Below are 113,407 nucleotides of genomic sequence, written 5' to 3' on the forward strand. Positions count from 1 at the left end.
CGCACCGGCGGCCTGCACCAGGTTCTCGATATTGGCGTAGAGGTAGAAGTTGCCGCTCGCGGTCACCGTGTCGGTGCCCTCGCCGTCACCTTCGACGACCACGTCGCCCTGCTGGTTGATGACGAAACTGTCATCGCCGGTGCCGCCGATCAGCGTATCGAGACCGGCACCGCCGACGAGGGTATCGTTGCCGGCACCACCGTCGAGCATCGAGCCGACGAGGACCGTTCCCGACGCGGTGCGCGTGGTCGCCGCCGAAACGTTGAGATCGTAGGTTCCGGGATCACCGCCAAATGTGGTGACACGCACGAAGATGCGCTGGCCGCCGGGCACGCTGGCCAGCGACAGATAGCTGTCGTAATCGTTGGCCGAACCGCCATCGAGCGCGAACTGCGAAATCGAATCGTCGTTCGATCCGAGAATGACGCCGTTTTCGGCAAAGACTGTGACGATCGAATCGATCGCGAAGGTGTTGTCGATGTCGATCAGGATCGAGCCGGTGCTGGCGAGGTAGAAACTGTACCAGTCTCCACCACCGGTGTTGGTCCCGTGGATGGTAACGGTCGATTGGCCGGCCCCGGCCTGGACTGCGGGATCGCCGGCATGGGCGGAGAAGCGGTAATCGAGGTCGATCGCCGTCTGCTGGGTGGCTGCGACGCCCCCAGGCTTGGTCAGGTCGAGTGCATCGCGCACCACGTTGATGCCGGCAATGGCGGTCAGCGTGTCGTTGCCCGAGCCGCCACGCGCGTTCTCGATGCCGTTCAGCGTATCGGCTCCGTCGCCTGTCGCGGTGCCGGCGGCCAGGTTGATGGTCAGTGCGGCGGTGACGCCCGAATAGTCGATTGTGTCGAAGCCCGCGCCGCCGGTGATGACGTTGTTGGCGGCGTTGCCGTGGAACCAGTCGTCCCCGCTGCCGCCGGTCGCGTTCTCGATCGTCACGCCGCTGGCGATGGTGAAGCCACCCAGCACGCCGGTGATCCGCGAGACGAAGCCGCCCCCCCCGGGCGCATTGATGAGCGTCGCAGCGCGCAGGTCGATGATCGCGTCGAGCCCGCTCGACCCCGCGGTGATCGTGTCGGTGCCGCCCGCATCCCACAGGCACAGCCAGCCGGTGCCGGCCGCGTTGACCCCTGGCAGGGTGTAGCTGCTCGCCCCGGACGCGGTGGCCATGTTGGCCCCATAGATGTGCTGGGCCGCCGCGATATCGAAGGCGCCGGGCCCCATTTCCCAGCCGAACGACGCGCTGGGCGAAAGGCCTACCTGCCAATAGCCGCCCAGATAGGACATCGCGGTAAACACGCCCTGGTTGAGATCGTTGTCGCCGTAGTCGTACTCGGCGGTAACGCCGGGGAAGGCCGGATCGCCTACCGGATCGCCCGGGTCGTTGAAGGGGTGCAACAGGCCCAGGCCGTGTCCGATCTCGTGGACGAAGGTGGCGTATCCGATCCCGCCCTTGGAGGTGCTGCCGCTTACGAAATAGCCCGTATCAAGGTTGTAGGTGCCGGTTATCGTTCCGGCGCTGGGCAGGTCGTGGAGAGCGATGTCGGTCGTAACGAGGGTGTCCATCGTCTCGACCCAGTCGTAGATCGAGGCGTCGCCGGTGCCGTCGTAGGCGACCGGGGATTCCTGGAAGATGATGTTGGCGACCGCCGACCACGTCTGCAGCGCCTGATTGAAGCCCGCGCGCCGCCCGTTCGACGACCACAGCGAACCTCCGTTCGCGGATGGATCGCCGTCCTGGCTCTGGAAGACATAGGTGATCACCGTGCCCGGCTGGTAGCCGTAGTCGTAGAGCAGGCTGTCGATGTAGATGTTGCCGGTCAGTTCGACGGTCTGTATTTCCGACTCGAGTGCCACTGCGCATCTCCCCCGGGGAAGCCTGTGTTGCGTAGATGCGGCCCGCGAGTCGGGCTGGAGCCGACCTTTGGCTCACGATGGGCGTGCAACTGCCTGTTGGCAATGGCAAAAATCAGCTGACAGGCTTACCCTCTCGCCCGCTTCCGCAGGGGCGTCGATTGGCGCCGGAACACCAGCATGTGATCGACCCATTGCGGTCCGTTCAGAAGCTCCTCGCGGCTGATCGGGACGATCCCTTCGCGCGCGCGGACGATCTCGAGCGAGAAGCCGTGCCTGAGGATCTCGTCCAGGAAACCGGCGGGGTCCCGCAGTCGTCCGACGGTGAACTCCATGAACACGGTCATCCGTTTCTGCCGGGCGAGGACCTGGGTCATGCCCTGCCAGACCATCGGTTCGAACCCTTCGACGTCCATCTTGAGGAATTCGAGGTTGCGCGCGTGGGCGATCCGGTCGAGCCGCTTGATCACGATGTCGCCCTTGCGCGCCGTGACGGTGCGCCCGCCGCCGGGCTGGTGGGTGCTGGCATCCATCACCGCCCGTCCGGCCGTGGCGCCAAGGCCGATCTCGTGGAAATCGACGAAGCCGGAAAAGCCGTTCACCTCCACGCTCTTGCGCACCAGGCGGGCCATGTCCGGGTTGGGCTCGAAGGACAGGACGCGCCCTTCGGCGCCGGTCAGATCGGCCAGCAACAGGGTGAAATAGCCCTGGTTGGCGCCGATATCGGCCACCACGCTGCCGCGGCGCACGCTGCGCATCATCGCCTTGGTGACCCACAGTTCCCAGAACCCTTCGAGCATCAGGTGGCTGGCGATGCCGATGTCGCGGGTATCGACGTACATCTTGTAGCGCCCCAGCACCCGGCACAGCGCTTCCTGGTTGCCGACGTAGGCGACCTGGGTCAGGGCCCGGATCTCGGCCTCGGCCTCGTCGCTCGGCCGGTCGAGGATCCGCCAGATGTCGTAGATCTGGTGCATGGCCTGGCTCATCGAAACGGCAACTCCCTCAAAATCCTGAACCCGGGTGCATGGCCCATGCCCCTCACTTGCGCAAGGCGGCGCCCAGTCGCCGCAGAGCCGAGGCGGCGTGGCTGCGCCAAGGGGATGGCAGGCGTCCGGGTTGCTGCGCGTCGATCCAGTCGAGCAGTTCCTCTGCCGTGCAGCGCCGCTCAAGTCCCGGATGGTAGTAGAGCGGATAGGCGATCAGCGCGCCTGCCACCAGTTCGGGCAGGTTCAGGCGCCGCGTCCGCCGCGCAGGCGGGTTGCGGTCCTGGGTAAGGCCCCAGCCGGCGAAGAACGGCTGGCCGTGGACGTGCACCGCGCAACCCCTGAGCAAGGCCTCGAAGCCGCCGAGCGAGGTCAGGACGTGGACGGCATCGGCGCGCGCATAGAGCGCCGTCAGGCTCGCCTCTTCCAGCACGAGGTCGGCCTCGGCCGGGCAGCGCAGCCCTTGGCGCAGGCCTGCGACCACATCGGGGTGCGGCTTGAAGACCAGGACGGCGTCGGGTTCTTCGGCGCGAACGCGGGCGACCATCGCGGCCACGGTCAGCCCCGCCCCGCCGCGCAGCACCGACAGGTCGTCGTCGACCTGGCCGAGCACCAGGACGATGCGGCGGCCCGGCGGCAGTTCAGGCTCCTTTCCGGCAAGGTTGTACTTCGTGACCCCGCCCTTGCTCAGCCGATCGATCAGGGCTGCGGCGCGATCGAGTTCGCCAGTCGTGAAGCGGCGCTGCGCCAGCATGTCCTCGAGGTCGCTGGGTCCGGTGCCGTCGTAGTGCGGCCGCTGGCGGTCGAGCGCGATCGAGCAGGGCTGGACAAGCGCCGCGCCAAGGCCGGCGGAACGGATGAAGCCATCCTCGATCGACCAGACGGGCACCCCTGCGGCACGGGCCAGGGATTCGAGATCGGCAGGTCGGCGCGATTCCCATGCCGCCACAGCACCGCCGGCGTCCCTGGCCCGGCGCACGGCAGCGACCGCGTGGCTGGCGTGGGGCGGCGGGGCCGGATCGGCGAAGATTGCCTGCAGCCGCCGCCGCTTCCACGGCGCAATTCCGCACAGGCAGCCGATTGCCGCGGCCGAAGCGCTCACTGCGTCAGGACGACGCCGGTCACCACCGGTCCCGACAGCGCGCTGACCAGCCGCAGGAACTTTTCGATCTGGTTGGTCCGCGCGTTGGCGATGAGCATGACGTCCTTCGGCCGCATCGCGAACTGCTGCGCGGCGAAATAGGCCGCGGGATCCATCAGGTCGAGCCGGTAGATGACTGGCTGGCGCACCGTCTGGCCGTCGCGTTCGCGGCGTTCATAGCGGAAGATGAACACGCCGCGCGCATCGGCGCGCTCGTCGAGCGGCCCGCCGGTCCGGGCGATGGCCTCGCTCAGCGTCATGGTCGAGCCGTCGAAGGGCACTTCGGACACCTTCTGCGCGGCGCCCAGCACGGTAAGGGTGCGGGGGCTGCGTAGAAGCTCGATCCGGTCGCCCGGCGCCACGACGACGTTTTCCCCGCCGTTGGGGCCGATCGCGTCGAGCCGCGCCTCGCTGATGAAACGGCCGCGGGCAAGGCGCACCACGGTGTCCGCCTTGCGCGCGGTCGGTCCGCCCGCCAGTGCGACCAGATCGAGCAGGCGTTCGCGGTCGGACGTCAGGGTGACGCGGCCGGGCTTGGCCACGTCGCCGCCGATCAGCGCGGAGCGGCCCGGACCCGGTTCGGTGACCGCCATGACCTGCAGGTACTGGCTCTTGCCGCGCAGCTTCTGTTCGATCGCGCGGGCCACGGCGTCGCTCGACAGACCGTTGACATAGATCGTCCCGGCATAGGGGAATCTGATCTGGCCGCTGTCGGGCACGACCAGCGTGGGAAAGGTGCGCGTGGTTCCGCTGGGCAGGGCGCCGGCCGTGTCGGTGGCGGACCCGGCGTTGCCGAACAGCGAATAGCCCACCTCGTAGACGGTGATCATCAACCGGTCGCCCGGTGTCACGCGGTCGTTCGCACCCGATCCGTCGGGGATTGTCCAGCCGGCCAGCGCCTCGGCATCGGCGGCTTCGCCAGAAGGAGTCGACGGGGTGATGGCGATCACTTCCACCTCGCCGGGCTGGAGGCCCGAGACAACCTGGTTCGCGGTCGGCCCGGAGGTGGGCAGCGAAGCGCAGCCCGACAGCACCGCAAGGACCGCAAGGGCCAGTACGCGGGTCATCGCGCCAGCACCCGGTCGTACATCGCCTGCAAGGCCTGCTGGTAGCTGTCCATCGAAAACGTCTGCGCCCTCGCCTTTCCTGCCTCGCCCAGATTTGCGCGCAGCGCGGCATCGCCGTCAAGCGCGCGCAGCGCCTCTGCGATTGCCGGCACATCGTAGGGATCGACTTTTAACGCAGCATTGCCAACCACTTCGGGGAGGGATGACGAGGTGCTGGTCAGGACCGGCGTGCCGAGCATCATTGCTTCAAGCGCGGGCAGGCCGAAGCCTTCATAGAGCGATGGGAAAGCCACCGCCTTGGCCCCGCGCACCAGTCGCATCAGCAGATTGCGCGGCAGGTAGTCGATCCGCCGCACGTTCTTGAACGTTGCCTTCAGCGGCTGGATCTCGTCTTTCTGGAGCAGGCGCAGTTCGACCTCGCTCCCCCAGGCGCGGGTGCCGACGATGACCAGCGGGGTGCTGGTCGACAGCGATAGATAGGCCTCGATCAGGCGGGCGACGTTCTTCTTGGGCTCAACCGCGCCGAAGAACAGGAAATAGCCCTTGTGCGGCAGGTTGAAGATCGAGCGCACGCTGGCCTCGACCTCTTCCTCGGTGGTGGCAAGCACGGTCTTCGACAAGCGCACCGCCTGGTAGGTGTTGGTGATCTTCCTGGCCGCTCCGGGGAAGGCCGCGACGATATCGTTGAGGCTTGCCTCGGACACGGTGCAGATATGATCGCCCTTGCTGACGCAGGCGCGCATCAGCTTGTAGTACAGCCGCTTGTTGTCGAGGCTGGCAAAGGGGAGGCGCAGCGGCACGAGATCGTGCAGCGTATAGATGTTCTTGGCGCCCAGCAGCTTGATCGGCAGCGGATAGGTCCAGTGCATGATCGCGGGCGGATTGGGCACCCGCACGTGCATGAACAGGCCGTATCGCTTGAAGTGGCGGTGGGCCATCTCGAACAGGTCGGGCGAGGTGAACAGCCGGTCGAAGGCGGGCAGGCGGTAGCTGAACTGGTCGGCGATGACCGTGCCCGCGCCCGGCGAGGGCAATTCGCGCGCCAGCTTGGGGCGGGCCAGCAGCGACAGTTCGCGCAGGCCCTTGAACTGCCAGCGCTTGACCCCGGTTGCCGCTTCGCCGCCAAGGGCTTCGTAGAACACGACTTCGCGCAGCTTGGGCCAGTAGGGTGCGCGCAGACCATAGAGGCCGTCGACTTTGAGCCCCAGGCCCTGCGCCGCCAGCGCCAGGTTATAGCCATAGGTCGCCACCCCGGTGCCGCGCGGCAACGCCAGGTTGAAGCCGTCGATCATGATCCGCTGCCGGTCGGCCACGCGCCTAGGTCGCTCCCTGCACCCTGTTCCAGTCGCGCGTGGTTGGACGATAAGGGCCCGGCTTGGCAAGCGATCATGCCATGCTAAAGCCTTGAGGATGATCGTTCTTGATCGTGTGTCGAAAAATTACCGCACCCGCACCGGCCGGCGCACGATCCTCAGCGACGTCAACCTGACGCTGCGCCGGGGCGAGGCGCTCGGCATCTGCGGGCACAACGGCGCGGGCAAGTCCACGCTGATGCGGTTGATCGCCGGGGTCGAGCAGCCCAGCAGCGGGACCATCCGCCGCGACATGAGCGTTTCCTGGCCGATCGGTTATGCCAGCGCCTTTCAGGCCAGCCTGACCGGGGCCGACAACGTGCGCTTCATCGCGCGGATCTATGGCAAGCCGATTGCCGAGACGCTGGCCTTCGTCGACGATTTCGCCGAACTGGGATCGTACCTCGCCATGCCGATCCGCACCTATTCAGCCGGGATGATGGCGCGACTGGCCTTTGCCGCCAGCCTTGCGGTCCACTTCGACTGCTACCTGGTGGACGAGATCACGGCTGCGGGCGACGCGCGCTTTCGCGAACGCTGCCACGAAGCGCTGCTCGAACGCCGCCGCAACGGGACGCTGGTCATGATCAGCCACGATCCGGCGACGCTGCGGCTGTACTGCGATGCCGGCGCCGTGGTGCGCGGCCACCGGTTCATTCCCTTTGCCAATATCGAGGCGGCGATCGCCGACCACTTCGGCCCCGGTTACTAGTCCGCCTGGTGTTCGCGAATCCCGGCAAGGATCAGCCAGCCGATCGCAAATGCCACCGACAGGCCGACGAACAGGGCGAAAGCGGTGCGCCAGGGGCGCGGCCGAACCGGCTTTTCGGGCAGGCCCGGCTTGACCACTGAGACGAAGAACAGCCGCTGCTTGTCCGCCTGCGCGCGCGCGCTGTCGAGCGCGGCGCGTGCCGATTCATAGCGCTTGGCGGCAAAGTCCTGCCGCAGCTTGAGCTGTTCGAAGGCGTTCAGCCGCTGGGCCGCGTCCGTGCTCGGCCCGGTGGTGCCGCTGCGCAACGCGCCGACCTGCGCTTCGAGCGCGGCGACGCGGCTGGCCTGCACCTCGACTTGCGGGGCCGAGGGGGCGAGGAAACCGCGCATCGAGGCGAGGCTGGCCTTCTCGCGCGCCAGCTGGCCCTGCAGCGCCAGCAATTGCGCGCTTTCGCCTTCGACCTGGCGCGCCGGATCGAGCGCGCCGGACACGTCGCGGAACCTGGTCAGCGCCGTCTGGATCGCCAGCAGATCGGCTTGCGCGGCGTCCATGTCCTTCTGCGCCAGCGCGATTCCGGCATCGACTGCACGGGTGTTGAAGGCGTTGACCTGGCCTTCGCCCAGAACCAATAGCGCCTGGGCCAGTTTCTGCGCGTCGGCGGGCGCGAAGGCGCGCACTGCCAGCGTGGTCACGCCCTTGTCCTTGTCGTAATCGACGTCGACCTTGCCGCGGTAGTAGTCGAGCAGGGTTTCCGCCCGGGGTTCGGCAAAGCGGAGCCGCGACAGGATGTCGGCATCGGCGCGGTTGTAGAGCCTGACCACGTCGATCCCCCGCGCCTTCAGCGCCGCGATTGCATCGGGGGACAGGAGGAAGTCCTTGATCACCTCGGCCTCGCGCGCGGCGTTGCCGCCCGCCTGGGGTCCGGCGATCAGCTCGGCCAGCGCGCCGGGCGCCGGGCGCTCTGCCTCGATCCCGCGGATGACGTATTCGGTGCGCGACTGGTATTGCGGGCTGGCAAACAGGAGCAGCCACAGCAGGGTCAGAAGCGACGGAACCACGACCAGCACGACGAAGGCGAGGCCGCGGCGGCTTCGCGGAAGCGCCGCTTCGGGCGCGTCGTAGCGTGGCGGCTCCGGCGCGGTGAAGACCGGCTGCGCGGGGCTTTTATCGCCCTCGTCGCCAAGGTCGGTGCCATAGGGCAGGCACGGGTGGTCGAGTGCGGAGCGGTTGGTGTCGGTCATGGCGTCAGCTCAGTTCTACCCGCGGGCGCAGCATCCTCAACCCCGCAAGACCGACAAGGGTCAAAAATCCGCACACCGCAACGGGATAGCCAAGACCGGCCCAGCGGTCGTCGTAGCCTTCGAACAGGCCGACCCGCAGCAATTCGAACACCGGCACGGTCGGCACCCATTGCAGCACGGCACGCAGCGGTTCGGGCAGCCAGACCATGGCGAAGAAGGCGCCCGAGAGCGGCATCGAAAGGTAGAGCAGCGGGTGGACAAGCCGGCCCGACACCGGGCTTTCGTGGGCCAGGGCGGTGACGATCATCGAACAGGCGAAGGAAAACCAGCCCATCAGCCCGGTCGCGGCCAGCACCAGCAGCGGATCGGCGGGCGCATCGGCGAAGCCCGCGACCCAGGCCATGAACAGCAGCAGCGAAAGCACGAGGACGGTGCTGCACAATTCCAGCACGGCGCGCGCGGCCAGCATGTCGAAGATCGTGACGCGGCGGTGGTTGAGCAGCGGACGGTTCGCCTCGAGCAGGGTTTCGGCGCGCGACACGGTCGAGCGGAACAGGATGAACAGCGCATAGCCCGAAAAGGCGAAGGGGATCGAACGCACGCCGCCCGCCAGCGGCAGGTGTTGCTGCGCGTGTAGCGCGGCAACCGCGACCGCCAGCAGCAGCGGTTCGGCGAACAGCCACAGATACCCGATGTTCTCGCGCCCGAAGCGGGTGTGCAGCTCGCGCAGCACCAGCGCACCGATCACGTCGGACTGGATCGCCGCCGCGGCGCGGGTGCCTGTCGTGCGCTGCCCCATCAGTCGAGACGCTCCAGCAAATCGTCCACCTGCGCGAAATGATCCTCCCAGCGCGGCGCAGACCAGGCGGTCAGCCGCGCCAGTTGGGCCGCGCGCGCCGCCGATTGCGGCGCGGCATAGTCGAGGACTGCCTTGATCCACGCCGGGCCGTCAAGCGGATCGAGATAGAGCGGAACCTCGCCCGCGGTTTCGCGGTATACTGCAAGGTCGCTGGCGATGACCGGCGTGCCGCAGGCCAGCGCCTCGTTGACCGGCATGCCGAAGCCTTCGGCGAAGCTCGGCATCAGCAGCGCCCGCGCCCCGCGCACCAGCGCTGCCAGGGCCGCATCGTCGAGCGTGTTGTGCTCGATCACCAGTGGCCTCAGGCCGCGCCCGCGTTCGAGCAGGTCGACGATGTTTTCGTTCTCCCAGCCACGCCGCCCGATCACGACAAGGCGCGGCGCGGCATCGCCCAGCGTGTCGGCCATGCGCCGCCAGGCGTGGAGCAGCAGCAGATGGTTCTTGCGCGGCTCGATCGTGCCCAGGGTGACGAAGTAGGGATCGGCGGGGAGCGCGACATTCCGCGGCGCCGGCAGCGGGTCGAGCCCGATCGGCGCCACCTGGCACAGGCCCTTTCCGCCGCTGAAGGCGTGGAGCGCGTCGCGGGTCGCAGCGGAATTGACGATGAAGGCGTCGGCCACGGCAAGGCCGTTGCGCAGCCGCTCCTCGTGCCGCGCGGCGCCGCCGGTGCGGGCGTATTCGGGATAGTCGCTGGGTATCGTGTCGTGGAGGAACAGGACCAGCCGGCCACCCGGACCGCGCCGCTCCTCGAGCCACGGCCGGCGGTGCCAGTTCTGGTGCGAAGGGATCAGCGCGATGTCGCCGTTGCCGCGCGGCGCCCTGCTGGTCCGCGACATCAGCGCGGCGATCGCGCCCGCTCCGCCGTCGCCGCCGGGCGCGGCCCAACAGGCTTCCATCGCGGTCAGAAAGCGGTCCAGTGCGGGCGGCGGGATGACCCGCGCGCCAAGATAGCCCATCCGCACTACAAAGGTGACGCGGCGGCGGTCCTGGGCCAGCAAATGCCGTGCATAGGCGCGCTCGACCCGATCGATCCCGCTCGGCGTGGGAAACCGCGCACGCCACAGTAGCCGGCTGAGATCGAGAGTTATGCCGCGGACCATGTCACTCCTCGCAGAGCCGCTGGGCGGCCTCGGTTTCGAGCCGGGCCAGCGCGTCGCGCCCGTGGAAACCGGCGTTGACCAGGCATTCCTGCCACAGCGCCGCGGCGAAGGTGGCATAGTCTTCCGCCGCGACCGGCGGCGGCGCGGCCCAGAATGCATCCGGCGGGCCTGCGCTGGCCAGCCCCGGCATGGCGTAGAGAGCCCTGCCGATGGCGTGCACCGGACGGCCGCGGCGCAGGGCCAGCCCGCCGACCGTGCTGTTGACCGTGACGACCCCCTGGCACCGCTCGATCAGCCGCTCGAGATCGGCATGTTCGACGTAGTGCACCCGTTCGGTCAGCCCATGGGCTGCAGCCAGCCGCGCCAGCCGGCGACGCCAGCGGCGCGGATCGGGATCGAAGGGATGCCGCTTGATCACCAGCCGTGTGCCGACGGGCGCGTGGGCGGCGAAGCTGGCCAGCACCTGCCCGGCCGCGACCTCCATCGAAGCGAAGGGCGAGCGGTGGACAAGCTGGGCATCGCCGTCGAGCTGGAGGGGAAACAGGAAGAACGGTGCTTCGCCCAGCGCGGCGAGATCCCGGGCGCTGTCCCTGCGTTCGGCCGGGCCGCGCACGTAGCGACGGATCCACGCCGTCATCTCGTGCCAGGCCGACTGCACCCGGTGGCTGCGGTAGCGCGGAAACCACGGCCAGAGCATGGTGGCGAAGGTCCAGTATGCGACGGCCTCGCGCCAGCGGTGAACGAACCGGTTCTCGATCCCCGCTTCGATCATGGCGCGGCGCGGGGCGCGGCGAGCGCAATCGGCGAGCGATAGGGGCGCCTGCCACGGCTCGCCACCACGCCACCGTTCGATCGCGACGCTGTTGGGCCGCAGGTAGCCTTCTTCGAAGACATGGACATCTATCGCCAGCCGTTGCGCCGCCGCGATGGCCTGAAGGTGCAGCGGTCGACGCTCGCCGAGGAGGACGATGTCGGTCACGCCGCTCGCCCTGGCATGGGCGGCGAGCCAGTCGGCGAAGTGCTGCGCACGGCCGCGATAGTTCGTTCCGGCGAAGTGCCAGTCGGCCCAGTCGCCCCCGTTGAAATTGACCCGCGAGGTGGCGTGCCCGCGCAGTTCGACGCGCCGTGCGATGCGCCGGAACGCCGGGCCGGGCAGGCCTTGCAGGAACAGGAAATGGCGCTGGCGCATGGCGGTGTGCCGGGATCAACTCAAGACCGCCGTGCGGGCGTCGCGGCTCGCCCGGTCGAGCGCGATAAGCCCGGTCATCAGCGCCTCGAACCGGTCGAGCGGCCACGCCGTGGCCGCATCGGAATGGGCCTGGCCGGGATCGGGATGGGTTTCGAGGAACAGGCCGTCCACGCCGACCGCAACCGCCGCGCGGGCCAGTGCCGGGATCAGGTCGCGCCGCCCGCCCGAGGCATGTCCGGCGGCGGCCGGCTGCTGCGCCGAATGGCCGGCATCGAAGATAACCGGGCAGCCGAAGTCGCGCATCACCTCGAGGCCGCGCATGTCGACGACAAGATCGCGATAGCCGAAGCTCGTGCCGCGCTCGCACAGCCACAGCCGCTCGCCCACGTTGGCGCCGGCGGGCAGAACAGCCTGCGCCTTGGCGACGACATGGGCCATGTCCTCGGGCGCCATGAACTGGCCCTTCTTGACATTGACCGTCCGCCCGGTCGCCACCGCCGTCTGGATGAGGTCGGTCTGGCGGGCGAGGAAGGCCGGAATCTGCAGCACGTCGACCACTTCGGCGACAGGCACGGCCTGCGTGCTTTCGTGAATGTCGGTCAGGACCGGGAGCCCGGTTTCGCGGCGCACCTTGTCGAGGATCGCAAGCCCTTCATCGAGGCCCGGCCCGCGCGGCGATGCCGCCGACGTGCGGTTGGCCTTGTCGAACGACGACTTGTAGATCAGCCGCAAACCCAGCCGCTCCGCGATGTCGGCCAGCCGCTCCGCCACCGCCAGGGCGTGGCTTTCGCCCTCGATCACACAGGGCCCGGCGATCACCAGCATCGATCGGTCAAACCTGTGCTGCCCTTGCATCCCATCGCGCACCAATGATCCCCCATGCCCATGCTGTAAACTGTAGTAATTGAAGAATTAAGGAGTTTCCGTTAGGCCGGTCGCCATGGCGCAAAGGGAGCAAGTCCTTGGGGCACAGCGCTAAACCGATCTGGCCGGAGTGCTGATGACTAGCAAGCGCGGGCGCGACCGCATGATTTCCTATGCCGGCCGGCCCGATCAGGGCGATCTGGCACCTGCCATTCGCGTGGTCGATCATGCGATCACGGCGCTTGTCGGCCTGCGCGATTCGCTCGGCCCGGAACTCCTGATCGTGGCGCGGCACCTTGCCGAATGCCGCGGACGGATCGTCTTTACCGGCATGGGCAAGTCGGGCATCGCCGCGCGCAAGCTTGCCGCAACATTTGCTTCGCTGGGCAAGCCGGCGCTGTTCCTCCACGCCGCGGATGCGGCCCACGGCGATCTGGGCAAGATGTGCACCGGCGATGTGCTGGTGGCGATCTCGGTATCGGGCGAGACGCGGATCGTGCTGCCGATGCTGCATTACGCGCGCGAGGCGCAGATCCTCTCGGTGGCGCTGACCGCCCGGCTCGAATCGAGCCTGGCGCAGCAGGCCGACTATGTCCTTGCCCTGCCGACCGGGCACGAAGGCGGGCCCATCGCGGCAGTGCCGATGGCTTCGACCGTGGCGACGCTGGCGCTGGGCGATGCCCTGGCGGCGCTGGTCGCCAACCGCAACCGCTTTTCGGACAGCGACGTTGCCGTGCTCCATCCCGGCGGACGGATCGGGCAGAAGCTGCGCCCGGTTCGCCTGTTGATGCACGCCGGCGGGCGGATGCCGCTGGTTGCGGCCGATGCGCCCGGCGCCGTCGTGGTCGACGAGATCACCAGCAAGGGCTTTGGCATTGCCGGCGTGATCGACCCGGCGAGCGAGCGGCTGATCGGGGTCGTCTCCGATGGCGACCTGCGCCGACATCTCGGCGAGATCGGCACGCTCGACGCACGTGGCCTCATGAACGACCGGCCCGTCACTCTGGCGCCCCACGAAACGGCCGATCACGCCCTGGACCTGGCGCGTGCGCATCGCATCTCGGCGATCTTCGTGGTCGATCCGGTCACCGGCGCTGCCGTCGGCCTCGTCGATCTGCAGGACCTGCTGCGCGTCAGCATCGATTGAGGCATAACGGGCCGGTACCGTGCAGCCCCTTGTCATCATCCCGGCGCGCTTCGCCTCGGTCCGCTTTCCCGGAAAGCCGCTGGCTGCGCTTACGGCGCGGGACGGCGTCTCGCGCCCGCTGATCGAATGGACCTGGCGCGCCGCAGTGGCGGCCGTCGACGAAGGGCAGGTCGTCGTCGCCACCGACGACGCGCGCATCGCCGATGCCGCCGACCGCTTCGGCGCGCGCTGGGTGATGACGGATCCCACCTTGCGCAACGGCACCGAACGTTGCGCCGCCGCGTTCGCAGCTCTTAGCGATCGCGCCGACGTGATCGTCAATCTCCAGGGCGACAGTCCGCTGGTCCCGACCGCGCATGTTGCCGCCCTGCTCCAGCGGATGAGCGATCCGACGGTCGCCGTGGCGACGCCCTTCGTCACCTGCGATCCAACGATGATGGGCTGGATCGAGGCGGAGCAGAACGAAGGCCGCGTCGGCGGAACCTGCGTGGTTGCCCGGCACGATGGCACCGCCGCCTATTTCAGCAAACGCGCGATTCCCTTCGGCGCCTCGCCCGACTTCCCGCTCAAGCTGCATCTCGGCGTCTACGCCTATCGGCCCGAGTCCCTTGCCGCCTATGCCGCCATGCCCCCGTCGCCTCTCGAACGGGCCGAAGGTCTCGAACAGTTGCGCTATGTCGAAGCAGCGATCCCGGTCCATCTCGTCGAGGTGCAACGCCCCCAGGGCGGGATATGGGAAGTGAACAACCCGGACGACATCGCCAAGGTCAACGCGCTGCTGGCTTCCTGACCGGACCCGGTCTGCCAGGCGCGGTGGCTAGATATCGATCCCCAGCGCGGCGAACGTGTGCCAGCCGGCCTGTTTCCTGCCATCCTCGAAGGTCGGGCCACCGGACAGCAGCAATCTGAAGCGGTCTGTCGCCTGGAAGATCGTCCCCGCGCCAAGGCTGGTGCTGCCCCGTCCGCCCACGGCGTCCGCCCCTTGCCTGTCGGCCTCAAGACCGAACAGCAACCGCTTGGTGACCTGTCGCGCCACGGCAATCCCGCCGGTCCAGTAGTTCTTGTTCCCGGTGCCCGGATTGATCGCGTAGCCGCCGCCGCCGAAGACCGACCAGGGACCGGAATCTTTCTGGATCCAGACGGGGAGCAGCCCGGTGACCTTGCCGGCGCCATGGCCGTTGCTGGCGGTGGGAAGGGTCATTCCGGGGAACACGGCAACCGACAGGCCTGCGTCCTCGTTCTTGTAGAACTGGTATTTGACGGAGACCGCCACGTCGCCCGCGCCCCATTGGATGCCTGAAGGATCATGGGCAAAGGCGACGGGCAGCCCGACGGTCAACTGGACGCGCGGCGCAAGGCCGTAGTTGATCTCGGCTCCGGCGGACCCCTGGTAATCGCCGCCCAGGCCATCACCTTCGACGAGCGGGCCGTAGATTTCCCAATGGCCCGTTTCGGTCGGTTCGGGATCGTCCGTCATGAACGGCGGACCCGCCGAGGCGGCCGCCGGCCAGCACAGCAGGGCGGTGCCGGCCAGAATGGACGATGTGATCTTGTTGCTTTTCATCGGTGCAACTTTCAGGCGGTGGCGAGCGCGCGGGTGCGACGGTGGACGATGAGGATCAGGCCGGCGATGGCCACGGCGAGGACCAGCGAGGCGCCGGTCCGGCTCAGTTCGAGGCCGCCCTTGGCCACCGGCTTGTCGAGGAAATCGCCCACCACGGCGCCCAGCGGGCGGGTGAGAATGAAGGCTGACCAGAACAGCGCGACGCGGCTGATCGAAGTGCGATAGTAGGCGATCACGAGCAGGGCGAGCAGCGACCCGAAGATCGCGGCCGAACCCAGATAGCCCAGCGGCCCGTCGGCTATCCAGTCGCCCAGCGCCGTCCCTAGCGTCTGCGAGAAGGTGATGGTGATCCAGTAATAGAGTTCGGCGCGTGGCTCATGGACCGAATCGATCGAGATCGTGCCCAGCGCCCGGTGCCAGACCCAAAGCGACACGAGCACCATCGACAGCAGCAGGATCGATCCGCCCGGATAGCCGATGCCGAGCGCGCGCGTGGCGAAGTCCGCCATGGTGGTGCCAGCGGTGGTCGAAGCGATGATCGTCGCCCAGTAGAGCCAGGGGTTGAATTGGCGGGCGCGGATCTGAAGTGCCATCAGCACGGCCAGGGCGGTTCCGAAGATGGCGGTGCCGATGAGATATCCGTTCTGCCAGAACGAGGTTGCGGCATTGGCCGTAGTTTCGCCGAGCCAGGACATCGAAACGCTGTCACCGGCGGTCTCGCCGAATGTCGTTGCGAGGATCTTTATCGCCCAGAAGCCGATGGTGACGGCCGGCACCTTGATGGCGACATCGACGATGTCCCGTGTTGAATAGTTTCTCATTTTTGACCTGCCATAGCGTTGCGGAAGGACTAGGCAGCTATGCCGGCGAGCAGGAGATGGCTATAAGCAGGCGCTCAATCGGGGCCTTTGCGGCCGCCTAAGCGGGAATGCCATGGCCTCCTCATCCCACAACCCCGATCGCCGCATCGTGTTCGCGCTTGCCGTGATGGTCCTTCAGGTCGTTGGGGCGGTGTTCTTCCTTATCGATGGATTCGAGGATCAGGCAGCCGTTCCCGCTTCGGCGTCGGGATCGGTGGGCCTCACCGAACTGGTGATCGCGCTGGCACTGCTCGCGGGGGTCGTGATCAGCACGGTGTTCATCGTTCGCCTGCACCGCGACCTGCAGTGGCAGAAGCGCAACCTTGACCGCGCGAAGGGCGCGCTGATGGACCACGTGAGCGTCCGTTTCCGCGACTGGAAGCTGACGCCAGGCGAAGGCGATGTTGCCCTCTTCGCGCTGAAGGGCTGCGACGTTGCAGAGATCGCGCGCCTGCGCGGTGCGGCGCTCGGGACGGTGCGTTCGCAGCTGAGCCAGATCTATGCCAAGGCCGGGGTATCGAGCCAGGCCATGCTTGTCGCCTTGTTCATCGAGGACTTGCTCGACGCGGCACCGGCAGCGGATCAGGGCTGAGCGATCGCCGCAAGGACGTCGCGGTATCCATCGAGATCGGCGATCGGACGCGTGGCGACGCCGCTGGCCATCGCCGCCGTGGCGACTGCGGGACTGATCGCTCCGATCAGGCGCGGATCGAACGGGTCCGGAATGATGTAGTCCGACGAGAACGGACAAGGCCCGCCTTCGCGCGCCAGGGCGGCGAGGGCGCGCACTGCCGCGATTTTCATCGCCGCGTTGATCTCGGTCGCGCCGATATCGAGCGCCCCGCGGAAGATGAACGGAAAGCAGAGCAGGTTGTTGACCTGGTTGGGGTAGTCGGACCGCCCGGTCGCCACGATCGCATCGGGCCTGACCGCTCGCACGACCTCGGGCCGGATCTCGGGTTCGGGATTGGCCAGCGCCAGGATCAGAGGTCGATCGGCCAGTAGGGGCAGGAGCTCTGCGCGCAGCACTCCTGGCGCCGACAGGCCCAGAAAGATGTCGGCGCCGGCGATGACCTCGTCCAGCCTGCATGCCGGTCCCGCCCTGGCATAGCGGGCCATGTTGGCTCCCATGCCCGTTCGATCGCGCGTGATGACGCCGTCGATGTCGGTCAGGGTGACGTTCGCCGCCGGCAGGCCCATGGTGACCAGCAGATCGACGCAGGCAAGGGCCGCTGCACCGGCGCCCGAGGTCACGAGCCTGACTTGCGACAGCTCCTTGGCTTGCAGCAGCAGCGCATTGGTTACCGCTGCCGCACAAACGATCGCGGTGCCATGCTGGTCGTCGTGGAACACCGGGATCGCCATGCGCCTGCGCAGCTCGTCCTCGATGACGAAGCATTCCGGCGCCCTGATGTCTTCAAGGTTGATGCCGCCGAACGTAGGCTCGAGGGCGGCAACCACTTCGATGAACCGTTCGGGTGTACTTGCATCAATTTCGAGATCGAATGCGTCGATACCGGCAAAATGCCGGAACAGTGCGGCTTTGCCTTCCATGACGGGTTTGGAAGCCAGCGGGCCGATGTTTCCCAGGCCGAGGACCGCCGTCCCGTTGGAAATGACGGCCACCAGGTTGGAGCGCCCGGTGAAATGCCTGGCGCTGTCGGGATCCGATGCAATCGCCTCGCAGGCCACGGCCACACCGGGCGAATAGGCGAGCGCGAGGTCGTGGGCGTTGCGCATCGGCTTCGATGACGACTGCCGCACTTTGCCGGGGGTGGGATATTGATGGTAGTCGAGCGCCGCCTGGCGAAATTTCGCGTCCATTCGAACTCCCCATGGCGGTCCGGTCCGGCGACGGCCGGACCGGACACCCGATCAGCGAACCGGTGCGAAGAGCGCTTCGGTGCTGGCGATCATGGGGGCGAGCGAATCACGGATGCGGACCGCGGGATGCATGAAGTCCAGGTCGATCAGTCCGCTTGTGGGCGACTGCTTGAATGCCAGAACCATGGTCACCGGCAGGTACTTGCCGCTGGTGTCCTTGAGCGGAACGAGGATCGAGACCTTCTTGCCGAAATCGGGGGTGCCCCACTTCGATTCGACCTGGGTCACGCCCTTCTTGGCGGTGATGACGTCGCCCGGCGACGAGACGTTGCCGATGCGGTCGGGAAAGGTTCCGGCGATCATGGTGTAGTCCGTCAGGCCGGCAGGAACGGCATGGACCGTGATGCTGACCAGTTCGGGGTGGCTCGCGGCGACCTGGTCGACAAGGGCCTGGGCCAGGATCTTGCCGGTCGGCCCGACCCAGTTCTTGGGCGTCGTCGGGGTGGATGCGGCGCGGGGAATCTCCGCCGGGGGGGCGGTGTTGGCGATGGCGGCGGTGGCAGACCCGATGGCCGCAATGGCTGCAATGGAACTCAGGATGATGCGCTTCACAGTCAAGTCCTCTCTCGGTTGCAAGGGAGCGGCGTCGAGGCGGCTTCCCGTTTGGTGCGTCGTGATTCTTAATCCGCGACGCTGTCATCTGCCTGTCGCTAGTCTTCGTCGTATTCCTTCGGCGCAGCAGCGAGCGCGCTTTCGGGCCCGGACAGCGCAGAGGCCAGCGCATCGCGATCGAGGCGGCCTTCCCAGCGGGAGACGACAACGGTTGCGACGGCGTTGCCGATGAAGTTGGTGATCGAGCGGCATTCGCTCATGAAGCGGTCGATGCCCAGGATCAGCGCCATGCCGGCGACGGGAACGCTGGGAACGACCGACAGGGTCGCGGCCAGGGTAATGAAGCCGGCGCCGGTGACGCCGGCGGCACCCTTGGAGCTGAGCATCGCAACCGCCAGCAACAGCAGCTGGTCGCCCAGAGACAGGTCGACGCCCGTCGCCTGGGCGATGAACAGCGCGGCCAGTGTCATGTAGATGTTGGTTCCATCCAGGTTGAACGAGTAGCCGGTCGGCACGACCAGCCCGACGACCGCCTTGGGACAGCCGGCCCGCTCCATCTTCTGCATGAGGCTGGGCAGCGCGGCTTCCGACGAGGACGTGCCGAGGACAAGCAGCAGTTCCGCCTTCAGGTAGGAAATCAGGCGGAAGATCGAGAAACCGTTCAGCGCCGACACCGCGCCGAGCACGACCACGATGAACAGCGCGGACGTGACGTAGAACGTGACAAGCAGCGAGGCGAGGTTGGCGAGGCTCGACAGCCCGTATTTTCCGATGGTGAAGGCCATGGCGCCGAACGCCCCGATCGGCGCCGTCCGCATCAGGATCGCGACGAGACGGAAGAAGGCTGCGGCGGCGGATTCGAGAACGCGCAGCACCGGGGTGGCCTGATCCCCGATCAGCGCAAGCGAAATGCCGAACAGGATCGCCACGAACAACACTTGCAGTATCTCGCCGCCGGCGAGCGCGCCCGCGAACGTTGCCGGAATGACGTTGAGGAGAAAGCCTATCAGGGTCTGGTCATGGGCCTTGCTGGTGTAATCGGCGACGGCCTTTGTATCGAGGCTCGCCGGATCGATGTTCATACCGGCGCCGGGCTGCACGACATTGGCCACGATCAGCCCGATGATCAGCGCCAGCGTGGAAAAGAACAGGAAGTAGATGAAGGCCCGGGATGCGACGCGGCCCACCGAACGCAATTCGCCCATCCCGGCGATGCCCGTCACGATGGTAAGGAAGATCAGTGGTGCGATCACCATCTTGACGAGCTTGATGAACGCATCGCCCAGCGGCTTCAGCGCCTCGCCGGCGCCGGGCCAGAAGTATCCCACCGTCACGCCCAGCGCGATGGCGATCAACACCTGCACGTAAAGCTGGTTGTGGAGCCTGATCGCCGCTTTCGGACCGGGTTGGTCCGCTACGTTCACCTTTGCCAAGTCGCTTCTCCCATCCCGTCGCGACAGGCCTGTTTTTCAGGCATCCGATGCCGTCGCGCGCCGGACGATAGGGGGCAAGCCTGTCGCCCCCCTGTCAAGGGGCCCGCTCGCGATGGAACGGCGGTCAGAAGTTGACGCTGAAGTTCATGCGGACCCGCTCGAGCCAGTCGTTGGGGTCCTGCAGGCCGGACCAGCGCGCGTCGAGCGGCTGGTAGTGATACCATGTCAGGTTGAGCAGCATGTTGGTCCGCGGGACGTAGTCCAGGCTTATCGTGTGGAGCCTGTAGTTGGTCCCGAAGTCGAGGTTGTCGTGACTGAAGGCGGCGAGCACGGAATCGACCTCGGCCTGCGCGTAGCCATAGCCGAACCGCCAGTCGCGGGGCTTGCTCGTCCGGCCCAGGTAGAGGTCGGCCCCGAAGGCGGTGTCGCCATCGACCTGCGCGCCGAAGTTGTGTGCGTAATTGCCGATGAGCTGGATCGGCCACCGCTCGCCCAGCATGCCGAAGGTCGCCGAGCCGACAACGTCGAGAATGTTGAAGTCGGAGGCGTACCTGCCGGTCGCCAGCAGGCGGTTGGTGCGCCAGTCGCCTGCATCGGCACCGGTCAGCGAATTCAGGCGATAGTCGTAATAGCCGGCGGCGAGTTCGAAATGCGTCGGCCCTGGCTGCGAAGCGATTTCCAGTTGCCCGCCGATCATGCTGCTGTCCGGACCGCCGGCGGCTTCATCGACCTGGAAATACAGGCCTGTCGCCCTGAGCGCGGCGCCACCCGCAAACGGCAGGCGATAGGCCGCGGATAGCCCTTGCGGGCTGACGTCGCCGTCCCATACCAGGTCGGTGCGGCGAAACGGCTGCGGGATCTTGCCCGCGATCAGGGTCAGGTTGCCGAAGACACCCTTGATGTAGAGCTGGTCGAGGCTGACGAGGAGATCATCGTCCCAGTTCGACAAGGTGATGTCGGCGGTGTTGGGATCGTCCGGATCGCCGGTCGAGAGCTGGCCTCCGATCGAGAGGTTCTTGTCGATCGCATAGGCGGCGCGCAGGCGTCCGCGGGCGACGCCGCGATCGCGTATCCGACCGTCGGCATCGCCGCGATTGGTTTCGTAACGCACCCGGACGTCGCCGGAGAGCTGGAGGCGCGATGGCGCTGCCGCCTTTGCAGCGGCAGCGGGTGCCGCCGGCGGAGATGCGGCTGCAACGGCCGGCGCCGGACTGCTGGCGGGCTTGCCCTCGATCTGGTCGAGGATGGTCGCGATCTGGCCGATCTTCGCCGAGGTCGCCGCCTGTTCGGCCTTGAGCGCCTCGAGCTGCTGGCGCAGCTCCGCGATCCTGTCCGCAGGCAGGGTCTGCGCCGAGGCGCTCGACGCGTTGCCAAGCACCATGGCGGCCAGCAGCAGCCCGCCCGCGGGCCGCCACGACGCGCTCATCAAACGTGCGACGCTGCCTTGGCTACACCTGCCAGTCATGCAAAACTTCCTCTTCCCGCTTGGGCGCCCTTGGCGTTCCGCAACGGCCTTGCCCGGGCTGCCTTTCCGCGCCTAAGTTAGGAGCGCAAGCTGTCGGGAAGCTGTCGGCCGAGATCTGGGGCGGGCCAACGGTGGTTCGCCAAGGGGAGTGAAATGCGCATACTCGTGGTCGAGGATGACCCGGATCTGGGAGACGCGCTGCTGCGCCGCCTGCGCCGCGATGGCCACGCGGTCGACCTGGAAAGCGATGGCGAAGCGGCCAACGACATTCTTTCGTACCAGGACTACGAGGTCATCGTGCTCGACATTGGCCTGCCGGGCATGGACGGCTTCGAGATCCTCAAGGGCCTGCGCCGGCGCGGCTCGCTGGTCCCGGTCCTGATGCTGACCGCCCGTTCCGCGATCGAGGACCGGATCGACGCGCTCGATGTCGGCGCCGACGACTACCTCTCAAAGCCGTTCGATTTCCGCGAATTCGATGCGCGCTGCCGCGCCTTGCTGCGCCGGTCGCAAGGACTGGCGTCAAACCAGACCGTCATCGGCGATCTGATCTTCGATCGAAGCGCCAAGATGGTGCGGATCGGCGACACGCAGATCAACCTGCCCAACCGGGAGTTTCGCCTGCTCGAAATCCTTATCGGCAATCTCGGCCGCGTACTCAGCAAGGACCAGATCGCGTCGCAGCTGTTCGATTTCGACGACGATGCCGGACCGAACGCGATCGAGCTCTACATCGGCCGCCTGCGCCGCAAGCTGGAAGGTGCGCTGAACATTCGCACGGTCAGAAGCATGGGCTATGTCGCCGAGGCACCGCCCCGGTCGTGATCGCGCAGACCACCTCCCTGCGCCTCAGGCTGGTCGGCACGCTGGGCGCCTTCTTCCTTGTCTCGATGGTCGCGCTTTACTTCGCCGCCCTGGCCTATGCCCGCCTTGCCGCCGATAAATCCTATGACCGGCTGCTGAGCGGCTCTGCGCTGTCGATTGCCGAGACGATTTCGATCACCGATGGCCAGGTCGCCGTCGACATTCCCTTCGCGTCTCTCGACATGCTGTCGGCAGCCCCCGACGACCGGGTGTTCTATCGGGTGGTCGGCCCCGATCAGCGCACCATCACCGGCTATTCCGATTTGCCGAAGCTTCCGGCGACCCGCCGCGGCAGCGTCGATGTCGGAAATGCCGGCCAGTTCTTCGATGCGCCTTATCGCGGCGAACAGGTCCGTTTCGTGTCGCTTGGCCGGCTGATCGCGCAACCGGGCATGAAGGGCTTTGTGTTCGTCCAGGTCGGGCAGACCCGGCGCGCGCGCGACGGTCTGGCGCGAGAGCTCGTATTCGGCTCGCTCGCACCCATCCTCCTGCTCGGCATCTTCGCGGTGGCGATCATCTGGATCGGTATCGACCGGGCGCTGCGGCCGCTCGGACGGCTCGGCGCCGAACTTGCCGAGCGGCAGCCCCAGGACCTCAACCCCGTCGAAACGGCGGTGCCGCTCGAAGTCGTTCCGGTGGTGCAGGCGATCAACGGCTTCATGCGCCGGCTGCGAGAGAACGTGGCCGCCCTGCGCACCTTCATTGCCGACGCGGCGCACCAGATCCGCACGCCGCTGGCAGCGATCCAGGCCCAGGCCCAGCTGGCCGAAGGCGGCGATGTCGAAGAGGTCCGCGCGAGCCTCGCGGCCGTCAGCCGCAACGCGGCGAAGCTGACCCGGCTGGTCAACCAGATGCTCAGTGACGCGACAATCCAGCATCGGTCCGAAGTCCGCGTGTTCAAGGAATTCGATCTCGTCGCCACGATCCGCCAGAGCCTGCGCGAAGCGGTCCCGTTGACCGATGACAGCGACGTGCGCTTTACCACGTCCCTGCGCACGGCTCCCTTGATCGGAGACCGGCTGATGATGGGGGAAGTCGTCAAGAACCTGATCCAGAACGCCCTGACCCATGGCCGCGGCGATCATTCGGAAGTGCTGATCGAACTGACCGAAGCGAACGGCGAATACCGCCTCGCCGTGATGGATCGCGGACCCGGCATTCCGCCGAGCGATCGAGACCAGGCCTTCGAACGCTTTGCGCGTGGCAACAGCGGACAGCCTGGCGCTGGCCTGGGCCTGGCAATTGTCCGCCAGGCGGTCGAGAGCCACAACGGCGACGTCAATCTTGAAGGGCGGCCCGGCGGCGGCCTTGTCGTCGTGATCACCCTGCCGGGGAAAGGCGCCTGATGCTTCGCCGCGCCTGCCTAGGCCTGCTACTTGCCGTTTCCCTTCTGGGGTGCGAGCCGACCACGAGCGAGGAAAGCCTGTCCGGCGCGACCGGACAGCTGGTCATCTACAGCACCACCGACGAAGCGGCGTTCGAACCGGTCGTTGCGGATTTCAGCAAGGCCTATCCCGGCGTCCGGATCGCCTATGTCGAGCTTCAGGCGTTCGAGCTGGACCGGCGGTTCCGCGACGAAATGGCGTCCGCCAAACCTTCGGCCGACCTGCTGCTGAGCTCGGCCATGGACCTGCAGATCAAACTGGCCAACGATGGCTATGCCAAGCCGCACATCTCGGCCAGTGCGAAGAGCCTTCCCAGCTGGGCGCGCTGGCGCGACGAGGCCTTCGGCTTCAGCTTCGAGCCGCTGGTGATGGTGATCAATCGCAAGGAGCTGGCCGGACGACCCATCCCCCGGTCACGCCAGCAACTGGTTGCCACAATCCGGTCCGAACCGGATTTCTGGCAGAACCGGATCGGGACCTATGATCCCAGCCAGAGCAGCGTCGGCTATTTCGTCATGTCGCAGGACGCCCGGCACAGCAGCGATTTTGCTTCGATGGCAGAGGCATTCCGCGATGTCGGGATCGTGACCGCGCAAACGTCGTCGGCGATTCTCGACCAGGTCGAAAGTGGCCGCCTGATCGTCGGTTACAACATTCTCGGCTCCTATGCCCGCACGCGCGAGGCCCGCGATCCGAACATCGAGATCGTCTATCCCGGCGAATACACTCTGGCCGTGACGCGGACAGCCATCATACCCGCCAACGCGGCTCACTCAAAAGCCGCTCATCTGTTCCTGGAGTATCTGCTTTCGATTCGCGGGCAGCGGATATTGACCAGCCGCAGCAGCCTCAGTTCCGTCCGGCCCGAAATCGAGAACCAGTACAGCCACCTTGGCATCGCGGAGTCGACCGTGGGCCCGCTAAAGCCGATTTCCCTCAGCCCCGGACTGCTGGTCTATCTCGATGCGGCAAAGCGCAAAAAGCTGATGGAAACCTGGTCTGGATCGCAGAACTGAGCGGTTTTTCACAAACCTGTCACGGGATGACAGGCGACTGACAGGATCGTCTGCCATTTCCCTCTGATCGAGCCGCCTGGGCGGCCGTTCTTGCCGTGGAGTGATGCTCGTGAACCGGGCGCCCAACCGGCTCGAGGGAGAGTTGTGGTGCCTGGGAATCTCAAGTGCTGACAATATTTGGCTTTGGCATGGTCGTGACTTTCACGACGCTGATCATGACGAAGCGCATGTCGCCCTTCGTCGCGCTGATCGTCGTGCCGATTGCCTTTGCTCTCCTGGCCGGGACGGCGGTTTCCGATCTGGGCGCCATGATGCTCGACGGAGTCAAGGCCATTGCCCCGACCGGCCTGATGCTGATGTTCGCGATCCTCTACTTCGGCATCATGATCGACGCCGGGCTGTTCGATCCGGTCGTCCGCTACATTCTAAGTCTGGTCGAGGGCGACCCGCTCAAGGTCTTGATGGGAACGGCGATCCTTGCCGCCTTCGTGTCGCTCGATGGCGATGGCTCGACGACCTACATGATCGTCTGCGCTTCGATGCTGCCACTCTACCACCAGCTCGGCATGAACGCCATCAATCTCGCCTGCGTGACCATTCTCGCCGGCGGGGTGATGAACCTGACCCCGTGGGGCGGACCGCTGGCACGCGCCGCAACTGCCCTTCACGTCGATCCCTCGGCAATCTTCATCCCGATGCTGCCTGCGATGGCGGTGGGTGTTGCCGGGGTGATCGGGCTGTCGTGGTATCTTGGCCTTGTCGAACGGCGCCGCCTGGGTTTCCTGACCCTCGGTCGACCGCGCACCGGACAGGTGTTCGCTTCGCTCGGCGCTGCGGCGACGGGGTCGATCGACTGCCGCCGGGACGATGCGGGCGACGAGTTTGCCATGCTGCCGCGCGAGGATCATGCCGACGAGCTGCGCCGGCCCAGGCTGCTGTGGATCAACGCGGTCCTGACCGCAGGCCTGATGATCTGCCTGATCTTGGCGGTGCTGCCCTTGCCGATCCTGTTCATGATCGCGTTCGCGCTCGCCCTGGTGATCAACTATCCTTCGTTGGAAGAGCAGCGGCAGCGCATGGCGGAGCACGCCGGGAAAGTTGTCGCCGTGGTCTCCCTGATTTTCGCCGCCGGCGTGTTCACGGGCATTCTCGGCGGGACCGGCATGGTCGAGGCGATGTCGCGCAATCTTCTGGCGATCATCCCGCAAAGCTGGGGGCCCTTCCTGGCTCCGATTGTCGGGATCATCAGCATGCCGCTGACCTTCTTCGTCTCGAACGACGCGTTCTATTTCGGGGTCTTGCCGGTCGTGGCGGAAGCGGCCAGCCACTACGGGATCAGCGACGTCGAGATGGCGCGCGCATCGTTGATCGGCCAGCCTGTACACCTGCTGAGCCCGCTCGTGCCTTCGACATATCTCCTCGTCGGCCTGGCTGGCGTGGAGTTCGGGGCGCTCCAGAAATTCACGATCAAATGGGCCATCCTGATCTGCCTTCTGATGATGGTCGCGGCCCTGGCAGGCTCGGCATTTCCAATACTCTCAGAAGGTTGAGATTCTAAAGCAGTGCGGCCTGTCGAAAAGAAACCCGGGCCGATCAAGTAAAGGGGAAGGGATATGAAGTACTCGCACAAGCTTCTGGCGGCTGTCGCCACGATCGGAGTGTTGCCCGCGACCGCGATCGCGCAGGCGGCTCCGGATCAGACTGCCCAGGATACCATCGACGACAGCCAGTCGACCGACACCGAAATCGTCGTCACCGGCAAGTTCCTCGACCAGGGCTCGAAGAGCGCGATGAAGATGGACGTGGCGGTGCTCGACACCCCCTATTCGGTCTCGAGCTATTCCGAGGAGTTCGTCAAATCGCTCGAGACCACGAACATTTCGGACCTCTACAACTACATGACCGGGGTGAAGAAGTCGGGCGTGACCGCCTATGACATCACCTTGCGCGGCTTCAAGTCGAGCGGCGATGACCGCAACGCCCTGATGGTCGACGGGCTGCCCGGACTGACCGGCCGCTATGCCTCGCCGCCGACGATCGGCATCGAGCGGGTCGAACTGGTCAAGGGCCCGATGTCGGTGCTCTACGGCCAGATCCAGCCTGGCGGCTTCATCAACATGATCACCAAGAAGCCGGAATCCCGGGCCAAGACCACGATCGAGTTCCGCGGCAACACCTTTGCCAGCCCGTCGCGTGCGTTTGGCGATCACAACAGCATTTCAGGGGCCTTCGACAGCACTGGCGGTCTGATGGATGACGGCGCCCTAGCCTACCGCGTGGTCGGCCAGTTGACCCGCAACAAGGGTTTCCGCGTCGATGCCTATCACGACCAGGAATTCATCGCGCCGAGCCTGGCCTGGGAAGTCGGCCCTTCGACCAAGCTGACGATCCAGGGCGAATACCGCCGGACCAAGGAGCATTTCGACGTAGGCCTTGCCGCTCCGTTCGACGGCGCCACTTCGGCAACCAGCACGATCTACGACATCAACGCGGTTGCACCGATCGAGACCGCCTACACCCAGCCCGACAACTACCGGGTCGAGAAAGGCACGACGATCAGCGCGTTCCTGAATCAGGAAATCGGCAATTCCTGGAAGATCAACGCGGGCTATCGCCATGTCCGCTACAACAGCGACCAGCAGGACATCAGCTCGACCGGGGTCAACCGATACAACGGTGAACTGCGCGTCACCCGCCGCGCCCGCCAGCTGCAGACCCACCGCGAATACGATTACGGCGATCTCAACCTGACCGGTTCGTTCGACACCGGCAGCATCGAACACAAGCTGCTGATCGGCATCAACGCGGGGATCGACTTCGTTCGCGAAAATCGCCTCAAGTTCTTCAACGGCGGCAACCGCAACACTACCACCGGTGTCTGCCCGGCAGGCCAGATCTGCCTCGACGTGGCGCTTTACAACCCCGACCTGACCGCTTTCCCGGCGTTCGACAGCATGCCCGCCGGCGCCGCCTCGGGCCTGACCGACCGCCAGATCACGTCGCGCAACTACGGCATCTACCTGTCCGACCTGGTCACCCTGACCGATTGGCTCAAGGTGAGCCTCGCCGCGCGCAAGTTCAGCGAAACGTCGAAGACCTACGCCGACCGGCGCAACGACCCGAACGGCCTCAAGATCAAGACGACCAAGAAGGACTTCCTGCCGAGCGCCGGCGTGATGATCCAGCCGAGCAACAATATCACGTTCTACGGCAGCTATGCCGAATCGTTCGTGCCCGTCGATCCGGGCCTGTTCGACGTCAACGGGCAGAACAACTTCACGCCCATCACCGGCAAGCAGATCGAGTTCGGCGTCAAGACCGAACGACTGCTCGATGGCAAGCTCAACTTCACCGCGGCGGTCTACCAGATCGACAACACCGGCCAGACCACGCAGACCATCTGCCCTCTTGGCAGCTGCACCGTCCAGCTTGGCAAGTCGCGCGCCAAGGGCTTCGAATCCGAGGCGAACTTCAGCCCGCTCGACAACTGGCAGGTCATCCTGGGCTACACCTATATCGACGCGAAGGTCCTGACGACCGGTCCCGGCCTGGAATTCCAGGAAGGTCGCCGCCTGCCCAACGTCGCGCGTCACGCGGCCAACCTGTGGACCCGCTACGATTGGGAAAATGGCTTCGGCGTCGGTCTGGGGGTGACCTACACCGGCCAGCGCGAAGGTGTCCTGCCGACCCAGCTAAGCGATCTCAAGCGGCTGGACTTGCCCGCCTACACGGTAGTCGACATGGGCTTCTACTATTCGCGCGATCGCTATTCGATCAATCTCAAGGTCGGCAACGTCCTCAACAAGACCTACTTCCAGAATTCGGGTGGCGGTTCGCAGGGGCGCGTCCAGATCCAGCCGGGCGATCCGCGCTATCTGACGCTCACGGCACGCTACAACTTCTGATCATGACCAGAGCGTTCCCAATCATGTCCCGCAAGGGACCCGGTGCCGCTCTGGCGCGGCTCGCAGCCCTGTCGCTCCTCGCGACAGCGGCTACGGTCGAGGCGGAGCCGTACCAGCCCGGCGAGAAGGTCTCGGGCGTGATCCGCAGCTTCGGCTTCGGTCTTGGCGGCGTTTATCTCAAGTGGCAGGAGGCGTTCCGTCGGCACCAGCCGGACGTGACGTTCGAAAACAGCCTGCCGACCAGCGACGCCGCGTTTCCCGCCCTTGTCACCCGGGTGACCGACCTCGGCCCCAACGGTGGCGAACCGGCGATCGTGGAGGCCCTGAGCTTTTTCGAAACGCACGGGTATCACGCATCTTACGTCACGGTCGCATCGGGTTCCTTCGACCAGGAAGGGCGCTCGAACGGGCCGGTCGTCTTCGTGCACAAGAGCAACCCGCTCAGGCAGTTGACGGTCGATCAGCTCGACGGGATTTTCGGATCCGAACGGTCCGGCGGCCTGCGCGGTTTCGAATGGACCGAAAAGGGCGCTCGCGGACCGGAAAGGGACATCCGCACCTGGCGCCAGCTGGGCGTGACGACCGGGCCTTGCGCCGATCGTCCGATCAAGACCTATGGCCATGGACCGTCGGGAACCACCCGCTTCTTCCAGCTGAACGTGCTGGCAGGCAGCGACAAGTGGAACGCGAACTACCGGGGTTACGTCGAATCCGGCAGCAAGCAGCTTCCCCCCGACGAACGCCCGGCCGGTCGCCTTGGCGCTCGGCACATGCTCAGCCAGCAGATCGCCCGCGAGCCATGTTCGATCGGGTGGTCGATCATGTCGCAGGCCGCCGGGATCGAAGGGCTGAAGCCGCTTGCGATCGCCGCACGCGGCACGACCAACTTCGTCATGCCCAGCGAACAGAGCTTCCGCGATCGCACCTATCCGATGGTGCGCAACATCTACATCTACTTCGACCGGAAACCAGGTGGCCCGCTCGAACCGAAGCTTCGGGAGTTCCTGCGGTTCGCGCTGAGCGACGAAGGGCAGAAGCTGCTGGCTGACGCCGGCTACCTGCCGCTGCCCGCCGCCATGCTAGCCAGTGAGCGCGCCAAACTGGACTGAGACGACAACAAACAATCTCTGCCAGTCAGGCAGAGGAAGAAGGAAAGCTACCATGCGACGCATCGTCATATTTCGATCCAAGCGGCTGACCGGCCTGCTTCTTGCGATGAGCACCCTGTTCGCGGGACCCGCCTTCGCCGACCCGGCACACGTCCTTCTCCGTCTGCCGGCCGGAGCACGCACCCCGGAAGGTCTTGCCTCGACACTGTCGGCGTGGCGCCAGTCGGGCCAGGTTTCCGACGTCCTCTGGCTCGAATCCGACCAGGAAAAGGACTCCGGCTTTGCCGACTTCATCGCGCTCGAGTTTCCGAGCGAAGGGTCTTACGATGCCTGGACCCGCGAAGGCCAGCCCAAGCTGCCCACCGCGCTCGAGATCAAGCGGGTCGACGTGCTGACCCATGGTGAAAAGACCCCGCGCGATTCGAACAACTCGGTGTTCAAGGTCAATCTCTACGAACCGGCCGTTCCGGCGGCCAAGACCCGCGAGTTCGCCCATGGCTACATCAAGCCGCTGATGGATGGCCAGATCGCCGGCAAGCTGCTGATGCGCTACACCATGTACCTGGAGCGCGGCGAAGGCGGGAAAAACTGGCTGCTGATGGAATACCGCGATCCCGTCGCCTTCGAGAAGTCGGAAGCGTTCAAGGGCGTGCTTCGTCCCAGGCTGCTGGCCGAAAACGCGACCTATGCGGCGTTCGACAAGGTCAAGGAAGGCCTGCGCAAGACCGGCCCGGAAACCATGGCGGAATACAAGGAACTGCCCCCTCCGCAGCTTCCCGGGTTGCCGTCCTACAAGCCCGAATTCAAGGTCGTCGGCGGCTTTCGCATCGTCGGCAGCGAACTGAAGAACGCCGTCAACCAGCTGGCCGAAGGCTTTGCCCAGTTCCATCCCGAAGCCAAGGTTTCGACCAGCCACATCCCGTCGAGCGAAGGCGGCATCGCCGGGCTCTACATGGGGGTCTCCGACGTCGCGCCGATGGGCGACGACGCCAAGATCACCGACATGATGCCGTTCTACAACACCTTCGGCTATATGCCGACCGAGATCTCGGTGGCGACCGGCGGCTACGAGAAGCGCGGTTCGCTGTTCGCCTGGGCGATTGCAGTCAACAAGGACAACCCGATCAACGAAATCTCGATAGATCAGCTCGACCGCGTCTTCGGTTCGGAACGCAGCGGCGGCTGGGAACTGTACAACGGCGACTACAAGTTCACATCGAAGTTCGCCCGCGACCGTTCGACCAACATCCGCAACTGGGGCCAGCTCGGCGTGCGCGGCGCTCTCGCCAAGAAGGAGATCGAGACCTTCGGTTACGCCGCCCCGGGCTTCGCCATCGCGATCCAGCGCCACCTGCTGCACTGGTCGTACAAGATGAACCCGAACTTCAAGGAGTACGTGGAGGCCAAGCAGACCGTCCCCGACACCCTTGGTGCCGCGGTTGCCAGCACCGTCGGCCTCGAGGAGCTGTCGAAGAACCCCAACGGGATGGGCATCGTCGCGCTGATGCACGCGAAGAACTATCCGAACGTCAAGATTCTCAACGTCATTCCGCGCAGCGGTGGCGCTGCCGTTCCCCTGACGCCGGATACCGTGGCCAACCGCACCTATCCGCTGATCCGAGACGCCTACTTCTATGTGAACCGGGCGCCTGGCCAGAAGCTTGATCCCAAGGTGCGCGAGTTCATGCGCTTCGTGCTGAGCCGCGAAGGGCAGGAAATCATTGCCCGGGTCGGCTACTATTACCCGTTGACGGCGGAATACCTCGCCGAACAGCTCAAGAAGCTGGACTGACGGCCAGGCAATGCGATTGAAGTCAGCCTTCGCAGTCCTGTCGGTCGCGGCGCTTGTCGCCGCGACCGGGACCGCAGCCCAGGAGGACAAGCGTCCGACGGGCGAAACCTATGAGCAGATTCTCGCGCGCCTGGGTGACGGGATGCGCGAGAACCTGATCATCCGAGGCGAACACGATTCGCGCACCGAGGCGCGCAAGCACAAACGGTTCTATACCGACTTGCAGCCGCTCGCGGATCTCCCGCCCTACCGGCCCGCAAAGCAGCTCGAGGGCCGGATCCGCGTGTCCGGACTGTACCTGCACGACGGGCTGATCAAGGACCAGTGGATCGAAGCCTTCCAGCGCTTTCACCCGCAGGTGAAGGTCGAAATCGTGCCCAAGGGCACGATCGCTTCGGGCGCGGTCGACATAGAGACCGGACCGCGCATCTCCGACCGCCTGCGCGCCGCATCGCAGTACGAACTTGCTACCGGCGAGCGCCTGTTCGAGATCGACTGGGCAACCGGCAGCTACAACGTTCCGGGCTGGAGTCCGGGCTTTGTCATCTTCGTGCACGAAGACAATCCGATCGCCCACCTCTCGCTGGACCAGCTCGACGGAATCTTCGGCGGGTCGCGGACCGGCGGCTGGAAGGGGACGACCTGGGACCCCGGCGTGGCACGTGGTTCCGACAGGAACATCCGCACCTGGGGCCAGCTCGGCCTCAAGGGGGAATGGGCCGACAAGCCGATCGCGATCTACGGCCGGCCGCTCAAGTACAACATCCAGCTCGGCTTCGAACGCAAGGTCTTCAAGGGCGGAGACGTGTGGAGCGAGACCACCCGCGAATACAGCCACGAAGCGAACGCCGACGGATCGCGCTATTCCTCGTCGGTCGAGATGGTTCGCGACCTCTCTGGCGACCGCTACGGCATCTCGTTCTCGGACATGGGCTCCAACCGCCCGGGTGTCCGCGCCGTTCCGATCGGCTGGACCGCGAAGGGGCCGTTCGTGCCCATTTCGATGCAGAGCCTGCGTGATCGGTCCTATCCGCTGTTCATCGAGCAATGGGCCCAAGTCAGGCTTGCGCCGGGCAAGACGCTCGACCCGCTGGTGAAGGAATTCCTCACCTTCATGCTCAGCCGCGACGGGCAGGACGCGGTGCAGCGCGACGGCAAGTGGATCACGCTACCGGCCCGGCGCGCCGCCGAGATGCGGACCAAGCTCGAGGCCGCCGGAGAGCGGGTCGATCCGCACGCCCTCGGGCTTCACCTCAAGCAGATCGCTCCCGCCAAGTGGGACGGCGAGAGCCCGGACGAAGCGAAGCGGACCGATCCGGCAAAGGCCTATTACCGCAGCCAGTTCGACCTTTCCGGCCTGCCCGCCTATCAGCCGGGGCAGGCCTTCGCGGGCACTATCCGCATGCCCGCGAGCGGCCAGTTGATGGAAGGAACGGCCGGACAGGCTCTGATGGCGGCGTTCCGCCGCATTCATCCCGCGGCACGGTTCGAGCTCAAGGACGGCGACCTCATCAATCACAAGGTGGACCTGTCGATCGGCCGCAAGTGGAGCACCTATTTCGCGGGTGAATTCTACGATTTCCAGCTCAAGCACGATCGTTCGCCGCGCGAGTTCCAGGTGGCCACGGGGTCGTTGGACGTCACCGGGTGGAGTCCGGCGCTGGCGGTCTACGTCGGGTCGAACAATCCGCTCAAGGGTCTTACCATCCGCCAGCTCGACGGCATTTTCGGCGGGCCGCGACGCGGCGGCTGGGTGTCGACCACCTGGCGACGCCAGGCCGGGCGGACGGCTGCGGAGAACATCCGCTTCTGGCGCGAACTGGGCGTGAAGGGTTCCTGCGCCAACCAGCCGATCTCGGTGATCGTGCCGCCGCTCAAGTACCACATCATGTCGGTGTTCGAACGCAAGGCGCTGGTCGGCGGCAACATCTGGAACGACAGCGCGCACGAAATGCCGCTGGTCCTCAACCGCGACGGCAGCCGCCGCAGCCCCGAATCGGACCGCGTGTCCGCGGTGGCGCGGCGGCGCTGCGCGATAACCTTCGCCGATAGCGGCGTGGCGGTCCCCGGCACCCGGATGGTGCCGATCGCACGGGACGGGACAGGTCCCTTCGTCCTGCCGACCCTGACCAGCGTCCAGGACCGGACCTACCCGCTGCACCTCGAAGCCTATGCCTATGCCGATGCCGAGCCGGGTCGGCAGATCGAACCGGGTGTGCGCGAGTTCCTGCGCTTTGTGCTGAGCCGCGAGGGCCAGGCGATCATCGCCGGCGACGGCAAGTGGCTGCCGCTGACCGCTGCCGTGGCCACGGCCGAACGTGCCAAGCTGGATATCGTCGTCCCGCAGGTTACCGCGAAATGAGGAGAGATCGCGTGAAGAGCCTTGTCACCCTGGCTGCCCTTGCCATCGCCATGCCCGTGCTGGCGCAAACGGCTGCGCCCAAGCCACCGGCCGCCGCCGAAAAGGGTGATGGCTCGACCAACGCCAACCGCAGCATCTGGACGCTCGACGTCACCGGCTTTCGCAAGCAGAAGGCCACGCTCGGCGGCTACACCAAGAAGTGGGACCTGTCGGATCTGCCGTCCTACCAGCCCAAACGGAAAGTGTCCGGAACGCTCAGGATCTGGGGCAGCAACTATCTGAAGGACGGCCCGCTGGGCGAATACTGGGCAAGCGAGTTCCGCAAGTTCCACCCGGACATCACCATCGAATACAACCTGCCGACAGCGGGCATCGCGGTTCCGGGCGTCGCTGGCAAGGTCGCCGATCTCGGCGTCGGCCGGCCCGCAACGCTGATGGACCACCTGACCTTCGAACAGGTCTACAAGTACCCGATCACCGAAATCACGGCGGCGACGGGGTCCTACGACGTCTACGGCTGGTCGCCGGGCTTCGTGATCCTGGTCCACAAGGACAACCCCATCACCCGGATCAGCATGAAGCAGCTCGACGGCGTCTTCGGCACGGCGCGCAACGGCGGCTATGACGGCAGCACCTATCGCAACGACTATCCCTACAGGCGCGGCGCGGACGAGAATATCCGCACCTGGGGGCAGCTCGGCCTGACCGGCGAATGGGCCAACAGGCCGATCCACCCCTGCGGCCAGAGCCCGCGCGCGAACATCCAGGTTGTGTTCCAGAATCTGGTGCTGCGCGGCAGCGACCAGTGGGTCGAAGGTTATCAGGCCTTCGCCAACTACGCGACGCCGCAAGGAACGATCGCGTCGTGGAGCGGGCAAGTGAAGGAGTTCGCCGAGAACGATCCGCTGGCGATCTGCATCGCCTCGCCGCTGTCGCTTGGCGACAAGCTCAAGGAGCTACCAGTGCAGGGCTTCAACGGCGGGCCCTTCGTCGCCCGGACGCTCGAGTCGGTTCGTGACCGCAGCTATCCGCTGATCAACGAAATATTCTTCTACGCCAACAAGGCCCCGGGCCAGGCGATGGAGCCCAAGGTCGAGGAGTTCCTGCGCTTCGTCCTCAGCCGGCAGGGCCAGGACCAGGTCCAGCGCGAAGGGCGTTACACCCCGCTGACGGCCCAGGTCGTGCGCGACCAGCTTGCCAAGCTGGAACCGGACGCGAAATGATCCGCCTCTGCCTGATCTCGCTCGTTCTGTGCGCCGGAGCCGCTTCGGCACAGCCGCCGAAAGTCGGCTCGATGAACTCGCTCGACCTGCAGAACGCGCGGGCCGAAGCCCTGAAGACCAAGGGACAGCGGCGCGCCTATACGAAGGAGTTCGATCTTTCGGGTCTGCCCGAATACCGGCCCGCCGCGCCGATGCGCGGCGTGATCCGGCAATGGGGTTCGAACTACCTCGCCGACAGTCCCCTCGAAGGCTATTTCGAGGAGGCGTTCCGCAAATACCATCCTGAAGTGCGCTTCGAGAACAACCTGGCAAGCACCTTCATCGGCATGGCGGGGCTTTACACCGGGCAGGCCGACCTCGCGCCCATGGGACGCCGGCCCAGCTGGGAGGAACTGCAGGCCTACCAGCGGATGATGGGAACGCTGCCGGCCGAGATCATGATGGCGACAGGGTCGTTCGACGTCTCGGGCTGGTCCTTCGCGCTGGTCCCCTTCGTCCACAAGGACAATCCGATCCAGCGCCTGACGATCGAACAGCTCGACGGGATCTTCGGCGCCGAACGGCAGGGCGGCTGGAACCTCAACAGCTGGGATGCCTCGGTCGCCCGCGGTCCTGAAAAGAACATCCGCACCTGGGGCCAGCTCGGGCTCAAGGGTGAATGGGCCGACAAGCCGATCCGCGTCCTGGGCTACACGCTGAACTTCCACTTTCCCCGCGACTTCGCCGAAAAGGTCATGGGCGGCGGCTACAAGTGGAACGAGAAGCTGATCGAATACAGCAACAAGGTGCGCGAAGGCGAAGGCGATTTCGGCAAGCTCTGGAACGCGGGCGACCAGATGATGGACGATCTCGGCACCGACCGTTACGCCATCACCTACACGGCGATGCTTTATCGCGACAAACCGAACGTGAAGACGGTGCCGTTGGCCCGCACCGCAGCCGGACCCTACCTTATGCCGACTCTGGAAACGGTGCAGGCGCGAACCTATCCGCTGACCCGAGAGGTCTACTTCTACGCCAACCGCAAGCCGGGCGAACGCCTAGATCCGCTGGTGGCCGAGTACCTGCGCTTCGTGGTCAGCCGCGAAGGCCAGGCCCTGGTGATGAAGGACGGCAAGTATCTGCCGCTGACCGCAGCGGCGGCCCGCGCGCAGCTGGTCGAGATCGACAAGCTCGGTGCTGCGGCAACAGGAGAGGGCGGATGAGGCTGCCTGCACTACTGGCCATCGTTGTCATCGCGTCACCGGCAGTCGCGCAAGGCACGCCCGATCCGGCCCCGCCGACGACCCGCGACGCCGATGCCCTGTCGAAGGCCCGCGCAATCGGCACAAAGACGCGCAAGGTCCAGAAATTCTACGAACCGCAGTTCGATCTGTCGGGCCTGCCCGAATACCGGCCCTCGGCGCCGATGAAGGGCACGCTTCGGCAGTGGGGCAACAACTACATCAAGGATTCGGGCCTCTCCGACGTCTGGGAGGCGGGCTTCCGCAAGCATCATCCCGAGGTCCGGTTCGAGAACAACCTCTATTCCTCGGCGGTCGGCTTTCCGGGCCTGATCGCCAACGTGGCCGATCTGGCGCCGATGGGCCGACAAGCGCTGTGGGACGAACTCAAGGGCTTCGAACGCGAAGGCGCGGGCGGCGGTGACGACGGTTCTAGCACGACCGAGATCGTCGAGATCATCATGGCGACGGGCAGCTACAACGTGCGCGGCTGGACCTATGCACTTGGCGCCTTCGTCCACAAGGACAATCCGCTCAATGCGCTCTCGATCGAACAGCTCGACGGGATCTTCGGGGCGCCGCGCGATGGCGGCTGGGACGGGCTGACCTGGCGAACCGACTGGGCGCGCGGGCCGGAAAAGAACATCCGCACCTGGGGTCAGCTCGGGCTCAAAGGCGAATGGGCGGACAAGCCGATCACCGTCTATGGCTACAACGCGAAGTACCATTTCCAGGACGAGATCGACAAGAAGGTGCTGCGCGGCTCGTCGAAGTGGAACGAGAACATGCACGCCTTCTCGAACGTCGCAGGGCTGAAGCCCGACGGATCGCTAACTGCCGGGGGCGAACTGATCACCAACGCGCTGGCCGGCGACAAGTACGGCATCGCCTATACCGGCATTCCGTTCGCCAACCCCTCGGTCAAGATGGTTGCGCTCTCGCAGAACGGCGGCCAGCCGGTGCCCATGACGCTGAAGACCGTGCAGGACCGGACCTATCCCCTGATCCGCGACGTCTACTATTACCTCAAGAAGCAGCGCGGCAAGCCGATCGATCCCCTAAAGCGCGAGTTCCTGCGCTATGTCCTCAGCCGAGAAGGCCAGGCAGCCGTCCAGGCCGACGGCAAGTATCTGCCCCTGACCGCGCAGGCGGCGCGCGAACAGCTGGCCAAGCTCGACGCGATATGAGCGGTCCCGGCTGCCTGGCCCGGCGAAGCTTCATCGCGGCGGGCCTTGCCGCGTTTGCCGCGCCGGTGCGGGGGCAAAGGCTGACCCCGGCGGTCCAGACGATCGAACCCCGGCCGCAGCCCGCCGGCAGCGTTGCGGCGAGAGCCGCGGCGGCGATGCCGCGCTACCGGCCGCAAGAGCGGATCACCGGCGCGATCCGACTGTGGGGACATGGCAATCGCAAGTTGCCGTGGATGCATTACCTGGTCGACAAGTGGGCCGAGGGCTTCCAGCAGTTCCATTCGCAGGCGCGGCTGGTGCGCGCGCTTTACGGGACCTCTTCGGGCATTCCTGCGCTCTACAACGGGCTGGGCGACATAGCCCTGCTGGGCGAAGAGATACTTCCCGATGCGGCGCGCGCCTTCGAACGCGTCAAAGGCTATGCGCCGACCGGGATCGAGCTGATGACAGGCAGCGTCGACATCCGCAATTTCGACTACGCCCAGATGGTCTTCGTCCATCGCACCAATCCGTTGGTACGGATCTCGCTGGTCGAACTCGACGCCATCCTCGGGACCGAACACCGCCGCGGCACTCGCAACATCCGCCGCTGGGCGGAGCTCGGCCTCACCGGCGAATGGGCCGGGCGCGAGATCCAGCCCTACAGCTGGGCGATCGACGACAGTTTCGGCTTCTACCTTCGCAACGCGGTCTTGCTCGGCAGCCATCGCTGGAATCCCAGGCTCAAGGGCTACGCCCACATCAACAACCCGGACGGCACGATCTACGATCATGGCCAGCAGGTGCTTGACGCGCTTGCGCTCGACCCTGCGGGCATCGCGGTCTCGAACATCCGCTACGCCGGGCCGGACGTGAAGCCGCTGGCGCTGGCTCATACCCCGGCCGGCCCATTCGTTTCGGTCAGCGAAGCCACCCTAATCGATCAAAGCTACCCCTTGGCACGCACGCTCCCCGCGGTGATCGACCGTCGTCCCGACGGGCGCGTCGCTCCCCCCGCGCGCGAGTTCCTGCGCTTTGTGCTGAGCCGCGAAGGACAGGAGGCGATCAACAGCGATGGCCGATACCTGCCGTTGTCCCCGCCTTTCGCGGCCCGCCAGCGAAGGATCCTGGGATGAAGCGGTACGTGATCGCGGTCATGGCGGCTGTTGCCTTGGTGTTGCCAGCGGCGGCGGCGCAGGCCGAGCCGCTGGCGATACGCATCTGGGGGACGCCGGCCCTGCTCGGCGTTGCCGAGACCTGGGCGGAGGCCTACCGGCAGGACCATCCCGAGGTGCGGTTCGAATTCGCCATGCGTGGATCGGACAGCGCGATCCACGGCCTGGTTGGCGGCGTTGCCGACATTGCCCTGATGGGCCGTGAAAACGACGTGGTCGACGACAACGGCTTTTCCCGTCCCAAGCAATACCACGCCACGCGGATTGAAGTGGCAACCGGCAGCGTCGGCACGCCCGGCAAGTCCCACGCGATTGCCCTGCTGGTCCACCAGGGCAACCCTCTTGGCGAGATCAGCCTCGATCAGCTTGCCCGGATCATCGATTGCGGCGGACAGACGAACCCGGTGCGAAACTGGGGCGATCTGGGCCTGGGCGGCGCCTGGCAAGGCGCAGCGATCCGGGTGCACACCTTCGATATGGCGAGCCGAACGGGAATCTGGCTGCAGGACAAGGTCACGCAGGGCGATCGCCGCATGTGCTGGGATCGCATAGCCGAATATGGCGAGGCCTACCGTCTTGATGGAACGTTGGCGACGGCGGTCGACCGTGCAGCGCAAGGTGCGGCTGGCGACCCGCAGGCCCTGCTGATCGCCAATGCCGCCCAGGCGCGCGAAGGGTTCAAGCTGCTCAAGGTTTCGGCCGGCACCGGCGCGGCGCTCGCCCCCGATGCCGCCACGGTCGGATCGCGGCGCTATCCCCTGACCCGCAAGGTCTTCGCCTTCGTCGATCGCAAGCCGGGGCGGCCGCTTGCCCCCCATCTTGCCGGCTTCCTGCGCTACGTCCTGTCGCGCGGCGGCCAGGCCCTTCTCGAACGGGACGGGGACTATCTGCCTCTCGACGAGGCGACGGCGCGCGCGCAATTGGAAAGGCTGGAGGTGGCGCAGTGAACAGGCTTCTTGCCACGCTCGGTATCGGCTTCGCCGTCCTGTGCGCGCCAGCGGCGAAGGCGGAATCGACTCGCCACCTGCTGGGCGACGATCCGGCCCTGGCGTTTGTCGAGAGCCTCCCCGCATACCGCCCTGCCGAGACGGTCGAGGGCCGCCTGCGGATTTGGGGGCACGGCAGCTTCAAGCGCGACTTCATGGGCCAATTGCTGACGACCTGGATCGCCGAGTTCGCGCGCCACCAGCCGCGGGTGACGTTCGAGAACCGGATGTACGGCACGGCTTCGGCGATCGGGGCGCTCTATTCGGGAACCGGCGACATCGCGATCCTGGGCGAGGAGATCAGCCCGGCGGCCCTGCGGGCCTTTCGTCGCGCCAGGGGCTACGATCCGACCGGGATCGAGATCGCAACCGGCAGCGTCGATGTGAACTTCTACGACTATGCCCACATGATCTTTGTGCATCGCGACAACCCGCTGCCGGGGCTGACGCTGGCCCAGCTCGACGGGATATTCGGCCAGGACGCGCGCCGCAACGGAATGAACCTGCGGCGCTGGGACCAGCTGGGAATCCGGGGCGGTCTGACAGGGTCCGCCATCCAGCCCTATGGCTGGCGCACGGACGTCGACTTTGCCCTGTTCTTCCGCGAGCGCGTGCTTGAAGGCAGCCATCGCTGGAACGGGGCCATGCGCGAATACGAGCACACGACCCACCCCGACGGCACGTCCTACGATCACGGGCAGCGCATCGTCGACGCGCTGGCGGGCGACAGGGCCGGCATCGCAATCTCGAACGTGCGCTACGCCACGAAGGACGTCCGCGCGGTGCCGCTGGCCTGGACCGCGAAAGGGCCATTCGTTCACGCGACGCCGGCGACATTGATCGATCGCGCCTATCCGCTCGTCCGGATCATTCCGGCCTATGTCGATGTGCCGCCCGGCAAGCGCATGGACCCTGCCCAGCGCGAATTCCTGCGCTTCCTGCTGTCGCGTGAAGGGCAGAGAATTTTGATCGAGCACAGCGGCTATCTGCCGCTTGGCCAGAAATTCCTCGATCGTGAACGGGGCAAGCTGAAGTGAAGCGCCGGGACCTCATTGCGACAATGGTCGCCGCACCGCTGGCATGGCCGTTGACGGCACGATCCGCCGCGCTCCCACCGCCCCCGCACGGCCTTCCCGGCGTGCTGCGCATCGGCGGCACGCGGGCGTTGCAGCCGCTTCTTGCGATCTGGATTCGCGCCTTTGCCAAGGTCCGCCCGGACATTCGGGTGCTCAGCGATCTGGCGGGCAGCGACATCGCGATGGCCGGCCTCTATACCGCGACCTGCGATCTCGCGCTGATCGGGCGCGATGCGACAAAACCGGAAATCCAGGCCTTCGAATGGATCTACCGGTTCCGGCCGCAAGGCGTCCCGATAGCCAATGGCAGCGCGGCGACGCCCGGCATGTCCCCGGCGTTGGCGGTGATGGTCCACCAGAGCAACCCGCTGCAGCGGATCGGCATCGAGCCGCTGGGCGCCGTGTTCGGCGACAAGACGCCCAGGATCCGCACCTGGGGACAACTGGGCCTGACGGGGCGGTGGCGCGACCAGGCGATCAACCTTCTGGCGCCGGAAGCGGAAAGCGGCACAGGCCGCTTTTTCCGTTCGCGGCTTCTGGGAGATAGCAATCGGTTGGCGTGGGAACGGATGACCGAATTTCCTGTGCCACCGCGCCCGCAAGGCGCCGAAGCGGCGGCGACGCGACTGATGCATGCTGCGGTGCGGCGGGATCCCTTCGCGCTGGCCCTGGGGACAGCTCCCGGCAAGAGCAGCGCAGTTCGGACGGTTGCCGTGACGGATGCCGCGGGCAGGGACGTCTATCCTACTCCCGAGACGATCAAGGCCGGAGCCTACCCGCTTGGCCGCCTGGTCAACGCCTATTATGCCAAGTTGGGCGACGAGCCGCGCATCGAACCGGCGCGGGCTTTCCTGCGCTTCGTCCTTTCTGCTGAAGGGCAAGCGCTGGTTAACGCGCCGGATGCCTACCTGTCGCTTTCGTCCGGACAGGCCGCTGCGTCGCGCGCGGCAGTCGGTTAGACTAACGCCGCCTTGTCGGCGGCGGCGTGGTGTGACCCTGTTCCCGGACAAAAGGGCCCACTCCCGAAGGAGTGGACAGGGGTGGGAGTTAGTGCTGAAGATTGGGCTTGTAGGTCATGATGGTGAAGCTGTTCGGGTGGAACGTCGGCACCGAAACGCCCTTCGCATCGGGGGCCGGGAAGGTCGCATCGGCCGTAACCGTGAAAACGCGCCCACTGTGTTCGTCGATCTGCATCACCCGGGCCTGGGGACGGGTCTGGACGTTGCCCAGCAGGCGATAGCTGTCCGGTCCTGCCTGCTCGATGACCGACATCGAGGAATCGCCGCCATTGGTCGTGACGATCCGGTGGCGGATTTCGTCCACAGCCATGCCGTCGATGCCTTTGCCGATCGGGAGACGGGCCACTTCGGCACCGGTCTGGGCGTTGATCGCGAGGAACACCGGCTTGTCGCCGCGGCAGCCGATCAGGATGCGATCGGTATGGGCCTGGTATTCCACAGCCACGACCTGTTCGCAGGCGATCGGCCAACGGGCCTTTTCCGCCAGTGTCGTCGAATCGAGCTGCAGCAGGATGCCGTCGTAACGCGCCGGGGCGAAGAGGTTGCCCTTTCCGTCGGGTGAGGGATCATCCATCTTCTTGAACGGAAAGACTTTCGACCCCAGCAGTTCGCCGGTCGCCGCGTCGAGGGTGAACCAGGTGGCCTGGGCCGGACGCGAACCGACGACCGCGTGAATCCGCTTCGTGGCGGGATCGAAGACGACGCCGTTGAGGCCGCCGTCATTGGCCAGCGGCAGCCGCTTGATCACCTTGAGCGACTTCAATTCGAAGCTCAGCAGCGATCCGTCGGTCATCGCCACGTAGCCGCGATTGAACTGCGGCAAGAGCAGAGGGCCGTTTGCCCCCACCGAATTGGCCACCTGGCCGACCACGCGCTGCGAGTTCACGTCGAACACGGTCAGGCCGTCCTTGCGGCGGGCGATGAACAGGCGCGCGCTGTTCGGCTGTAGCTTGATGTAATCCCAGTCCGTGTCGGTGCTCGGCAGGGTAACCGTCTTGTCCAGCGTGTAGAGTGGATCCGCCGCGGCACCCGCGAGGACGACGACCGCGCAAAGCGACACGGTTTTCAATACAGTCTTAAGCAATTGAGCCTCCTGCTCCTCTTTCCCAATGGATCCGATTTGGCAGGCTATGCTGTCAGGGGCCTGTCGCATCGCCCCCGGCATTGGCGACGGGTGGCTGGGGGTTTGGCGCCGGCGGCCCGACGTCAGGTCCATGACAGGTTACTGTAGTCTATTCGCTGCCATGAAGATGTGGGGGATGATGCTTGCGTCGCTGGCAGCGGCGCTTACCGCGTGCAGCAGCGATCCCGTCCGCGAGAAGCGCGATGATCCCCTTGTTCACGCGGCCATGCCGACGCGGATGCAGTTCGTCGATCGGATCGACGCTGTCGGCACCGCACGGGCCAACGAGCAGGTGGTCCTTGCCTCTCCGGTCACCGCGCGGATCGTGCAGGTCAACTTTGCCGACGGGCAACCCGTGCGCAAGGGGCAGGTCATCGCCGTCCTGGCGCAAAGCCGGCAGATCGCGGACCGTGAGGGCGCCCGAGCCCAGGCGATCAACGCAAGGCAGCAGCTTGACCGGGTCGTTGCGCTCAAGGCCCACGGGTTCGTGACCAACGCGATTGTCGATGCCAAGGTCGCGGCACTGAACAGCGCGCGCGCCACTGTCGATGCGGCAAACGCCGCGATCGACGATCGCGTCATCCGCGCCCCGTTCTCGGGCCTGGCGTCGCTGCGCTCCATCTCGGCCGGCGCCGTTGTCAACCAGGGAACGCCAATCGTCACGATCAGCGATCCCTCGCGCATCAAGCTCGACTTTGCCGTCCCCGAAACGCTGATGGCCGCATTGAAGCCGGGCGTGCGCGTTGCCGCCCGTTCGGAGGCCTACCCCGGCATTACCTTCACCGGCGCGATCGAGGCGGTCGACGCCGTCATCGATCCGAGCACGCGCGCCGTGATGGCGCGGGCAATCCTGCCAAATGCCGGCGGCCCGCTGAAGCCGGGAATGCTGCTCAACGTCCAGATCGAGGTCGGCCAGCGCCAAGCCCTGGCCGTTCCCGAACTGGCCATCGTTACGGAGGGGTCCGACCAGTTCGTCTACGTGATCGACCGCGAAGGAAAGGCGCGCCGCCGCCCGGTCAAGATCGGCGCGCGCCAGGCTGACCAGGTCGAGGTGACCGAGGGGCTCCTGTCGACGGACCTGGTCATCGACAAGGGACTGGTCAAGGTCGGCCCGGGGATGAAGGTTCGCACAGAAGGCAAAGTGGCGGCACAGTGACTCTGTCCGACCTTTCGATCCGGCGACCGGTTCTTGCCGCGGTTGTGGCGATCCTGCTTTCGATTGCCGGCCTGGCCGCGTTCTTCGACCTGTCGGTCCGCGAGTATCCGAACATCGATCCGCCGGTCGTTTCGATCGAGACTTCCTATACCGGCGCCTCGGCATCGGTGATCGAAAGCCGGATAACACAGCTGCTCGAATCCCGGCTCTCAGGCATCGACGGCGTCGAGACCATCACCTCCAGTTCAAGCGACGGGTCATCGCGGATCAGCGTGGAATTCACCCCCGGCAGCGACATCGATGCCGCCGCAAACGACATCCGCGACCGCATCAGCAGCGCCGCAGAAAACCTTCCTGCCGAAGCCCAGCCGCCCGAAACGACGAAGATCGACGCCGACAATCAGCCAATCATGTTCTTCTCGGTCCGCGCTCCGGGCTGGTCGATCGAAAAGCTTGCCGACTTCGTCGATCGTGTCGTGCTCGAACGCCTTTCGACGATCAACGGGGTGGCCCGCGTGCAGATGCTGGGCGGGACCAAGCCGGCCATGCGGGTCTGGCTCGACGCCCGCCGCCTCGTCGCCTTCGGAATGACGCCGACCGACGTCGAGGTTGCCCTGCGCCGGCAGAACGTCGAATTGCCGGCCGGGCGAATCGAGGCCAAGAGCCAGAACGTGACAATGCGCATGGCGCGCAACTTCACCTCGCCCGAAGACTTCCGCGCGCTGGTCATAAGCAAGGGTGGCGACGGCTACCTCGTCCGGCTTGGTGACGTGGCGCGCGTCGAGATCGGCCCGGAAAGCTTCTACAACGGATTCCACTACAACGGCGAGCGCGCGGTCGGCCTGGGGATCACGAAGCAGTCGGACGCGAACACTCTCGACGTCGCAGCCCGGATGCGCGCCGCCGTCCGGCAGCTCAACACCGAACTCCCCGATGGTGTCCGGATCTACGCCGGCGGCGACAGCTCGCTGTTCATCGACCGCGCGATCAACAGCGTATGGCATGCGCTGATCGAGGCGGCCGTGCTGGTCGTGGCGGTCATCCTGCTGTTCCTGGGCAGCGTCCGGGCGACGATCATCCCGGCGCTCACGGTGCCGGTCTGCCTGTTGTGCGCCATGCTGGTCCTATGGCTGTGCGGGTATTCGATCAACCTTCTCACCCTGCTGGCACTGGTCCTGGCGATCGGGCTGGTGGTCGACGATGCAATCGTCGTGCTCGAAAACGTGCACCGGCGGATCGAACTGGGCGAATCACCCCTGGTTGCGGCGTTCCAAGGGTCGCGCCAGGTGGCCTTCGCGGTCCTGTCGACGACGCTGGTGGTCTGCGCGGTGTTCGTACCGATAATGTTTATTCCCGGGCAGGCCGGCCTGCTGTTCCGCGAACTGGCGGCCGCGATGATCGGGGCAATCGCTTTTTCGGGCTTCCTCGCCCTGACCCTGGCGCCAATGCTGTGCTCGAAGCTCCTTCGAAAGGAAAAGCCATCAAGGATCGCAGGCCGGATCGCGCAGGCGCTCGACCGCGTCGAGTCCGTCTATTCGGCAATGCTCGTCAAGGCGATGGCCAGGCCCCTCAGCGTGTTTGCGGCAGTCGTCGGCCTGATGGTCGCTGCGGGACTTGCGTGGACCACCATCGAAAGCGAACTTGCTCCGGGTGAAGATACCGGCATCGTCCAGGTCCGTCTTGCGACCATCGAAGGCACCGGCTTCGACCAGCTCGAAAAGGACGTCCGGACGGTGGAGAAGGGCGTTGCACCCTTGAAAGGGAAGGGCGCGGTGCGCGGCTGGAACGCGCGGTACGGCGGGAGCGACGATTTCAACACCGCCCAGCTCAATGTCTTCCTGAAGCCATGGGAGCAGCGCAGCGAAACCAGCGGCGAAATCGCCACGAAGGTGAACCGTGCAATCGCCGAGGTTCCCGGGGTGCGCGGCAACGCGTCGGTGCCTTCTGCGCTTGGGCGGGGACGGGGCGATCCAGTGGCGTTCGTGCTTGCCGGCAGCGATTATGCGCAGCTTGCCCTCGCGCGCGACCGGATCCTCGATGCAGCCCGTTCCTATCCGGGGCTGGTCAATCTCGATGCGGACTACGTCGAGACCAAGCCTCAGTTGCTGATCGACGTCGACAGCGCGCGCGCGGGGGATCTTGGCGTCTCGGTTTCCGAAATCGGCCAGGCCTTGCAGACCATGATGGGATCGCGGCGCGCCTCGTCGTTCGTGCAGAACGGCAAGGAATATTACGTCATCGTCCAGGCCGACCGGTTCGACCGGATGGACGAGCACAGTCTCGACACGGTTCATGTGCGCGCGCAGAGCGGAGCGTTGGTCCCCCTGTCCAGCCTGGTCCGCACCCGTTCGACGGCCTCCGCCAGCGAACTCGGGCGCTTCAACAAGATGCGGGCGATCACGCTGACAGCAGGGCTTGCGCCGGGCTATACGTTGGGAACTGCCCTCGGCTGGCTGGAGCAGCAGGCGAAGGCCAGCCCGGAAGTCCTCCAGGTCGGCTACCGCGGCGAAAGCCAGTCCTATCGCCAGACCGGCAGTTCGATCTGGCTGGTCTTCGGCCTGACCATAGTGATCGTCTATCTGCTGCTCGCGGCGCAGTTCGAAAGCTTCCTGCACCCGCTGATCGTAATAGCTACGGTTCCCATGGGCCTTGCCGGGGGGATCCTCGGCCTTGGGCTGACCGGTAACACCCTCAATCTCTACAGCCAGGTCGGGATCATCATGCTGGTCGGCCTCGCCGCCAAGAACGGCATCCTGATCGTGGAATTCGCCAACCAGCTGCGCGACGACGGTATGGACTTCGCCGAGGCTATTCATACTTCGGCCGTGCGCCGTCTGCGACCGATCCTGATGACTTCGCTCGCCACGGTCATGGGAGCGATGCCGCTCATGCTCGCCAGCGGAGCCGGCGCCCATGCGCGCCAGTCGATCGGGGCGGTCGTGGTGTTCGGTGTCTCGATCGCGACGATCGTCACCCTGTTCCTCATTCCGCTGCTGTACAGGCAGTTTTGCCGGCGCTCGCAATCGCCCCAGGCGGTGTCGCAGCAACTGTCCCGCGCGATCGCCCGACAGGACGCGCCCATCAACCTTGGCCTCTAGGATGCCTTCGTGTCCGCACCGATCGTGGGTGCGCGAAGTCGCTTGATCCAAATGCAGCCCGGCGACGAACCTTTTGGCTGGACTCAGAACGGCATAAGGCGCTCTCTGATCGAACGCTGCCCGGCGAGCATGACCGGCGGCACCGACGGTTATTTGATTCAGCGCAATGGCAGGTCGCCGCAGCCAGTGCAGATCGGTCCAACCGAGGGAAGCGAGCTGCGGCAACGGGCAAGGCGTATTGGCAATGGGCAGGGTTTCCACAGCTGGCGCCGGGGCGGGAGGCCTCGCATTCTCGGCTGAAGGGCTGGGCAAGGTGTACAAGACGGGCGATACCGAAGTTCGGGCCTTGCGCGGAGTGGACCTGGCCATACCAACCGGCGAAATCCTTGTCCTGCTTGGTCCGTCCGGGAGCGGCAAGTCAACGCTGTTGAATATCATCGGGGGCCTCGACAGACCGACATCCGGTAAATTGCACTACGGCGAAACCGAGCTGACCTGTCTGAACGATGCGGACCTGACCCGATTTCGCCGGGACCACGTCGGCTTCATCTTCCAGTTCTACAACCTCATTCCAAGCCTGACGGCCGAAGAGAATGTGCGGCTGGTGACCGACATCGCCGTTGACCCGATGCCGGCTGCCGACGCGCTCGCCCTGGTCGGCCTGCTGGACCGGCGCGACCATTATCCGGCACAGCTGTCCGGAGGGGAGCAACAGCGCGTGGCCGTCGCCCGCGCGATCGCCAAACGGCCAAGCGTGCTGCTCTGCGACGAGCCGACCGGCGCGCTGGACAGCGCAACGGGGATCCGCGTCCTAGAAGCTCTTGCGCAGGCCAATCGCGAGCTTGGCACCACGGTCGTAATCATCACGCACAATGCCGGCATCGCTGCAATGGCCGATCGCGTGTTCCGGTTTCTCGACGGACGGATCGCGCGCATCGAGGTGAACGCGCAGCCCGCTCAACCCTCGGCGATAAGCTGGTGAGGTCGCTTGATCTCAAGCTCGTGCGCGATCTTTGGCACCTGCGCGGCCAGGCCATCGCGATTGCACTGGTCCTCGCGGCGGCAACCGCAACGTTCGTCATGTCGCTGGGCGTGCATCGCTCGCTCGCCGAAACCCGCGATGCCTACTACGCCCGAAATCACTTTGGTGACATCTTTGTCGGGATGACCCGCGCCCCGCGCAGCGTCGTCGATCGAATTGCAGCGATACCGGGAGTGCGGCGGGCAGAAGGCGGCATCCAGCAGTATGCCACATTGAACTTCCCTCGCCGCGTGGTCCCGGTCCGGGCACTGCTCAACGCAGTGGAACCAGACGGACCCAATCACCTCAACCAGGTGACGCTGCGCCAAGGCCGCTTGCCGCGTGCCAGCGATCCCGGCGAAGTGGTCGCCGACGAAGCCTTCGCCAAGGCGAACGGCCTTGCTGTCGGCAGTCAGATCGAGGCACTGATTTACGGCCGCAAGCAGAACCTGCGGATCGTCGGGATCGGGCTGGCTCCCAATTTCATCTATGCCCTGGCGCCAGGCGACATCATTCCGGACGACGAGCGATTTGGCGTGTTCTGGATCGGCCGCAAGGCGCTCGAAGCAGCGACCGACCGCACCGAGGCGATCAATTCGCTGTCGCTGACGCTCGAACGCGGCGCGTCCGGGTCAGACGTCATTCACGCCCTGGACAGCATCCTCGCTCCGTTCGGCGGATCGGGTGCATATGGCCGCAAGGACCACCTCAGCCACGCGTTCCTGGACAACGAACTCATGCAGCTAAGCGCGATGACGCGGGTCATTCCGCCGGTGTTCCTGCTGGTCGCAGTTTTCCTTGTCTACATCGTGCTTGGGCGAATGATCCGGACCGAACGGACCCAGATCGGTCTGATCAAGGCGTTTGGTTATTCCGATTGGGCGATCGGGCGCCACTACCTCAAGTTCGCCCTTGCGATTGCCCTGCTTGCTACCGTGATGGGCACCGCCGCCGGTATCTGGATGGGTGATGCGATGACTCGGCTTTATGCGCAGTATTATCGCTTTCCATTCCTCTATTACCGCATTTCACTGTCGGTTATTGTCGCTGCCGCGGCGCTGTCGTTTGCCGCAGCGGCACTCGGGGCGATCGGAGGCGTGCGTTCCGCTGTCCGGCTGACCCCGGCTGTCGCGATGTCGCCGCCGCCTCCACCGGCCTATCGCGCGGGCACGGTTGAACGACTGGGCAAGGCGGCAGGATTTTCCGCCATCGGGCACATGATCGTGCGGCATATCGCCCGCTGGCCCGGGCGGGCCGTCATCACCGTGTCGGGCGTTGCCCTTTCGGGCGGGCTGCTGTTTGCCACGACGCAATTCATCGATTCGAGCCGGACGATGATCGATTCCTTTTTCTTCCGTGCCCAGCGGCAGGACTTGACGGTTACGTTCACCGAGCCGCGCAACGCCAGCGCGCTGTACGCGCTGGCTCAGGTTCCCGGGGTGCTCCGGGTCGAGCCGACCCGGGCCGTCTCGGTCAAGCTAAGCAATGGCAAGCGCATCGAGCGGACCGCAATCGAGAGCTTGCCTGCCAATTCGCAGCTTGGCTTGCGGATCGACCGCCATGGCAATGCTGTCGCCCTTCCGGCCTCAGGCCTGATGCTCAGCAGTCAGCTGGCCAGCAAACTTGCCGTGCGCATAGGTGATCGCGTGGACGTGGAAATGTTGGGTGGCCGCCGTACGCAGCGCTCCCTGCCGGTCGCGAGCATCGTGGACGAGTTCGTCGGTGCGCGCGCCTATTCTTCCGAGCAGACGTTGGAGAGCATCACGCGCGATGCGTCTCCGGTCGGCGCTGCCCTCGTCCGGATCGATCCGTCAGCACGGGACAGCATACTGACCCGCCTGAGAGACGCGCCGATGATCCTGGGCGTAACCGAAAAGGCGGCGGCACTGGTCAAATTCAGGGCGATGATCGATGACAATATGCTGACCATGATAGCATTCTACGTTGCCTTTGCTTCGGCCATCGCGGTGGGGGTCGTGTACAACAGCGCAAGGATACTCTTCTCGGAACGCGCGCACGAACTGGCTACGCTGCGCGTGCTCGGGTATTTTCGCAGCGAGGTAGGACTGGTGCTCTTGGGCGAATTGGGCCTGCTCGTGGCGGCATCTTTGCCGATCGGCTGCTTCGTCGGTTACGGCATGGGCCAGTTGATGACCGCGATGTTCAGTTCTGACCTGTTCCGCCTGCCCTTTGCACCGTCGCGCGCAAGCTATGGCTGGTCGAGCGTGATCGTGCTGATCGCCGCCATGACGACAGCGCTGACCGTGGCCCGGCGCGTCCAGAAGCTCGACATGGTCCGTGTTCTGAAGGGGCGCGAGTGATGGGGGCGCTGTTCAGACGCTGGCGCTGGGCGCTGTTGATCCTCGCGATGCTGGCCGCGGGACTCGCATACGCTTTCTGGCCGCGGGCAGTGCCAATCGACACCGGCAAGGTGTCGCTCGGGCCGATGGTAGTCGGCATCACGGATGATGGTGTGACGCGGGCAAGGGAGCTTTTTGTCGTCTCCGCGCCGGTCACCGGTTATCTCCCGCGGATCGAGCTGCACGTCGGCGATCCGATCGTGCGCGGAACGGTGATCACGCGCATATCCGCGCGCCCTTCAATTCCGCTAGACGCGCGAAGCCGGCAAGATTTGCGCGGCGCACTCGTTGCAGCCCGAGCAAACGAACGCGGTATCGAGGCGGCACTGGTTCAGGCACGACGCGACCGCGTCCGTGCCGAGGAACTTCATCGCAGGGGCTTCCTCCCTCGCTCCCAACTCGAAGCGGCGCGGACCAGGGTAACGACGCAGCAAGCGGCGCTCACCCAGGCACGCGCCGAAGTGGCCCGCATCACCTCCCAAAGCTTGGCCGCAACGGGTCGGCCGTCAGGGGATCTGGTTTCGGTTCGGGCCCCGGCCAGCGGCTCGGTTCTGTCCGTGATCAACGAAAGCGCTGGAATTGTCCCCGAAGGCACCCCGCTGATGGCGATCGGTGATCCACGCCAAATAGAAGTGGTCGTCGATTTGCTGTCGCGAGAAGCGGTCCGCGTGAAGGCTGGCGATCGGGTAGAAATCACGCAATGGGGCGGCGAAGCGCCGCTCAGCGGTCATGTCGACAGGATCGAACCGTTCGGCAGGCAGAAGATCTCGGCCCTCGGCATCGAGGAGCAGCGCGTAAACCTGATCGTGGCGATCGATCGCGCCAGCCTGCCGCGGTCGGCGCGCCTCGGACACGGGTTTCAGGTGAATGCGACGGTCATCCTGTGGAGTCAGGCAAACAGCTTGCGGGTTCCGCTCGGTGCGCTGTTCCGCGGCGCAGATGGTGGCTGGCGGGTATTCGTCGTCGATCGTGGCCGGACGGTCGAGAAGGCTATTCGGATCGGCCATCTCAACGACGAATACGGCGAAGTGATCGATGGCTTGGCCGAAAACCAGATCGTCGTGCTCAACCCGTCCGGATCGCTTGTCACCGGTACAAGGGTGCAGAACAGATGACGGGTTGTGCCGCTCGGCAATCTGGCCCACCATTCTCGAAGATCGGATAGCGACTTGACGCTTTCACTTGCAGTCCACGGTGCGGCCAGAACGGTCACGGGCTCGTGCCTTGAACTCCGGGCCGGAGGTTCGCGAATCCTGCTCGATTGCGGATTGTTCCAGGGTTCCAGATCGCTTGAAGCGCTCAATTACGAAGCTCTGGCTTTCGAACCGAGCTCGATCGATGCCGTGGTTCTCAGCCATGCGCACATCGACCACAGCGGCTTGTTGCCACGACTGGTCGCCGAAGGGTTTTCCGGGACGATCTGGTGTACGATCGAGACATCGGACTTGCTCGAATTCATGCTCGCCGATGCCGGCCGCATTCAGGAATATGAAGCCGAACGCCGCAACCATCGGCGAGATCGTGCCGGAGATGAGCTCATTGCGCCCATCTATACCGAAGCCGATGCCCTGGTCGCGTGGCAGCGCGCTCGAGCGGTTCCCCTGGCTGAATGGTTCGAACCCGCGCCGGGTTTCCGGGTCAAGCTATGGAATGCCGGCCATATCCTGGGCTCGGCCTCGGTTGAAGTCGAGGCAGGGGGCGTTCGCTTGCTCTATTCTGGCGACATCGGGCCGGACAACAAGGCGTTCCATGCGGATCCGGATTCGCCCACCGGCTTCGACCACGTCATCTGCGAAGCGACCTATGGCGACCGCTCGCGCGAGCAAATCTCGATCGAGGCAAGGCGCCGGCTGCTTGAAACCGAGATTGTCGAGGCCCGGGCGCGGGGCGGCAATCTGGTCATACCGACCTTCGCGCTGGAGCGAACGCAGGAGCTCTTGCTCGATATTTCCAAACTTTCGAGCGACGATCGCATCGGGACGGCGGCTGTCTTTGTCGATTCTCCGCTGGCCAACCGCGCAACGACGGTGTTCCGCAAGTATGCGGACCAACTCGAGGATACCGGCGGACGCGATGTCTTTGCGCACCCTTCGATCCACTACGTCAACGACGTCTCCGGATCGATGATGCTCAATTCAACGTCGGGCGCAATCATCCTTGCGGCATCCGGAATGTGCGAAGCGGGCCGCATCCGCCACCATCTGTTCTACAATCTCCCGCGGCGCGAATCGACCATCCTGTTCGTCGGGTTCCAGGCCGAGGGGTCGTTGGGCCGGGTGATCCTCGACGGTGCGAAGCGCGTCAGGATATCCGGCCGCGATGTGATGGTCCGGGCGCAGATTCGCCGCATCGAGAGCTACTCAGCGCATGCCGATCAGGCCGAATTGCTGGCCTGGATCGAGGCCCGCGCGCCGATCGGGGGGACCTTGTTCCTCGGTCACGGTGAACGCGGTGCGATCGATGAACTGGGCAAGCTGGTCACGGCTCGAGGGCTTGCGCCCTCGGTCATCGTCCCGGAAATCGGCGAGGTCTATGAGCTGAACGCAGGAGCCCCGGCGCGGCGAACGAAGACGGGAAAGCCCGAACTGCAGGAAGCGATCGGGCGCGACTGGCAGAACAACTATGCGGATCTGGCCACAAGCCTCAAGCGGCGGCTTGCAAACATTCGCGATGCAAGGGACCGACAGACGGCAATCGACGAAATGCGCCGCGTTCTCGACAGCTATTCCGCCCCGATTTGAGGCTGCGCTAGCTGTGCGGCGATAGCGTTACCGGCAAATCAACGTCCGGGCGAAAGTTCGCTCGATGCTGCACGAAGCCAGCCGGGATCCTGGCCGCCTAAAAGAAGGCGCGGATCCCGACCACGGCGGCGAAGCCGCGGCCGCGATCGCCCGGCTCGGCGCTGCCCGGGATTGCGCTGCCATAGGCGCGTTCCCAGCTCACCCCGACATAGGGCGCGAACTCGGGGCGGATCTCGTAGCGCAGCCGCGCGCCCGCCTCGATCTTTTCGATTCCCGCCTGGATGCCGAGTTCGCGCACGTCCTGGAAGGCGATATCGGTTTCCGCTTCCAGGTTGAGAACCAGCGGACCTGCCAGGCGCCAGTCGTGTTCCGCCCCCAGTCGCGCGTGGAGATCGCCCTTGTTCGACAGCAGCAACTGCGCTTCGGCGTGAATCCAGTAGGGCAGCAGGGCTTCGATCCCGGCCAGCGCATAGGTCCGGCTCGGTTCGGGGCGGAAGTCGCGGCGCAGGCCGAGCTCGAGGTTGGCATAGGGATCGAGCGCATGCCGCCACTTGGCGGCGACCTCGGCGCTTTCGACCATTCCGCCGAAGTGGCCCTCGCCCTCGCTGGCAATGACCAGCCGGTCGATGTCGCCGCCGGTCCAGGCGGTCAGGTCCCACGCATATCCTGTCTCTGGCGAATCCGGCACGACTTCCAGCCGGTTGACGATCAGCGCGCTGCCGCGCCAGCGGCCCATGCTGGCAAGGTCGGCGCGCGATCCGCGCATCGCGGCGGCGCCGAACACCGCATCGGCGGCGTGATCGGCGGGAACTGGCGGCGACGGCGCGTTGCCGGGCTCTTCCTGATCCGGATCGGCCGGCCTGGCCGGTGCCATGTGATGGCCGCCGTGATCCATCATGTGGTCGGAATGGTCCTGGGCAGCCGAGGACGCCGCATCGCCATGCGCCGAATGGTCCTCCTGCTCCTGCGCCGCATCACCATGCGCTGAATGATCCTGCGGTTCGGCTTCTGCGGCTTTGGCAGGCGTCTGGTGAGTCGAATGGTCGACCTCCTGCGCACCCGCAGGCAGGGCAGCGAGGGCGAAAGGCGCCGCGGCGCCAAGCAGCAACCGGCGCATCACGATGCCGCTCCCGATTCGCGCCGCACGGTGACGACGCGCATCATTCCTTCGTGCATGTGGAGCAGCATGTGGCAGTGGAAGGCCCAGTCGCCCTCGGCATCCGCCGTCAGGTCGATCGGCACGGTGCCGCCGGGCAGCACGTTTACCGTGTGCTTGACCGGCCGGCTCCCCTTCGCCCCTGTGACGAGTTCGAAGAAATGGCCATGAAGGTGGATCGGATGCGGCATCATGGTGTCGTTGATGAGGTTGAGGCGCACCCGCTCGCCGAGGCGGAAGGGAATGCGCTCAGCCCCTTCGGAGATCGTCTTGCCGTCGATCGACCACATGTAGCGTTCCATGTTGGCGGTCAGGTGCAGGTCGATCCGGCGGCTCGGAGTGCGCGCATCGGGGTTGGGCACGGCTGAGCGGAGCTGCGCGTAGGTCAGCACGCGGTGGCCGGCATCCTCCAGTCCGGTCGGCACGTCGGCCAGCCGGTTGATCCGCTGCGGTGACAGGGTCGCGACCGCAGGCGACAAGGGCACCTCCGGGGCGGCCTTGGGATCGCGCATGTCCATCGAATGGCTGCCCATGTCGGAATTGACCGGCTTCGACAGATCGATCTCGCCGCCGTGGCCCATGTCCATGCCGTCCATATCCATGCCCATGTCACGCATCTTGAGCAGCGGGCGCTGGCGTAGCGGCGGCACCTCAGCGGCCATGCCCAAGCGCGGCGCCAGGGTGGCGCGGACCAGCCCGGAGCGGTCGATCGCCTCGGCGATCACGCCATAGGCCCGGTCCTCGCTCGGGGTGACGATCAGGTCGTAGGTTTCGGCAATCGCGATCTGCAACTCGTCGACCTCGACCGGCAGGACCCGGTTGGCGTCGGCCGCGACCACGGTAATCGGCAGGCCGGGAATGCGCAGATTGAAGTTGGTCATGGATGAAGCGTTGATCACCCGCAGCCGCACCCGTTCCCCCGGCGCGAACAGCCCGGTCCAGTTGGCGGCGGTGTCCTGTCCGTTGATGAGGTAGCTGTAGGTGAAGCCGGTCACGTCCGAAATGTCGGTCGGATCCATGCGCATCGCCGCCCATTCCAGTCGCTCCTTCTGCGACTGGTCGCGCCCGGCGAGCAGGCCAGCCAGATCCTGCTTCCGCCGGTTGAAATAGCCCGCTGCGATTTTTAGCCGGCGGACCTGCTCGTGCGGGTGCATGGGGCTCCAGTCTGCCAGGATCAGGACGTGCTCGCGGTCCGACTGGATCGGATCGGGTCCGGCCGGATCGATGATCAGCGGGCCATAGAGGCCGACCGCTTCCTGCATCCCGGAATGACTGTGATACCAGTAGGTCCCGGGGTGGACGACCGGGAATTCGTAGTTGAAGGTCTGGCCCGGATCGATCCCGGGAAAGCTTACTCCCGGCACGCCATCCATTTGGAACGGCAGCAGCACCCCGTGCCAGTGGATCGAGGTCTGCTCCTTCAGGGCGTTCGACACCGCGATCCGCGCGACCTCGCCCTCCTTGAGCCGGATCAGCGGCGCCGGCACCGTGCCGTTGACGGCGACGGCGTGGTGCAGGCTGCGCTTGCCGACGCGCCAGTGGAACGGCGCGATGTTGAGCTGCGTCACACCTTCGCCCGCGCCACCCGTGCCCGACTGCGCCCAGGTCGGAAAAGCACTCGCCGTTGCGAGCCCTGCGGCAAGGTATCCGGATTGGCGCAGGACGGCGCGGCGATCGAGCAAGGACATGGACATTGCTTGGCACTACGCGGCATTCAGCCGCGTCCCTCAAGTGTTTCGGACAATTTCTGCCGCGCGCGGTAAATACGTGTTTCGACCGCCTTGCGGCTGATGCCCAGCATAAGGGCCGCCTCGCCCTGCGCCAGTCCCTCGATCGCGCACAGGATCAAGGGCTCTTTCAATTGAGCCGGCAGGGCGGCGAGGGCACGCCGGATGCGCGCAGTTTCGCGCGCGGCGGACAAGGCCTGCTCCGGGTCCGGGGCAAGGTCGGCCACCTCCGCCGCTTCTTCTAGCGGACGGGCGAAGGCAAACAGGCGCCGCACCGCGCGTTTTCGCCACCAGTCCCGGCATTTGTTGAGTGCAATTCGCAGCAGCCAGGCTCGCAGCGGCCGCGCCGGATCGTATCGAGCAAGGTTGGCGAAAGCCGATACGAAGCATTCCTGGGTCACGTCCAGAGCCTCGCTGTCATTGCCGGTATGGTGGCGGGCGAGGCGGAAGACGGGATCGCGATGGCGGGCCAGCAGCGCGCTGAAGGCGGCCTGCCGTCCGGCCAGCGCCTGCGCGACCAGCGCGGCGTCATCGTCCTGAACGACTCCCATCTTGGCCGTCAGCGTTTGGCCGGACCGATCAAAGCGCTCTTCACGGCGGCGTCGAACTTCGCCGTCTGGTCCGGTCGCAGCACCGCGCGCATGGCAAAGACGTGGCGCAGCGTGGCCTTCTGCAAATCGCCCATTGCCATGTGGCTGTGATCGACCGCCAGCGCGACCCGCGGCCCGAAGGCGTGCTCGTTCGCCATGGCTTCGGCCAGTTCGCGGTTGGCCGAGAACAGACGCTGGTCAAGCGCCTTGCGATCTTGCGCGAACCGGGCCTCGATCGCCTCGATCCGCGCCTTCTGAGCCGGATCGAGACCAAGTCGGTCGTGCATCAGCACGTGCAGTTCGCCGCCGTCATGGTGCGGGCGGCGATCGATCAGGTCGCGAACCAGCCAGCATGCCGCGATGGCCACGGCGAAGGCCACCACGGCAACCAACAGGTAGCGCGAAGTGCCGCCCATCAATCGAGCAACAGGCTTGATGGAGCCGCAGCCGGTACGCCGAATATCGGCTCGGCCATGGCCGGCCCAGGCGCAGCGATCGCCCCCGCCGTCCCGACCAGCACGCCGATCGCGCCGGCCAGCGCGAGCGTGCGCCGGGCGATCTGCCGTTCGCGGCGCGGGCCGATGCCGCCGAGGACCGCCGCATCGAGGCCGTCAAGACTGGCAGGAAGCTGATCGTTGCCCAACCGGGCCAGCGTCATGTCGAGTTGGTTCATCGTGCTTCTTCCGGAGGTGTCGCCAGACGATACGCGGCAAACCGTTCTATCCCTTGATACGCATCCGCCAACAGGTTTGTCGGACGTTTCAGGTTTGCCGGGCATCCGCTCGGCGGCGGCGGCGCAGCCAGTTGAAATCGGCCCGCCGGAAGCTCTTGAACAGCAGGTAGAAACCGGTTCCCGCCATCCACAGGGCGCCAAAGCCGGCGATGATGATCAGCGGGTGGTTGAAGCTCGTCCGATTCACGTAGTCCATGTTGTGCAGCATCCAGAAGAAGTCCCAGGTCCGCCATGTATCGCCGCGCATGACCAGAAAGCGTGCGGTCTCGCGCGACACATAGGCGCTGGTGTTTTCCGCGTCGGCGAAATCGACCCGCCACATCGGTCCGGCGAAATCGCGCGATTCGAGATTGGCGTTGTCCATCGGCGTGACCGTCCGGATCGGCGCGTCGTGCATCATCGCGGCGACCGTGCGCGCCAGGTCCTCGTCCACCTCGACGCGCTCGCCCGTGGTCGCGTCGATCAGGCGTACGCCGTCCTTGCTGTGCAGTTCGTAGACCGGCCGGAACCCCAGATCGCGAAGCACGATTCCCGTCACCGCCACGTCGCGGGGCAGCGCCGCCAGGCCGGCATAGCCGCCTTCGGGAAGGCTGTGCGAATGGTGCATGACGTCGCCGTGGCCACCGACCTTGTCCATGTCGAGCGTGGCCATCATCGCCCCGCTCACCGCCCATAGCAGGAACTGGATGCCGAGGATCAGGCCGACCCATCTGTGGATGCGCCGGAAGACCAGCGGTGACAGCCGGACAGGCGTCATGCCTTCTTCCTCTTGCGGCGCGGAAACGACCAGACGAGCAGCCATGCGCCCATCACCGCCATCGCGAATGCAGACCAGGTTGCCGCGCGCAGCAGCGGATTGTTGACGTTGGACCGCTCGTCGTAGTCCATGATGTGGAGCATCCAGGCGAAGTCGAAGACGCGCCACAGCGCATGGCGCCGCCCCACCATTTCGCCGGTCGCCGGCGAAAAGTAGAGCGTCGGCCGGCTCCAGCCTTCGAACTCGACCTGCCAGAACGGCGGCTTGCGCGCCTGCATCTCCTGCGGGGCTGCGGTCAGCAACCGGACCGAAACGATCCGGCCGTCACCTGCATAGAGGCGCTGCGCCGCCTCGCCAATCTGGACCTCGGACGGCGGGGGCAGGGTCGCTCCGGTCGCGGCGTCGAACAGGCGCGGCCCGTCCGGTCCGTCGACGCGCCAGACCGGCTGGTCGAGCAATCGCTGCAGTCGCACCTCCGACGCGCCGGGGACGGATGCTGCGACGGTCGATGGCTCGACCAGACGCGACAAGTCATAAGGGCGCGCGTCGACCGGCCTGATCATATGGTCGCCGTGGATGATGTCGATATGGACCACCACCATGTAGAGGCCGGTCAGGGTCCAGAGCACGGCTTGGACCCCCACCAGCAAGGCAAGCCACTTGTGCGTTCGCCGCACGAGTAGCGGCCACCTGATTGCCATTGCCGTTTTCCTCAGAACGCCGTGCGAAAACCGGCGCGGAAACGGCGGCCGAGAAAGTGGCACTTCATGGTGAAACTTGGTGACGCGGTTGCGCCAGGTCTCTCACCCACCGCCGTTGCGGTCGTCAGGAATGCTGCCCTCGTCGCCATGGCTGCACCCCCTACATGGATCACGGTCCTGAAAAAAAGACATTTGTGGTATGAACGGGGCAATCGGCAATTTGACGGGGAGGCGCAGGGCGGAATCTGCGCAACACATCGAGCGGCCTGCTCTCCTGAATCGCAGCCAATCTTTGCCGGAGCCCTGGCGAAGGAGGCAGACGTTGCGACGAAGCGGGTCTACCAGGCAGCACATGATTGCCCCCAACAAGCGGTCTTTGCGCTCCTCCAGGCAATCACGAACGCAGTCAGGTCAAGCAAGCGAAGGAGCACACGGGATGGCTGAGACGAAGCCTGGAGCTGACAACCGCGATAACGCCCGACACGACCATGGCCGCGGCAAGCACAGCGGCCAGCTTTTCACCGATCCGGTTTGCGGCATGTCCGTCGATCCCGCCACGACACCGCACCATTACACCCACGACGGTCACGACCACCATTTTTGCAGCGCGTCGTGCAGGGCCAAGTTTGCCGCCGACCCGCAGCGCTATCTGACGGCAGGCGCGGCCCCGACCGAAGCGCCCGAAGGCACGATCTGGACCTGCCCGATGCACCCCGAGGTGCGGCAGGACCACCCCGGACCATGCCCGATCTGCGGCATGGCGCTCGAACCGGCCATGGTCAGCGCGGACGAAGGGCCGAGTCCCGAACTGCTGGACATGACCAGGCGTTTCCGCATCGGCCTTGCGCTGACGCTTCCGGTCTTCGCGCTCGAAATGGGCAGCCACCTGTTCCCGGCAATCCATCACGCGGTCCCACGGGCCTGGTCGAACTGGATCCAGCTGGTGCTTGCGACCCCGGTCGTGCTGTGGGCGGGATGGCCGTTCTTCACGCGCGGATGGGCGTCGCTCCGCTCGCGCAACCTCAACATGTTCACGCTGATCGCGATGGGAACCGGCGTCGCGTGGAGCTACAGTATGGTCGCGGCGCTCGCGCCCGGCGTGTTCCCGCCCGCATTCCGCCAGGCGGGCGGCAGCGTCGCGGTCTATTTCGAGGCAGCGGCTGTCATCACCGTGCTGGTCCTGCTCGGGCAAGTGCTCGAACTGCGGGCGCGGGAACGGACGTCGGGGGCGATCAGGGCGCTCCTCAACCTTGCGCCCAAGACCGCACGGCGCATTGCCCCGAACGGCAGCGAGGAGGAGATCGGCCTCGACAGCGTCGCCGTCGGCGATCTGCTGCGGGTCCGCCCCGGCGAAAAGGTACCGGTCGACGGCGTGGTCCGCGACGGTCGCTCGTCGCTCGATGAATCGCTGGTCACCGGCGAATCGATGCCGGTGACCAAGGCGAAGGACGACCGCGTCATCGGCGGCACGCTCAACCAGACCGGTGCGCTGGTGATCGTCGCCGACAAGGTCGGTCGCGACACCATGCTGGCGCGGATCGTGCAGATGGTCGCCGAAGCCCAGCGGTCGCGCGCGCCGATCCAGCGCATGGCCGACAAGGTTTCCGGCTGGTTTGTTCCTGCGGTGATCGGCGTTGCGGTCATCGCCTTTGCCGGGTGGAGCATTTGGGGGCCGGAGCCGCGGTTCGCCTATGGTCTGGTCGCAGCGGTTGCCGTGCTGATCATCGCCTGCCCCTGCGCGCTGGGCCTGGCGACGCCGATGTCGATCATGGTCGGTGTCGGGCGGGGGGCCGGGCTGGGCGTATTGATCAAGAACGCCGAAGCGCTCGAACGCATGGAAAAGGTCGACACACTGGTCGTCGACAAGACCGGGACCCTTACCGAAGGCCGCCCGGCTGTCATCCAGGTCCTGCCCGCCCCCGGCTTCACGGACACCGAGATGCTGCGTTTCGCCGCCGCCGTCGAACGCGCGTCCGAGCATCCGCTGGCACGGGCGATCGTTGCGGCGGCAGAGGCGCGCACGATCGAAATCCCGACCGTTGCCGATTTCGATTCGCCGACCGGGCGCGGAGCGGTGGGAACGGTCGGCGGACAGCGGATTGTGCTGGGCAATGCGCGGTTCCTCGAGGAAGAGGGGGTGGCGACCGGGGGCCTTGCCGCTGCGGCAGACCAGCTACGCAGTACTGGCGCCACCGCAATCTTCGTCGGTATCGCCGGCCGCTTGGGCGGGACGATCGCCATCGCCGATCCGGTCAGGCAGACCACCCCCGAGGCCCTGGCTGCGCTCACCGCAGAAGGCATTCGCGTCGTCATGCTGACAGGCGACAACCGCATCACCGCGCTGGCGGTCGCCAAACGGCTCGGCATTGTCGACGTCGAAGCGGACGTCCTGCCCGATCACAAGAGCGCGGTCGTCGCTCGGCTCAGGCGGGAGGGCGGGGTCGTCGCCATGGCCGGGGACGGTGTCAACGATGCACCGGCCCTTGCCGCCGCCGACGTCGGCATCGCCATGGGCTCGGGTACCGATGTCGCGATCGAAAGCGCCAGCGTAACGCTGCTCAATGGCGATCTCAACGGGATCGTCAGGGCGCGGCGGCTGAGCCAGGCAACGATGGCCAACATTCGCCAGAACCTGGTCTTCGCCTTCGTCTACAACGCGGCCGGCGTGCCGCTTGCGGCAGGCCTGCTCTATCCGTGGTTCGGGATCCTGCTGTCGCCGATGATCGCGGCGGCGGCGATGGCGCTGTCGTCGTTCAGCGTCGTCGCCAATGCCCTCAGGCTGAACCGCACGCCTCTGTGACGCGACCTCTTTATTGCTTCCACCAGGGCTTCGCATCGTCAAACCTTGCCAGCGATCGGCTGGCCGATTTCAGCAATCTGAAGCGCGACCTGGCATGCGCGTTCAACTCGGCTTCGAGCTGCGTTGCCAGCCTGGCTGCCGTAATCGGCTCCAGATCCTGGAACAGGTCCGACCTGCCCTTGGCCGCGACGGAGCGATCGTTGAGCTGGCCCAGGCGATCCTGCAATTGCTCGAGGATCCGGATGAACGAGCGCTTCGCTGCCGGGGCCTCGTCGGCAAACAGCGACGCAAAGAACTCGGCGGCGTAACGAAGCTTCTTGGAAGCGATGCGCATCTTGTGCCGGCCTCGGTCCGACATCTTGACGACGTTCTTGTGCGAACGGAGTCGGCGGTGCTGCCGGGACAGCGCGCGCGACGCGAACTTGGCGAGCGGCTGGCCCCGTTGCGTATCGTCTGCTCGCGTCAGCCATTCGCCGCTTTCGATCCAGTGCGCCAGTTCGAACAGCAGTCTTTGGAAGGGCGCGTCATCAAGGAGCGTGCGGACCGACTGATATTCGATCTTGCGGCGCCGTTCCAATTGCTCCGGAAGCTCGCCATGCGCATCATCCGGTCGAGTGTCCTTCCGGATATTGCCGAGCAGGACGTCGAGATCGCGAGCCGGCCCCAGCCCATCGGCAACCGCCTTAAATTCGGCGCGCAGGACTTTCGACGCCGGATCGTCGACAACGTCGCCAAAGGCGCTGAACGCGGCGCGCAGCCGGCGTATCGCCACGCGGCATTGGTGCAACCCCTCGGGACTGCCACGCTCGGCAACCAGCGGATAGTTCTGCAACAGCTGGTCGAGGCAGTTCCAGGCGATCGCCTGGAAGCCCTCGGCAACGGTCATGGTGCGACGAAGCGTTACCGGACGGGCGATTGCCGCCGCCGGCTGCTTATCGAAGGCCAGCAGGTGGCTCCTCTCGGCCTTGCCGGCCAGCGACCACTGCAATTCGCTTCCCAACGGCAGTTGCTGTGCCAAGGCCAGAACATCGGCAAGCCGGCCCGTGATAAGCTCCATTTCCAGTTCGCAGACGGGCGCTTCGCGATCGCCCGCAGAAATCGCGCCGACATCGAAGGCAAGCTCGACCGTGGACCCGGATAGATGCAGCAGCCGTGTCGTCCGCTGGATGCGGAGCGAAGCCACCGGCGTCAGCGGAGCGCCGTCCAGCAGACGATTGAGCGCCGCCTTCTGTCTTGCCGGAAAGAGCCGGGGGTCGGGAACGTCAGCCTCGGTTGCCACATTCCACTCCGAGCGGCGCAGCTGCGACCGCTCTGGCGGGCTGAGTTTGAGAGTCTGTTCGCGGCCATCGGCACTTTCGCGAATGCGCAGGGCCGCGCCTGCGCGCATCAGCTGCCCGTCGACCGTATCGAAATAGGTCGTGGCGAAGTCGATTTTGCGGTCCTTGCCCGCGAGAGCCGGGTGCGTGCGAAGCGTCTCCAGCATTGCCGGGGTGGCCATCAACTTGATTTCGGTCTCAGCAGATCGGTTCATGCGACCCTGGCCTTTCAGTGCAAATTGCCGCGATCGCCCGATAATCTACACTAGTGTAAAAAAGGGGGTCCGTCACCGTCATCAATTTGCATGACCAAGGTCGGCATTCCGCCGCAGAACTGCAACGGATCGGTCGCCGAAATCGCATCATGCCGTAACATCGCCCGCATAGCGGTGCCCCCCGAAATCACCACACGGGGGCTACCATGAAACGCTTCACTGCCATTCTGCTTACCAGCGCCGCATTGTATCCGGGCATCGCCCTCGCCGAGACCGAGACCGCCACGGCCGTCGATGCGGCAGCAGACGCCGAGACCGCAGGCGAAACCGAAATCGTCGTCTTCGGCCGCGGCCAGTCGCGCCAGACCCAGGAAATCAAGGCCGCCGAAATCGCGCAGCTGACCCCGGGCAGCAGCCCGATCCGGGCCATCGAGAAGCTGCCCAGCGTCAACGTCCAGTCCGCCGACCCGTTTGGTGCCTACGAATGGTCCACGCGCGTGACGATTCGCGGCTTCAACCAGAACCAGCTCGGCTTCACGCTCGATGGCATCCCGCTGGGCGACATGACCTATGGCAACCACAACGGCCTGCACATCAGCCGCGCCGTATCGGGCGACAACATCGGCCGGACCGTGGTTTCGCAAGGGTCGGGCTCGATCACCGCGCAGTCGACCAGCAACCTTGGCGGCACGCTCGAGTTCTTCACCGTCGACCCCGCCGACGTTCTCGGCGTGAGCGCTTCGGCAACCTACGGTTCGTCCGAGACGATGCGCGGCTTTGTCCGCCTGGCGGCCGGCAGCGAGGACGGCGCCCGCGGGTTCGTATCGGCGCAGTACGGCAAAGCCGACAAGTGGAAGGGCGAAGGCGAGCAGCGGCAGTGGATGGTCAGCGCCAAGGGCGTCGTGCCGCTCGGGGCAGCCACGCTCGATGCCTACGCCAGCCATTCCGACCGCGCCGAGCAGGACTACCAGGACCTTTCGCTCGGCATGATCGCGCGTCTCGGCTACGATTGGGACAACTTCGGCCCTTCGAACTACACGCTTGCGGTTCGCGTCGCGGATATCGGCGCCAACCGCGGCGATAGCGGCACCACCCCGCTAAACCCCGCGGCCGGTACCGTCTATCCTGCGCCGATCGCATCGCTCGACGATGCCTATTACGATGCCTCGGGCTTGCGCCGCGATACCCTGGCGGCGCTGGGCGTGTCGGTGCCGCTGGGCGAGACCGCCACGATCAAGCTGAAGGGCTATTATCACACCAACGAAGGGCAGGGGACCTGGGGCACGCCTTACGTCAACAGCCCGACCGGCGTGCCCATGGCCGTGCGCACGACCGAATACAACATCGATCGTTATGGCGTGTTCGGCAGCGTCGAAGGCGACCTGGCCTTCAACCACCTAGTCCTTGGCGCCTGGCTGGAAAACAACGATTTCGAACAGGCGCGGCGCTTCTACGCCTATTCCAGCCGGACCGTTGCGGGCCTCGATCACCTGAAGTTCATGCGTGATCCGTTCTTCACCCAGTGGGACGTGAAGTTCAACACCAAGACCTTCCAGTACTATGTCCAGGACGACATCGCGCTGGGCCAGGCCAAGCTGACCCTCGGATGGAAGGGCTTCAAGGTCGACAACGAGGCCGATCCGAACGTTTCCGGCGGGCGTACGGCCGGCGAACTGACCACCGAGGACTGGTTCCAGCCCCATGCCGGCGTCAGCTATGATTTCGGCGCGATCGAAGCCTTTGCCGGGTTCACCTCGGTAACCCGCGCGTTCGTTTCGTCGACGACCTCCGGGCCGTTCTCGTCGACCCAGGCCGGCTTCGATGCCATCAAGCCGCTGCTGAAGCCCGAGCAATCGGACACCTACGAAGCCGGCCTGCGGTTCGACTTCGGCGGTTTCCGCGGCGTGCTTGCCGGTTACCACGTCGATTTCCGCAACCGCCTGCTGACCATCCCGACCTCGGTCGGAATCGTCGGCGCGGCCAACGCGCTGCAGAACGTGGGTTCGGTTCGCGCCCAGGGCTTCGAGGCCAGCGGCGAATATCGCACCGGCGCCTGGTCGCTGTTCGGTTCCTACAGCTTAAACGACAACACCTATCGTGACGACGTCGTCATCCGTACCACCAACCAGGCTGGCGTCCCGGTGATCACGACCATTCCGACCGCCGGAAAGACCGTGGTCGATTCGCCCCGGCACATCCTTCACGGCGAAGTGGCCTACGACGATGGCCAGCGCTTCGTCCGCGTTTCGGCCAACCACATGTCGAAGCGCTATTTCACCTATACCAACAGCATGACCGATCCGACCGTCAGCGGCGGGGACGGCCTGGGCTTCGTGCCGGAACGCACGCTGGTGAACCTGGCGATGGGCTATCGCTTCGGCGAGGACGACAAGCACCCGCTGGAAGTCCAGTTCAACATCACCAACCTGCTCGACAAGCGCCATATCTCGACCATAGGTTCGAACGGCTTCGGTAACTGGGGCGACAACCAGACCTTCCTCGCCGGTGCGCCGCGGCAGTTCTTCGTGACGCTCAAGTCGGAGTATTGATCATGAAGGCCGCGCTGATCGCCGCGCTTCTGGGCACCGCAATTTCCGCTACCGCGGCGCAGGCCGAACCGGTTCTGCTGATTTCGATTGACGGACTGCGCCCCGGAGACGTGATCGAAGCCGAGCAGCGCGGCCTCAAGATCCCCAATCTGCGCGCCTTCCTTGCGGAGGGAGCCTATGCAACCGGGGTTCGCGGCGTCGTTCCCACGGTCACCTATCCCAGTCACACGACCCTGCTGACGGGAACAAGTCCCGCCCGTCACGGGGTCGTCAACAACACGACCTTCGATCCCAGGCAGATGAACCAGGGTGGCTGGTACTGGTACGCCAGCGACATCAAGGCTCCCACCTTGTGGGAGCGCGCCGCCGCCGGCGGCCACAGCGTGGCGAATGTCCACTGGCCGGTCAGCGTCGGCGCTGCGGGCGTGACCTGGAATCTCCCGCAGATCTGGCGCACCGGCCATGCCGACGATGCCAAGCTGCTGTCGGCCTTGGCAACGCCCGGACTGGTCGCCGAACTGGAACGCGCTGCGGGCGAAGCCTACGCACCCGGGATCAACGAGGAAATCGAGGGCGATGAAAATCGCGGCCGCTTTGCCGAACGGCTGATTGCCATGCGCAAGCCCGACTTTGCTACGGTATACCTGACCGCGCTCGACCACCAGCAGCACCTCGACGGTCCCGACACGCCGACGGCCAAGGCAGTGCTCGAGCGGATCGACGCGATCGTCGGCAAGCTCGTGACGGCGGAACTGAAGGCCCGTCCCGACGCCGTGATCGCCGTCGTCAGCGATCACGGTTTCGAACCGATCTCGACCGAAACCAGCCTGTTTCGCGCCTTCATCGATGCCGGGCTCATCCGGCTGGATGAAAAATCGGGGAAAGTGCTCGAATGGGATGCCATGCCCTGGCCTTCGGGCGGCTCGGCGGCCGTCGTCCTGGCGCGCCCGGACGATGCCGCACTGGCGGCGAAGGTCGCCGACCTGCTGAACAGGCTCAAGGCCGATCCCGCCAACGGCATCGCGACGATTGCCGGCAAGCCAGCGATTGCCGCGTTGGGCGGCAATCCTTCGGCCAGCTTCTATGTCGATTTCGCGCCCGGCGCATCGGCGGCGGGCTTTGCCGGCAAGGCTGCCCCGCTCGTCGGACCGTCGCACTACAAGGGCACGCACGGATACTTCCCAGCCGCGCCGCATCTGCGCTCGACCTTCCTGATCAAGGGCAAGGGCATTCCCCGGGGCCGTTCGATCGGCGAGATCGACATGCGGGCCATCGCCCCGACTCTGGCCCGGATCCTGAAGGTTCGGCTGGACACCGCCGAGGTCCGGCCGATCGACTTCTAAGGCCGCCAGCTCCGTGCGGTCCTGCGGAGCCGCCGCTATCCGGGAAGAGGGCCGACCAATCGGTCAATTGCCCTTGCCATGGCATGTGCTAAGGTCCTCAGCGCGAATTTAACCGAATCGGGCTGATTCTGGCCAGGAATTGTTGGGCAAATTCCCAGGAGGCGTCGTGTCACCTTTGCCAGCGCAACCAACCGCGGAAATAGACAGTCTCGTCGAGTCGGAACGGCTCAACTGGGTCGTGCGGGGACGTCTTGCCAACGTCGCGCTCGAGCAGGCGGGACACGACCGGCAACGAGCGACCGCGTTGCTCCAGCGGGCGATAGCCTATCTCGAGATGCCGGACGCCCTGCCATCGGATTCGTGATCGGTCGCGGATAGCCTCCGCTTGAGCTGACAGCGAGCCAGGAAGAATCCGGCTGTCACGGTCAGGGATGGTGCCGCCTGCGCCTGGCATTCTGCCCGGAACTTGCCGCGAAACAGTCATCATCGTGAAACGTGCGCGATGCATCCCCGAACCTGGGGATTCCGATGAATCATTGCGACGTTCTGGTTACGAAAGTTCTTCCCGAAGGAATGCACAACCATGACGCGTTCGGACAAAGCGCGTCGTTCCATCTGGTTGCCGACCGCCTGATCCCGACGCGACTGGGCACCAACATCTGGGCCTTTGTCGATTGGCACGATGGGGCCGAAGCGTCGCTGCAGATGCAAAACCTGATCAGATCCCATCCGATGACGGCAAGGGCCAAGGTCATCATGGTGCTCGACCAGCCGGATCTTGCGTCGGGCCAGAAAGCGATGTCCCTTGGCGCGGACGGTTATCTTGTCGGCCCGCTCGATCGCGGAAAGATCATCGACAGGCTGCTCGTCGAGCAGCAAGGCGGCCGTCACGAAGCCCAGCGCCATAGAATCGCGCTGGGCGACCTGCTCGTCGATGTGTCCGCCTTTGCGGTTCGCTGGAAGGGGCAGCCGATTCCGCTGTCCCGGACCGAACTGTTGCTCCTGCGGCATCTGGTCGAGCGGTGCTGCCAGGTCACGACCCGTCAAGAGCTCATCGCCGCCCTTGGCAAGCCGGCCGATTCGATCGCCCTGCGGACGATCGATATCTGGATTGGAAGGATCCGGCGCGCGCTTGCGAAGGCCGGCGTCACCTATGACCTGCGCTCGGTCCGCTCTGTCGGCTACGTGCTCGACGAACGCTGAGGGCCGCCGCCAGGAAGGCCTCGCAGCCTTCCTGGCGACGTGATCAGAACTTCAGCGTTGCCGACAGCGAGAAGCTGCGACCCACATCGTAGGAGTTGATGTCGAGCCGGTTGTCGCCCGAGCGCTGGTATTCGATATGCCGCTTGCCCGTGAGGTTACGCGCCTCGAACTTGAGCTCGAGCTCGCGGTTGAGGATCTCAACGCCTTCGCGCGCGACGAAGTCGAGACGAAGGCCCGGCGATTCATAGACGTCCGGCTGCGGCGGCGTGCCGAACACGCCGCGGCTCATCACGCGGTCGCTGGCATAGGTCACCATCAGCGTCTGCTGGGACAGTTTGTCCTGGTTTTCGAAACCGACCTCGAAGTTGACAAGGTGATCCGACTGGCCGGTCAGCTTCGCGCCGTCGCGGAAATAGTCCGACGCCAGCGTCGAGAACGCGCCGAACACCTGGACCTGATCGTCCGGGGCAACCTCCAGCTTTGACTTGGTGAAGGTGTAGTTGCCAATCACGATCAGCTTGCGCGCGGCGAAGAAGCCCGATTCCGCAATCGAGAAGTCCTTCTTCAGTTCGACTTCCGCACCGTACAGCTTCGCCTTGGGCGCGTTTGCATAGGAGGTGATGAATGAGGAGCTGATGAAGGATTCGATCGGGTTGTCGATCCGCTTGAAGAAGCCGGCGATCGAGAAGCGTTGCTCCGGCGCGAAATACCATTCGAACCGGGCTTCGGCGTTGTACAGCTGGCTGTCGATCAGCAACGGGTTGCCGCGGTATTCGCGGTTGGTGTCGGGATCGAAATAGGGCTGATTGATCAGTTCGCGGAATTGCGGACGGGCAATCGTCTTTGAAGCCGAAACGCGAACCTGCATCTGGGGTTCGACTTCCCAGGTAAGCGTGGCGGCAGGCAACCAGTAGCTGCGCGACTGGCTGGTGCCGGTCGTTGCCGCGCCCGGCACGGTGAACACCTGGATCGGCGAAACTCCGAGCTTTGCCCATTCGTAGCGCACGCCGGCATCGAGCGTGAGCCCGTCGACGATCTCGAAGTTGGCCTTGCCGTATCCGGCCGCGTTCCGCAGCGTGGCGAGGAACGCCGGATTGCCTTCGTCGCTTTCGATCAGTGAAATCCCGAAAGCGTCGATCTTGTTCGCACCAAGCAGGAAGTCGGGCCGCTGCAGCGTGACGCCGGCCGGGAGGCAGACCGTCGTCGGGGAGGGCACGCCTTCGCAGATCGCCGGCGCGAGGAACTGGAACTGCCGCCGCGAACTGGTCCGCTGCGTATCGGAGAATGCGCCGCCGGCCGTCAGCGTGAGGCCGTCGACCGCGCGCCAGGAAAGGTCGGCGCTGGCCGACCAGAGATCCTCGTTCAGGTCGGAGAAGGTGACGCTCGCATCGCCGCCATTGCCGTTGTTGAGGCGGTTGACGAAGAAGTCTCCCAGCGGGTCCGCCGGTGCCGCGTTGGTGCGGATATATTCGAAGTAGAGTTCGAACGGCGCTTTGCGCTTGGAATTGGCAAAGCCGCCGCGAACGTCGAGGCTTACATCAGGAGTAAGCTTGAACTCACCGACGAGCTGCGAGCTGAGCAACTGGCGCTCGTACCAGGCCGTGCGCTGACGCATGCGGTCCACGGTCGAGGACTGCGACACCAGCTGGCCCAGGCTGAGCGAGGCGTACTTGACGGTGTCGTGAATGCCGAGGTTGGTCCAGCGGATCTTGTTCTCGCCGAATTCGAGCCCGATGCCGAGAAGTCCGTTGAGGACCACGCGGTTTTCGGTGTTGAGCCCGGTGAAATCGGATTCGATCGTCGAAATGTCGGCGCTCAGCGAACGCTGCTGGTGCGGCTGGCGCGTCTGCCACTTGTTGCTGTATCCGATCGCGCCGATCAGCCCGAGGTTGGTCTCGCCCAGTTCCCACGACTTGGCACCGGAAATCGAACCCGAAAAGTTGGCCGGAATGTGCCGCCACCGCTGGATCGCGGCGTTGTTGCCGGTGACCAGTTCACGAGCGATCGCGCCGGTGTCGACATTGCCGGAGCTGATCCGTTCGCCGCTCGCCAGGAACGAGGCGAGGGCCGGCGGGATATTGCGCGCGCCCGAATCGAACCCGGTCCAGTCGCTGCCGCTGCCGTAGTAGGTGTAGCCAAGGTTCCCCGTGGTATAGGTGTCGCCCGACACCCCGACACCGATCGACAGAAACGGATCGCGCGGAATGGCCTTGGTGGTGAGGTTGATCACGCCGCCGCCGAACTCGCCCGGATAGTTGGCCGAATAGCTTTTCTGGACGAGCGACGAGGCGATCACGCTGCTGGGAAACAGATCGAGCGGGACGACGCGCTTCAGAGGCTCGGGGCTGGGCAGCGGCGAGCCGTTGAGCAAGGCCAGCGAGTACCGGTCGCCCAGGCCGCGAACGTAGACGTAACCGCTGCCGACCACGCTGAGACCGGTGACGCGGCCAAGCGCGCCGGCGATGTTGCCTTCGCCCGTGCGCGCGATGTCTGCCGACGACAGGACGGAAACGACCTGGGGGGCGGACCGCTCGATGTTCCGGTTGCGGCGCCCGGTCACGACGATTTCGCCGCCGGGTGCCGAAACTTCGACCGGGGGACTCTCGGCGCTGTCCTGCTGGGCCGCATCAGCCGCCGCGGCCGGATCGTCGGCCGGCGGTGTTGCCTGCTCGGGCGCCGTTTCGGCCGTCTGCGCAAGGGCAAGGCCCGGCGAGGTGAGCGCGGTAGTAGTCAAGGCGGCAATGACCAGCCGCAGCGGCGTTTTCATCGGATTTCCCCACGAATTCATTAAGCGAGGGGGCAGCCAGAAACTGGCTGCCCCCGTACTTGTGTCAGGCAGCCTTGCTTCAGCTTACGGGCAGCGAGGTGCACGACGACGACGACGAACCGAAGTTCGCGGTCGCGCTGTTGCAGGTCCAGCCGGCGTACCAGTTGTCGGCGCTGTCCTTGACCGCACCGATCCAAGTGGTCGCGGTGAAGAACGAGTTCAGGGTCGATGCGTTGAAGGCGGGCACGGCGGTTTCGTTGGCGCCGTTGATGAAGATGCTCGCCAGCGTGTTAATGAACGCGTCGTTGTTGTTGTTCGTGCCCGAACCGAAGGCCGTCTGGACCGAAGCAGCCGTGAAGCTGCCCGTGCCGATGTACTTCGTCGCGTTGCAGTGCATGACAAGCGAGCGGGCCGTGAACGTAACCGGGGTCGTACCCGATCCGTTCAGGCGGAGGCACTCGTTTGCCGGCGCGATGATCAGGCCGTTGACCAAGGTGTTGTCCGAGTTGCCACGGAACAGCGAGGCAGCCTGGTCGTTGGCTTCGTTGTCCGCGCTGGTCTGCGGCTGGATCGCCACGAAGTTGGCCACGGTCAGGTTGGTGCGCGGCGTGTCGGCCTCGGCACCGTTGCTGTCGATTTCGAACAGCGCATCGCCCTTGGTCGCGCGCGGCAGAAGCATGGCGTACTGCACCTTCATCTGCGCACCGGTATCGACGTCCATGCTGTCGTCGTCGGCGCCGGTCGCGATGTAGTACTTCATGTTGACCACGCCGCCGAAGAACTCGGCGCCGTCGTCCGAGCTGTTGTGCGACTGGATATGGTCAAGGACGGTTCCCGAACCGATGCCTTCGGTGGTCAGGGCCTGCAGTTCGCGGCCCGCGCCCAGGACGAAGCCCGAATAGCGGATCTGGACGTAGCTCATCCGGCCCGAGTTGTCGCCGGCGTTCGCACCGCCGTAACGGGCAAGGTCAGCCGCGCCTTCGGTATCGCGCTCGCAGGTGCCGGCCGCAACGGTGCCGACGTTGCAGTCGGTAACCGGGGCGCGGCCCATCAGCACCACGCCGCCCCACTGGCCCTGCGACGTGTCGTCGTTGAGGCCCAGGACGTTGTCGCGGCTGGTGAACACGATCGGCGCGGTGGCCGAGCCGACGGCAGCGATACGGTTGCCGCGATTGACGGCAAGCCACGACTGCCCGGTCGCGCCGTACAGGATTGCGCCCGGCGCGATCGTCAACGTGACGTTGGTGTCCGACGTCAGCGGCGTGCTGCAGCCCACGGTGGTCGACGTGACCGGCACGGTGGCCGACGGCGCGTTGAAGCCGCCGTCGCAGCCCACGTTGACGCGGCCGTTGATCTCGTAAAGCAGGCCGGCGAGCTTGGGCAGCGTGCTCGACACCTTGACCAGGCTCGGCAGACGGCAGACGCGCCACGTTCCGGTCGGACCGGTGATCGTTCCGCCGTCGGTCAGACCCTGCGGATCGGCGATCGTCGGGCAGCCGGCAGCTGCGGTGACCGTGGCCGGCCCGGTCGGCGTCGGCGTGGGGGTCGGCGTCGGAGTCGGATAGTTGATCGTTACGTCTCCGCCGGTGCCCGGCGATGCGATGTCGTCCGGTCCGCAGCCGGCAAGCGCGATGGCGCTACAGCCCAGCAGGCACAGGCCTTGAAACTTTGTCACGATGATATCCCCTTGGAAAACGAGTGAAGCGGTCAACTTCGAGCGCGCCGCGAATCGCTCTTAGGTGTTCTCCATGACAGTTCAGCTTCGGTTCTCTGTCAGAATGACGGATGCAATTTGACCGTATTCTGTCGTGCGGCTGACACGTTTGGGCCACCGAATCGGGGGGTGGTGCCACAAAGCGATGTTTGTTTCGCTTTTATGACAAAATCGAATTTTTCTTGCAGAACGGCTGAATTTCCATATCCTCGGAGCACGAAAAAGAGTTGGGAAGAGGATAGTCGACAATGAGCATCATGCTTGCAGTGGCCCTGGTGGCGTCACCTGTCATCACGGTCGAATCGCGTGCCCCGACCGACAATGTCGGGTACGAGGAGCTGCGGCAGGGCCGGAACCTCGCCGCGATAAAGGTGATAGACGCCCGGCTGATGGTCGAGCCGCGCGATCCTGCCGCGCTGATCAATCTCGCGGCGGCCAACGTCCGGCTGGGACGCGTCGACGTCGCGCGCGCGAGTCTGATCAAGGCGGTGCAGAGCCCCGATCGCTACGACCTTGAACTGGCCGACGGTCGCTGGCTCGACTCGCGCAGCGCCGCCCGGCTCGGTCTGGCCATGCTGAGGTCGCGCACTCCCCTTGCCCTGAAGTAACGGGCAGGGCCGAACTGCCCTTGCGAGGGCAACCGGGCCAAAGGATGCCCAGAAGCGGGATCCCGCGGCCCGGCGGGGCGTAATGCGCTGAACTGAAGGCTAACCGTCACACTAATGTCATACGGCGCGCGCATTGCGCCGTCATGAAACGGACACCGAATCGCCTGACCTTGTGGCAATTTGCCGCGGCGTGCGCCATTGTCGCCGGTGTCGCGCAACCGGCTGCCGCCAGGGCCGACGTGCTCGAAATCGGCGCGGATGGCAGCCGCTGGATTGCCGGCGGCGGAAAGCTGGCCGCCGCGCCCTTTGCTCTCGACGCCGAGCGCAGCCCGAGCACCATAGACAATTTCGAAGAATCCCATGCAGGCCTGACGACCGTGGCCGCCGCCGCCGGGCCCGATCGCTGGCGCGCGCGGGTCGGTCAGGTCGCCGCCAAGTACGATATCAGCCCCGCGCTGCTCGAAGCCCTCGTCTGGCAGGAAAGCCGTTGGAACCCCGCCGCCGTATCGCCGGCAGGAGCGCGCGGGCTGGCCCAGCTTATGCCTGGCACGGCCCGCGAACTGGGCGTCAATTCCGACGATCCCGATGCCAATCTCGAGGGCGGCGCCCGGTACCTGCGCATGCAGCTCGACACGTTCGACGGCGATGTCGAACGCGCGCTTGCCGCCTACAATGCCGGGCCGGGCCGGGTCCGCCAGGCTGGCGGCATCCCCTCGATCCGCGAAACGCGGTTATATGTCGCCGCCATTCTCGAGCGGCTTTCCCTTCCCGTCCGGAGATGATTTCGATGCGTTACCTGCGCCTGCCCGTTCTAGCTGGGCTGCTTGCCGTTCCCGTCCAGGCCCAGGCCCAGACCGCCAATCCGCAAGGCTCCGGCCCGATCGTTGCGGCGCTGTCGTGGCTGCAGGGCACCCTGCTTGGCAACGTGGCGACCGCGGTCGCGGTCATGGCGGTTGCCGCGGTCGGCTTCATGATGCTGACCGGGCGCATGAACTGGCGCTTCGGGGCGACCGTGATCATCGGCACCTTCATCCTGTTCGGCGCCGGTGCGATCGTCTCGGGGATCCAGTCCGCGGCCGCGGTCGGCTGATCGGCGATGTCGGAACCTGTCGCTCTTGTCCGATTTCCGGTCCACCGGGCGCTGACCAGACCGCAGATGTTTGCCGGCGTCACCTACAGCTTCTTCATCATAAACGCCGCGGTGACGACCGAGGCGTTCCTGATCACCAAGAGCTTTCTGGCCTTGCCCGTTGCCTTGATCGTCCACGCAATCGGCTATCTGGCCTGCCTTCGCGAACCGCGCGTCTTCGACCTGTGGATTACCCGGGTCAGCCGCTGCCCCCGGGTTCGCAATTGGCAGCGCTGGGGCTGCAACAGCTACGCGCCTTGAAGGAACCGGGTTGATGGGTATTTTTTCGGGGCCCTCTTCGATGGCAAAGTGGAGCAGCAAGGAAGCGCTGGCCGGGGAACGGCTTCCCTACGAAAAGATGGTCGACGAGAACGTCATGCTGCTGCGCGACGGATCGGTCATGATCGCCTTGGCGGTGCCCGGGCTGAACTTCGAAACCGCCGACAGCGACGAGCTCAACGCCCATGCCGCCTCGCGCGAAGTGATGCTGCGCAGCGTGCTCGATTCGCGCCTCGTGCTGTACCATCACGTCATTCGCCGGCGCGTTCACGTCGAACTCGATGCGCAGTTCGAGGATCCCTTTGCCGCCCACGTCGACGCCCGCTGGCGCAACCGGCTGGCCGATGGCGCGCTGTATGTGAACGACCAGTTCATTACCCTGGTGCGGCGCCCGACGCGCGGCAAGGCCGGCTGGCCCGAGCGGATCGGACGGGCGTTCAAGCGTCGGGGTCAGGACGTATTCGAAGCCGATCCCGGCGATGTGCGCGCGCTGCGCGCTGCGGCGATCAGCATCATCGCCACGCTCGGCGCCTATGGCGCGCGCCTGCTCGGCGACTATGACGGCGCATCGGGTACCTGCTCGGAACCGCTTGAATTGCTGTCCGCGCTGTTCAACGGCGAGATGCGTCCAGTGCGCCGTCCGGCGGAACAGACCAACCTCGGCCACATGCTGCCCTATCGCCGCGTCAACTTCGGCCTCGACGCGATCGAGTTGCAGGGGCCGGCGAACTCCGGCTTCGCGGCGCTGGTCAGCCTGAAGGACTATCCCGACAGCACCGGCCCGGGCCTGACCGACGGCCTGCTGCGCTTGCCGTGCGAACTGGTGCTGACCGAAACCTACGCGCCCGCCGATCGCCAGCTCGCCCGCGAACGGATCGACCTGTCGATCCGCCGCCTGCGGTCGGCCGACGAGGAAGCAATGGCCGAACGGCGCGAAATGCAGTCGGCGCGCGATGCGCTGGGCGTCGGTTCGGTCGGCTTCGGCGATCACCACCTGTCGGTCCTGATCCGCACCGACAACCTGGCCAGCCTCGACGATGCGGTGGCTGGTTGCGCCGCCGCGCTCGCCGAAGCGGGGGCCGTGGCCGTGCGCGAGGACGTCAACCTTGAGCCGGGGTTCTGGGCCCAGTTTCCCGGAAACGAAGCTTTCATCGTCCGCCGCGCCCTGATCTCGAGCGCCAATATGGCGTGCTTCGGTTCGCTTCACGGCTTTGCCCTGGGCCAGGCCGACGGCAACCACTGGGGCGAAGCGGTGACCCTGCTGCAGACGACCAGTTCGACGCCGTTCTTCTTCAACTTCCACACCGGCGATCTCGGCAACTTCTCGGTCATCGGTCCTTCGGGCTCGGGCAAGACCGTGGTGATGAACTTCCTCGCCGCGCAGGCGCAGAAGTTCGCGCCGCGCACCGTCGTTTTCGACAAGGATCGCGGGGCCGAGCCATTCGTCCGCGCGATCAATGGGCGCTACAGCCGGATTGCCGCCGGCCATCCGACCGGCTTCAACCCGTTGGCGCTGCCTGACACGCCGGCCAACCGCGCCTTCCTGCGCGACTGGCTGCAGGTGCTGCTCGCGGCGAACGGCGCGGAAGAGGCGACGACCATCGCTGCCGCGGTCGACGCCGCCTATGCCAACGATCCGGCGCTGCGCCGGCTCACGCACTTCCGCGAATTGCTGGCCGGCACCCGCCGGCCCTCTCCGGGCGATCTCGCCAGCCGGCTCGATGCATGGCTCGAAGGCGGCGAGAACGGCTGGCTGTTCGACAACGCCGAGGACCGCCTCGACCTGTCGGGCAGGGTCCTGGGCTTCGACATGACGGCGCTGCTGGAAAGCCCGCGTCTGCGCACGCCCACGATGATGTACCTGTTCCACCGGATCGAGGAGCGCCTCGACGGCAATCCGACGATGATCCTGGTCGACGAAGGGTGGAAGGCGCTCGACGACGAGGTTTTCGCCGCCCGGATCCGCGACTGGCTCAAGACGCTGCGCAAGCGCAACGCGCTGATCGGCTTTGCGACGCAAAGCGCGCGCGATGCCCTCGACAGCCGCATTTCGACCGCCCTGGTCGAACAGACGGCCACCATGCTGTTCATGCCCAACGCCCGGGCGCGGCCGGAAGACTATTGCGACGGGTTTGGCCTCACCCGCCACGAACTCGACGTGATCCGCACCTTGCCCGCGCAAAGCCGCTGCTTCCTGATCCGCCAGCCCGACGTCTCGGTCGTGGCGCGGCTCGACCTGTCGGGCATGCCCGAGGTGCTGACCATCCTGTCCGGTCGCGAAAGCACCGCGCGCCGTCTCGACGCGCTGCGTGCCGACTACGGCGACGCGCCAGCCGCTTGGTATCCGGCGCTGACCGGCACGGCCTGGCCGCGCGACGATGCCGACCAGGCGATTTGGACCGAGGCCGCCGAATGAGCGCCTGCCAGCAATTTTCCAACGTCGCTGCAGCCGGAGTCGCTCCGGCGCTGCGCGCGGTCGATTGCCTGGCGAGCGAGACCACCGCGGCCGCGTTCGGCCGGCTGTTCGGCGGGAACGGCGCGCTCGTCCCGGCGCTGACCGCGCTGTTAACGCTCTATATCGCGTTCTTCGCCTTTTCCCTGCTTACCGGACGCAGCCGGGTCGGCATTTCCGCCCTCACCCCGCGCATGATGACGCTGGGTCTGGTGCTGACCTTCGCGACCAGCTGGATCGCCTACCAGAGCGTGGTCTGGAACCTTGCCGTGGGCGGACCCGACCAGATCGCCAGCGTACTCACCGGCGCACGCGGATCGGCAACGCAGATCTTCGCCGACCGGATCGACCTGATCTTCGGCGCCATTGCCGAGGTCGCGGAGGCCAGCGGCCAGAGCGCGCAGGGTGCCGGAGCCGGGGTCACATCGGGAAGCTTCACGCCGGCCAACGTGATGTGGCTGGGCGCGCTGCTGCTGCTGCTCGGCACGGTCGGGGTCCTGGTCACTTCGCGCATCGCGCTGGCCGTGCTCCTCGCCGTCGGACCGGCATTCGTCGTCTTTGCGCTGTTTCGCGGCACGCGGGGATTGACCGCCGGCTGGCTGCGCGGGCTCGTCCTGACCGCCATTACCCCCCTGTTCGTGGTGGTCGGCGGCGGCATCGTGCTCGAGCTGATCGTTCCGGTCGTGGCGGCGCTGCGGTCGCCCGAAGGCGCGCTCGACGGGCGGGCGGCGATCGCACTGTTCCTGGCGGCGTCAGTTCACGTCGCGCTGATGAGCCTGATCCTCAAGGTGGCGGGAACCACCGTGTCGGCCTGGCGCGTGTTTGGCCTGGCCGATGCCGAGCCCGGATCGCCATCCGCGCAGGCGCCTGGTGCGTCCGCATCGATCGAGACGATCCGCAGCGGCGCTGCTCCGGCCGGCGGGGCAGCGGCCTCGATCGCACCGCATGCGCGTACGGCCGCCCTGATCCTGCCGTCCGATCCGAACCCCGGCATGGCCGCCGGATCGGTGCGCACGGGATCGAACCGCACCGTCATCAACAACGCCGCCGCTCCGGCTCAGGCCGGCGCGGCGTTCCAGCCGGTCCGCCGCACGCGCGGGCTCGGCAGCCGCTATCCATCGACCCCGGTCAGGGCCAAGAAAGAGATGATCCGATGATCCGCCTGCCGTTGTTCGCCGTGGCTCTTGCTCTCGCGGCATCCGCGCCGGCCCAGGCGCGCGACCCTCGCATCGTCACGCGCCATTACACCGCTGACGAGGTAACCCGCATCGACGGGCGGGTCAGCGTGCAGGCATCGATCGCCTTCTCCGACGACGAGCACATCGAGAACGTCGCGATCGGCGATTCGAACAGCTGGCAAGTCACGCCGAACAAGCGGGCCAACATGCTGTTCGTGAAGCCGCTGAGCGTCAAGGCGCGGACCAACATGACGGTCATCACTGATCGTCACACCTATCTTTTCGACCTTGTCGCTGGCGGCGCGGCCCAGCCGCTCTATGTCCTGCGCTTCACCTATCCGGACGAGCCCAAGCCGAAACCGGCGCCCGCCCTGGCCGATGCCGGCCTGACCGCGGCCGAGGCCGGCGCCATTCCCGGCGCCGGCGTGAAACCGCCGGTCGACCCGGCCAGCCTGAACTTCGACTGGCGCCAGCGGGGCAAGCCGGGACTTCTCCCCGCCAAGGTCTATGACGACGGCACCTCCACCTACCTGCAATGGCCGGCGAACGTGCCCATTCCGGCGATCCAGATCCGCAACGAGGCGGGGGTCGAAGGTCCTGTGAACTTCGCGGTCCGCGACGACATGACGGTGATCGAAGGCGTGCCGCGGATCATCGTCCTGCGCTTTGGCAAGGACGTTGCCACGCTCGAATACGCCGCCCAGCCCGGCAAGCCTCGAACCGCGGCCCTCGCCGCCAGCCAGAATCCCAGCGAAGGTCGATAGCCATGCGCCTCAACCGCAGAATTCCCGCAGGCCTCGATGCCGCCAACGACCGCGACCCGCGCGAAGGGCACAGTGCCGAGATCATCGACCTTGCCACCCGCAACGTCCTGCCTTCGGTCACCCAGCGCAAGCCGGGCCGCGACGGGCTCGGCCTGTTTGCCGGGATCGCCATTGTCGGCCTGCTCGGCGCGGTGACACTGTGGAGCCTCGATTCGGCGCGCAATCAGCCGCAATCAGTGCCGCAGGCGCAGCCACTGCCTGCCCAGAACCCGGTGCAGGCCGCGCCGGTCGGCGTCGTTCCCGTTGCGCCCGCTCCGGTCGGCATCGCGCCGGGGCTTGAGCCCGGCCCCGCGCCGCAGGCAATCCTTGCGGCCCCGCCGCAAAGCATGCCGATGGCCGGCCCGGCGTCCAACCCGGCGGCATCGCCGACGATGATTTTCGATGCCAGCGCCCTTCCCGCTCCGTCGGCGGGACCGGCCGGCGCACTTGCCGGACCGGGCGGGGCGCCCACGGCAATGCCGACCGGCAATACCAACGACGATTTCGCAACCCGGATCGGCGGCGTTGGCGGAAGTTCGGCCAGGGCGCGGAGCACGTTCGATCCGCGCACCACCGTCACCCAGGGAACCCTGATTCCCGCCGTCCTTGAAACGGCGATCGACACCGATGTTCCGGGCTATGTCCGCGCGGTCGTTTCGGTCGACGTGCGCTCGTTCGATGGCACCCGCGTATTGGTGCCGCGGTCTTCGCGCCTGATCGGCCAGTACAAGAGCGGGCTGCAGGCAGGGCAGAAGCGCGCCTATGTGATCTGGACCCGGCTGATCCGGCCCGATGGCGTCTCGGTCGAAATCGGTTCGCCCGCGGTCGGCTTTGCCGGCGACACCGGTCTGGCCGGAAAGGTCAACACCCACTTCTTCGAACGCTTCGGCTCGGCGATGCTGCTCTCGGTGGTCGGCGGCCTCTCGGCGCTGACCGGAAACGCCGGGGTCGTGATCGCCGGCGGCGGCCAGTCCGCGGCGGCGGCGGCGGTCGGCCAGAACGGTCAGATCAGCCCGACCCTGCGCGTTCGGCAGGGTCAGCCGATCCGCGTCTTCACCGCGCGCGACCTCGATTTCTCCAGCGTGGCGACGCAGTGACCGGAGCCGTGCACCGTCTGCCGGAAGCGCCGGATGGCGCGGTGCCGATCGACGAGCCGCGCAGCGTCTATCTCGACGCATATCTGGCGCCGTTCCGCGAATGGCTCGATCGCGAGACGGTCACCGAACTGCTCGTCAACCGACCGGGCGAATTGTGGGTCGAAGACGCCGACAGCCCCGGAATGCAGCGGATCGTCCTGCCCGAGATTACCGGCCAGCTGCTGCAGCGCCTGGCCGAGCAGGTGGCGCGGGTCAGCAGTCAGGGGATCAACCGCGAACACCCCCTGCTTGCCGCAACCCTCCCGGGCGGTGCCCGCATCCAACTGTGCGGCCCGCCCGCAACGCGGCGGCACTGGGCCCTGGCGATCCGGCGTCACCGGCTTCTCGACCTGCCGCTCGACGCTTACGACCGGGGGCCGATCATCCCGCGCGAGGACGCGCCGATGCCGGATGCCCGCTCCACCCCGATCGCCTTCCTGCGCGAGGCGGTGCGGCGGCGCAAAACCATCCTGATCTCTGGCGGCACATCGACCGGCAAGACGACCTTCCTCAATGCCATGCTGCACGAGATCCCCCAGCACGAACGCGTCGTGCTGGTCGAAGACACGGCCGAACTGCGCCTGCCCGGGGCCAACGGCGTCGGCCTGATCGCGGTCAAGGGCGAACTGGGCGAGGCGAAGGTTTCGGCCAACGATCTGCTCCAGGCAACATTGCGGATGCGGCCGGACCGGATCGTGCTGGGCGAACTGCGCGGGACCGAGGCGATCAGTTTTCTAAGGGCGATCAACACCGGTCACCCCGGGTCGTTTTCCACCGTGCACGCCAACACCCCGCGCGGCGCACTGGAACAGATCGCGCTGATGGCGATGCAGGCGGGCATCGGCCTCAACCGCGCCGAAACATTGAGCTATGCGGCCTCGGTCATCGATATCGTGGTTCAGCTTGACCGCATCAACGGGCGCCGCGGGATCGCCGAAATCGCGCTGTCGAGCAGTCTGGTCGCCTGACGAATTCCGCATTGGCGCAGCTGCAGGGCGGTTCTTCGCGGCTTCGTCCCGCTCTGGCGTGAACGCTGCGGGCAAGAACCCAAACTGGCGGAGCGGCGGGGAACAGGGGGTGCGCCACGCGCACGCCAATAATCGCGGCGGGCAAGCTGTCATTGCCGAGAACCTCCACACCGGGGGGAGGGAAATGGAAAAATAGACGGAGCGATACCTGCGGGAGATTGCGCGGCTGGTGCGAGAAGTGCCGATTCAAACCGGCGGCCCCTTGTTATTCAGAGGTTGTTGGCCTATTTAGAACTTATCAAGGGCACGCGATATGTAGGCGTCCTTGGCTGAGAGACCATCGCGCTCCCGCTTACTCGGTGGAGCGCCTGACATGGACCTCAATCAGCTGTATTCGCAGCACCAGCATTCGATCATGCGTGCTGCTGCCACACCCAGTCGTCTCGCTCGGACCAGGTATCTCGCCGCCGCGGGTGCTTTGGCCAATCGCATCCGAAATTACCAGCTTTCGGTTGGAGCGGCAGCCTCTTCGGGCTGGCTCCACAGCATGGAGTGCCCGGAGTGAGCACGCAAGAAAGCGAGCCGGCTTCCGGCATGGTGGCTGCGAGCCCTTCCGAGGCTGGCGGCAAGCGTCGGTCCCTGGGCTGGCGCAAGGCGGCCCCGCGTTTGCCGGGCCAAATGATAAGTCGGCAGGGACAAATCACGCATCTCGCGTTCGCACTTCTCGGCGGACGTGAGCCGGCGTTGGAATTTCTCAACCTCTATCACGCCGGGCTTGGGGCTAAGCCGCTTGATCTGGCTGGCGGCAGCGACGTGGGATATTCCGCGGTCCGGGGAGAGATCAACCGCTTGGCCTTCAAACTCACAGGAGCGCGGCAATGAGCCGGGCCATGAATCTGAAGCTGCCGGAAGCAAATGTCCGCAAACGCTGCGATGAAAGCGGTGTCTCGATTAGCGCGATAGAACCGCTTCCTGCGGGGGGAACTCACCTCGTCTGCACAACGGGCGAAGGGGCCGACGAAATGCGTCTGAGGCTTGCCGATTACCTCATTGCGGGATCCGTTCGACGTTTTCCATTCTATCGCGCCCGGGGTCCTTGGTAGGCGTCGGATGGGGACCAACGGAGCCCGAAATGGTCAATCAACCTAGCTTGATCCAGGTCACCAGCCGGCCACCTGACACCAATGTGACGGGGGCGCAAACGGCCCTTACGCGACATCGGCCCGAAGGCCGCTCGCACTTCGACATATACCGGGCTGAGCAGGTTTCCTTGACCTCCACCTTGTTTGGGGGTGGGGACTGGCACTGGCGGCTGACTGACGGGACAGGGGCAATGGTGGCCGACTGTGGTGGTTACCGCAACCGCCGAGACTGTCTTGCGGTTGTCGAAGGCCTCCGCGCGGAGGCAGGCCTGGCGACCGTTTCGGGGCGTGAGTGATATGTCGATCATCTAGCAATGCAGGAGCACCTGCAAATGTGCGACCCGAGGAGAGCGGGAAACTGTTCTCCCGCCTCAGCAGCCTCCGCCGATACCGTGGCGGAGGCTGTATTTTTTGGAATCAGCGTTAATGCTGTTCTTCGCCACGGCGCAGGTAAACCGCATACTTGCAAGACGACGCCGCACTTCCCCGCTACTTTGGAAGCCAATTTGTCCGGTGGCGTCCGGCTTCAAGCAATCGCGCCATCGGGCAAGCGTTTATGCGAACATCGGCCTTGGTTTGGAAAATTATCAATAAAATCGGGGTGTTATGGCGGAGCGGGAGGGATTCGAACCCTCGATACGCTTTTGACGTATACTCACTTTCCAGGCGAGCGCCTTCGACCACTCGGCCACCGCTCCGCGTGCACTGGAAGGGCGCGCCCTAGCGGGCGCCGGGGCGATAGGCAAGCCGTTGCGCTGGGCCGCCGCGTGCCTACATTCACGCCATGACACGCCCCTTCGGCCTTGCCCCGACCCTCGATGAAATCGAAACCCTGGCGCTTTCCGCCCTGGCGCGGTTGCCGGAGGAATTCCGGGTCCATCTGGCCGGCGTTGCCGTGCGGGTCGAGGATTTCGCCGATCAGGCCACACTCGACGCGCTCGGCATCGAGGATCCCTTCGAGCTCACCGGGATCTACGAAGGCGTGCCGGTGGGGGAAAAGTTCGGCGCGCCGAACGGGACCATGCCCGATCGCATCCGCCTGTTCCGCGGCGCCATCCTGGACGAATGGATCGCGCGCGGGGACGAGAGCCTGGAACACCTCGTCGCGCACGTGCTTATCCACGAGGTCGGCCACCATTTCGGCCTGTCCGACGCCGATATCCACGCTCTCGAAGACAGCGCCTAGACCTTGAACTGCCGCGCTGGCACAAGTCGGCGATGCGCACACTTCTTACCCTTGCCGCCGGCCTGCTGGCGGCGCCGTCCGCCGCGGAGACCCCGGTTCCGTCGCCCGGCGAGCTGGTGGCCAAGGCCTCTGCATCGGACTGGACCGCGATCGCGCCGGCCGATCTCCTCGTCATGGACCTGTCCCCGGATGCGAAGGGTGCGGACCGCCGCGTGGTGATCCAATTGATGCCCGCGCCCTTCGCGCAAGACTGGATCGGCAACATCCGCAAGCTGGCCGCGGCAAAGTGGTGGGACGGCCTTGCGGTCAACCGGGTGCAGGACAACTATGTCGCCCAGTGGGGCGATCCCGACGGGGAAGACAAGGCGAAGGCCAAGTCCCTTCCGCCCGGCCTGACGAAACCGTCGGCCGACGGTTATTACCATCTGCGGGTCAAGTCCTACCGCGCCCCGCGCCAGCCGCGCGCGAAGATCGATCCCTATGCAGAGGCCTATGGCTATGACGGCGGCTTCCCGAGCGCATCGGACGCCACCGGGACATGGCCGGTGCACTGCTATGGCATGGTCGGGGTCGGGCGCGACATGCCGCCGGACACCGGATCGGGCGCGGAGCTGTATACCGTGATCGGCCATGCACCGCGGCACCTCGATCGCAATATCGCCTTGGTCGGCCGCGTGATCGAGGGGATCGAGCACCTTTCCAGCCTGCCGCGCGGAACCGGGCCGCTGGGCTTCTACGCCACGGCCGAAGAGCGCACCGCGATCCGGTCGATCCGCATCGGTTCCGACGTCTCCGGCCTGGCCGCCTACCAGTACCTGTCCCCAGCCAGTGCGAGCTTCAAGGCTTATGCCGAGGCACGCGCCAACCGGCGCGATGCGTTCTTCGTGACGCCCGCTGGCGGCGCCGACATCTGCAATCTGCCGGTGCCGGTGCGCCGCGTGCCGTGAGCGAGCAAGTGACCCACACCGCGCCGCTGTGGCGTTGGAGCGGCAACAGCGGCGGGTCCTGGCACTTCCTGACGATCGACGGTGCGGCGGGCGAGGCGCTGTCCGGCACCGCGCTGATGCGGCGGATGGAGCGCACCATCGGCGGTTTCGGATCGCTGAAGGTGAGCGCGACGATCGGCGAGACGGCGTTTTCCACTTCGGTCTTTCCGTCCAAGGCCGAGGGCTGGATTCTTCCGGTCAAGGCCAGCGTGCGCAAGGCCGAAGGACTGGCCGAGGGCGATGCAGTGACGGTGGACCTGGCGTTCTAGATACGGTCCGCCTGCGCCACCGCATCGCTGGCGCGCAGGGCGCTGACGATCCGGGTAAGGTGGGCGAGGTCCGAAACCTCGAGGTCGATGTCGTAGGTGCCGAACAGCTCGTCGCGGCTGGTGTTCTGCAGGTTGATGATGTTGGCGCGGTTGCCGGCGAAGATCCCGGTTGCTTCGGCCAGGGTGCCGGGGCGGTTGTAGAGGACCACGCGCACGCGGCCGATTGCGCCGGTGGTGCGTTCCCCCCACGACAGGTCGAGCCAGTCGGCATCGACCCCGCTGGCAAGGCTGAGGCAGTCGATCGCGTGGACTTCGACGCCCTGTCCGGGATGACGGATGCCCACAATGCGGTCACCCGGAACCGGGTGGCAACATTCGCCAAGCTGGAAGGCGACCCCCGGGGTCAGCCCCTTGATCGAGATAGCGCGCTCCTGCTTGGGCCAGTTCTCGGGCTCGGGCAGGCTGCTGGCGCTGCCCGGGACGAGCGCCTCCATCACCTGCCGGTCGTCGATCTTGGCCGTGCCGATCGCGCGCATCAGCTCGTCCTCGGACGACAGGCCCAGGCGCTGGACCGCGTCCTTGATCGCCTTCTTGCCGATCTTGCTGGGCAGCCTTCCGGCGATCTCGTCGAACAGTTCGCGGCCGATCGCGGCCACTTCCTGCTTTTCCTTTTGCCGCACGGCACGGCGGATCGCGGCGCGCGCCTTGCCGGTCACGACGAAGCCCAGCCACGAGAGCTGGGGCGAGGCGTTCTTGCTCTTGATGATCTCGACCACGTCGCCGTTGGCCAGCTCGGTGCGCAGCGGCATGTGCCGACCGTTGATCTTGGCGCCCACGGCAAGGCTGCCGAGGTCGGAATGGACGGCATAGGCGAAATCGACGGGGGTCGATCCCTTGGGCAGCTGGAACAGCTGGCCCTTGGGCGTGAAGGCGAAGATGCGGTCCTGGTAGATCGCCATCTTGGTATGCTCGAGCAGTTCGTCGGCATCGTGGCTGGCATCGACGATCTCGATCAGGTCGCGCAGCCAGCCGACCTGGCCGTCGGGTCGCTCCTGGCTCTTGTAGGCCCAGTGGGCGGCGAGGCCGAATTCGTTGGTGTGGTGCATTTCATGGGTGCGGATCTGCACTTCCATGCGCATCGAATTCTCGAAGATCAGCGCGGTGTGGAGGCTGCGGTAGCCGTTCGACTTGGGCGTCGAGATGTAGTCCTTGAAGCGCCCCGGGATCATCTGCCAGGTGCGGTGCAGCACACCTAGCGCGCGGTAGCAGTCGTCGACATCGTCGGTCAGCACGCGGAAGGCCATGATGTCGGTGATCTGTTCGAAACTGACGTGGCGTTCGGCCATCTTCTTCCAGATCGAGTAGGGGTGCTTCTCGCGTCCCGACACCTCGACCTTCAGACCCCCTTCGGCCAGGGCCTGCTTGATCGACAGGGCGATCGCGTCGACCTGGCCGCCTTCGCTACTGCGGATCTGCGCCAGCCGTCCGGTGATCGTGGCATAGGCTTCGGGCTCGAGCTGCTCGAAGGCGAGGAGCTGCATCTCGCGCATGTATTCGTACATGCCCACGCGCTCGGCCAGCGGGGCATAGATATCCATCGTCTCGCGCGCGATGCGGCGGCGCTTGTCCCCGCTCTTGATGTAATGGAGCGTGCGCATGTTGTGCAGCCGGTCGGCCAGCTTGACGAGCAGCACGCGGATGTCCTCGCTCATCGCGAGAAGGAACTTGCGAAGGTTCTCGGCGGCGCGCTCGTTCTCGCCCATCGCCTCGATCTTCGACAGCTTGGTCACCCCGTCCACCAGCTTGGCGACGTCGGCGCCGAACAGCTTCTCGATCTCCTCCGTGGTCGCCAAGGTATCTTCGACCGTGTCGTGGAGCAGGGCGGTGACGATCGTTTCCTGGTCGAGCTTCAGTTCGGTCATCAGCCCGGCCACTTCGACCGGGTGGCTGAAATAGGGATCGCCGCTGGCCCGCTTCTGGCTGCCGTGCTTCTGGACAGTATAGACGTAGGCGCGGTTGAGCATGGCCTCGTCGGCCTCGGGCTCATAGGACAGGACCCGCTCAACAAGTTCGTACTGGCGCAGCATCGTTGCCCTTTGTGACGGCTTTACCCGGCAAAGGGCAAGGGGACTTGTGCGAGGATTGGCGGGTTTTTGGCCCTGACCCTAGTCGGCTGGAGGCGCGTCCGGCTGGCGCAGGAGCGGAAACAGGTGGGCGACGTAGTCGGCCTTGCCCAGCTCGATTTCCCGGCTGCGCAGGATCGCATAGGCGGTCATGACGTGGAAATAGAACTGCGGCAGCGCCCAGTCGCGCACATATTGCAGGCCGGTAAAGTCGAAGGTCATGCCGATCGGCAGGGCGTGAGCCAGCGGGGCGGAAGGATCCGTTTCCTCTCCCGCAGCAGCCAAGTCCGCAACCACAGCTAACGCCTCGTCGATCCGGGACAGCGCATCGGTCAGCGATCCGGGCTGGTCTCCGGCGGCGCGTCCTTCGTCGAGCAGCGCGGCATGAAGCGGCGGGAACTCCGCACCGCGAATCCGGTGCATCCCCTCGAGCGCCTGGACACAGGCGAAGCGGATCTGTGTCGCCAGCGGAAACATGTCGTCGGCCAGCCGCGCAGAGAGGAGCGCATCGCCGTGGTCGCGGCCGACCTGCGCCTGCGCCTTGCGCAGCCACGCGGCGAGCGCGCCCAGCATCTGGGAATAGGTCGGGGCGGCCAGGTCGGTCAGGGTCACCGCAATCAGCTCCAGCTCGCCTCGGGCGGCAGGCTCATCAGGATCGCGTCGACGTTGCCGCCGGTCTTGAGGCCGAACAGCGTGCCACGATCATAGACCAGGTTGAATTCGGCATAGCGCCCGCGCCATTCGAGCTGGGTCTGCTTGTCGGCCGGCGTGAACGCAGTGTCCATGCGGCGGCGGACGAGCTGCGGGAACACGTGCAGGAACGCCTCGCCGACGTCACGGGTGAAGGCGAAATTGTCTTCGAAAGCCACCATGTCGGGACATTCGACGTGATCGTAGAAGATTCCGCCGACGCCGCGGTGGACGCCGCGGTGCGGGATGAAGAAGTAGTCGTCGGCCCAGGCCTTGAACCTGGCATAATAGGCCGGATCGTGCGCATCGCAGGCGGCCTGGAAGGCGGCGTGGAAATCGGCGGTGTCCTGCGGATAGGGAATCGGCGGGTTGAGGTCGCCGCCGCCGCCGAACCACGCCCTGGTGGTGGTCAGGAAGCGGGTGTTCATGTGGACCGCCGGCACGTGCGGGTTGGCCATATGCGCGACCAGGCTGATGCCCGTCGCGGTAAACCCCGGGTCCTCGTCCGAGGCGCCGTTGATGCTGGCGGCAAAGCCCGGCGCGAAGGTGCCGTGAACGGTCGAGACGTTGACCCCGACCTTCTCGAACACCTTGCCCTTCATCAGGCCGCGGGTGCCGCCGCCGGGGTTGTCGTTACCCGCTTCCTCGCGGTTCCAGGTCCGGTATTCGAAGCGCGCGGCGCTGCCGGCCTCGGCCTCGATCTCCTCGAAGGCGGCGCAGATCCGGTCGCGCAGGCTTTCGAACCAGGCGCGGGCGCGGGCGGTGGCGGGGGTCCAGTCGGTCATCGTCAGCCCCTTGCCAAGCCAAACGCCTTGCGGCAAGGGCAGGGCGATGGTTCCCTTTTCGTTCGCAGGTGAGGAATTTGCCCTGGCAGGGGAACGCGCGCTGTACTGGCCGCGCGAACAGGCGCTGCTGGTGGCCGACCTGCACCTTGAAAAGGCCAGCTTTTTCGCCCGTCACGGGCAGATGCTGCCCCCATACGACAGCCGCGAAACGCTGGAACGGGTGGCCGCCGCAATCCGCCAGACGGGCGCCCGCCGCGTGTTCTGCCTGGGTGACAATTTCCACGATACCGCTGGGGCCGATCGGCTGGAGCCGCACGCCGCCGGCATGCTCGACGCGCTGGCCCGCGCCACCGACTGGGTGTGGATCGCCGGCAACCACGACCAGGGCCACGTGCCGTGGGGCACCGCGGTGGACGAGATCGAACTGGCCGGCATCATGCTGCGCCACCACGCGTCGCGCGGAGAGATGCGGCCCGAGCTAACGGGTCACTTCCACCCGCGCCTGCGCGTCAAGGCGCGCGGGCGCCTGATCGCACGCCCCTGCTGGGTGTCGAGCGAGCGCAAGTTGATCCTGCCCGCCTTCGGTACGCTGACCGGCGGCATGGATGCATCCGATCCGGCCATAATCGCCGCGATGCAGCCGGCCCGCGCCGTCGATGCGCTGCTGCCGGCCTCGCAAAAGCTGGTCCGCTTCCCCATATGGCGAAACGCCGCCTAAACCCTTCCCCAATTCGCGAATCGGGACTATGGAGCGGCGCAGAAAACCGTCTCAGGAGATTCCAACATAGCACCCCCACCCCGGCGCATGATGACGCCCCCCGTAAAGAGCGGGCCGCGCTACAACAACATGATCACGTCCGACAAGGTTCGCGTCATCGACGAGAACGGCGAAAACATCGGCGTGATGTACACCCGTGAAGCAATCGAACAGGCAGCGGAAGTCGGCCTCGACCTTGTCGAAGTGTCGCCCAATGCCGATCCGCCGGTATGCAAGTTCCTCGACGTCGGAAAGTTCCGCTACGAGGCCCAGAAGAAGGCCAATCTCGCCCGCAAGTCGCAGAAGACGCAGGAGATCAAGGAGATCAAGATGCGTCCGAACATCGACGACCACGACTATGACGTGAAGATGCGCGCGATCCACAAGTTCATCGGCGAAGGCGACAAGGTGAAGGTCACCCTGCGCTTCCGCGGCCGCGAACTGTCGCACCAGCAGCTTGGCATGAACCTTCTGAAGAGGGTGCAGGAAGACACCGCCGAAGACGCCAAGATCGAGGCCTATCCCCGCATGGAAGGCCGCCAGATGCTGATGGTGCTGTCGCCCAAGTAAACAAGGGTCAGCAAGGCCGAGGGGGGAGGGCCATGACTGCCAAGCGCATCTGCTTCTGGCTCGGCCCGCTGGGCTTCGCGCTGACCGTGCTGACCGCCGCACCGGCCGGAATGCCGGTGGCGGCCTGGCCCACCGCGGGCCTGGTCTGGTGGATGGCAGCCTGGTGGATGAGCGAGGCGATGCCGCTCTCGGCCACCGCGCTTCTCCCCTTCATCATCCTGCCGCTGCTGGGCGTCTCGGACGCGGCCAAGACCGCCGCGTCCTATTATTCGCCGACCATGTTCCTGTTCCTCGGCGGGGCGTTCCTGGCCCTCGCAATCGAGCGCACCGGCCTGCACCGGCGGCTGGCGCTCGCCATCCTGGCACGGGCGGGCCATTCGTCGTGGCAGTTGTTGCTGGCGGTGATGACCGCCACGGCGCTCATCTCGATGTTCATCTCGAATACGTCGACCGCGCTGATCATGATGCCGATGGCCTTGGCCATGCTCGCCTCGGGCGGGGTCAAGGCTGGCGATACCGAGGGCGTCGCCGGCGCCTTGCCGATGGGCATTGCCTTTGCCGCCACTCTTGGCGGGTTCGGGACGATCGTGGGCACGCCGACCAACGCCATCGCGGTCGCGCTCCTCAAGGAAAGTCTCGGGGTCGAGATCTCGTTCCTCGAATGGAGCGCCTACGGGGTGCCGGTTGTCCTGCTGTCGGTGCCGCTCGCCGCCTTCATCATCGGCAAGGTCCAGCGCCTGTCTCAGGACAGCTTCGACCCGGCTGCGGCGCGCGCGTCAATCCACCTGCCGCAAGGCTGGACGGTGCCCGAGAAGCGCCTCCTTCCCGTCTTCGTCCTGACGGTGATCGCCTGGGTCTCGATGCCGCTGATCAAGCCGCTGGTGCCGCCCGGGGGGATCGACGATGGCACGATCGCCGCGATCGCGGGGCTCACCCTGTTCTTTATTCCCGACGGCACCGGCCGCCCGTTGCTCAACTGGGACGAGGCGAACCGCGCCCCCTGGGCCGTGATCCTGATGTTCGGCGGCGGCCTGGCCCTCGCCATGGGAATGAGCGCCAGCGGCCTGGCCGACTGGCTCGGCGAAATGCTCCTGCCGCTGCGGGCCGTGCCGTTGCCGGTGGTTGCGCTGGTGCTGGTCGCCTTTGTCGTGATCGTGACCGAGTTTGCGAGCAACATCGCGGCGGCCAGCGGGATCATGCCGGTGGTCGGCGCGCTGGTCGCCGCGCTGGGAGCCGATCCGATGCTGCTGGCGCTGCCGGCGGCGCTGGCCGCCTCGTGGGGCTTCATGCTGCCGGCCGGAACCGGGCCCAACGCGCTGGCCTGGGCCACCGGGCACATCGCCCTGCCGCGCGTGATCAAGGCGGGCCTGGCTCTCGATCTGGCCGGCGTCTTCCTCATGGTCGGGGTGGTCTGGACCGTCACCGCGCTGGTCTGAACCGGTTACCGTTGAAATCAGTTTGTGCGCTTGGTAAGCCGCGCTCCGATCCGGGCAACGGGTGGAGATGCGGTCCTGCGGAGGTTAGGATCGCCAGCGCCCCCGCAACCCCATGAAGCTTCCGCCTTCCTGGGAGCGCGACTGCACAGGAAGGACGCCGCGCCATGGCCGATACCCCCGCTAACGACAAGACACCGGGCCGCAAGCCCAAGGCCGCGATAACCACGATCGGCAACCACCAGCTTTCGCCCGCGACGCTGATGATGGGCCATGGCTATGATCCGATGCTGTCCGAAGGCAGCCTCAAGGCCCCGATCTTCCTGACCAGCACCTTTGCCTTCCCCAGCGCGGCCGATGGCAAGCGCTTTTTCGAAGGGATCACCGGCAAGGTTCCGGGCGGCACCGACGGCCTCGTCTATTCGCGCTTCAACGGGCCCAATCAGCAGATTCTCGAGGGCCGCCTGGCCGTCTGGGATGGCGCCGAGGAAGCACTGAGCTTTTCCAGCGGCATGACCGCGATCTGCGTGCTGTTCCTGGCCTATTGCAGTGCCGGCGACGTGATCGTCCATTCCGGCCCGCTCTATGCTGCCAGCGAAGGCTTCGTCGCCAGGACGCTGAGCCGTTTCGGCGTGACCTATGTCGACTTTCCGGCCGGCGCGACGCGCGAGGAACTGGACGCCGTGATGGCACGCGCCAGGGCACAGGCCGACGCGCAGGGCGGCAAGGTCGCGATGATCTATCTCGAGAGCCCGGCCAACCCGACCAACGCGCTGGTTGATGTCGAGGCGGTCAAGGCCGCCCGCGACGCCGCTTTCGGGCCGGATTGCCCGATTGCGATCGACAACACCTTCCTTGGTCCCCTGTGGCAGCGCCCGCTCGAACAGGGGGCGGACATCGTGGTCTATTCGCTGACCAAGTACGTCGGTGGCCATTCCGACCTGGTAGCCGGGTCGATCGCCGGGGCCAGCAAGTGGATGACCCCGGTGCGGATGTTGCGCAACACCATGGGCGGGATCGTCGATCCCAACACCGCGTGGATGCTGATGCGCAGCCTCGAGACGGTCGAACTCAGGATGAGCCGCGCGGGCGAGAACGCCGCCCGCGTCTGCGCCTGGCTCGCGACCCATCCCAAGGTCGAAAGGCTCGGCTACCTCGGCATGATCGACGATCCGCGTCAGCAGGACATCTACGACCGGCACTGCACCGGCGCGGGCAGCACCTTTTCGCTCTACATCAAGGGCGGCGAGGCCGAAGCCTTCCGCTTCCTCGACAACCTCAAGATCGCCAAGCTGGCGGTCAGCCTCGGCGGGACCGAGACGCTGGCCAGCCTGCCCGCTGCGATGACGCACCTGTCGGTGCCCGATGAACGCAAGGCGCAACTCGGCATCACCGACAACCTCGTCCGCGTCAGCATCGGCATCGAGGACGCCGACGACCTTATCGCCGACTTCGAACAGGCACTGGCCGCGGTGTGATCCCGCTTGCGGCGGCGCGGGCGTTATGCTTGGGCCGCCGGCATGAGCCACGAACCGCACGACAAGATGCAGCCCGACAGTCCGCCGACCACCGTGCCGTGGCGGCTGGCGACCGCGCAGGATCCGGACTGGGCCGGCTGGTATCACTGGGAGCCGGCCGACGATTTCGAGGACTATGCAGGGCCCTTCTACTGCCAGCCCGATGGCAAGGGCATCGTCTGCGGCTTCATGCCCGAGGCGAAGAACCGCAACGGCGGGGGGAACATCCACGGAGGGTCGTTGATGACCTTTGCCGACTATGCCCTGTTCATGATCGCCGGCGGGATGGACGCGAACATCCATGGGGTCACCGTGACGATGAACTGCGAATTCGTTGGCGCGGCCGAACCGGGCCGGCTGCTGACCGCGCGCGGTGAAGTGGTGCGCGCCGGGCTGTCGATGGTCTTCGTGCGCGGCATGATCGACGATGCCGGGCGCAACGTCCTGGCCTTTTCCGGCACGATCAAGCGGATCAACCGCCGGAGCTGAGCCGCTTGCGGTTGCGCTCGACCTTGCGGCGCAGCTTCTTCACGGTGCGCGCGGCTTGCTCGTCGGGGGTCAGGCCAAGCTGGCCGGTCACGGCCATCATGTGGATTTCGAAGGCGGCGCTGATTTTCTCGGTGACCATGCGCTCGGCCTCCCTGAAGGCCTTGTCGTCGCCCTGGGCGAGCCGGGCCATGCGCAGACCGATGACCTGCGAGGCCTCGAATCCCAGCGCGGCGCTGTCCCACCACAGATGGTGAAGTTCTCGGTACATAGCGACCCCTGTCTTACCCTTTCCACTCGCGCCGTTCTTCGGCTGCGCGCAGAACCTCATAGGCCAGTTGCAGCGCCTGGAAAGCCCTTGCGGCTTCATCGTCACCCGGTCGGACATCGGGATGGACCAGCTTGGCCTTGGCGCGGTAACTCTTCTTGATCGCCTCGAAATCGGCATCGGCCTCAAGCTCGAGCAGGTCGAGCGCGCGCATTTCGTCACGGCTGCGGCTGCCGTCGCCCGATCCGGCCCAGCCATAGTGCGCCGATTCGCGGTAGCCGGAATTGTCCCGGCTTTCGTCGGCCTCGCGCTGTGCAGCTTCCTCGGCGTCGAGCCCGGCAAAATAGTCCCAGCCGGCGTTGTACTCGGCAGCATGACGCTGGCAGAACATCCAGCGTTCGGGGCTGTTTGGGCTCTTGGGCGCAGGACAGCTTCCCGGATCGGTGCAGCCATGACGGTCGCACAGGCGGATCGTGGCGGTATCGCGTGCGCCCTCGTAACCGCGCCAGCGCGGGAAACCCCAGTTGTCGGATCGGCCGGCTCTGCTCATCCCTCCAGAGATAGGCCCTATCCCCCCGCCAGCGCAACGGGCAAAGACCCCCTGATCCAAGGGGCAGGGTCCAGATCCTTGAAAACGCGGCCCGATTGACCTAGATTGCGCCCCGCAACGGGAGTGTTTCGCAGCGATGAGCAAACAACTAGCCCTGTCGATCGCGCTTTCGGTGATGGCGATGACGGCCCTTGCCGTGATCGGGTCGGGGCGGACGGCCATGCTGGCATCGGGCCAGGGATTGAGCCTGCCGCTAAGCGCCAAGACCCCGATGCTCCCTTCGGTCAGCCATCTGATCCCCGCGCTCCAATAGCGCGGGGACCGGTCGGCCGGTTCAGTCGATAGTGACGGTCACCGCGCGGCGGTTGCGCGCCCAGCTTCCTTCGTCCGATCCCAGGGCGACAGGGCGTTCCTTGCCATAGCTGACCGTGGCGATGCGCGCGGCATCTACGCCCAGGCTGACGAGGTAATTCTTGGCGGCATTGGCGCGGCGCTCGCCCAGCGCCAGATTGTATTCGCGCGTGCCGCGTTCGTCGGCGTGGCCTTCGACGGTGGCGCGCTTGGCCGGGTACTTGGCCAGCCATTGTGCCTGGGCGGCAAGGGCGGCCTGGTCGGCGCTGTCGATGTTGTACTGGTCGGTGTCGAACAGGATCGTGTCCTGCCCCATCAGCGTCGCGACGAAATCGGCCTGGCTGCCGGGAGTCGGACCGGTCGAGGCGGTCGGCGTCTCGGTCGAGACCGCGCCGCCGGGATCGGGCGGAAGCTGCGCCGGAGGCTTCTTCGAACAGGCCGAAACGGCGAGGCCCGCGGCCAGCATGGCGATCAGGGCGGGGTTCGTTCTCATCGGGTTCTCCTTTTGAATGGGGTCGGTCAGGGACGCAGCGGGCCCCAGGCGGGATCGCTGCCGTCGACCGGGGTATCGAGCTTGCGCAGGTTGCGGCCCGTCAGGTCGACCTGCCACACGCTGGTCCGCCCGGTGTTCCGTGCCGTGCGGAAGAACTGGATGACGCGGCCGTTGGGCGCCCAGGTCGGCGCTTCGTCCTGCCAGTCGTCGGTCAGGTAACGCAGCGACCCGCCGCTTGGATCCATCGTCGCCACGCGCAGATTGCCGACGATGTGGGTAAACGCGATCTGGTCGCCGCGCGGGCTCCATTCCGGGGTCGCGCCGCGCCCGCCAAAGAAGCTGATGCGCTTCTGGTTCGAACCGTCGGCGTTCATCACGTAGACCTGCTGGCTGCCCGACCGGTCGCTTTCGAAAACGATGCGGCTGCCGTCGGGCGAAAAACTGCCGCCGATGTCGATGCCTGGGCTGTCGGTCAGCTTGACCGGCGATCCCCCGGCGGCGGTGATCTTGTAGATGTCGGTGTTGCCGGCCTGGGCCATCGAATAGAGCACCCACTGCCCGTCGGGCGACCAGCGCGGCGCGAACAGGGGATTGCGCGCCGACAGCAGCAGCCGCTGCGACTTGGTCGCGGGATCGAGGATGTAAATTCGCGGCTGGCCGTTGAAATAGGACAGGTAGAGGATCGACTTGTAGTCGGGCGACCAGCGCGGGGTCAGCGCAGTGGTCTGTCCGGTGGTCAGGTAGGTGAAGTTCTGCCCATCGGAATCCATGATCGCCAGACGCTTCAGCCGGCGATCCTTGGGCCCGGTTTCGGCGATGAAGGCGACCTTGCTGTCGAAGAACGGGCTTTCCCCCGACAGGCGCGAATAGACCATGTCGGCGCACTTGTGCGCGGCGCGGCGCCACTCGCCGGGCGCGAGCGTCCAGCCCGCCTTGGCGAGCTGCTGCTTCAAGGCAACGTCGTAGAGATAGCAGCCGACCGTGACCTGCCCGTCCGCTTCGGCGCGAACAAAACCCTGGATCAGCATGTCGGTACCGCGCGCCTGCCACCCGCCGAATTCGGGCGCCTGGATCTGCGCCAGCGCGGGCCGCGGCAGGGCGCCGGGACCGGTCGGCTTGAACAGGCCGTTGTTCTGGAGGTCGGCGGTGATCACCCCGGCCAGCGCGTTGCCCAGCGCCGCGGTGCTGCCCGCGCTGGTCCGGGTCGGCACGTCGGCATTGGTGGCAAAGGCGGGAATGGCAATCGTCTGGTTCTGCCAATCGCTGTCGTCGGTCACGTCGATTGCCTGCTCGGCCGATGCTGCCGCGGTCTGGGCGGGAGCGGGCTCGGCCGTCTGCGCCAGCGCGGGCGACGCGGACAGCGCCAGGACGAGGGTCAGAAGTGCGGTTCTCATGGGGTCAGATGCTCTTTCTCATCCTTAGGGCGGGCGGTTTCTTCCACGCCTCGTAAAGTTCGCTGGGCAGACTGAAGGGCGCAGCAAGCTGCACCGCGCGGATCGCTTCCTCGGCATGGCGCCGGGCCTGGGCACGGTTGGCATCGTTGATCCCGTCCTGCGACAGCAGGCGCGGCGTGCCGTTCAACGTGCCATCCGGGTTCAGTTCGATGGCGATCACCGACACGAGCTTTTCGGTGTCGACCCCTTGGGGCACACGGCCCTGCCACTTGGGCTTGATCTGGCGCAGGATCGCCGCCGAAAGCGCCGAGCGGACCTGTGGTCCGGCGGCGGCGGCGGGTGTCGCCGGCGCGCGGTTCTGCCCTTGCGCGCCGCTGACGCCTTTGAGGAAATCGTCGCCGATCCGGCTGCCACCAGCCTGCCTGGCCGGGGCGGGGGCGGATTTGGTGGGCGGCAGCGCCTTTGCCGGGGCGGCCTTGATCGGGGCCGGTCTGGCAGGTGCGGGGACGGCACGCTGGACCGGTGCCGGGGCCGGCTGCGGAACGGCCAGCGGCATGGGCGGGGGCAGCTGATCGCCCGGCATCGGTGCTTCGTCCGGCGCGGGGGCCGGGGCCGGCTGCGGAGCGGTGGAGGTCAGGCCGACGTCGTCGCTGAGGGTCACGGTCATCCGTTCGGGTGCGGGCGCCGGAGCCGTGGCGGGCGGATTGACCGCCAGCCATGCGAACAGCCCGGCGTGCGCCGCCAGGGCCAGGCCAAGGCCGATCCGTTCTTCGCGGGCAAGGGCGATCGCTGCCATGCTGAACGCCTATTCAGCCGAGCCTGAACTGGTGGTGACCAGCGAAATCGCGTTGAACCCGGCGCGGTTGAGCTCGCCCATCACGGCGATCACCCGGCCATAATCGAGCGCCCGGTCCGCCCGCAGCGTCACCAGCGGCGGCTTGCCGTCGGAACCGCGGGGCAAGGCAGATAGGCGGCTCGCGAGGGTGCCGGGTGCGACCTCGCTCTGGTCGATGAACACGCGGCCCTCGGCATCGATGGCCAGGCTGATCTGTTGCGGCGTCTGGTCGAGGGGCCTCGCCGCGCTATCGGGCAGGTTGACCGGCACGCCTGCGTTGAGCAGCGGCGCGGTGACCATGAAGATGATCAGCAGCACCAGCATCACGTCGACCAGCGGGGTCACGTTGATTTCCGCCATCGGCGCGCGGCCGCGGCGCCTGCTCCCGCGACGGGCCACGCCCATCGCCACTTACTGACCCTCCAGGTCGCGGCTGAAACTGGCCTGGAGGCGATCGGCGAAACGCTGCAGCCGCGCCTCGAGCTGGTCGACCCGGTGCGAGAAGCGGTTGTAGGCAATGACCGCGGGGATGGCCGCGAACAGGCCGATCGCGGTGGCGAACAGCGCTTCGGAAATGCCCGGCGCGACCACGGCGAGCGACGAGTTCTGCTGCTGGCCGATCTGGAAGAAGCTGTTCATGATCCCCCAGACCGTGCCGAACAGCCCGACGAAGGGCGCGACCGAGCCGACCGTGGCGAGGAAGTTGAGTCTCTCGGACAGGTGTTCGCCCTCCTGCGCGATGGCACCGTCCATAGCCAGCGACAGGCGCTGGCGCGTGCCATCGAGATCGCGCCGGGCCGAGGCGCGCCATTCGGCCAGACCTGCCGCAGCGACCCTGGCCGACGGCGTGTCGCGACCTTCCCATTCGGCCTGGAAGGCGTCGATGTCCTTGGTCTTCCAGAAGGCCCGCTCATAGGCGTCGCAGCGCTTGCGGATCGCGCCGCTGCGCAGCGAGAACGACAGGATGATCATCCACACCCAGACCGAGGAGAGGATCAGCCCGGCCATGACCAGCTGAACGACGAAGTCTGCGTCCATGAACAGCTTGACCGGGTTGAGATGGCGCGGCGCCCCGGCGGCGGCGGCAAGGGTGTAAAGCAGGCTCATCGGGTTCCTTCAGAAACAATGGGGGCAAAGGCCGCGCGCCAACCATCGGGCATGCGGCGGGGGCGGCCGTCAGGCGACACGAAGCCGACGCGGAACGTCGCTTCAGACAGAAGGGTGCCGTCCTCGCGAAAGGCTTTCTGGTGCATCCGGCACGAGGCTGCGCGCAGTTCGCTGCAGCGCGTCTCGATCAGCACCGCATCGTCGAGACGCGCGGGAACGGCGTAGCGGATCGACAGGTCCACAACCGCGAAGGCCCCTTCGCCGCTTTCGTTGGCGGCGCGCTGGTCGATTCCCAGAAGGCGGACGAAATCGCTGCGGGCACGCTCGAACCAGCGCAGGTAATTGGCGTGGTAGACCACTCCCGACAGGTCGGTGTCCTCGAAGTAGGCGCGCACCGCAAAGCGGTGCACCGCGCCTTCGATGAGGCCGGAAGGAGGGCTGGGGAATGACGTCATGCCGGCGGAGGTTTAGCCGTGCGGGGAGTCGCAGGGCAACCCCGCGCGGCCAGGCTATCGCTTCGCGGTCACGGCCTGTCCCCGTCCCGCCTCGCTTTATCGCGCCAGCATCGGTCCGAGCGGCCTGCCGCCGAACAGGTGGACGTGAAGGTGCGGCACTTCCTGGTGGCCGTGTCCGCCGACGTTGGCGAGCAGGCGGTAGCCTGGTACGACAAGGTCGTGTGCCCGCGCGACATGGCCGACCGCACGGACGAAGCCGGCGATTTCCTCGTCGAGCGCGCGGGCCGAGAAATCGTCCCAGCTGACATAGGCGCCCTTTGGGATTACCAGCACGTGCAGCGGTGCCTGCGGGTTGATATCATGGAAGGCCAGGGCCCACTCGTCCTCGTAGACCGTCCGGTTCGGAATCTCCCCGCGCAGGATCTTCGCGAACACGTTCTGATCGTCATAGGGCAGGGTGGCGTCGATCGGCATCAGCAGGCGTCCTTGTCTCCGCCCGGCGGGCCCCAGAACAGGATCCACAGCAGCGTATCGTCGGAAATGGTCTCGAAGGCGTGCTCGACCCCCGCCTCGACCAGGATCGCGTCGCCGGGGCCGAACGCGCGGGTTTCGCCGGCCTTGCTGAACAGGCCCCGACGCTTGAGGATCAGATAGAGCTCGTCCTGTTCGTGCGGCGCCTGGACATTGGGCATGACCGGGGTGTGAAGCTTCATCCGCAAGGTGCCATGATGCAGCACGTCCTGACTCTTGCGGGCAAGCGCCTCGGCATGGGTGACCAGCCAGTCGCCCGGGATCGTCATGGCGCTGGGCGGGCCGCCTTCTCGGCGATGCCGCTGACGCCGTCACGGCGGTCGAGTTCGGCGAGCACCTCGGCAAGGGTGACCCCCTTGGCGTCGAGCAGGACAAGCAGATGGAACAAGGTGTCGGCCGCCTCGCCGACCAGTTCCTCGCGGCTGCCCGACAGCGCGGCGATGACGGTCTCGACCGCTTCTTCGCCCAGCTTCTTCGCAATCACCGGCAGGCCCTTGGCGTGCAGCTTCGCCACCCACGAAGTCGCGGGATCGGCGTGGCGGCGTGTCGCGATGGTCGCGGCAAGGCGTGTCAGGGTGTCCATGGCCGTCCGTCCTGCCAAGCTATCCGCGTGCAGGCAAGCCGGCTGCGCGCAGCGCGGCGTGTGCTTCGGCCACGGTGTGGGTGCCGAAATGGAAGATCGACGCGGCAAGCACGGCGCTGGCATGGCCCCTGGTCACTCCTTCGACCAGATGATCGAGCGTGCCGACGCCGCCGCTGGCGATTACCGGCACCGACACGGCATCGGCGATGGTACGGGTGAGTTCGAGGTCGTATCCGGCCTGCGTCCCGTCCCCGTCCATCGAAGTGACCAGCAGCTCGCCCGCGCCCAGCTGGGCCAGCCGCACGGCATGCTCCACCGCGTTGATCCCGGTTGCCTTGCGCCCGCCGTGGGTGAAGATTTCCCAGTGGTCGCCCTGCCGCCGCGCGTCGACCGAAGCCACGATGCACTGGCTGCCCATCTTCTGCGCGATGTCGGCGACCACTTCCGGGCGGCTGACCGCAGCCGAATTGACCGCAACCTTGTCCGCGCCCGCCAGCAGAAGTGCCCGCGCGTCCTCCACCGTGCGCACCCCGCCACCGACCGTCAGCGGCATGAAGCAGACCTCGGCGGTACGGCGCACCACGTCGAGCAGCGTGCCGCGTCCTTCGTGGCTGGCGCTGATGTCGAGAAAGCACAGTTCGTCCGCGCCGGCCGCGTCATAGGCGCGGGCCTGTTCGACCGGATCTCCAGCGTCCTTGAGGTTTACGAAATTGACCCCCTTGACCACGCGCCCGTCGCGAACGTCGAGGCAGGGGATGACGCGGATGCGGACGGTCATGCCCGGTTCGCCATGGCAATGGCGGCGGCCAGATCGAGCCGACCTTCGTAGAGCGCGCGGCCCGTGATCACGCCCTCGATCCCTTCATGGGCGTGGAGCGCCAGCACGTGGATGTCGTCCAGCCCCTTGACCCCGCCGCTGGCGATCACCGGGATGTCCACCTGTCGTGCCAGGCCAACGGTCGCGTCGATGTTGACGCCCTTCAAGAGCCCGTCGCGGCCGATGTCGGTGAACAGCAGGCTGGCGACGCCGGCATCCTCGAAGCGGCGCGCCAGGTCGACCATTTCGACGTCGGACACATCGGCCCAGCCCTCGGTCGCGACCATGCCGTCGCGGGCGTCGACCGCAACGACAATGCCGCCGGGAAACTCCCTCGCCATGTCCTTGACGAACTGCGGATCCTTGAGCGCCGCCGAACCCATGACCACGCGGCTGATGCCCAGATCGAACCAGCCTTCGACCGCCTCGCGGGTGCGGATGCCGCCGCCAAGCTGGACGTGGCCGGGAAAGACATCGACGATGGCTTCCACCGCCTCGCGGTTTTCGGCCCGGCCGGCGAAGCTGCCATCGAGATCGACGACGTGGAGGAACTGCGAACCGGCCTCGGCAAACAGCAGTGCCTGGGCGGCCGGGTTGTCGCCATAGATCGTTGCGCGGGCCATGTCGCCTTCGGCAAGGCGGACGACCTGCCCGGCCTTGAGATCGATGGCGGGGAAGACGATCATGGCCGCCACTCCAGAAAGCGGGACAGGAGCGACAGGCCATAGGCCTGGCTTTTCTCGGGATGGAACTGCACGCCGACCAGGTTGTCGCGTCCGACCGCGGCGACCAGGCCCCCCCCGTGATCGGTCATCGCCAGCACGTGGCGCCCGTCATCAACGGCGAAGTGGTAGGAATGGAGGAAATAGCCCTCGCCCGGTTCGACCAGCACGGCGTGGGCGGTCGTCGCGACGTCGTTCCAGCCCATGTGCGGCACCTTGATCGCGCGGTCTGTGCGCTCGATCAGGCGGACTTCGCCCGGGATCCAGTCGAGCCCCGGCGTGTCGCCGTGCTCGACCCCGGTAGTGGCGAGCAGCTGCATGCCGACGCAGATGCCGAGGAACGGCGCCCCGCCAACGAACACGCGTTCGTGCATGGCGTCGACCAGATTGGGAATCGCGGTCAGCCCTTCGGCACAGGCCTTGAAGCTGCCGACACCGGGCAGGACGATGCGATCGGCAGCACGGACCACGTCGGGACTGTCGGTTATCGTGACATGCTCGCAGCCTGCCGCTTTCAGCGCATTGGCAACGGAGTGAAGGTTCCCCGCGCCATAATCGACGAGGGCAACGACTTCAGCCACCAAGCTGGCCTTTGGTGCTGGGGATCGCCCCGGCCTTGCGCGGGTCCAGTTCCACCGCCTGGCGCATCGCGCGGGCAAAGCCCTTGTAGATGCCTTCGCAGATATGGTGGTTGTTCTGGCCGTAGAGCAGTTCGATGTGCAGCGTGATGCCTACCGCCTGCGCGATCGACTGGAACCAGTGTTCGAACAGCTCGGTGTCCATCTCGCCGAGGCGTTCCTGCGTGAAGGCTGCCTTCCAGACCAGCCAGGGGCGGCCCGAGATGTCGAGCGCGACGCGGGCCAGTGCCTCGTCCATCGCCGAATGGGCCTCGCCGTAACGGCCGATGCCGGCCTTGTCGCCCAGGGCCTGGGCGATCGCCTGGCCGATCGCGATGGCGCTGTCCTCGGTCGTGTGGTGCTGGTCGACGTGAAGGTCGCCCTTGATCCGGCAGGTGATGTCGATCAGCGAATGACGGCTGAACTGCTCGATCATGTGGTCGAGAAAGCCGATCCCGGTCGACACGTCGTAGGCGCCGGTCCCGTCGAGGTTCACCTCCGCGACGATGTCGGTCTCGTGCGTCTTGCGGGCAATTCGGGCGGTACGCATGGGGCTGGCCTATAGGCCGGAATGCGGGCCTTGCAACCATTGGCTTGCCGGGCAGTTGCTGCTTTGGCTTGACCATCCGGCGACAGGACGCCACTTGAAACCCATGAGCGACGAAGCACCCGACAGTCTGATCCCCTACGACGAGATCGTCCAGGAGGCGCTGCGCGCGGTGGTCGGCCGGGTGCTGGGTCAGGTCGAGGCGGCGGGCGGCAGTCTGCCGGGCGACCATCACTTCTACATCACCTTCAAGACCTCGGCGGCCGGGGTGGCGATCCCCGCACATCTCAAGGAACGGTTTCCGGACGAAATGACCATCGTCCTTCAGAACAAATTTTGGGATCTCGCCGTGGGTAGCGACGGCTTCACTGTCGGGCTGACCTTCAACCAGGTGCCGGCCAAGCTCGACATCCCGTTCTCGGCGATCACCGCCTTCGTCGATCCGGCGGTGGATTTCGGGCTCCAGTTCCAGGCTGTTGGCGGACCGGAAGGCCCCGAACCGCACGAAGATGCGGAGAATGATCATCCCGACTCCGATCCGCCCGGCGGCGGTGACGACGGCTCGAATGTCGTGACGGTCGATTTCGGGCGGAAGAAGTAACGATGGCCAAGGCCCCCAAGGTGCTGGCGGACAAGACCAAGGCCGTCGCAAGGAAGGCCGGCAAATCGGCGTCCGCTGCCAGCCCCAATCCGATGACCAACCTGGTGATCGCCGACATCGTGCTGCGCGGCGGCGGGCAGATCCTGCGCCATCTGGTCGAACGCACCCTGTTGCAGGCCAAATATTCGCCCGGCAAGGCCAAGGCGATCGTCAAGGGCCGTTCGATGACCCAGACGATGGTCGGGACCGCGCTGGCCCGGCTGGCGACGCGATCGGTTCCCGGCGCGCTGGTGGTTGGCGGCGGGCTGCTGGCGAAGACCCTTTACGACCGCAAGCGGGGCAAGGCCGTGGTCGCCGCGGAAGGTGCGGCGCAGGTTGACCGCCAGGCCAAAAAGGGCGCCAAGGAGAAAGGCGGCGCTTGATCGCCGCCGCGCCTTGGGCAATTGAGCGCCATGGCAAGCCCCGATCTCAAACCCAGCGACACCCTGCAACGGCGCGGTCTCATGCTGATCCTGTCCTCTCCCTCGGGCGCGGGCAAGACCACGATTTCGCGCATGCTGCTCGAGGCCGACGATGAGATATGCCTGTCGGTTTCGGTCACGACCCGGCCCAAACGGCCCGGCGAGGTCGACGGCAAGGACTACATCTTCGTTGATCAGGCCGAGTTCGACCGGATGGTCGAGGACGACCATTTCCTCGAATGGGCGCCGGTCTTCGGCTACTGCTATGGTACGCCCAAGGCCCAGGTGAAGGCGGGCCTGCGCGAAGGGCAGGACTTTCTTTTCGATATCGACTGGCAGGGCACCCAGCAGCTTTACCAGAAGCTGGAAATCGACGTTGTCCGCGTGTTCCTGCTCCCGCCCAGCATCGACGAATTACGCCGACGCCTGACCGGGCGCGGCACCGATTCGGCCGACGTGATCGCCAGGCGGATGGAACGCGCCCGCGCAGAAATCAGCCACTGGGATGGCTATGATTATGTCGTGGTCAACGACGACATCGGCCACTGCTTCGACAAGGTGCGGGAGATCCTGCACGCCGAACGCATGAAGCGCGCTCGCCAGACCGGGCTGATCGGCTTCGTGCGCGAACTGATGCGCGATTAAGGCCAGCCGGCGCGTGGAACCGGGACCTCGGTGACCAGTACCTTGCCGGTGGGCGAGGCCGTCGGCGCCGAATCGGCCGCGACCAGCATGAACAGGTGGCGCCCGGTCGGGCCGCCCAGCATGCAGGCGTAGCAGTTGAGGCCGCCTGTCTCGACGGTGTCGAGCACCGCGCCGCCCGCCGCGATCCGCGCGCATTCGGGGGCGGCCGGATTGGCGATCCACACTGCACCTTCGGCGTCGAGGCAGATCCCGTCGGGGAGGCGCGGCGCGGTTGCGGCGAAGAGGCGCCGACCCGATAGCGTACCGTCCGGACCAACGGCGAACTGCGAAAGCCGCATCCCGAAGGTTTCGGCGACGATCAGGGTCTTGCCGTCGGGCGTGATCACGGTGCCGTTGGGAAAGGCGAAGCGTTCGCCCGGCGCGGCATCGCTCACGGCGCCGTCGGGCTGGACCAGGGCCAGCACCGTGGTCGGGCAATCGGCCAACACGCCCGCCGCGCCGCGTTCGGCCAGCGCCGCGCCCAGATCGAAGCCGAAGTTGCCGACATAGGCTCGGCCCTCTGCGTCGACGACCATGTCGTTGCACAGGAAGGCGGAATGGCCCGCTAGGTCGGCGTGGCATTCGAAACGCCCGTCGGGCCAGCGGCGCCAGACCTGCCGCATCTCCATCCGCACCACCAGCAGCGATCCGTCGGGCATCCAGCCAAGACCCGATGGCTGGCCGTCCAGTTCCAGCTCTACCCTGAGGTCCCCGGCCAGATCGGCCGAGCAGACACGATGCGCGTAGAAGTCGGAGAACCACAGCCGACCGTTGTGCCAGCGCGGCCCTTCGCCGAAGGTGATCCCGGTGGCGAGGGTGCGCAGGCGGTGCTTCATGGCTCAGTGCCCTCCGGACGGGTCCTGGAATTCGTCGGGCATCCAGGCGTTGACGATGCCGCCGTCGATCGGGATCGTCGTCCCCACGACGTAGTCCCCGGCCCGGCTGGCGAGATAGATCGCCCCGCCCGCGATATCCTCGGCCACGCCGACCCGGCGCGAGGGGATGCCGCGCGCAGATCCTTCGGGATTGTTCGCCGCGGCCTTGTTCATTTCGCTCGGATAGGCGCCGGGCGCGATGCAGCTGGCAACGACGTTGTCCTTGATCAAGCGCGCCGCCATGCGCCGGGTCAGGTGGATCACCGCGGCCTTCGACGCCTGGTAGGAATAGGTTTCCCAGGGGTTGGGGCGCATCCCGTCGATCGAGGCGATGTTGATCACCTTGGCTGGACGGTCAGCGCTGGCCGCGGCCTTGAGCAGCGGGAACAGCGCCTGGGTCAGGAAAAACAGCGACTTGACGTTGAGGTCCATGACCTTGTCCCAGCCCGCTTCCGGGAACTGGCCGAATTCCGCCCCCCAGGCCGCTCCGGCGTTGTTGACCAGTACGTCGAGCCGGGTCTCGCGCGCGGAGAGATCCTCGACCAGTTTCTTCACGTCGTCCATCTGGCTGAGGTCACCGGGCAGGCCGATGACCTTGCCGGGATAGGCCTGGTTGAATGCGGCCTCGGTCTCGGCAAGCTGCTCGCGCTTGCGGGCAGTGATGTAGACCCGCTCGCACCCGGCGCCGAGAAACCCTTCGAGCAGCATCCGGCCGATCCCCCGGCTGCCGCCAGTGATCAGCGCGACCTTGCCTTGAAGGCTGAACAGCGCTGGAAAATCGAACGCCATGGCGCTGCTCCTCAATAGCCTGAAAGCTGCGCGACGCGCTGGGCGTGATAGTAGTGGTCGCCCATGAACTCGGCGAGCGCGCGGTCGCGCTTCATGTAGAGGCCGATGTCGTACTCGTCGGTCATCCCGATGCCGCCGTGCATCTGCACCCCTTCGCGCACCGCAAGTCCCGCCGCCTGGCCCGCCTTGGCCTTGGCGACCGAGACCATCAGCTCGGCCTTTTCGCTGCCCGCGTCGAGCAGCTGCTGCGCCTTGATCGTGGCGGCCCGCGCGATCTCGATCTCGGAATAGAGGTGCGCGGCGCGGTGCTGCAGCGCCTGGAATTCGCCGATCAGCTTGCCGAACTGCTTGCGCTGCTTGAGATAGGTCGTGGTCATGTCGAAGGCTCCGCCGGCCACACCGACGCTTTCCGCCGCCGCGCCGACGCGCCCGGCGTTGAGCACGCGGTCGAGGATCACGCGTCCGCCGTCCACTTCGCCGATCACGGCATCGGCGTCGAGCTGGACGTTGTCGAGCCTGACGTGGGTCGCGATCGAGCTGTCGACCAGCTTCACCGCGTCCTGGCTGAGCCCGCTGGCGTCCTTCGGCACGGCGAACAGGGTTACGCCGTCGGCATCCTCGTCACCGCCCGCGGTGCGCGCCGCGACCACCAGCATATCGGCGCTGCCGCCGTGAATCACGAAGGTCTTTGATCCATTGAGCCTGAAGCCGTTGCCGCTGCGCTCGGCCCGGGTGGCGATCCGTTCGGGGCGGTGCTTGCGGCCTTCGTCGATCGCGACGGCAAAAACGCTGTCGCCCGACAGCAGTCCCGGCAGGTAGCGTCCCTTGAGGTCCTTGCTGCCGGCGCCCAGCGCCGTCGCGGCGGCCACCGCGCTGGTCAGGAAGGGCGACGGGGTTAGGTTGCGGCCGATCTCCTCGAGCACGATCCCGGCCTCGACGTGGCCCATGCCGAGCCCGCCGTCCTCTTCGCCGACGAGGATGCCGGTAAAGCCCAGTTCGGCCAGGCTCTTCCACAGGTCATGGCCGAAGCCGTCCTTGCAGCCGCTGTCGCGCCAGTGGCGCAGCTGCTTCGAAATGGCGCCTTCGTCGGCCATGAACTGGCGGGCGGTGTCGGCCAGCATGGTCTGGTCTTCGGTGTGGTACAGCGGCATCGGTCAGGCTCCCGGCAGGTCGAGAATGCGCTTGGAAATAACGTTGAGCATCACCTCGCTGGTGCCGCCCTCGATCGAATTGGCCTTGGTTCGCAGCCAGTTGCGCGCATTCGACCCGCCGCCCGAGGCTTCGCTGTCCCATTCGAGCGCGGCGCTGCCGCCGGCAGCCATGACCAGTTCGAGCCGGCGCTTGTTGAGCTCGGTTCCGGCGTATTTCATCATGTTGGGCTGGGCCGGGTGGCCGCGGCCGACCTTGACCTCGTCCATGAACTTTTCGCTCATCGCGGTGAAGGCGAGGGCATCGACGTCGAACAGCGCCAGTTCGGCGCGCAGCACCGGGTCTTCCAGCGCCGCAGCGCGCGACACCGCCGCGCCAAGCGAGCCGGCTCGATCGCCCCCGCCGGTCGAGGAGATCATCTCGCGCTCGTGACCCAGAAGGTACTTGGCCACGTCCCAGCCGCGGTTCAGCTCGCCGACGATCTGGTCCTTGGGCACGATCACATTGTCGAAGAAGGTTTCGCAGAACGGCGAATTGCCGCTGATCAGCAGGATCGGCTTGGTCGACACGCCGGGACTTTCCATGTCGAACAGCAGGAAGGAAATGCCCTGGTACTTGTTCGCCTTGTCGGTGCGCACCAGGCAGAAGATCCAGTCCGCCTTGTTGGCATAGCTGGTCCAGATCTTCGATCCGTTCACTACCCAGTGGTCGCCCTTGTCCTCGCCGTACGTCTGCAGCGAGACGAGGTCCGAGCCCGAACCCGGTTCGGAATAGCCCTGGCACCAGCGGATTTCGCCGCGCGCGATCTGGCCGAGGTAATGGACCTTCTGTTCCTCGGTCCCGAACTTGAGAAGCGCCGGGCCCAGCATCCAGATGCCGAAGCTGGACAGCGGCGGGCGCGCGTTGATGCGCGCCATTTCGTCGCGCCAGACCTTTGCTTCCGCCGCGGACATGCCCGCGCCGCCGTAGGCCTTGGGCCAGTCGGGCACGGTGTAGCCCCTGGCCGCGCAGCGTTCGAGCCACGCCTTCTGGGCCTCGCTCTTGAACTCGAAATGGCGGCCGCCCCAGCAGACGTCATCCTCGTCGCGGACCGGCTGGCGCATTTCCGCCGGGCAGTTCTCCTCAAGCCAGGCGCGGATTTCCTGACGAAAATTCTCAAGGTCGGACATGGTTTCCTCTCCGGTTCTTAACCGGCAAGTTAAGGCGAGTCAGCATCGCAGCGCAAGGCCGGAAATTCGCCATTTGCAAAGAAACCCGATTGCCGTAGCGTTAGCACTTCGGCGTTGACCGGCCCGCCCGTCGCCGCCACAAATAGAACAAACGGTATGGAGAGGCCCGGGCATGCGATTTGCGGACAAGTGCGTCATCGTGACCGGCGCGGCATCGGGAATCGGGCGCGCCACGGCGCTGCTCTTCGCGGCCGAAGGCGCTCGCGTCTATGCCGCCGACCGTGATTTCGAAGGGGCGCAAAGGCTGTCCGGCGAATCGCCCGGGATTACCGCCGTCGCCTGCGACGTGTGCGACGTTGCCCAGATCAAGGCGCTGATGGACCGCGCCGCGCAGGATTGCGGGGGAATTGACGTCGTGTTCAACAACGCGGGTGCCGCCGGTGACCGTGCCCCGATCGACGAGATCGAGGCCGAGGGCTGGGATCGCACGATGGATCTCCTGCTGCGCTCGGTCGCGATGGGCATCCGCTATGCCGTGCCGCACATGAAGGGCCGCAAGGGCGCCAGCATCGTCAACACCAGCAGCATCGCCGCGATCGGGCCGGGCTATTCGCCCACCGCCTACGCCGTGGCCAAGGCCGGCGTCCTGCACCTGACCAAGTGCACCGCCACCGAACTGGCCAAGTACGGCATCAGGGTGAACGCGGTGCAGCCCGGTTTCATCAACACCAACATCTTCACGACCGCGCTCGAAATGCCCGCGGACCTCGTCGATACTGCCAAGGCCATGATCCTCCAGGCGTCGAGCAACGCGCAGCCCGTCGCCCGCGGCGGAATGCCCGACGATATCGCCCAGGCGGTGGCCTTCCTGGCCAGCGACGCCGCCGGGTTCATGACCGGCGCATCGCTGGTGGTCGACGGAGGCATCACCATCGGCCCGCGCCACGCCTGGGATCCTGAAACGCCAGACATGTTCAGCGCGCTTCAGGCCATGGCCGACGCGGCCGCCGCAGCCGGAACGCCCGCGTGAGGGCACCCGGCCCGGCCTCGTCGGCGGCTCCCCTGCCGCTGCGCGTCAAGCTGTTCAACGGCATGGGTTCGGTCGCCTATGGGGTCAAGGACAACGGTTTTTCGACCTTCCTCCTGATCTTCTACAGCCAGGTCATCGGCCTCGACGCCAAGCTCGTCTCGCTGGCGCTGATGCTGGCGCTGCTGGTCGATGCCTTCATCGATCCGGTGATCGGCCACTTGTCGGACAAGACCTACACCCGCTGGGGGCGGCGCCATCCCTGGCTCTACATCGCGCCGATTCCCCTGGCCTTCGCCTGGCTGCTGCTGTGGAGCCCGCCGGCCGATCACACCTATATCTTCGTCTACCTGGTCGCCGTCGCGATCCTGGTGCGCACGCTGGTCTCGTGCTGCGAGGTGCCGTCGCAATCGCTGGTTGCCGAATTGACCAGCGACTACGACGAGCGGACCTCGCTGATCCGGCTGCGCTACCTGTTCGGCTGGCTTGGCGGGCTGACGATCTACTTCCTTGCCAACGCGGTGTTCCTGCGTCCCGACGCGGACCACCCGGTCGGGCAGTTGAACCCTGACGGCTACTGGCGCTTCGGCCTGTGCGGTGCGATCGTCATGGCGACCGCGGTGCTGGTCTCCGCGCTCGGCCAGCACAGCCGGGTGGCCAAGCTGCCTGCGGTCAAGCCGACGCTGGTATCGCCCGGCCACGCGCTGGGCGAGATCCTCGAGGCGCTGCGCCATCCGGCGGCGGTGATCCTGCTGTCGGCGGCCCTGTTCGCCATATCCAGCTCGCAGATGGCGCTGGCCATCGCCAATTACCTCTATCTGTTCGTCTGGCAGCTGAGCCCGACCGGCTTTGCGCTGCTGGCCTGGCTGCTGCTGGTAACGGTCGTCGCCTCGTTCCTGATAGTCCGGCCGCTGCACCTGCGCCTCGGCAAGCGCGACACGGCGATCTATTGCAACCTTGCCAGCATGACGATCGGCGCGACGCCGTTCATCCTGCGCTATCTCGGCCTGTGGCCCGAGGCGGGGTCGAACGCCTCTACGGCACTGATCTTCGCCTTCCTGCTTTTTGCGAACACCACCGGGATCATGGTCTTCGTGTCGGCCCAGTCGATGCTCGCCGATGTGGTCGAGGCGTCCTACGTGCAGACCGGACGGCGCAGCGAGGGCACCTTCGCGGCGGGCTGGATGTTCGTGCAGAAATGCGGAACGGCCGTGGGCATCGGACTGACCGGCCTGATCGTCAGCCTGGCGGGGCTTCCGGCCAAGGCCGTGCCGGGCCAGGTCGATCCCGGCGTGATCGACCGGCTGACCCTGTCCTATGTCGGCATCGTCTTTGTTGCCGGGATCTGCTCGACCCTGATCCTGCGTCGCTTCCCCATCACGCGTGCCGATCACGAAGCGCGGGTGGCCGCGCTGGATGCCGCCGCGATGATCGATCGGGACGCGGAGGGCGCTCACCCTTAATCGAACGATTAATTCGTCCTTGGCGCAGGCCAGACGGCGTGGCAGGGACAACCCAAAGAGACTCGAGACGTACAAGGAAAGGATGACCGCATGGACTTCGACCCGACCGATCGGCAGGTCTACTGGCGCGACCGCGTTCGCCAGTTCATCGAAAATCACGTGCGCCCGCGCGTTGGCGACTACAAGAAGCAGGACGCCGAAGGCGAACGCTGGAAGGTCCTGCCCGTGGTCGAGGAGGAAAAGGCACGCGCCAAGGCGCAGGGCATCTGGAACCTGTTCATGCCGCCGCAATCGGGCCGCGCCCATGTCGACGACAGTTTCGAGTTCGAAGGCCCCGGGCTGACCAATCTCGAATACGCGCTCTGCGCCGAGGAAATGGGCCGGGTCGGCTTTGCTTCCGAAGTGTTCAACTGCTCCGCGCCCGATACCGGCAACATGGAAGTGCTGCACCGCTATGGCACGCGCGAGCAGAAGGAGCGGTGGCTGGCGCCGCTGATGAACGGCGAGATTCGCTCCGCCTTCCTCATGACCGAGCCGCAAGTGGCGAGCTCGGATGCGACCAACATCGAATGCTCGATCCGCCGCGAGGGTGACGAATACGTCATCAACGGCCGCAAGTGGTGGTCGAGCGGTGCGGGCGATCCGCGCTGCAAGATCGCGATCGTCATGGGCAAGACCGATTTCGAGGCGAAGAAGCACGCCCAGCAGTCCATGGTGCTGATGGAGCTCGATTCGCCGGGCGTGGAGATCATCCGCCACCTGCCCGTGTTCGGTTATGACGATGCACCCCACGGGCACATGGAAATCCAGCTCAACGACGTGCGGATTCCGGCCAGCAACATGCTGCTGGGCGAAGGGCGCGGGTTCGAGATCGCGCAGGGGCGCCTCGGCCCGGGCCGCATTCACCACTGCATGCGCACGATCGGCGTGGCCGAGGAAGCGCTGTCGCGGATGGTCCAGCGCCTGTCGAGCCGCGTCGCCTTCGGCAAGACGATCAGTTCGCACTCGATCTGGGAACAGCGCATCGCCGAAGCCCGGATCGAGATCGATTGTTCACGCCTGCTGTGCCTCAAGGCCGCGGACATGATGGACAAGGTCGGCAACAAGGCCGCCCAGGCCGAAATCGCGATGATCAAGGTCAAGGCGCCGAACATGGCGCTCAAGATCATCGACGATGCGATCCAGGCCCACGGCGGCGGCGGCGTGTCCGAAGACTTCGGCCTCGCCAAGATGTACGCGGGCCAGCGTTCGCTGCGCATCGCCGACGGTCCGGACGAGGTCCACAACCGCTCGATCGCGCGGATCGAGATGGGCAAGTACGCGCCGCAGCCGTCCCACACGCCCAGCTCGGGCGACATCGGCGTGTCGCGCTAAGTCGAATACGAACCCCCTCCCTGACTCGGGAGGGGGCGCCATTGGAGAGACGACGATGAAAGCTGCCGTCCTGGTCGCACCGAACCTGCCGCTCGAGATCGAGCAGCTGCAGATCAGCAAGCCCGGCCCGCACGAAGTGCTGATCAGAACTGCCGCCTGCGGGCTGTGCCATTCGGACCTGCATTTCATCGAGGGAACCTATCCGCACCCGCTTCCCGCCGTGCCGGGTCACGAAGCGGCGGGGATCGTCGAGGCGGTGGGCAGCGAAGTCCGCACGGTCAAGCCGGGCGATGCGGTGGTGACTTGCCTTTCGGCCTTCTGCGGGCACTGCGAATTCTGCGTGACCGGGCGCATGGCGCTGTGCCTTGGCGCCGACACCCGCCGTGCGCCAGGAGCGGAATCGCGCCTGTCGCGGCCGGACGGAACGCCGGTCAACCAGATGCTCAACCTGTCGGCCTTTGCCGAAATGATGCTGATCCACGAGCACGCCTGCACCCGCATCGATCCCGAGATGCCGCTCGATCGCGCTTCCGTGATCGGCTGCGCGGTGACGACCGGGGCGGGGACAATCTTCAACGCGTGCAAGGTGACGCCGGGCGAGACCGTGGCGGTGGTCGGCTGCGGCGGGGTTGGCCTTGCCGCGATCAACGCGGCCAAGATCGCCGGCGCGGGCAAGATCATTGCCGCCGATCCCATGCCGGAAAAGCGCGATCTCGCGATGAAGCTTGGTGCGACCCATACGGTCGATGCCCTGGCGGACGATGCCGCCGCGCAGATCGTCGAGATGACCAAGGGCGGGGTCGATCACGCGGTCGAGGCGGTCGGCCGCCCGGCTTCGGGCGAGCTGGCAGTCAAGGCGCTGCGCCGCGGGGGCACCGCGACGATCCTTGGCATGATGCCGTTGACCCATTCGGTCGGCCTGTCGGCGATGGACCTGCTCTCGGGCAAGAAGCTGCAGGGCGCGATCATGGGGATGAACCACTTCCCGGTCGACATGCCGCGCCTGGTCGATTTCTACATGCGCGGGCTGCTCGACCTCGACACCATCATTGCCGAGCGCATTCCGCTCGAGAAGATCAACGAAGGCTTTGAAACGATGAAGTCGGGTGCCTCGGCGCGCTCGGTCATCGTGTTCGACCAGTAAGCGAGAGCATCATGAGCGATACGATCAACGCGGACGAAGCCTTTGTCGGCACGGTGGAGCCGGAAGGCGCGGACAAGCTCGACGAAGCGCGCCTGACCGAATGGATGGCGGCCAATGTCGAAGGCTTCGAAGGGCCGCTTCACCTGACCAAATTCAAGGGCGGGCAGTCGAACCCGACCTACAAGGTCGAGGCCAAGAGCGGCAATTACGTGCTGCGCCGGAAGCCGTTCGGTCCGCTCCTGCCCTCGGCCCACGCGGTCGAT

The 113,407-nt window shown here is 66.0% G+C and carries 105 protein-coding genes, 1 tRNA gene and 1 pseudogene (1 of these 107 cut by a window edge); 57 read left to right on the forward strand and 50 right to left on the reverse strand.

From position 1 onward, the window contains the following. From B0I00_RS06110 to B0I00_RS06130, 5 genes are all read right to left on the reverse strand, one after another. On the reverse strand, window positions 1-1,857 hold a 1,857-nt coding region (locus B0I00_RS06110; protein WP_100866525.1), incomplete at its 3' end, for a M10 family metallopeptidase C-terminal domain-containing protein. Window positions 1,858-1,982: 125 nt separating this feature from the next. Continuing rightward, the gene (locus B0I00_RS06115) at window positions 1,983-2,843 is read right to left on the reverse strand and encodes an FkbM family methyltransferase (RefSeq protein ID WP_100866526.1); all 861 of its coding nucleotides are present in this window, start codon (window positions 2,841-2,843) and stop codon (window positions 1,983-1,985) included. Window positions 2,844-2,895: 52 nt separating this feature from the next. Continuing rightward, window positions 2,896-3,942, reverse strand: coding sequence for a capsular polysaccharide export protein, LipB/KpsS family (locus tag B0I00_RS06120; protein WP_100866527.1), 1,047 nt, complete (start codon window positions 3,940-3,942; stop codon window positions 2,896-2,898). After that, entirely contained in the window at window positions 3,939-5,048 is a 1,110-nt protein-coding gene (locus tag B0I00_RS06125) for a polysaccharide biosynthesis/export family protein (protein WP_100866528.1), read from the reverse strand. Before B0I00_RS06125 ends, B0I00_RS06120 begins: the two co-directional genes overlap by 4 nt. Beyond that, window positions 5,045-6,361, reverse strand: a complete 1,317-nt coding sequence (locus B0I00_RS06130) for a glycosyltransferase family 4 protein (RefSeq protein WP_232730144.1) — start codon at window positions 6,359-6,361, stop codon at window positions 5,045-5,047. Before B0I00_RS06130 ends, B0I00_RS06125 begins: the two co-directional genes overlap by 4 nt. A 97-nt stretch (window positions 6,362-6,458) precedes the next feature. Here B0I00_RS06130 and B0I00_RS06135 point away from each other — a divergent pair, with 97 nt between their 5' ends. Next, window positions 6,459-7,112 (forward strand): ABC transporter ATP-binding protein, encoded by a 654-nt coding sequence (locus tag B0I00_RS06135; protein ID WP_100866529.1) that lies wholly within the window; start codon window positions 6,459-6,461, stop codon window positions 7,110-7,112. On the opposite strand, the gene B0I00_RS06140 is transcribed toward B0I00_RS06135, so the two are convergent. The 5 genes from B0I00_RS06140 to kdsA are packed head-to-tail and all read right to left on the reverse strand — an operon-like array spanning window position 7,109 to window position 12,356. Continuing rightward, complete coding sequence (locus B0I00_RS06140) at window positions 7,109-8,353, reverse strand: capsule biosynthesis protein (protein WP_100866530.1); 1,245 nt, start codon at window positions 8,351-8,353, stop codon at window positions 7,109-7,111. The two genes, B0I00_RS06135 and B0I00_RS06140, sit on opposite strands and share 4 nt — an antisense overlap. Before the next feature lie 4 nt (window positions 8,354-8,357). Next, a complete protein-coding gene (locus B0I00_RS06145) occupies window positions 8,358-9,152 on the reverse strand; it encodes an ABC transporter permease (RefSeq protein ID WP_100866531.1) in 795 nt (264 codons plus the stop codon). Further along, window positions 9,152-10,312: a glycosyltransferase family 4 protein gene (locus B0I00_RS06150; RefSeq protein ID WP_157812480.1), complete on the reverse strand. Its 1,161-nt coding sequence runs from the start codon at window positions 10,310-10,312 to the stop codon at window positions 9,152-9,154. Before B0I00_RS06150 ends, B0I00_RS06145 begins: the two co-directional genes overlap by 1 nt. A 1-nt stretch (window position 10,313) precedes the next feature. Continuing rightward, a complete protein-coding gene (locus tag B0I00_RS06155; protein WP_100866533.1) occupies window positions 10,314-11,501 on the reverse strand; it encodes a capsular polysaccharide export protein, LipB/KpsS family in 1,188 nt (395 codons plus the stop codon). A 15-nt stretch (window positions 11,502-11,516) separates the two neighbouring features. Then, window positions 11,517-12,356 (reverse strand): 3-deoxy-8-phosphooctulonate synthase, encoded by an 840-nt coding sequence (kdsA, locus tag B0I00_RS06160; RefSeq protein ID WP_100867121.1) that lies wholly within the window; start codon window positions 12,354-12,356, stop codon window positions 11,517-11,519. 145 nt (window positions 12,357-12,501) lie between these two features. Between kdsA and B0I00_RS06165 the strand changes: the two genes are divergently transcribed. Then, window positions 12,502-13,512, forward strand: coding sequence for an SIS domain-containing protein (locus B0I00_RS06165; protein WP_100866534.1), 1,011 nt, complete (start codon window positions 12,502-12,504; stop codon window positions 13,510-13,512). Between the two features lie 19 nt (window positions 13,513-13,531). Continuing rightward, window positions 13,532-14,302 carry a 3-deoxy-manno-octulosonate cytidylyltransferase gene (locus B0I00_RS06170; RefSeq protein WP_100866535.1) on the forward strand — a complete coding sequence of 257 codons (771 nt, stop codon included), beginning with the start codon at window positions 13,532-13,534 and terminating at the stop codon, window positions 14,300-14,302. 27 nt (window positions 14,303-14,329) lie between these two features. Here B0I00_RS06170 and B0I00_RS06175 read toward each other — a convergent pair whose 3' ends face one another. Together B0I00_RS06175 and B0I00_RS06180 are read right to left on the reverse strand one after the other, a co-directional pair. Beyond that, window positions 14,330-15,076, reverse strand: coding sequence for a transporter (locus B0I00_RS06175; protein WP_100866536.1), 747 nt, complete (start codon window positions 15,074-15,076; stop codon window positions 14,330-14,332). 11 nt (window positions 15,077-15,087) lie between these two features. Continuing rightward, complete coding sequence (locus B0I00_RS06180; RefSeq protein WP_100866537.1) at window positions 15,088-15,897, reverse strand: COG4705 family protein; 810 nt, start codon at window positions 15,895-15,897, stop codon at window positions 15,088-15,090. 112 nt (window positions 15,898-16,009) lie between these two features. Between B0I00_RS06180 and B0I00_RS06185 the strand changes: the two genes are divergently transcribed. Next, window positions 16,010-16,528 carry a helix-turn-helix transcriptional regulator gene (locus B0I00_RS06185; RefSeq protein ID WP_100866538.1) on the forward strand — a complete coding sequence of 173 codons (519 nt, stop codon included), beginning with the start codon at window positions 16,010-16,012 and terminating at the stop codon, window positions 16,526-16,528. Window positions 16,529-16,548: 20 nt separating this feature from the next. Here the strand turns inward: B0I00_RS06185 and B0I00_RS06190 are convergent. The 4 genes and pseudogenes from B0I00_RS06190 to B0I00_RS06205 all read right to left on the reverse strand — a co-directional run. After that, window positions 16,549-17,760: pseudogene (locus B0I00_RS06190) on the reverse strand (malic enzyme-like NAD(P)-binding protein); the annotation flags it as partial. 51 nt (window positions 17,761-17,811) lie between these two features. After that, window positions 17,812-18,372, reverse strand: coding sequence for a hypothetical protein (locus tag B0I00_RS06195; protein ID WP_100866540.1), 561 nt, complete (start codon window positions 18,370-18,372; stop codon window positions 17,812-17,814). 98 nt (window positions 18,373-18,470) lie between these two features. Next, window positions 18,471-19,796, reverse strand: coding sequence for a dicarboxylate/amino acid:cation symporter (locus B0I00_RS06200; protein ID WP_232730178.1), 1,326 nt, complete (start codon window positions 19,794-19,796; stop codon window positions 18,471-18,473). Between the two features lie 133 nt (window positions 19,797-19,929). After that, complete coding sequence (locus B0I00_RS06205; protein ID WP_157812481.1) at window positions 19,930-21,231, reverse strand: putative porin; 1,302 nt, start codon at window positions 21,229-21,231, stop codon at window positions 19,930-19,932. Between the two features lie 192 nt (window positions 21,232-21,423). Here B0I00_RS06205 and B0I00_RS06210 point away from each other — a divergent pair, with 192 nt between their 5' ends. The 15 genes from B0I00_RS06210 (at window position 21,424) to B0I00_RS06280 (ending at window position 41,511) form a co-directional block, all read left to right on the forward strand. Beyond that, the gene (locus tag B0I00_RS06210) at window positions 21,424-22,095 is read left to right on the forward strand and encodes a response regulator transcription factor (protein WP_100866543.1); all 672 of its coding nucleotides are present in this window, start codon (window positions 21,424-21,426) and stop codon (window positions 22,093-22,095) included. Further along, the gene (locus tag B0I00_RS06215) at window positions 22,092-23,480 is read left to right on the forward strand and encodes a sensor histidine kinase (RefSeq protein WP_100866544.1); all 1,389 of its coding nucleotides are present in this window, start codon (window positions 22,092-22,094) and stop codon (window positions 23,478-23,480) included. The genes B0I00_RS06210 and B0I00_RS06215 overlap by 4 nt, the downstream gene beginning before the upstream one ends. Beyond that, window positions 23,480-24,535, forward strand: a complete 1,056-nt coding sequence (locus B0I00_RS06220; RefSeq protein ID WP_100866545.1) for an ABC transporter substrate-binding protein — start codon at window positions 23,480-23,482, stop codon at window positions 24,533-24,535. Before B0I00_RS06215 ends, B0I00_RS06220 begins: the two co-directional genes overlap by 1 nt. Window positions 24,536-24,699: 164 nt before the next feature. Then, window positions 24,700-26,085, forward strand: a complete 1,386-nt coding sequence (locus B0I00_RS06225) for a CitMHS family transporter (RefSeq protein ID WP_100866546.1) — start codon at window positions 24,700-24,702, stop codon at window positions 26,083-26,085. Window positions 26,086-26,148: 63 nt separating this feature from the next. Then, window positions 26,149-28,440 (forward strand): TonB-dependent siderophore receptor, encoded by a 2,292-nt coding sequence (locus B0I00_RS06230; protein WP_100866547.1) that lies wholly within the window; start codon window positions 26,149-26,151, stop codon window positions 28,438-28,440. 23 nt (window positions 28,441-28,463) lie between these two features. Further along, complete coding sequence (locus B0I00_RS06235; RefSeq protein WP_157812482.1) at window positions 28,464-29,549, forward strand: PstS family phosphate ABC transporter substrate-binding protein; 1,086 nt, start codon at window positions 28,464-28,466, stop codon at window positions 29,547-29,549. A gap of 52 nt (window positions 29,550-29,601) precedes the next feature. After that, window positions 29,602-31,341, forward strand: a complete 1,740-nt coding sequence (locus B0I00_RS06240; protein WP_100866549.1) for a PstS family phosphate ABC transporter substrate-binding protein — start codon at window positions 29,602-29,604, stop codon at window positions 31,339-31,341. 16 nt (window positions 31,342-31,357) lie between these two features. Next, window positions 31,358-33,703 carry a PstS family phosphate ABC transporter substrate-binding protein gene (locus tag B0I00_RS06245; RefSeq protein WP_100866550.1) on the forward strand — a complete coding sequence of 782 codons (2,346 nt, stop codon included), beginning with the start codon at window positions 31,358-31,360 and terminating at the stop codon, window positions 33,701-33,703. Between the two features lie 11 nt (window positions 33,704-33,714). After that, a complete protein-coding gene (locus B0I00_RS06250) occupies window positions 33,715-34,926 on the forward strand; it encodes a PstS family phosphate ABC transporter substrate-binding protein (RefSeq protein ID WP_157812483.1) in 1,212 nt (403 codons plus the stop codon). Continuing rightward, window positions 34,923-36,131: a PstS family phosphate ABC transporter substrate-binding protein gene (locus B0I00_RS06255; RefSeq protein ID WP_198519158.1), complete on the forward strand. Its 1,209-nt coding sequence runs from the start codon at window positions 34,923-34,925 to the stop codon at window positions 36,129-36,131. Before B0I00_RS06250 ends, B0I00_RS06255 begins: the two co-directional genes overlap by 4 nt. Then, on the forward strand, window positions 36,128-37,336 hold the full coding sequence (locus B0I00_RS06260) for a PstS family phosphate ABC transporter substrate-binding protein (RefSeq protein WP_100866552.1): 1,209 nt from the start codon (window positions 36,128-36,130) through the stop codon (window positions 37,334-37,336). The genes B0I00_RS06255 and B0I00_RS06260 overlap by 4 nt, the downstream gene beginning before the upstream one ends. Beyond that, window positions 37,333-38,451 (forward strand): PstS family phosphate ABC transporter substrate-binding protein, encoded by a 1,119-nt coding sequence (locus tag B0I00_RS06265; RefSeq protein WP_100866553.1) that lies wholly within the window; start codon window positions 37,333-37,335, stop codon window positions 38,449-38,451. Before B0I00_RS06260 ends, B0I00_RS06265 begins: the two co-directional genes overlap by 4 nt. Next, entirely contained in the window at window positions 38,448-39,437 is a 990-nt protein-coding gene (locus B0I00_RS06270) for a PstS family phosphate ABC transporter substrate-binding protein (protein WP_100866554.1), read from the forward strand. The genes B0I00_RS06265 and B0I00_RS06270 overlap by 4 nt, the downstream gene beginning before the upstream one ends. Then, a complete protein-coding gene (locus B0I00_RS06275) occupies window positions 39,434-40,513 on the forward strand; it encodes a PstS family phosphate ABC transporter substrate-binding protein (RefSeq protein WP_100866555.1) in 1,080 nt (359 codons plus the stop codon). The genes B0I00_RS06270 and B0I00_RS06275 overlap by 4 nt, the downstream gene beginning before the upstream one ends. Before the next feature lie 50 nt (window positions 40,514-40,563). Further along, window positions 40,564-41,511 carry a PstS family phosphate ABC transporter substrate-binding protein gene (locus B0I00_RS06280; protein WP_198519159.1) on the forward strand — a complete coding sequence of 316 codons (948 nt, stop codon included), beginning with the start codon at window positions 40,564-40,566 and terminating at the stop codon, window positions 41,509-41,511. An 88-nt stretch (window positions 41,512-41,599) separates the two neighbouring features. Here the strand turns inward: B0I00_RS06280 and B0I00_RS06285 are convergent, their stop codons facing one another. Next, entirely contained in the window at window positions 41,600-42,655 is a 1,056-nt protein-coding gene (locus B0I00_RS06285; RefSeq protein WP_157812485.1) for a YncE family protein, read from the reverse strand. Between the two features lie 175 nt (window positions 42,656-42,830). On the opposite strand from B0I00_RS06285, the gene B0I00_RS06290 reads away from it, so the two are divergent. The 6 genes from B0I00_RS06290 (at window position 42,831) to B0I00_RS06315 (ending at window position 53,070) form a co-directional block, all read left to right on the forward strand. Next, complete coding sequence (locus B0I00_RS06290) at window positions 42,831-43,850, forward strand: efflux RND transporter periplasmic adaptor subunit (RefSeq protein WP_232730146.1); 1,020 nt, start codon at window positions 42,831-42,833, stop codon at window positions 43,848-43,850. Beyond that, window positions 43,847-46,948 (forward strand): efflux RND transporter permease subunit, encoded by a 3,102-nt coding sequence (locus B0I00_RS06295; RefSeq protein WP_100866558.1) that lies wholly within the window; start codon window positions 43,847-43,849, stop codon window positions 46,946-46,948. The genes B0I00_RS06290 and B0I00_RS06295 overlap by 4 nt, the downstream gene beginning before the upstream one ends. 244 nt (window positions 46,949-47,192) lie before the next feature. Continuing rightward, the gene (locus B0I00_RS06300; protein ID WP_100866559.1) at window positions 47,193-47,930 is read left to right on the forward strand and encodes an ABC transporter ATP-binding protein; all 738 of its coding nucleotides are present in this window, start codon (window positions 47,193-47,195) and stop codon (window positions 47,928-47,930) included. Then, window positions 47,927-50,290: an ABC transporter permease gene (locus tag B0I00_RS06305; protein ID WP_100866560.1), complete on the forward strand. Its 2,364-nt coding sequence runs from the start codon at window positions 47,927-47,929 to the stop codon at window positions 50,288-50,290. The genes B0I00_RS06300 and B0I00_RS06305 overlap by 4 nt, the downstream gene beginning before the upstream one ends. Continuing rightward, entirely contained in the window at window positions 50,290-51,444 is a 1,155-nt protein-coding gene (locus tag B0I00_RS06310; RefSeq protein ID WP_100866561.1) for an efflux RND transporter periplasmic adaptor subunit, read from the forward strand. The genes B0I00_RS06305 and B0I00_RS06310 overlap by 1 nt, the downstream gene beginning before the upstream one ends. A gap of 54 nt (window positions 51,445-51,498) precedes the next feature. Beyond that, on the forward strand, window positions 51,499-53,070 hold the full coding sequence (locus B0I00_RS06315; RefSeq protein ID WP_100867123.1) for an MBL fold metallo-hydrolase: 1,572 nt from the start codon (window positions 51,499-51,501) through the stop codon (window positions 53,068-53,070). Between the two features lie 97 nt (window positions 53,071-53,167). Here B0I00_RS06315 and B0I00_RS06320 read toward each other — a convergent pair whose 3' ends face one another. From B0I00_RS06320 to B0I00_RS06350, 7 genes are all read right to left on the reverse strand, one after another. Further along, on the reverse strand, window positions 53,168-54,187 hold the full coding sequence (locus B0I00_RS06320) for a copper resistance protein B (protein ID WP_100866562.1): 1,020 nt from the start codon (window positions 54,185-54,187) through the stop codon (window positions 53,168-53,170). After that, on the reverse strand, window positions 54,187-55,920 hold the full coding sequence (locus tag B0I00_RS06325) for a copper resistance system multicopper oxidase (RefSeq protein WP_100866563.1): 1,734 nt from the start codon (window positions 55,918-55,920) through the stop codon (window positions 54,187-54,189). The genes B0I00_RS06320 and B0I00_RS06325 overlap by 1 nt, the downstream gene beginning before the upstream one ends. 20 nt (window positions 55,921-55,940) lie before the next feature. Continuing rightward, a complete protein-coding gene (locus B0I00_RS06330; protein ID WP_100866564.1) occupies window positions 55,941-56,504 on the reverse strand; it encodes an RNA polymerase sigma factor in 564 nt (187 codons plus the stop codon). 8 nt (window positions 56,505-56,512) lie between these two features. Then, complete coding sequence (locus B0I00_RS06335) at window positions 56,513-56,959, reverse strand: periplasmic heavy metal sensor (RefSeq protein ID WP_100866565.1); 447 nt, start codon at window positions 56,957-56,959, stop codon at window positions 56,513-56,515. Next, window positions 56,959-57,216, reverse strand: coding sequence for a hypothetical protein (locus B0I00_RS06340; RefSeq protein ID WP_100866566.1), 258 nt, complete (start codon window positions 57,214-57,216; stop codon window positions 56,959-56,961). The genes B0I00_RS06335 and B0I00_RS06340 overlap by 1 nt, the downstream gene beginning before the upstream one ends. Before the next feature lie 88 nt (window positions 57,217-57,304). Continuing rightward, entirely contained in the window at window positions 57,305-58,078 is a 774-nt protein-coding gene (locus B0I00_RS06345; protein WP_232730147.1) for a PepSY domain-containing protein, read from the reverse strand. Beyond that, window positions 58,030-58,734, reverse strand: coding sequence for a PepSY domain-containing protein (locus tag B0I00_RS06350; RefSeq protein WP_100866568.1), 705 nt, complete (start codon window positions 58,732-58,734; stop codon window positions 58,030-58,032). Before B0I00_RS06350 ends, B0I00_RS06345 begins: the two co-directional genes overlap by 49 nt. A gap of 436 nt (window positions 58,735-59,170) precedes the next feature. Here B0I00_RS06350 and B0I00_RS06355 point away from each other — a divergent pair, with 436 nt between their 5' ends. Beyond that, window positions 59,171-61,534 (forward strand): heavy metal translocating P-type ATPase, encoded by a 2,364-nt coding sequence (locus tag B0I00_RS06355; RefSeq protein WP_100866569.1) that lies wholly within the window; start codon window positions 59,171-59,173, stop codon window positions 61,532-61,534. Between the two features lie 10 nt (window positions 61,535-61,544). On the opposite strand, the gene B0I00_RS06360 is transcribed toward B0I00_RS06355, so the two are convergent. After that, window positions 61,545-63,065: a CYTH and CHAD domain-containing protein gene (locus B0I00_RS06360; protein ID WP_100866570.1), complete on the reverse strand. Its 1,521-nt coding sequence runs from the start codon at window positions 63,063-63,065 to the stop codon at window positions 61,545-61,547. Window positions 63,066-63,271: 206 nt separating this feature from the next. On the opposite strand from B0I00_RS06360, the gene B0I00_RS06365 reads away from it, so the two are divergent. From B0I00_RS06365 to B0I00_RS06380, 4 genes are all read left to right on the forward strand, one after another. Then, entirely contained in the window at window positions 63,272-65,614 is a 2,343-nt protein-coding gene (locus B0I00_RS06365; protein WP_100866571.1) for a TonB-dependent receptor, read from the forward strand. After that, entirely contained in the window at window positions 65,614-66,957 is a 1,344-nt protein-coding gene (locus tag B0I00_RS06370) for an alkaline phosphatase family protein (protein WP_198519190.1), read from the forward strand. Before B0I00_RS06365 ends, B0I00_RS06370 begins: the two co-directional genes overlap by 1 nt. Window positions 66,958-67,132: 175 nt before the next feature. Beyond that, window positions 67,133-67,321 (forward strand): hypothetical protein, encoded by a 189-nt coding sequence (locus tag B0I00_RS06375; RefSeq protein WP_100866573.1) that lies wholly within the window; start codon window positions 67,133-67,135, stop codon window positions 67,319-67,321. Between the two features lie 209 nt (window positions 67,322-67,530). Next, entirely contained in the window at window positions 67,531-68,160 is a 630-nt protein-coding gene (locus B0I00_RS06380) for a winged helix-turn-helix domain-containing protein (RefSeq protein ID WP_198519160.1), read from the forward strand. Between the two features lie 43 nt (window positions 68,161-68,203). Here the strand turns inward: B0I00_RS06380 and B0I00_RS06385 are convergent, their stop codons facing one another. Together B0I00_RS06385 and B0I00_RS06390 are read right to left on the reverse strand one after the other, a co-directional pair. Next, a complete protein-coding gene (locus B0I00_RS06385) occupies window positions 68,204-70,927 on the reverse strand; it encodes a TonB-dependent receptor domain-containing protein (RefSeq protein WP_100866575.1) in 2,724 nt (907 codons plus the stop codon). 79 nt (window positions 70,928-71,006) lie between these two features. After that, window positions 71,007-72,602: a hypothetical protein gene (locus B0I00_RS06390; RefSeq protein WP_100866576.1), complete on the reverse strand. Its 1,596-nt coding sequence runs from the start codon at window positions 72,600-72,602 to the stop codon at window positions 71,007-71,009. A 287-nt stretch (window positions 72,603-72,889) separates the two neighbouring features. Between B0I00_RS06390 and B0I00_RS06395 the strand changes: the two genes are divergently transcribed. The 10 genes from B0I00_RS06395 (at window position 72,890) to B0I00_RS17000 (ending at window position 82,076) form a co-directional block, all read left to right on the forward strand. Then, the gene (locus B0I00_RS06395) at window positions 72,890-73,249 is read left to right on the forward strand and encodes a hypothetical protein (protein WP_100866577.1); all 360 of its coding nucleotides are present in this window, start codon (window positions 72,890-72,892) and stop codon (window positions 73,247-73,249) included. Window positions 73,250-73,392: 143 nt separating this feature from the next. Continuing rightward, on the forward strand, window positions 73,393-74,031 hold the full coding sequence (locus B0I00_RS06400) for a lytic transglycosylase domain-containing protein (RefSeq protein ID WP_100866578.1): 639 nt from the start codon (window positions 73,393-73,395) through the stop codon (window positions 74,029-74,031). A 5-nt stretch (window positions 74,032-74,036) separates the two neighbouring features. Next, window positions 74,037-74,339, forward strand: a complete 303-nt coding sequence (locus B0I00_RS06405) for a TrbC/VirB2 family protein (RefSeq protein ID WP_100867124.1) — start codon at window positions 74,037-74,039, stop codon at window positions 74,337-74,339. Between the two features lie 6 nt (window positions 74,340-74,345). Then, window positions 74,346-74,639 (forward strand): type IV secretion system protein VirB3, encoded by a 294-nt coding sequence (locus B0I00_RS06410; protein ID WP_100866579.1) that lies wholly within the window; start codon window positions 74,346-74,348, stop codon window positions 74,637-74,639. A 13-nt stretch (window positions 74,640-74,652) separates the two neighbouring features. Further along, window positions 74,653-77,073 (forward strand): VirB4 family type IV secretion/conjugal transfer ATPase, encoded by a 2,421-nt coding sequence (locus B0I00_RS06415; protein WP_100866580.1) that lies wholly within the window; start codon window positions 74,653-74,655, stop codon window positions 77,071-77,073. Continuing rightward, the gene (locus tag B0I00_RS06420; RefSeq protein ID WP_100866581.1) at window positions 77,070-78,266 is read left to right on the forward strand and encodes a type IV secretion system protein; all 1,197 of its coding nucleotides are present in this window, start codon (window positions 77,070-77,072) and stop codon (window positions 78,264-78,266) included. Before B0I00_RS06415 ends, B0I00_RS06420 begins: the two co-directional genes overlap by 4 nt. Beyond that, window positions 78,263-79,051: a TrbG/VirB9 family P-type conjugative transfer protein gene (locus tag B0I00_RS06425; protein ID WP_100866582.1), complete on the forward strand. Its 789-nt coding sequence runs from the start codon at window positions 78,263-78,265 to the stop codon at window positions 79,049-79,051. Before B0I00_RS06420 ends, B0I00_RS06425 begins: the two co-directional genes overlap by 4 nt. A 2-nt stretch (window positions 79,052-79,053) precedes the next feature. Continuing rightward, window positions 79,054-80,187, forward strand: a complete 1,134-nt coding sequence (locus B0I00_RS06430; protein ID WP_100866583.1) for a TrbI/VirB10 family protein — start codon at window positions 79,054-79,056, stop codon at window positions 80,185-80,187. A gap of 8 nt (window positions 80,188-80,195) precedes the next feature. Continuing rightward, entirely contained in the window at window positions 80,196-81,194 is a 999-nt protein-coding gene (virB11, locus tag B0I00_RS06435; protein WP_232730148.1) for a P-type DNA transfer ATPase VirB11, read from the forward strand. Between the two features lie 561 nt (window positions 81,195-81,755). Next, a complete protein-coding gene (locus B0I00_RS17000; protein ID WP_157812489.1) occupies window positions 81,756-82,076 on the forward strand; it encodes a hypothetical protein in 321 nt (106 codons plus the stop codon). Window positions 82,077-82,943: 867 nt separating this feature from the next. On the opposite strand, the gene B0I00_RS06455 is transcribed toward B0I00_RS17000, so the two are convergent. Further along, window positions 82,944-83,034: transfer RNA gene (locus B0I00_RS06455), tRNA-Ser, on the reverse strand. 86 nt (window positions 83,035-83,120) lie between these two features. Here B0I00_RS06455 and B0I00_RS06460 point away from each other — a divergent pair. The 3 genes from B0I00_RS06460 to B0I00_RS06470 are packed head-to-tail and all read left to right on the forward strand — an operon-like array spanning window position 83,121 to window position 84,777. Beyond that, entirely contained in the window at window positions 83,121-83,522 is a 402-nt protein-coding gene (locus tag B0I00_RS06460; RefSeq protein ID WP_100866588.1) for a metallopeptidase family protein, read from the forward strand. Between the two features lie 32 nt (window positions 83,523-83,554). Further along, entirely contained in the window at window positions 83,555-84,469 is a 915-nt protein-coding gene (locus tag B0I00_RS06465) for a peptidylprolyl isomerase (protein ID WP_100866589.1), read from the forward strand. Then, entirely contained in the window at window positions 84,466-84,777 is a 312-nt protein-coding gene (locus B0I00_RS06470; protein ID WP_100866590.1) for a DUF1905 domain-containing protein, read from the forward strand. The genes B0I00_RS06465 and B0I00_RS06470 overlap by 4 nt, the downstream gene beginning before the upstream one ends. Here the strand turns inward: B0I00_RS06470 and B0I00_RS06475 are convergent. The 3 genes from B0I00_RS06475 to hemF form a co-directional block, all read right to left on the reverse strand. Further along, window positions 84,774-86,864: a RelA/SpoT family protein gene (locus tag B0I00_RS06475; RefSeq protein ID WP_100866591.1), complete on the reverse strand. Its 2,091-nt coding sequence runs from the start codon at window positions 86,862-86,864 to the stop codon at window positions 84,774-84,776. The two genes, B0I00_RS06470 and B0I00_RS06475, sit on opposite strands and share 4 nt — an antisense overlap. A 78-nt stretch (window positions 86,865-86,942) precedes the next feature. Beyond that, window positions 86,943-87,512 carry a DUF1993 family protein gene (locus B0I00_RS06480; protein ID WP_100866592.1) on the reverse strand — a complete coding sequence of 190 codons (570 nt, stop codon included), beginning with the start codon at window positions 87,510-87,512 and terminating at the stop codon, window positions 86,943-86,945. Between the two features lie 5 nt (window positions 87,513-87,517). Then, window positions 87,518-88,375 (reverse strand): oxygen-dependent coproporphyrinogen oxidase, encoded by an 858-nt coding sequence (hemF, locus tag B0I00_RS06485; protein WP_100866593.1) that lies wholly within the window; start codon window positions 88,373-88,375, stop codon window positions 87,518-87,520. A gap of 46 nt (window positions 88,376-88,421) precedes the next feature. Here hemF and pdeM point away from each other — a divergent pair, with 46 nt between their 5' ends. The 5 genes from pdeM (at window position 88,422) to B0I00_RS06510 (ending at window position 93,141) form a co-directional block, all read left to right on the forward strand. Then, on the forward strand, window positions 88,422-89,093 hold the full coding sequence (gene pdeM, locus B0I00_RS06490) for a ligase-associated DNA damage response endonuclease PdeM (protein ID WP_100866594.1): 672 nt from the start codon (window positions 88,422-88,424) through the stop codon (window positions 89,091-89,093). Window positions 89,094-89,180: 87 nt separating this feature from the next. After that, on the forward strand, window positions 89,181-89,702 hold the full coding sequence (gene infC, locus B0I00_RS06495; RefSeq protein ID WP_100866595.1) for a translation initiation factor IF-3: 522 nt from the start codon (window positions 89,181-89,183) through the stop codon (window positions 89,700-89,702). 32 nt (window positions 89,703-89,734) lie between these two features. Next, window positions 89,735-91,138, forward strand: coding sequence for an SLC13 family permease (locus B0I00_RS06500; RefSeq protein ID WP_100866596.1), 1,404 nt, complete (start codon window positions 89,735-89,737; stop codon window positions 91,136-91,138). A gap of 164 nt (window positions 91,139-91,302) precedes the next feature. Beyond that, on the forward strand, window positions 91,303-92,613 hold the full coding sequence (locus B0I00_RS06505; RefSeq protein ID WP_100866597.1) for a cystathionine gamma-synthase family protein: 1,311 nt from the start codon (window positions 91,303-91,305) through the stop codon (window positions 92,611-92,613). A gap of 42 nt (window positions 92,614-92,655) precedes the next feature. Next, window positions 92,656-93,141 carry a PaaI family thioesterase gene (locus B0I00_RS06510; RefSeq protein WP_198519161.1) on the forward strand — a complete coding sequence of 162 codons (486 nt, stop codon included), beginning with the start codon at window positions 92,656-92,658 and terminating at the stop codon, window positions 93,139-93,141. Here the strand turns inward: B0I00_RS06510 and B0I00_RS06515 are convergent. Further along, a complete protein-coding gene (locus B0I00_RS06515) occupies window positions 93,125-93,409 on the reverse strand; it encodes a hypothetical protein (protein WP_100866598.1) in 285 nt (94 codons plus the stop codon). The genes B0I00_RS06510 and B0I00_RS06515 overlap by 17 nt on opposite strands. A 13-nt stretch (window positions 93,410-93,422) precedes the next feature. Continuing rightward, window positions 93,423-93,956: a J domain-containing protein gene (locus B0I00_RS06520; RefSeq protein ID WP_100866599.1), complete on the reverse strand. Its 534-nt coding sequence runs from the start codon at window positions 93,954-93,956 to the stop codon at window positions 93,423-93,425. 136 nt (window positions 93,957-94,092) lie between these two features. Here B0I00_RS06520 and B0I00_RS17005 point away from each other — a divergent pair, with 136 nt between their 5' ends. Next, window positions 94,093-94,269, forward strand: coding sequence for a hypothetical protein (locus B0I00_RS17005; protein ID WP_157812490.1), 177 nt, complete (start codon window positions 94,093-94,095; stop codon window positions 94,267-94,269). Between the two features lie 21 nt (window positions 94,270-94,290). On the opposite strand, the gene pal is transcribed toward B0I00_RS17005, so the two are convergent. The 13 genes from pal to hisB form a co-directional block, all read right to left on the reverse strand. Continuing rightward, window positions 94,291-94,800, reverse strand: a complete 510-nt coding sequence (gene pal / locus B0I00_RS06525; RefSeq protein WP_100866600.1) for a peptidoglycan-associated lipoprotein Pal — start codon at window positions 94,798-94,800, stop codon at window positions 94,291-94,293. Window positions 94,801-94,826: 26 nt separating this feature from the next. Continuing rightward, on the reverse strand, window positions 94,827-96,194 hold the full coding sequence (gene tolB / locus B0I00_RS06530; protein ID WP_100866601.1) for a Tol-Pal system beta propeller repeat protein TolB: 1,368 nt from the start codon (window positions 96,192-96,194) through the stop codon (window positions 94,827-94,829). A gap of 4 nt (window positions 96,195-96,198) precedes the next feature. Continuing rightward, window positions 96,199-96,990 (reverse strand): hypothetical protein, encoded by a 792-nt coding sequence (locus tag B0I00_RS06535; RefSeq protein WP_100866602.1) that lies wholly within the window; start codon window positions 96,988-96,990, stop codon window positions 96,199-96,201. Window positions 96,991-96,999: 9 nt separating this feature from the next. After that, window positions 97,000-97,389 carry an ExbD/TolR family protein gene (locus B0I00_RS06540; RefSeq protein WP_232730149.1) on the reverse strand — a complete coding sequence of 130 codons (390 nt, stop codon included), beginning with the start codon at window positions 97,387-97,389 and terminating at the stop codon, window positions 97,000-97,002. A 51-nt stretch (window positions 97,390-97,440) separates the two neighbouring features. Continuing rightward, on the reverse strand, window positions 97,441-98,136 hold the full coding sequence (gene tolQ / locus B0I00_RS06545; protein ID WP_100866604.1) for a protein TolQ: 696 nt from the start codon (window positions 98,134-98,136) through the stop codon (window positions 97,441-97,443). Then, on the reverse strand, window positions 98,133-98,591 hold the full coding sequence (locus B0I00_RS06550) for a YbgC/FadM family acyl-CoA thioesterase (RefSeq protein WP_100866605.1): 459 nt from the start codon (window positions 98,589-98,591) through the stop codon (window positions 98,133-98,135). Before B0I00_RS06550 ends, tolQ begins: the two co-directional genes overlap by 4 nt. 96 nt (window positions 98,592-98,687) lie before the next feature. Further along, window positions 98,688-99,065, reverse strand: a complete 378-nt coding sequence (locus B0I00_RS06555) for an HIT domain-containing protein (protein ID WP_100866606.1) — start codon at window positions 99,063-99,065, stop codon at window positions 98,688-98,690. Next, a complete protein-coding gene (locus B0I00_RS06560; protein ID WP_100866607.1) occupies window positions 99,065-99,391 on the reverse strand; it encodes a cupin domain-containing protein in 327 nt (108 codons plus the stop codon). The genes B0I00_RS06555 and B0I00_RS06560 overlap by 1 nt, the downstream gene beginning before the upstream one ends. Beyond that, window positions 99,388-99,705: a phosphoribosyl-ATP diphosphatase gene (locus tag B0I00_RS06565; RefSeq protein ID WP_100866608.1), complete on the reverse strand. Its 318-nt coding sequence runs from the start codon at window positions 99,703-99,705 to the stop codon at window positions 99,388-99,390. Before B0I00_RS06565 ends, B0I00_RS06560 begins: the two co-directional genes overlap by 4 nt. Window positions 99,706-99,724: 19 nt before the next feature. Then, window positions 99,725-100,483: an imidazole glycerol phosphate synthase subunit HisF gene (hisF, locus tag B0I00_RS06570; protein ID WP_100866609.1), complete on the reverse strand. Its 759-nt coding sequence runs from the start codon at window positions 100,481-100,483 to the stop codon at window positions 99,725-99,727. Next, window positions 100,480-101,208, reverse strand: a complete 729-nt coding sequence (hisA, locus tag B0I00_RS06575; protein ID WP_100867126.1) for a 1-(5-phosphoribosyl)-5-[(5-phosphoribosylamino)methylideneamino]imidazole-4-carboxamide isomerase — start codon at window positions 101,206-101,208, stop codon at window positions 100,480-100,482. The genes hisF and hisA overlap by 4 nt, the downstream gene beginning before the upstream one ends. Continuing rightward, a complete protein-coding gene (gene hisH / locus B0I00_RS06580) occupies window positions 101,205-101,825 on the reverse strand; it encodes an imidazole glycerol phosphate synthase subunit HisH (protein ID WP_100866610.1) in 621 nt (206 codons plus the stop codon). Before hisH ends, hisA begins: the two co-directional genes overlap by 4 nt. Then, window positions 101,818-102,411 carry an imidazoleglycerol-phosphate dehydratase HisB gene (hisB, locus tag B0I00_RS06585; protein WP_100866611.1) on the reverse strand — a complete coding sequence of 198 codons (594 nt, stop codon included), beginning with the start codon at window positions 102,409-102,411 and terminating at the stop codon, window positions 101,818-101,820. The genes hisH and hisB overlap by 8 nt, the downstream gene beginning before the upstream one ends. A 103-nt stretch (window positions 102,412-102,514) precedes the next feature. On the opposite strand from hisB, the gene B0I00_RS06590 reads away from it, so the two are divergent. The 3 genes from B0I00_RS06590 to gmk are packed head-to-tail and all read left to right on the forward strand — an operon-like array spanning window position 102,515 to window position 104,115. After that, entirely contained in the window at window positions 102,515-103,009 is a 495-nt protein-coding gene (locus B0I00_RS06590; protein WP_100866612.1) for an SspB family protein, read from the forward strand. Between the two features lie 2 nt (window positions 103,010-103,011). Then, window positions 103,012-103,431 (forward strand): hypothetical protein, encoded by a 420-nt coding sequence (locus B0I00_RS06595; protein ID WP_232730150.1) that lies wholly within the window; start codon window positions 103,012-103,014, stop codon window positions 103,429-103,431. Window positions 103,432-103,461: 30 nt separating this feature from the next. Beyond that, window positions 103,462-104,115: a guanylate kinase gene (gene gmk / locus B0I00_RS06600; RefSeq protein ID WP_100866613.1), complete on the forward strand. Its 654-nt coding sequence runs from the start codon at window positions 103,462-103,464 to the stop codon at window positions 104,113-104,115. Here gmk and B0I00_RS06605 read toward each other — a convergent pair. The 4 genes from B0I00_RS06605 to B0I00_RS06620 are packed head-to-tail and all read right to left on the reverse strand — an operon-like array spanning window position 104,112 to window position 108,136. Continuing rightward, a complete protein-coding gene (locus tag B0I00_RS06605; protein WP_100866614.1) occupies window positions 104,112-104,990 on the reverse strand; it encodes an SMP-30/gluconolactonase/LRE family protein in 879 nt (292 codons plus the stop codon). The genes gmk and B0I00_RS06605 overlap by 4 nt on opposite strands. A gap of 3 nt (window positions 104,991-104,993) precedes the next feature. Beyond that, window positions 104,994-105,818, reverse strand: coding sequence for an SDR family NAD(P)-dependent oxidoreductase (locus B0I00_RS06610; RefSeq protein WP_100866615.1), 825 nt, complete (start codon window positions 105,816-105,818; stop codon window positions 104,994-104,996). Window positions 105,819-105,829: 11 nt separating this feature from the next. Beyond that, window positions 105,830-106,969 (reverse strand): acyl-CoA dehydrogenase family protein, encoded by a 1,140-nt coding sequence (locus tag B0I00_RS06615; RefSeq protein ID WP_100866616.1) that lies wholly within the window; start codon window positions 106,967-106,969, stop codon window positions 105,830-105,832. Window positions 106,970-106,972: 3 nt separating this feature from the next. Next, window positions 106,973-108,136: an acyl-CoA dehydrogenase family protein gene (locus B0I00_RS06620; protein WP_100866617.1), complete on the reverse strand. Its 1,164-nt coding sequence runs from the start codon at window positions 108,134-108,136 to the stop codon at window positions 106,973-106,975. Between the two features lie 172 nt (window positions 108,137-108,308). Between B0I00_RS06620 and B0I00_RS06625 the strand changes: the two genes are divergently transcribed. From B0I00_RS06625 to B0I00_RS06645, 5 genes are all read left to right on the forward strand, one after another. Further along, on the forward strand, window positions 108,309-109,166 hold the full coding sequence (locus B0I00_RS06625) for an SDR family NAD(P)-dependent oxidoreductase (RefSeq protein ID WP_100866618.1): 858 nt from the start codon (window positions 108,309-108,311) through the stop codon (window positions 109,164-109,166). Continuing rightward, entirely contained in the window at window positions 109,163-110,626 is a 1,464-nt protein-coding gene (locus B0I00_RS06630; protein WP_100866619.1) for an MFS transporter, read from the forward strand. Before B0I00_RS06625 ends, B0I00_RS06630 begins: the two co-directional genes overlap by 4 nt. Window positions 110,627-110,716: 90 nt before the next feature. Further along, entirely contained in the window at window positions 110,717-112,000 is a 1,284-nt protein-coding gene (locus B0I00_RS06635; protein WP_100866620.1) for an acyl-CoA dehydrogenase family protein, read from the forward strand. 55 nt (window positions 112,001-112,055) lie between these two features. After that, window positions 112,056-113,144 (forward strand): Zn-dependent alcohol dehydrogenase, encoded by a 1,089-nt coding sequence (locus B0I00_RS06640; RefSeq protein WP_100866621.1) that lies wholly within the window; start codon window positions 112,056-112,058, stop codon window positions 113,142-113,144. An 11-nt stretch (window positions 113,145-113,155) separates the two neighbouring features. After that, window positions 113,156-113,407, forward strand: the 5' end (the start) of a protein-coding gene (locus tag B0I00_RS06645; RefSeq protein ID WP_100866622.1) for a phosphotransferase family protein. Its footprint extends 822 nt past the window's final position; the window shows 252 of its 1,074 coding nt (coding positions 1-252); it begins with the start codon at window positions 113,156-113,158; its stop codon lies off the right edge, out of view.

The organism is Novosphingobium kunmingense (assembly GCF_002813245.1).
Lineage (GTDB): Bacteria > Pseudomonadota > Alphaproteobacteria > Sphingomonadales > Sphingomonadaceae > Novosphingobium > Novosphingobium kunmingense.

What these genes read in the sequence shown, in the direction of transcription:
- B0I00_RS06115 (WP_100866526.1), bottom strand. Translation starts at nt 2,843, where the DNA reads ATGAGCCAGGCCATGCACCAGATCTACGACATCTGGCGGATCCTCGAC.
- B0I00_RS06125 (WP_100866528.1), bottom strand. Translation starts at nt 5,048, where the DNA reads ATGACCCGCGTACTGGCCCTTGCGGTCCTTGCGGTGCTGTCGGGCTGC.
- B0I00_RS06135 (WP_100866529.1), top strand. Translation starts at nt 6,459, where the DNA reads ATGATCGTTCTTGATCGTGTGTCGAAAAATTACCGCACCCGCACCGGC.
- B0I00_RS06140 (WP_100866530.1), bottom strand. Translation starts at nt 8,353, where the DNA reads ATGACCGACACCAACCGCTCCGCACTCGACCACCCGTGCCTGCCCTAT.
- B0I00_RS06145 (WP_100866531.1), bottom strand. Translation starts at nt 9,152, where the DNA reads ATGGGGCAGCGCACGACAGGCACCCGCGCCGCGGCGGCGATCCAGTCC.
- B0I00_RS06150 (WP_157812480.1), bottom strand. Translation starts at nt 10,312, where the DNA reads ATGGTCCGCGGCATAACTCTCGATCTCAGCCGGCTACTGTGGCGTGCG.
- B0I00_RS06155 (WP_100866533.1), bottom strand. Translation starts at nt 11,501, where the DNA reads ATGCGCCAGCGCCATTTCCTGTTCCTGCAAGGCCTGCCCGGCCCGGCG.
- kdsA (WP_100867121.1), bottom strand. Translation starts at nt 12,356, where the DNA reads ATGCAAGGGCAGCACAGGTTTGACCGATCGATGCTGGTGATCGCCGGG.
- B0I00_RS06165 (WP_100866534.1), top strand. Translation starts at nt 12,502, where the DNA reads ATGACTAGCAAGCGCGGGCGCGACCGCATGATTTCCTATGCCGGCCGG.
- B0I00_RS06175 (WP_100866536.1), bottom strand. Translation starts at nt 15,076, where the DNA reads ATGAAAAGCAACAAGATCACATCGTCCATTCTGGCCGGCACCGCCCTG.
- B0I00_RS06180 (WP_100866537.1), bottom strand. Translation starts at nt 15,897, where the DNA reads ATGAGAAACTATTCAACACGGGACATCGTCGATGTCGCCATCAAGGTG.
- B0I00_RS06185 (WP_100866538.1), top strand. Translation starts at nt 16,010, where the DNA reads ATGGCCTCCTCATCCCACAACCCCGATCGCCGCATCGTGTTCGCGCTT.
- B0I00_RS06205 (WP_157812481.1), bottom strand. Translation starts at nt 21,231, where the DNA reads ATGAGCGCGTCGTGGCGGCCCGCGGGCGGGCTGCTGCTGGCCGCCATG.
- B0I00_RS06210 (WP_100866543.1), top strand. Translation starts at nt 21,424, where the DNA reads ATGCGCATACTCGTGGTCGAGGATGACCCGGATCTGGGAGACGCGCTG.
- B0I00_RS06220 (WP_100866545.1), top strand. Translation starts at nt 23,480, where the DNA reads ATGCTTCGCCGCGCCTGCCTAGGCCTGCTACTTGCCGTTTCCCTTCTG.
- B0I00_RS06230 (WP_100866547.1), top strand. Translation starts at nt 26,149, where the DNA reads ATGAAGTACTCGCACAAGCTTCTGGCGGCTGTCGCCACGATCGGAGTG.
- B0I00_RS06235 (WP_157812482.1), top strand. Translation starts at nt 28,464, where the DNA reads ATGTCCCGCAAGGGACCCGGTGCCGCTCTGGCGCGGCTCGCAGCCCTG.
- B0I00_RS06240 (WP_100866549.1), top strand. Translation starts at nt 29,602, where the DNA reads ATGCGACGCATCGTCATATTTCGATCCAAGCGGCTGACCGGCCTGCTT.
- B0I00_RS06255 (WP_198519158.1), top strand. Translation starts at nt 34,923, where the DNA reads ATGATCCGCCTCTGCCTGATCTCGCTCGTTCTGTGCGCCGGAGCCGCT.
- B0I00_RS06260 (WP_100866552.1), top strand. Translation starts at nt 36,128, where the DNA reads ATGAGGCTGCCTGCACTACTGGCCATCGTTGTCATCGCGTCACCGGCA.
- B0I00_RS06265 (WP_100866553.1), top strand. Translation starts at nt 37,333, where the DNA reads ATGAGCGGTCCCGGCTGCCTGGCCCGGCGAAGCTTCATCGCGGCGGGC.
- B0I00_RS06270 (WP_100866554.1), top strand. Translation starts at nt 38,448, where the DNA reads ATGAAGCGGTACGTGATCGCGGTCATGGCGGCTGTTGCCTTGGTGTTG.
- B0I00_RS06290 (WP_232730146.1), top strand. Translation starts at nt 42,831, where the DNA reads ATGATGCTTGCGTCGCTGGCAGCGGCGCTTACCGCGTGCAGCAGCGAT.
- B0I00_RS06300 (WP_100866559.1), top strand. Translation starts at nt 47,193, where the DNA reads ATGGGCAGGGTTTCCACAGCTGGCGCCGGGGCGGGAGGCCTCGCATTC.
- B0I00_RS06310 (WP_100866561.1), top strand. Translation starts at nt 50,290, where the DNA reads ATGGGGGCGCTGTTCAGACGCTGGCGCTGGGCGCTGTTGATCCTCGCG.
- B0I00_RS06320 (WP_100866562.1), bottom strand. Translation starts at nt 54,187, where the DNA reads ATGCGCCGGTTGCTGCTTGGCGCCGCGGCGCCTTTCGCCCTCGCTGCC.
- B0I00_RS06325 (WP_100866563.1), bottom strand. Translation starts at nt 55,920, where the DNA reads ATGTCCATGTCCTTGCTCGATCGCCGCGCCGTCCTGCGCCAATCCGGA.
- B0I00_RS06330 (WP_100866564.1), bottom strand. Translation starts at nt 56,504, where the DNA reads ATGGGAGTCGTTCAGGACGATGACGCCGCGCTGGTCGCGCAGGCGCTG.
- B0I00_RS06335 (WP_100866565.1), bottom strand. Translation starts at nt 56,959, where the DNA reads ATGGGCGGCACTTCGCGCTACCTGTTGGTTGCCGTGGTGGCCTTCGCC.
- B0I00_RS06340 (WP_100866566.1), bottom strand. Translation starts at nt 57,216, where the DNA reads ATGAACCAACTCGACATGACGCTGGCCCGGTTGGGCAACGATCAGCTT.
- B0I00_RS06345 (WP_232730147.1), bottom strand. Translation starts at nt 58,078, where the DNA reads ATGGCTGCTCGTCTGGTCGTTTCCGCGCCGCAAGAGGAAGAAGGCATG.
- B0I00_RS06350 (WP_100866568.1), bottom strand. Translation starts at nt 58,734, where the DNA reads ATGGCAATCAGGTGGCCGCTACTCGTGCGGCGAACGCACAAGTGGCTT.
- B0I00_RS06355 (WP_100866569.1), top strand. Translation starts at nt 59,171, where the DNA reads ATGGCTGAGACGAAGCCTGGAGCTGACAACCGCGATAACGCCCGACAC.
- B0I00_RS06360 (WP_100866570.1), bottom strand. Translation starts at nt 63,065, where the DNA reads ATGAACCGATCTGCTGAGACCGAAATCAAGTTGATGGCCACCCCGGCA.
- B0I00_RS06365 (WP_100866571.1), top strand. Translation starts at nt 63,272, where the DNA reads ATGAAACGCTTCACTGCCATTCTGCTTACCAGCGCCGCATTGTATCCG.
- B0I00_RS06380 (WP_198519160.1), top strand. Translation starts at nt 67,531, where the DNA reads ATGCACAACCATGACGCGTTCGGACAAAGCGCGTCGTTCCATCTGGTT.
- B0I00_RS06385 (WP_100866575.1), bottom strand. Translation starts at nt 70,927, where the DNA reads ATGAAAACGCCGCTGCGGCTGGTCATTGCCGCCTTGACTACTACCGCG.
- B0I00_RS06395 (WP_100866577.1), top strand. Translation starts at nt 72,890, where the DNA reads ATGAGCATCATGCTTGCAGTGGCCCTGGTGGCGTCACCTGTCATCACG.
- B0I00_RS06400 (WP_100866578.1), top strand. Translation starts at nt 73,393, where the DNA reads ATGAAACGGACACCGAATCGCCTGACCTTGTGGCAATTTGCCGCGGCG.
- B0I00_RS06405 (WP_100867124.1), top strand. Translation starts at nt 74,037, where the DNA reads ATGCGTTACCTGCGCCTGCCCGTTCTAGCTGGGCTGCTTGCCGTTCCC.
- B0I00_RS06410 (WP_100866579.1), top strand. Translation starts at nt 74,346, where the DNA reads ATGTCGGAACCTGTCGCTCTTGTCCGATTTCCGGTCCACCGGGCGCTG.
- B0I00_RS06415 (WP_100866580.1), top strand. Translation starts at nt 74,653, where the DNA reads ATGGGTATTTTTTCGGGGCCCTCTTCGATGGCAAAGTGGAGCAGCAAG.
- B0I00_RS06420 (WP_100866581.1), top strand. Translation starts at nt 77,070, where the DNA reads ATGAGCGCCTGCCAGCAATTTTCCAACGTCGCTGCAGCCGGAGTCGCT.
- B0I00_RS06425 (WP_100866582.1), top strand. Translation starts at nt 78,263, where the DNA reads ATGATCCGCCTGCCGTTGTTCGCCGTGGCTCTTGCTCTCGCGGCATCC.
- B0I00_RS06430 (WP_100866583.1), top strand. Translation starts at nt 79,054, where the DNA reads ATGCGCCTCAACCGCAGAATTCCCGCAGGCCTCGATGCCGCCAACGAC.
- B0I00_RS06460 (WP_100866588.1), top strand. Translation starts at nt 83,121, where the DNA reads ATGACACGCCCCTTCGGCCTTGCCCCGACCCTCGATGAAATCGAAACC.
- B0I00_RS06465 (WP_100866589.1), top strand. Translation starts at nt 83,555, where the DNA reads ATGCGCACACTTCTTACCCTTGCCGCCGGCCTGCTGGCGGCGCCGTCC.
- B0I00_RS06475 (WP_100866591.1), bottom strand. Translation starts at nt 86,864, where the DNA reads ATGCTGCGCCAGTACGAACTTGTTGAGCGGGTCCTGTCCTATGAGCCC.
- hemF (WP_100866593.1), bottom strand. Translation starts at nt 88,375, where the DNA reads ATGACCGACTGGACCCCCGCCACCGCCCGCGCCCGCGCCTGGTTCGAA.
- pdeM (WP_100866594.1), top strand. Translation starts at nt 88,422, where the DNA reads ATGGTTCCCTTTTCGTTCGCAGGTGAGGAATTTGCCCTGGCAGGGGAA.
- infC (WP_100866595.1), top strand. Translation starts at nt 89,181, where the DNA reads ATGATGACGCCCCCCGTAAAGAGCGGGCCGCGCTACAACAACATGATC.
- B0I00_RS06500 (WP_100866596.1), top strand. Translation starts at nt 89,735, where the DNA reads ATGACTGCCAAGCGCATCTGCTTCTGGCTCGGCCCGCTGGGCTTCGCG.
- B0I00_RS06505 (WP_100866597.1), top strand. Translation starts at nt 91,303, where the DNA reads ATGGCCGATACCCCCGCTAACGACAAGACACCGGGCCGCAAGCCCAAG.
- B0I00_RS06510 (WP_198519161.1), top strand. Translation starts at nt 92,656, where the DNA reads ATGAGCCACGAACCGCACGACAAGATGCAGCCCGACAGTCCGCCGACC.
- B0I00_RS06515 (WP_100866598.1), bottom strand. Translation starts at nt 93,409, where the DNA reads ATGTACCGAGAACTTCACCATCTGTGGTGGGACAGCGCCGCGCTGGGA.
- B0I00_RS06520 (WP_100866599.1), bottom strand. Translation starts at nt 93,956, where the DNA reads ATGAGCAGAGCCGGCCGATCCGACAACTGGGGTTTCCCGCGCTGGCGC.
- B0I00_RS17005 (WP_157812490.1), top strand. Translation starts at nt 94,093, where the DNA reads ATGAGCAAACAACTAGCCCTGTCGATCGCGCTTTCGGTGATGGCGATG.
- pal (WP_100866600.1), bottom strand. Translation starts at nt 94,800, where the DNA reads ATGAGAACGAACCCCGCCCTGATCGCCATGCTGGCCGCGGGCCTCGCC.
- tolB (WP_100866601.1), bottom strand. Translation starts at nt 96,194, where the DNA reads ATGAGAACCGCACTTCTGACCCTCGTCCTGGCGCTGTCCGCGTCGCCC.
- B0I00_RS06535 (WP_100866602.1), bottom strand. Translation starts at nt 96,990, where the DNA reads ATGGCAGCGATCGCCCTTGCCCGCGAAGAACGGATCGGCCTTGGCCTG.
- B0I00_RS06540 (WP_232730149.1), bottom strand. Translation starts at nt 97,389, where the DNA reads ATGGCGGAAATCAACGTGACCCCGCTGGTCGACGTGATGCTGGTGCTG.
- tolQ (WP_100866604.1), bottom strand. Translation starts at nt 98,136, where the DNA reads ATGAGCCTGCTTTACACCCTTGCCGCCGCCGCCGGGGCGCCGCGCCAT.
- B0I00_RS06550 (WP_100866605.1), bottom strand. Translation starts at nt 98,591, where the DNA reads ATGACGTCATTCCCCAGCCCTCCTTCCGGCCTCATCGAAGGCGCGGTG.
- B0I00_RS06555 (WP_100866606.1), bottom strand. Translation starts at nt 99,065, where the DNA reads ATGCCGATCGACGCCACCCTGCCCTATGACGATCAGAACGTGTTCGCG.
- B0I00_RS06560 (WP_100866607.1), bottom strand. Translation starts at nt 99,391, where the DNA reads ATGACGATCCCGGGCGACTGGCTGGTCACCCATGCCGAGGCGCTTGCC.
- B0I00_RS06565 (WP_100866608.1), bottom strand. Translation starts at nt 99,705, where the DNA reads ATGGACACCCTGACACGCCTTGCCGCGACCATCGCGACACGCCGCCAC.
- hisF (WP_100866609.1), bottom strand. Translation starts at nt 100,483, where the DNA reads ATGACCGTCCGCATCCGCGTCATCCCCTGCCTCGACGTTCGCGACGGG.
- hisA (WP_100867126.1), bottom strand. Translation starts at nt 101,208, where the DNA reads ATGATCGTCTTCCCCGCCATCGATCTCAAGGCCGGGCAGGTCGTCCGC.
- hisB (WP_100866611.1), bottom strand. Translation starts at nt 102,411, where the DNA reads ATGCGTACCGCCCGAATTGCCCGCAAGACGCACGAGACCGACATCGTC.
- B0I00_RS06590 (WP_100866612.1), top strand. Translation starts at nt 102,515, where the DNA reads ATGAGCGACGAAGCACCCGACAGTCTGATCCCCTACGACGAGATCGTC.
- B0I00_RS06595 (WP_232730150.1), top strand. Translation starts at nt 103,012, where the DNA reads ATGGCCAAGGCCCCCAAGGTGCTGGCGGACAAGACCAAGGCCGTCGCA.
- gmk (WP_100866613.1), top strand. Translation starts at nt 103,462, where the DNA reads ATGGCAAGCCCCGATCTCAAACCCAGCGACACCCTGCAACGGCGCGGT.
- B0I00_RS06605 (WP_100866614.1), bottom strand. Translation starts at nt 104,990, where the DNA reads ATGAAGCACCGCCTGCGCACCCTCGCCACCGGGATCACCTTCGGCGAA.
- B0I00_RS06610 (WP_100866615.1), bottom strand. Translation starts at nt 105,818, where the DNA reads ATGGCGTTCGATTTTCCAGCGCTGTTCAGCCTTCAAGGCAAGGTCGCG.
- B0I00_RS06615 (WP_100866616.1), bottom strand. Translation starts at nt 106,969, where the DNA reads ATGCCGCTGTACCACACCGAAGACCAGACCATGCTGGCCGACACCGCC.
- B0I00_RS06620 (WP_100866617.1), bottom strand. Translation starts at nt 108,136, where the DNA reads ATGTCCGACCTTGAGAATTTTCGTCAGGAAATCCGCGCCTGGCTTGAG.
- B0I00_RS06625 (WP_100866618.1), top strand. Translation starts at nt 108,309, where the DNA reads ATGCGATTTGCGGACAAGTGCGTCATCGTGACCGGCGCGGCATCGGGA.
- B0I00_RS06635 (WP_100866620.1), top strand. Translation starts at nt 110,717, where the DNA reads ATGGACTTCGACCCGACCGATCGGCAGGTCTACTGGCGCGACCGCGTT.
- B0I00_RS06640 (WP_100866621.1), top strand. Translation starts at nt 112,056, where the DNA reads ATGAAAGCTGCCGTCCTGGTCGCACCGAACCTGCCGCTCGAGATCGAG.